Origin of the sequence: Chryseobacterium soli, assembly GCF_000737705.1 — a bacterium.
GTDB classification, from domain to species: domain Bacteria; phylum Bacteroidota; class Bacteroidia; order Flavobacteriales; family Weeksellaceae; genus Chryseobacterium; species Chryseobacterium soli.
In genome coordinates this window covers 807,398-922,740 of record NZ_JPRH01000001.1, presented here as the reverse complement: position 1 = coordinate 922,740, position 115,343 = coordinate 807,398, and the positions used below count along the sequence as shown (strand labels likewise).

General features: G+C 37.2%; 97 protein-coding genes, 2 tRNA genes and 3 rRNA genes (1 of these 102 cut by a window edge). 45 read left to right on the top strand and 57 right to left on the bottom strand.

Annotated elements, in window-relative coordinates; all coding sequences use genetic code 11:
- Nucleotides 1-2 precede the first annotated feature (2 nt).
- The 3 genes from IW15_RS04210 to priA all read right to left on the bottom strand — a co-directional run bounded on the left by IW15_RS04210 (nucleotide 3) and on the right by priA (nucleotide 6,094).
- Nucleotides 3-1,931, bottom strand: coding sequence for a M1 family aminopeptidase (locus tag IW15_RS04210; protein WP_034709478.1), 1,929 nt, complete (start codon nucleotides 1,929-1,931; stop codon nucleotides 3-5).
- 83 nt (nucleotides 1,932-2,014) lie between these two features.
- Nucleotides 2,015-3,484, bottom strand: coding sequence for a D-alanyl-D-alanine carboxypeptidase/D-alanyl-D-alanine endopeptidase (dacB, locus tag IW15_RS04205; protein ID WP_051881750.1), 1,470 nt, complete (start codon nucleotides 3,482-3,484; stop codon nucleotides 2,015-2,017).
- 162 nt (nucleotides 3,485-3,646) lie between these two features.
- The gene (priA, locus tag IW15_RS04200) at nucleotides 3,647-6,094 is read right to left on the bottom strand and encodes a replication restart helicase PriA (protein WP_034709476.1); all 2,448 of its coding nucleotides are present in this window, start codon (nucleotides 6,092-6,094) and stop codon (nucleotides 3,647-3,649) included.
- Between the two features lie 107 nt (nucleotides 6,095-6,201).
- Between priA and IW15_RS04195 the strand changes: the two genes are divergently transcribed.
- The gene (locus IW15_RS04195; protein ID WP_034709474.1) at nucleotides 6,202-6,684 is read left to right on the top strand and encodes a hypothetical protein; all 483 of its coding nucleotides are present in this window, start codon (nucleotides 6,202-6,204) and stop codon (nucleotides 6,682-6,684) included.
- Here IW15_RS04195 and IW15_RS04190 read toward each other — a convergent pair.
- The 6 genes from IW15_RS04190 to IW15_RS04165 form a co-directional block, all read right to left on the bottom strand.
- Nucleotides 6,674-7,582 carry an AEC family transporter gene (locus tag IW15_RS04190; RefSeq protein ID WP_034709472.1) on the bottom strand — a complete coding sequence of 303 codons (909 nt, stop codon included), beginning with the start codon at nucleotides 7,580-7,582 and terminating at the stop codon, nucleotides 6,674-6,676. The two genes, IW15_RS04195 and IW15_RS04190, sit on opposite strands and share 11 nt — an antisense overlap.
- Nucleotides 7,583-7,733: 151 nt before the next feature.
- Nucleotides 7,734-10,220 carry a beta-mannosidase gene (locus tag IW15_RS04185; RefSeq protein WP_034709471.1) on the bottom strand — a complete coding sequence of 829 codons (2,487 nt, stop codon included), beginning with the start codon at nucleotides 10,218-10,220 and terminating at the stop codon, nucleotides 7,734-7,736.
- 444 nt (nucleotides 10,221-10,664) lie between these two features.
- Nucleotides 10,665-11,327: a copper homeostasis protein CutC gene (locus IW15_RS04180; protein WP_034709470.1), complete on the bottom strand. Its 663-nt coding sequence runs from the start codon at nucleotides 11,325-11,327 to the stop codon at nucleotides 10,665-10,667.
- A gap of 18 nt (nucleotides 11,328-11,345) precedes the next feature.
- Complete coding sequence (locus tag IW15_RS04175; RefSeq protein ID WP_034709469.1) at nucleotides 11,346-11,897, bottom strand: hypothetical protein; 552 nt, start codon at nucleotides 11,895-11,897, stop codon at nucleotides 11,346-11,348.
- A gap of 21 nt (nucleotides 11,898-11,918) precedes the next feature.
- On the bottom strand, nucleotides 11,919-12,911 hold the full coding sequence (locus IW15_RS04170; RefSeq protein ID WP_185097413.1) for an isoaspartyl peptidase/L-asparaginase family protein: 993 nt from the start codon (nucleotides 12,909-12,911) through the stop codon (nucleotides 11,919-11,921).
- Between the two features lie 17 nt (nucleotides 12,912-12,928).
- On the bottom strand, nucleotides 12,929-15,196 hold the full coding sequence (locus IW15_RS04165) for a glycoside hydrolase family 20 protein (RefSeq protein WP_034709466.1): 2,268 nt from the start codon (nucleotides 15,194-15,196) through the stop codon (nucleotides 12,929-12,931).
- Nucleotides 15,197-15,300: 104 nt separating this feature from the next.
- Between IW15_RS04165 and IW15_RS04160 the strand changes: the two genes are divergently transcribed.
- The gene (locus IW15_RS04160) at nucleotides 15,301-16,116 is read left to right on the top strand and encodes a DUF4197 domain-containing protein (RefSeq protein WP_034709465.1); all 816 of its coding nucleotides are present in this window, start codon (nucleotides 15,301-15,303) and stop codon (nucleotides 16,114-16,116) included.
- Between the two features lie 98 nt (nucleotides 16,117-16,214).
- Here IW15_RS04160 and IW15_RS04155 read toward each other — a convergent pair whose 3' ends face one another.
- Both IW15_RS04155 and IW15_RS04150 read right to left on the bottom strand, forming a co-directional pair.
- On the bottom strand, nucleotides 16,215-16,583 hold the full coding sequence (locus IW15_RS04155) for a hypothetical protein (RefSeq protein WP_034709463.1): 369 nt from the start codon (nucleotides 16,581-16,583) through the stop codon (nucleotides 16,215-16,217).
- Nucleotides 16,584-16,880: 297 nt separating this feature from the next.
- A complete protein-coding gene (locus tag IW15_RS04150; RefSeq protein WP_034709462.1) occupies nucleotides 16,881-17,534 on the bottom strand; it encodes a CoA transferase subunit B in 654 nt (217 codons plus the stop codon).
- Nucleotides 17,535-17,780: 246 nt separating this feature from the next.
- Here IW15_RS04150 and IW15_RS04145 point away from each other — a divergent pair, with 246 nt between their 5' ends.
- Nucleotides 17,781-19,586 (top strand): ABC transporter ATP-binding protein, encoded by a 1,806-nt coding sequence (locus IW15_RS04145; protein WP_034709460.1) that lies wholly within the window; start codon nucleotides 17,781-17,783, stop codon nucleotides 19,584-19,586.
- Nucleotides 19,587-19,646: 60 nt separating this feature from the next.
- On the opposite strand, the gene IW15_RS04140 is transcribed toward IW15_RS04145, so the two are convergent.
- Both IW15_RS04140 and IW15_RS04135 read right to left on the bottom strand, forming a co-directional pair.
- Complete coding sequence (locus tag IW15_RS04140) at nucleotides 19,647-20,348, bottom strand: CoA transferase subunit A (protein WP_034709458.1); 702 nt, start codon at nucleotides 20,346-20,348, stop codon at nucleotides 19,647-19,649.
- Nucleotides 20,349-20,577: 229 nt separating this feature from the next.
- A complete protein-coding gene (locus IW15_RS04135; RefSeq protein ID WP_034709457.1) occupies nucleotides 20,578-23,319 on the bottom strand; it encodes a fibronectin type III domain-containing protein in 2,742 nt (913 codons plus the stop codon).
- Nucleotides 23,320-23,607: 288 nt separating this feature from the next.
- On the opposite strand from IW15_RS04135, the gene rplS reads away from it, so the two are divergent.
- Entirely contained in the window at nucleotides 23,608-23,964 is a 357-nt protein-coding gene (gene rplS, locus IW15_RS04130) for a 50S ribosomal protein L19 (protein WP_034709455.1), read from the top strand.
- Nucleotides 23,965-24,647: 683 nt separating this feature from the next.
- Here rplS and rrf read toward each other — a convergent pair.
- The 22 genes from rrf to IW15_RS04020 form a co-directional block, all read right to left on the bottom strand.
- Nucleotides 24,648-24,755 (bottom strand): 5S ribosomal RNA (rrf, locus tag IW15_RS04125).
- A gap of 156 nt (nucleotides 24,756-24,911) precedes the next feature.
- Nucleotides 24,912-27,674, bottom strand: a 23S ribosomal RNA gene (locus IW15_RS04120).
- Nucleotides 27,675-27,835: 161 nt separating this feature from the next.
- Nucleotides 27,836-27,909: transfer RNA gene (locus tag IW15_RS04115), tRNA-Ala, on the bottom strand.
- Nucleotides 27,910-28,009: 100 nt separating this feature from the next.
- A tRNA-Ile gene (locus IW15_RS04110) sits at nucleotides 28,010-28,083 on the bottom strand.
- Between the two features lie 230 nt (nucleotides 28,084-28,313).
- Nucleotides 28,314-29,830, bottom strand: a 16S ribosomal RNA gene (locus tag IW15_RS04105).
- Together the 16S, 23S and 5S rRNA genes with 2 tRNA genes alongside form the textbook arrangement of a ribosomal RNA operon.
- Before the next feature lie 540 nt (nucleotides 29,831-30,370).
- Nucleotides 30,371-31,051, bottom strand: coding sequence for a hypothetical protein (locus IW15_RS04100; RefSeq protein WP_034709454.1), 681 nt, complete (start codon nucleotides 31,049-31,051; stop codon nucleotides 30,371-30,373).
- Between the two features lie 8 nt (nucleotides 31,052-31,059).
- On the bottom strand, nucleotides 31,060-31,920 hold the full coding sequence (rfbD, locus tag IW15_RS04095) for a dTDP-4-dehydrorhamnose reductase (protein WP_034709453.1): 861 nt from the start codon (nucleotides 31,918-31,920) through the stop codon (nucleotides 31,060-31,062).
- Nucleotides 31,920-32,405 carry an acyl-CoA thioesterase gene (locus IW15_RS04090; protein WP_034709452.1) on the bottom strand — a complete coding sequence of 162 codons (486 nt, stop codon included), beginning with the start codon at nucleotides 32,403-32,405 and terminating at the stop codon, nucleotides 31,920-31,922. The genes rfbD and IW15_RS04090 overlap by 1 nt, the downstream gene beginning before the upstream one ends.
- Before the next feature lie 68 nt (nucleotides 32,406-32,473).
- Nucleotides 32,474-32,977, bottom strand: a complete 504-nt coding sequence (locus IW15_RS04085) for an OmpH family outer membrane protein (RefSeq protein ID WP_034709451.1) — start codon at nucleotides 32,975-32,977, stop codon at nucleotides 32,474-32,476.
- 65 nt (nucleotides 32,978-33,042) lie between these two features.
- Nucleotides 33,043-33,597: an OmpH family outer membrane protein gene (locus IW15_RS04080; protein WP_034709859.1), complete on the bottom strand. Its 555-nt coding sequence runs from the start codon at nucleotides 33,595-33,597 to the stop codon at nucleotides 33,043-33,045.
- Between the two features lie 8 nt (nucleotides 33,598-33,605).
- Entirely contained in the window at nucleotides 33,606-36,143 is a 2,538-nt protein-coding gene (bamA, locus tag IW15_RS04075) for an outer membrane protein assembly factor BamA (RefSeq protein ID WP_034709450.1), read from the bottom strand.
- A 29-nt stretch (nucleotides 36,144-36,172) separates the two neighbouring features.
- Nucleotides 36,173-36,922: an isoprenyl transferase gene (locus IW15_RS04070; protein WP_034709448.1), complete on the bottom strand. Its 750-nt coding sequence runs from the start codon at nucleotides 36,920-36,922 to the stop codon at nucleotides 36,173-36,175.
- Nucleotides 36,923-36,927: 5 nt separating this feature from the next.
- Nucleotides 36,928-37,818: a type IX secretion system protein PorG gene (gene porG, locus IW15_RS04065; protein ID WP_034709446.1), complete on the bottom strand. Its 891-nt coding sequence runs from the start codon at nucleotides 37,816-37,818 to the stop codon at nucleotides 36,928-36,930.
- Nucleotides 37,819-38,031: 213 nt separating this feature from the next.
- The gene (locus IW15_RS04060) at nucleotides 38,032-40,518 is read right to left on the bottom strand and encodes an exopolysaccharide transport family protein (protein WP_034709445.1); all 2,487 of its coding nucleotides are present in this window, start codon (nucleotides 40,516-40,518) and stop codon (nucleotides 38,032-38,034) included.
- 2 nt (nucleotides 40,519-40,520) lie between these two features.
- Complete coding sequence (locus IW15_RS04055; RefSeq protein ID WP_034709444.1) at nucleotides 40,521-41,366, bottom strand: polysaccharide biosynthesis/export family protein; 846 nt, start codon at nucleotides 41,364-41,366, stop codon at nucleotides 40,521-40,523.
- A 39-nt stretch (nucleotides 41,367-41,405) separates the two neighbouring features.
- On the bottom strand, nucleotides 41,406-42,524 hold the full coding sequence (locus IW15_RS04050) for a glycosyltransferase family 4 protein (RefSeq protein WP_034709443.1): 1,119 nt from the start codon (nucleotides 42,522-42,524) through the stop codon (nucleotides 41,406-41,408).
- 110 nt (nucleotides 42,525-42,634) lie between these two features.
- A complete protein-coding gene (locus IW15_RS04045; protein WP_034709442.1) occupies nucleotides 42,635-43,636 on the bottom strand; it encodes a glycosyltransferase family 2 protein in 1,002 nt (333 codons plus the stop codon).
- Between the two features lie 3 nt (nucleotides 43,637-43,639).
- Complete coding sequence (locus IW15_RS04040; RefSeq protein ID WP_051881745.1) at nucleotides 43,640-44,710, bottom strand: formimidoylglutamase; 1,071 nt, start codon at nucleotides 44,708-44,710, stop codon at nucleotides 43,640-43,642.
- A 106-nt stretch (nucleotides 44,711-44,816) separates the two neighbouring features.
- On the bottom strand, nucleotides 44,817-47,369 hold the full coding sequence (gene topA, locus IW15_RS04035) for a type I DNA topoisomerase (RefSeq protein ID WP_034709441.1): 2,553 nt from the start codon (nucleotides 47,367-47,369) through the stop codon (nucleotides 44,817-44,819).
- A 277-nt stretch (nucleotides 47,370-47,646) separates the two neighbouring features.
- Nucleotides 47,647-51,096: a T9SS type A sorting domain-containing protein gene (locus tag IW15_RS04030; RefSeq protein ID WP_051881743.1), complete on the bottom strand. Its 3,450-nt coding sequence runs from the start codon at nucleotides 51,094-51,096 to the stop codon at nucleotides 47,647-47,649.
- Between the two features lie 311 nt (nucleotides 51,097-51,407).
- Nucleotides 51,408-52,547 (bottom strand): EpsG family protein, encoded by a 1,140-nt coding sequence (locus IW15_RS04025; protein ID WP_051881741.1) that lies wholly within the window; start codon nucleotides 52,545-52,547, stop codon nucleotides 51,408-51,410.
- Nucleotides 52,544-53,551 (bottom strand): hypothetical protein, encoded by a 1,008-nt coding sequence (locus IW15_RS04020; RefSeq protein WP_034709437.1) that lies wholly within the window; start codon nucleotides 53,549-53,551, stop codon nucleotides 52,544-52,546. Before IW15_RS04020 ends, IW15_RS04025 begins: the two co-directional genes overlap by 4 nt.
- A 196-nt stretch (nucleotides 53,552-53,747) precedes the next feature.
- Here IW15_RS04020 and IW15_RS04015 point away from each other — a divergent pair, with 196 nt between their 5' ends.
- From IW15_RS04015 to IW15_RS03995, 5 genes are read left to right on the top strand one after another with little or no spacing between them, the layout of a single operon-like run.
- Nucleotides 53,748-57,428 (top strand): MMPL family transporter, encoded by a 3,681-nt coding sequence (locus IW15_RS04015; protein ID WP_034709436.1) that lies wholly within the window; start codon nucleotides 53,748-53,750, stop codon nucleotides 57,426-57,428.
- 16 nt (nucleotides 57,429-57,444) lie between these two features.
- Nucleotides 57,445-58,359: a hypothetical protein gene (locus IW15_RS04010; protein WP_034709434.1), complete on the top strand. Its 915-nt coding sequence runs from the start codon at nucleotides 57,445-57,447 to the stop codon at nucleotides 58,357-58,359.
- 1 nt (nucleotide 58,360) lies between these two features.
- Nucleotides 58,361-59,500, top strand: coding sequence for a beta-ketoacyl-ACP synthase III (locus IW15_RS04005; RefSeq protein ID WP_034709433.1), 1,140 nt, complete (start codon nucleotides 58,361-58,363; stop codon nucleotides 59,498-59,500).
- Entirely contained in the window at nucleotides 59,500-59,931 is a 432-nt protein-coding gene (locus IW15_RS04000; protein WP_034709431.1) for a hypothetical protein, read from the top strand. Before IW15_RS04005 ends, IW15_RS04000 begins: the two co-directional genes overlap by 1 nt.
- A gap of 5 nt (nucleotides 59,932-59,936) precedes the next feature.
- A complete protein-coding gene (locus IW15_RS03995) occupies nucleotides 59,937-60,380 on the top strand; it encodes an ABC transporter permease (protein ID WP_034709430.1) in 444 nt (147 codons plus the stop codon).
- A gap of 349 nt (nucleotides 60,381-60,729) precedes the next feature.
- Here IW15_RS03995 and IW15_RS03990 read toward each other — a convergent pair whose 3' ends face one another.
- Nucleotides 60,730-63,642, bottom strand: coding sequence for a M16 family metallopeptidase (locus IW15_RS03990; RefSeq protein ID WP_051881739.1), 2,913 nt, complete (start codon nucleotides 63,640-63,642; stop codon nucleotides 60,730-60,732).
- Between the two features lie 275 nt (nucleotides 63,643-63,917).
- Here IW15_RS03990 and IW15_RS03985 point away from each other — a divergent pair, with 275 nt between their 5' ends.
- From IW15_RS03985 to IW15_RS03905, 17 genes are all read left to right on the top strand, one after another.
- A complete protein-coding gene (locus IW15_RS03985) occupies nucleotides 63,918-64,322 on the top strand; it encodes a hypothetical protein (protein ID WP_034709428.1) in 405 nt (134 codons plus the stop codon).
- Nucleotides 64,323-64,377: 55 nt separating this feature from the next.
- The gene (locus IW15_RS03980) at nucleotides 64,378-65,373 is read left to right on the top strand and encodes a BtrH N-terminal domain-containing protein (RefSeq protein ID WP_034709426.1); all 996 of its coding nucleotides are present in this window, start codon (nucleotides 64,378-64,380) and stop codon (nucleotides 65,371-65,373) included.
- Between the two features lies 1 nt (nucleotide 65,374).
- On the top strand, nucleotides 65,375-66,133 hold the full coding sequence (locus tag IW15_RS03975) for an ABC transporter ATP-binding protein (RefSeq protein ID WP_034709425.1): 759 nt from the start codon (nucleotides 65,375-65,377) through the stop codon (nucleotides 66,131-66,133).
- Nucleotides 66,120-67,388 (top strand): ABC transporter permease, encoded by a 1,269-nt coding sequence (locus IW15_RS03970; protein ID WP_034709424.1) that lies wholly within the window; start codon nucleotides 66,120-66,122, stop codon nucleotides 67,386-67,388. The genes IW15_RS03975 and IW15_RS03970 overlap by 14 nt, the downstream gene beginning before the upstream one ends.
- 60 nt (nucleotides 67,389-67,448) lie before the next feature.
- Complete coding sequence (locus tag IW15_RS03965) at nucleotides 67,449-67,877, top strand: acyl-CoA thioesterase (RefSeq protein ID WP_034709423.1); 429 nt, start codon at nucleotides 67,449-67,451, stop codon at nucleotides 67,875-67,877.
- Nucleotides 67,874-69,007 (top strand): beta-ketoacyl synthase N-terminal-like domain-containing protein, encoded by a 1,134-nt coding sequence (locus IW15_RS03960; RefSeq protein WP_034709422.1) that lies wholly within the window; start codon nucleotides 67,874-67,876, stop codon nucleotides 69,005-69,007. Before IW15_RS03965 ends, IW15_RS03960 begins: the two co-directional genes overlap by 4 nt.
- Before the next feature lie 10 nt (nucleotides 69,008-69,017).
- The gene (locus IW15_RS03955) at nucleotides 69,018-69,557 is read left to right on the top strand and encodes a 3-oxoacyl-ACP synthase (protein ID WP_117584545.1); all 540 of its coding nucleotides are present in this window, start codon (nucleotides 69,018-69,020) and stop codon (nucleotides 69,555-69,557) included.
- Nucleotides 69,558-69,644: 87 nt separating this feature from the next.
- Nucleotides 69,645-69,902 (top strand): phosphopantetheine-binding protein, encoded by a 258-nt coding sequence (locus tag IW15_RS03950; protein WP_034709421.1) that lies wholly within the window; start codon nucleotides 69,645-69,647, stop codon nucleotides 69,900-69,902.
- A gap of 84 nt (nucleotides 69,903-69,986) precedes the next feature.
- Nucleotides 69,987-71,186 (top strand): beta-ketoacyl-[acyl-carrier-protein] synthase family protein, encoded by a 1,200-nt coding sequence (locus tag IW15_RS03945; protein ID WP_034709420.1) that lies wholly within the window; start codon nucleotides 69,987-69,989, stop codon nucleotides 71,184-71,186.
- A complete protein-coding gene (locus IW15_RS03940; RefSeq protein WP_034709418.1) occupies nucleotides 71,183-72,244 on the top strand; it encodes a beta-ketoacyl synthase N-terminal-like domain-containing protein in 1,062 nt (353 codons plus the stop codon). The genes IW15_RS03945 and IW15_RS03940 overlap by 4 nt, the downstream gene beginning before the upstream one ends.
- Before the next feature lie 206 nt (nucleotides 72,245-72,450).
- Nucleotides 72,451-73,203, top strand: coding sequence for a polysaccharide deacetylase family protein (locus IW15_RS03935; protein WP_034709417.1), 753 nt, complete (start codon nucleotides 72,451-72,453; stop codon nucleotides 73,201-73,203).
- Nucleotides 73,200-73,826, top strand: a complete 627-nt coding sequence (locus IW15_RS03930; RefSeq protein ID WP_034709416.1) for a LolA family protein — start codon at nucleotides 73,200-73,202, stop codon at nucleotides 73,824-73,826. The genes IW15_RS03935 and IW15_RS03930 overlap by 4 nt, the downstream gene beginning before the upstream one ends.
- Complete coding sequence (locus tag IW15_RS03925) at nucleotides 73,792-74,427, top strand: hypothetical protein (RefSeq protein ID WP_034709414.1); 636 nt, start codon at nucleotides 73,792-73,794, stop codon at nucleotides 74,425-74,427. The genes IW15_RS03930 and IW15_RS03925 overlap by 35 nt, the downstream gene beginning before the upstream one ends.
- Nucleotides 74,428-74,435: 8 nt before the next feature.
- Nucleotides 74,436-75,044, top strand: coding sequence for an outer membrane beta-barrel protein (locus tag IW15_RS21880; protein ID WP_051881737.1), 609 nt, complete (start codon nucleotides 74,436-74,438; stop codon nucleotides 75,042-75,044).
- 4 nt (nucleotides 75,045-75,048) lie between these two features.
- Nucleotides 75,049-75,429 carry a 3-hydroxyacyl-ACP dehydratase gene (locus IW15_RS03915; protein WP_084681359.1) on the top strand — a complete coding sequence of 127 codons (381 nt, stop codon included), beginning with the start codon at nucleotides 75,049-75,051 and terminating at the stop codon, nucleotides 75,427-75,429.
- A complete protein-coding gene (locus tag IW15_RS03910; protein WP_034709412.1) occupies nucleotides 75,426-75,908 on the top strand; it encodes a hypothetical protein in 483 nt (160 codons plus the stop codon). The genes IW15_RS03915 and IW15_RS03910 overlap by 4 nt, the downstream gene beginning before the upstream one ends.
- Before the next feature lie 4 nt (nucleotides 75,909-75,912).
- Nucleotides 75,913-77,085 (top strand): DUF2062 domain-containing protein, encoded by a 1,173-nt coding sequence (locus tag IW15_RS03905; protein WP_034709409.1) that lies wholly within the window; start codon nucleotides 75,913-75,915, stop codon nucleotides 77,083-77,085.
- Here IW15_RS03905 and IW15_RS03900 read toward each other — a convergent pair.
- On the bottom strand, nucleotides 77,082-78,806 hold the full coding sequence (locus IW15_RS03900; protein WP_228384305.1) for a helix-turn-helix domain-containing protein: 1,725 nt from the start codon (nucleotides 78,804-78,806) through the stop codon (nucleotides 77,082-77,084). The two genes, IW15_RS03905 and IW15_RS03900, sit on opposite strands and share 4 nt — an antisense overlap.
- Before the next feature lie 275 nt (nucleotides 78,807-79,081).
- Between IW15_RS03900 and IW15_RS03895 the strand changes: the two genes are divergently transcribed.
- The 6 genes from IW15_RS03895 (at nucleotide 79,082) to IW15_RS03870 (ending at nucleotide 82,499) form a co-directional block, all read left to right on the top strand.
- The gene (locus IW15_RS03895) at nucleotides 79,082-79,297 is read left to right on the top strand and encodes a hypothetical protein (protein WP_034709407.1); all 216 of its coding nucleotides are present in this window, start codon (nucleotides 79,082-79,084) and stop codon (nucleotides 79,295-79,297) included.
- Between the two features lie 105 nt (nucleotides 79,298-79,402).
- Nucleotides 79,403-79,696, top strand: a complete 294-nt coding sequence (locus IW15_RS03890) for a hypothetical protein (RefSeq protein WP_131368484.1) — start codon at nucleotides 79,403-79,405, stop codon at nucleotides 79,694-79,696.
- A gap of 161 nt (nucleotides 79,697-79,857) precedes the next feature.
- Nucleotides 79,858-80,397, top strand: coding sequence for a hypothetical protein (locus tag IW15_RS03885; protein WP_131368482.1), 540 nt, complete (start codon nucleotides 79,858-79,860; stop codon nucleotides 80,395-80,397).
- Nucleotides 80,394-81,305, top strand: coding sequence for an HTTM domain-containing protein (locus IW15_RS03880; protein WP_034709403.1), 912 nt, complete (start codon nucleotides 80,394-80,396; stop codon nucleotides 81,303-81,305). Before IW15_RS03885 ends, IW15_RS03880 begins: the two co-directional genes overlap by 4 nt.
- Entirely contained in the window at nucleotides 81,256-82,125 is an 870-nt protein-coding gene (locus tag IW15_RS03875; RefSeq protein WP_051881735.1) for a GLPGLI family protein, read from the top strand. Before IW15_RS03880 ends, IW15_RS03875 begins: the two co-directional genes overlap by 50 nt.
- An 8-nt stretch (nucleotides 82,126-82,133) precedes the next feature.
- Complete coding sequence (locus tag IW15_RS03870; protein WP_228384299.1) at nucleotides 82,134-82,499, top strand: thiol-disulfide oxidoreductase DCC family protein; 366 nt, start codon at nucleotides 82,134-82,136, stop codon at nucleotides 82,497-82,499.
- Nucleotide 82,500: 1 nt separating this feature from the next.
- On the opposite strand, the gene IW15_RS03865 is transcribed toward IW15_RS03870, so the two are convergent.
- The 9 genes from IW15_RS03865 to IW15_RS03825 all read right to left on the bottom strand — a co-directional run bounded on the left by IW15_RS03865 (nucleotide 82,501) and on the right by IW15_RS03825 (nucleotide 92,307).
- Nucleotides 82,501-82,863, bottom strand: a complete 363-nt coding sequence (locus IW15_RS03865) for a DUF1648 domain-containing protein (RefSeq protein WP_117584540.1) — start codon at nucleotides 82,861-82,863, stop codon at nucleotides 82,501-82,503.
- Nucleotides 82,860-84,551: a C45 family autoproteolytic acyltransferase/hydolase gene (locus IW15_RS03860; protein ID WP_051881776.1), complete on the bottom strand. Its 1,692-nt coding sequence runs from the start codon at nucleotides 84,549-84,551 to the stop codon at nucleotides 82,860-82,862. Before IW15_RS03860 ends, IW15_RS03865 begins: the two co-directional genes overlap by 4 nt.
- A gap of 52 nt (nucleotides 84,552-84,603) precedes the next feature.
- Nucleotides 84,604-86,148 (bottom strand): phytoene desaturase family protein, encoded by a 1,545-nt coding sequence (locus IW15_RS03855; protein WP_034709400.1) that lies wholly within the window; start codon nucleotides 86,146-86,148, stop codon nucleotides 84,604-84,606.
- A 187-nt stretch (nucleotides 86,149-86,335) separates the two neighbouring features.
- Entirely contained in the window at nucleotides 86,336-87,220 is an 885-nt protein-coding gene (locus IW15_RS03850; RefSeq protein WP_034709398.1) for an LpxL/LpxP family acyltransferase, read from the bottom strand.
- Nucleotides 87,221-87,332: 112 nt separating this feature from the next.
- Nucleotides 87,333-87,593, bottom strand: coding sequence for an acyl carrier protein (locus IW15_RS03845; protein WP_034709849.1), 261 nt, complete (start codon nucleotides 87,591-87,593; stop codon nucleotides 87,333-87,335).
- Nucleotides 87,594-87,597: 4 nt separating this feature from the next.
- Nucleotides 87,598-88,818 carry a beta-ketoacyl-[acyl-carrier-protein] synthase family protein gene (locus IW15_RS03840; protein ID WP_034709397.1) on the bottom strand — a complete coding sequence of 407 codons (1,221 nt, stop codon included), beginning with the start codon at nucleotides 88,816-88,818 and terminating at the stop codon, nucleotides 87,598-87,600.
- Nucleotides 88,819-88,926: 108 nt separating this feature from the next.
- Nucleotides 88,927-89,658 (bottom strand): 3-oxoacyl-ACP reductase FabG, encoded by a 732-nt coding sequence (gene fabG, locus IW15_RS03835; RefSeq protein ID WP_034709396.1) that lies wholly within the window; start codon nucleotides 89,656-89,658, stop codon nucleotides 88,927-88,929.
- Nucleotides 89,659-89,677: 19 nt separating this feature from the next.
- Entirely contained in the window at nucleotides 89,678-90,784 is a 1,107-nt protein-coding gene (locus IW15_RS03830; RefSeq protein WP_034709395.1) for a WG repeat-containing protein, read from the bottom strand.
- Nucleotides 90,781-92,307: an HAL/PAL/TAL family ammonia-lyase gene (locus IW15_RS03825; RefSeq protein ID WP_034709394.1), complete on the bottom strand. Its 1,527-nt coding sequence runs from the start codon at nucleotides 92,305-92,307 to the stop codon at nucleotides 90,781-90,783. Before IW15_RS03825 ends, IW15_RS03830 begins: the two co-directional genes overlap by 4 nt.
- 97 nt (nucleotides 92,308-92,404) lie before the next feature.
- Between IW15_RS03825 and IW15_RS03820 the strand changes: the two genes are divergently transcribed.
- Entirely contained in the window at nucleotides 92,405-93,661 is a 1,257-nt protein-coding gene (locus IW15_RS03820; RefSeq protein ID WP_034709392.1) for an NAD(P)/FAD-dependent oxidoreductase, read from the top strand.
- Nucleotides 93,662-93,692: 31 nt separating this feature from the next.
- Here IW15_RS03820 and IW15_RS03815 read toward each other — a convergent pair whose 3' ends face one another.
- Complete coding sequence (locus IW15_RS03815) at nucleotides 93,693-94,304, bottom strand: hypothetical protein (protein ID WP_131368480.1); 612 nt, start codon at nucleotides 94,302-94,304, stop codon at nucleotides 93,693-93,695.
- Nucleotides 94,305-94,336: 32 nt separating this feature from the next.
- Complete coding sequence (locus IW15_RS03810) at nucleotides 94,337-95,629, bottom strand: phenylacetate--CoA ligase family protein (protein ID WP_034709388.1); 1,293 nt, start codon at nucleotides 95,627-95,629, stop codon at nucleotides 94,337-94,339.
- Nucleotides 95,630-96,019: 390 nt separating this feature from the next.
- On the opposite strand from IW15_RS03810, the gene ileS reads away from it, so the two are divergent.
- The 7 genes from ileS (at nucleotide 96,020) to trpS (ending at nucleotide 102,722) form a co-directional block, all read left to right on the top strand.
- Entirely contained in the window at nucleotides 96,020-99,409 is a 3,390-nt protein-coding gene (ileS, locus tag IW15_RS03805; protein ID WP_034709386.1) for an isoleucine--tRNA ligase, read from the top strand.
- Nucleotides 99,410-99,469: 60 nt separating this feature from the next.
- The gene (locus IW15_RS03800) at nucleotides 99,470-99,850 is read left to right on the top strand and encodes a TraR/DksA family transcriptional regulator (RefSeq protein WP_034709384.1); all 381 of its coding nucleotides are present in this window, start codon (nucleotides 99,470-99,472) and stop codon (nucleotides 99,848-99,850) included.
- 80 nt (nucleotides 99,851-99,930) lie between these two features.
- On the top strand, nucleotides 99,931-100,176 hold the full coding sequence (locus IW15_RS03795; RefSeq protein WP_034709383.1) for a DUF6576 domain-containing protein: 246 nt from the start codon (nucleotides 99,931-99,933) through the stop codon (nucleotides 100,174-100,176).
- A gap of 19 nt (nucleotides 100,177-100,195) precedes the next feature.
- Nucleotides 100,196-100,387, top strand: coding sequence for a DUF2683 family protein (locus tag IW15_RS03790; protein ID WP_034709848.1), 192 nt, complete (start codon nucleotides 100,196-100,198; stop codon nucleotides 100,385-100,387).
- Complete coding sequence (locus IW15_RS03785; protein WP_034709382.1) at nucleotides 100,387-101,025, top strand: lipoprotein signal peptidase; 639 nt, start codon at nucleotides 100,387-100,389, stop codon at nucleotides 101,023-101,025. The genes IW15_RS03790 and IW15_RS03785 overlap by 1 nt, the downstream gene beginning before the upstream one ends.
- Nucleotides 101,026-101,040: 15 nt before the next feature.
- Nucleotides 101,041-101,685 (top strand): SanA/YdcF family protein, encoded by a 645-nt coding sequence (locus tag IW15_RS03780; RefSeq protein WP_034709381.1) that lies wholly within the window; start codon nucleotides 101,041-101,043, stop codon nucleotides 101,683-101,685.
- A gap of 68 nt (nucleotides 101,686-101,753) precedes the next feature.
- Nucleotides 101,754-102,722, top strand: a complete 969-nt coding sequence (gene trpS / locus IW15_RS03775; RefSeq protein WP_034709379.1) for a tryptophan--tRNA ligase — start codon at nucleotides 101,754-101,756, stop codon at nucleotides 102,720-102,722.
- Nucleotides 102,723-102,775: 53 nt separating this feature from the next.
- On the opposite strand, the gene IW15_RS03770 is transcribed toward trpS, so the two are convergent.
- From IW15_RS03770 to IW15_RS03745, 6 genes are all read right to left on the bottom strand, one after another.
- Nucleotides 102,776-103,255: a hypothetical protein gene (locus tag IW15_RS03770; RefSeq protein ID WP_034709378.1), complete on the bottom strand. Its 480-nt coding sequence runs from the start codon at nucleotides 103,253-103,255 to the stop codon at nucleotides 102,776-102,778.
- Nucleotides 103,256-103,258: 3 nt separating this feature from the next.
- The gene (locus IW15_RS03765) at nucleotides 103,259-103,954 is read right to left on the bottom strand and encodes a YjjG family noncanonical pyrimidine nucleotidase (RefSeq protein ID WP_034709377.1); all 696 of its coding nucleotides are present in this window, start codon (nucleotides 103,952-103,954) and stop codon (nucleotides 103,259-103,261) included.
- A 199-nt stretch (nucleotides 103,955-104,153) separates the two neighbouring features.
- Nucleotides 104,154-104,744: an RNA polymerase sigma factor gene (locus tag IW15_RS03760; protein ID WP_034709376.1), complete on the bottom strand. Its 591-nt coding sequence runs from the start codon at nucleotides 104,742-104,744 to the stop codon at nucleotides 104,154-104,156.
- 195 nt (nucleotides 104,745-104,939) lie between these two features.
- Nucleotides 104,940-105,431, bottom strand: coding sequence for a hypothetical protein (locus IW15_RS03755; RefSeq protein ID WP_034709375.1), 492 nt, complete (start codon nucleotides 105,429-105,431; stop codon nucleotides 104,940-104,942).
- Between the two features lie 84 nt (nucleotides 105,432-105,515).
- Nucleotides 105,516-106,796: a methionine adenosyltransferase gene (metK, locus tag IW15_RS03750; protein ID WP_034709374.1), complete on the bottom strand. Its 1,281-nt coding sequence runs from the start codon at nucleotides 106,794-106,796 to the stop codon at nucleotides 105,516-105,518.
- A 238-nt stretch (nucleotides 106,797-107,034) separates the two neighbouring features.
- Nucleotides 107,035-107,985, bottom strand: a complete 951-nt coding sequence (locus IW15_RS03745; protein ID WP_034709373.1) for a LysR substrate-binding domain-containing protein — start codon at nucleotides 107,983-107,985, stop codon at nucleotides 107,035-107,037.
- A gap of 131 nt (nucleotides 107,986-108,116) precedes the next feature.
- On the opposite strand from IW15_RS03745, the gene IW15_RS03740 reads away from it, so the two are divergent.
- From IW15_RS03740 to IW15_RS03720, 5 genes are all read left to right on the top strand, one after another.
- Nucleotides 108,117-109,604 (top strand): catalase, encoded by a 1,488-nt coding sequence (locus IW15_RS03740; protein ID WP_034709372.1) that lies wholly within the window; start codon nucleotides 108,117-108,119, stop codon nucleotides 109,602-109,604.
- Between the two features lie 106 nt (nucleotides 109,605-109,710).
- A complete protein-coding gene (locus IW15_RS03735) occupies nucleotides 109,711-110,478 on the top strand; it encodes an enoyl-CoA hydratase/isomerase family protein (protein WP_034709371.1) in 768 nt (255 codons plus the stop codon).
- A 46-nt stretch (nucleotides 110,479-110,524) separates the two neighbouring features.
- Entirely contained in the window at nucleotides 110,525-110,947 is a 423-nt protein-coding gene (locus IW15_RS03730) for a deoxycytidylate deaminase (RefSeq protein WP_034709370.1), read from the top strand.
- 6 nt (nucleotides 110,948-110,953) lie between these two features.
- On the top strand, nucleotides 110,954-111,868 hold the full coding sequence (gene xerD / locus IW15_RS03725; protein ID WP_034709369.1) for a site-specific tyrosine recombinase XerD: 915 nt from the start codon (nucleotides 110,954-110,956) through the stop codon (nucleotides 111,866-111,868).
- Nucleotides 111,869-111,907: 39 nt separating this feature from the next.
- On the top strand, nucleotides 111,908-112,423 hold the full coding sequence (locus IW15_RS03720; protein WP_034709368.1) for an NUDIX hydrolase: 516 nt from the start codon (nucleotides 111,908-111,910) through the stop codon (nucleotides 112,421-112,423).
- Between the two features lie 148 nt (nucleotides 112,424-112,571).
- Here the strand turns inward: IW15_RS03720 and IW15_RS03715 are convergent, their stop codons facing one another.
- The 3 genes in view from IW15_RS03715 to IW15_RS03705 are tightly spaced (at most 25 nt apart) and all read right to left on the bottom strand, a layout consistent with a single transcriptional unit that may run on beyond the window.
- Nucleotides 112,572-113,030 carry a heme-binding domain-containing protein gene (locus IW15_RS03715; RefSeq protein ID WP_034709366.1) on the bottom strand — a complete coding sequence of 153 codons (459 nt, stop codon included), beginning with the start codon at nucleotides 113,028-113,030 and terminating at the stop codon, nucleotides 112,572-112,574.
- Nucleotides 113,031-113,034: 4 nt separating this feature from the next.
- Nucleotides 113,035-114,792 (bottom strand): Ig-like domain-containing protein, encoded by a 1,758-nt coding sequence (locus IW15_RS03710; RefSeq protein WP_034709847.1) that lies wholly within the window; start codon nucleotides 114,790-114,792, stop codon nucleotides 113,035-113,037.
- Between the two features lie 25 nt (nucleotides 114,793-114,817).
- Nucleotides 114,818-115,343, bottom strand: the end of a protein-coding gene (locus IW15_RS03705) for a serine hydrolase domain-containing protein (RefSeq protein WP_034709365.1). Its footprint extends 737 nt past the window's final position; only the last 526 of its 1,263 coding nucleotides appear in the window; its start codon lies beyond the right edge, outside the window — the gene reads right to left on this strand; the stop codon is at nucleotides 114,818-114,820.

Sequence of the window (115,343 nt, the reverse complement as noted above, 5' to 3'; positions counted from 1 at the left end):
TTTTAATGCTTGATGAATTTTATATTTTGGTCTTTGATGGTGAAAATATACGTTCCGGGGATCAATTCAGAAATAACAACTGGTTTATGAGGCTGGTAAGTATCTTTTTTCACCAGTCGTCCATCAATCGTATGGATCGAATAATCGGCTTCTTTATGAATTCCTTTTACATAGATTTCATTCTTTGCAGGATTTGGATATAAAGCAAAATTTTCAAATGCTGCAGATTCAGTGCTTAAACTCGTGTCCTGTATAACGGTAGAATTTTTTTCCAATATCTGATATTCATAATTAAATTCAACACTAGCTATCGGAAAAGAAACCGATTCTGAAAAATATTCGTTATCGGATGTATTATCTAAAGCAAAATAAGCCGCTTGTCCACCCGTTCCATTGACTTTGATAGGTAACGGCATTTCAAAGAAACTCACTGAAGGATTACTCTGCGCCTGGGAAGCTTTAATAATAATCTGGTTCCCGGACTGTTTCCATCTGATGGTATAGGTAGGATATCCTTCTCCATACAGCCAATCGCTGAAAAATCCGGTAAAATCTTTTCCTGTAGACTGCAGTAATGAAGCATTAAAATCGGCGGTTCTCACATAGTTATACGCTAGAGCCGGTCTGGCATGATACTCCCTGAGGGCCTGAAAGAAAACAGTATCTCCCAACATCCATTTAAGCATTCTTAAAATATAAGCTCCTTTAGCATAAGAAAGTCTGCTATCAAAGACTGCATTAACATTCGCCAGATTCGTGTCCGAAACATAGGTACTTCCACCCGGAGAAGAAGTAATTAAATCTTTCTGTCCCAAAAGATAGTTCATAAACTCAGTATTGGACATAATGAGCTTCTCATTAGCCAGATGCGTTCCAAATGTGGCAAACCCTTCGTTCAGCCAGATATCATTCCATGCTCCGCAGGTAACTTTATCCCCAAACCACTGATGGGTCAACTCATGGGCAATAAGATTTTTACTCCAACTTCCCATCGAGGACATGGTTTGATGTTCCATTCCGCCTCCATATTTAGATTCCATATGCCCATATTTTTCATTACGGAACGGATAAGGTCCGAAATAGGTCTCAAATAAGTTCATCACTTGTTTAGTCCATTCTATATTAGACATACTTGTTGTATTCGCTGCAGTAGATGGATATACATAATTCACAAAAGGAAATGGCGGTGTTCCCATCGTATCAGTAATTTTTGTAAAATTTGTAATGGAAAGTCCGATAAGATAAGCTGACGTAGGATATGCCGTCCGCCAGAATGTTAATTTTTGTGCATTCGGAAGTAACGTTTCAGACATGAATTTTCCGTTCGCTGCTACACTATATTGTGAAGGAGTCGTAATTTTAAAATCAAACCTTTCGATTTTGTCATTAAGACTTTGTTTCGTGGGAAACCAATCCTGAGCACCATAAGGTTCACTTAAGGTAGAAAGAATTGCAGTTGAACTCTGTGTTCCGATAGAAAAAGCATTGTTAGTGGTTGCCGGAGCACCGGAATAAAATATCGTTAATGAATCAAGGGTATTGGCTGGAAGGGCCACCGGAAAATCGACCTTCACTTCTTTTGTTGCCAGATGCTGAAAGAGAAGATTGCTTCCGTGGTACTGAATCTGAGAAACCATTAACGTGTTGTCAAGATCGAAATACATACTTCCCATACTCTGATTAGGTTTGAAATGTGACGTTACAGATCCCGAAATATTATATACAGCCGGATCCAGACTCACCTCCAACCTCTGATACATAAGATCGTAGTTTAATGTATTAGGATTAAGGTTGTAAGTAGTCATCTTATGAGTATAAGATTTCATTTCTTTAACGATTAACCCCTTCATTTCGATGTTTTGATTGAGATTTTGAGCATAGAGCTGCTGACCAAAAATAAAACTTATCAATACTATGTAAAAATTTCTCATATTCAGATGGTTATACATCCAAAGATAAAAAAAACCTTCTAATCATTGATTAAAAGGTTTTCATAATATTAAGGTAAATATTTTTATAAATCTAAGGCAGGTTCCAGAATTTTCTCCATTCTTTTCTTCACCATATCTACTGATCCTGCATAATTGTTAACCATTAATGAAAATACTAATGTTTTTCCGGAATTTGTTTTTAAATATCCTGCTAATGCTTTCACCTTATTCAGGGTTCCTGTTTTCGCAAATATCTGTCCGTTTCCTGTTCCGATAAACATTCTCTTTAAGGTTCCGGACTGTCCGCCTACCGGTAATGAAGTAAGATAAGTATTATAATACTTTTGATTCATCAAAGAGGTTAAGAACTTCACCTGAGAGATCGGTGTTATATTATTATTTTTCGAAAGTCCGCTTCCGTCCATATAATTCAAGCCGTTCATATCAAAATCACTTTCTTTTAAGTGATCTGTTACCACTACTCTTCCAGATTCCAATGTCTGGTCACCCAGCTTCTGGAAACCTACCGTTCTCAATAATGCTTCTGCTAAAGAATTATCGCTGTGCTGGTTGGTATAAAAGATAATATCACCTAATGTCGGAGATTTGTATGCTGAAACCATTTTTCTGTTTTCAGGTTCTGCTTCCGTCATTCTGGGAGTTACTTTTCCTGTAACCGGAATACCACTTTTCACTAACGTTGTTCTGAATGTATTGGCCAGATATGCCGGAGCATCCGGTATTTTTGTAGTCAGTGTTCCATTACCTTCATATTTCTCTGCAAAAACCATTTGGTTCATATAGGGAGAAACATAGAAGTACTTTTTCTCTGATGATGAATTTCCTTTTTTCGTGATCAGTTTTTCGTTTGCAGGATTAATTTCGCGGGTAGTCCCTACCGGCAAATAGTAGTTATTACTCTCCAGCCAAACAACATTTTCCGGAAGCCTTGCAATATTGCCTTTGAAAAGCGCTGTTTGGATAATAATATCTCCATTTACTTTTTTGATACCTTCACGGGATAATCCGCTCATGAAGTCTGAAATAATATCTCTATAAGACCAGGCACCGGCTTTGTTTGTTCCCATAGAAGGGTCTCCGCTTCCTACCACATAAAGATTTCCATTCAACACTCCATTTTCATCGATGTTTCCTGAATATTCCAGTTGAGTCATCCAGCGATAATTCTCACCTAACAGGTTTAATGCTGTTTCGGTAGTTAATAATTTCGTGGTAGAAGCCGGAACCAAAGGCGTATTTTCATTATACGAAGAAATGACTTTCTTCGTTTTCGGGTCGTACACTACAAATCCCCAGGTTGCATTTTTCAGCACAGGATCAGTCATCATAGTGTTTACATTAATATCTACAAGTTCTTTCGCCGATAAGATCGTTTTCTCAGCTGATGAACTGATAGGGGAAGGCAAGCTTAAGTTGCTTCTTGGACTATCGTACATCTGAGAGTAAAGAACAGTAGAAACGGTAGATTGAGCAAGGAAAAATCCGGAAGCCAATACCGCTGCAGTTGAAACATATTTTCTGAAATTTACCATCTATATTCTTTTAGTTTCTATGTCTGGAGCTCATAAAAAACGATTCATTATAATCATTCAATAAAAGAGCCAAACATTAAATCAACGACCAAAAGTAGAAATTATTGTTAGAAGTGCAGCTATTAACAGGTAATAAAAGACCGTAAAGTATGTTAAAAATTGTTAAAAATCAACAAATACATCTTTTTTAATGCTTTGATAAGCAGTAATTTCATCAAATTCATTCAAACTTAATAAAACCATCGCTTTGAATTTCTCATAGTTTTTCCCGCGCGGCAATTTTAATAGAATCTGGAACTGGTAGAAATTATTGATCCTAGCAATCTGTGATTTTTCCGGGCCTAATACACATTCCTCTGGAAGGTATTTCCGCAGAATAGAACCCAAAAACTGGGACGCACGGTTCACTTTATCTACTCTTCTGTGTTTCAGTTCTATCATAATGAGCTTTGTGAAAGGCGGATAGTGGAATTTCTGACGTTCTGTGAGAAAATATTTATAGATTTTCGGAATATTATTCATTTTGATCAGCTGGAAAACAGAATGATCGGGATTAAATGTCTGGATCAGAATTTTCCCATTTCCGGAAACCCGTCCTGCCCTGCCGGAAACCTGCGTAATTAGTTGATACGCCCTTTCTTCTGCCCTGAAATCCTGGACATATAATAAGGAATCTGCCTTTGGAATGGCCACCAGCTCAATATGATCAAAATCCAGCCCTTTGGAAATCATCTGGGTACCGACTACAATATCCGTTTCGCGGTCTTCTATTTTCTCATACAGCTTTTCATAGGCAAATTTCTTACGCATAGAATCTACATCCATACGATCGACTTCTTTATCCGGAAATAATTTTGAAACTTCCTCATGAATCTGCTCCACACCTACTCCTTTCTCATTCAGATTTTCAGAATGGCATTTGGGACAGGTTCTTGGTCTGGAAGCTCTCTGACCGCAGTAGTGGCATTTCATTTCATTGGCGGCTTTGTGATACGTCATCACGACGTCACAATTCGAGCAATAATTCACGTAGCCACAGCTTTCACATTCCAGTACATTAGAATACCCTCTGCGGTTATGGAGAATAATAGCCTGATTTTTTTCGTCGATTGTTTTTTTGATCTCTTCAATCAGCCGTAATGAGAAATTTCCGGAAACTTTTTTGGAGTCCTGAGCTTCTTTCAGGTTAATCAATTCATATTCAGGAAGCTTTACATTCCCAAATCTCTCGTTCAGGAAAATATACTTCATTTTATCTTTTCTCGCCCGAAAATAGCTTTCCACGGAAGGGGTTGCAGAACCTAAAATCACTCCAGCTCCATAAAATCCACCCAATATTAAAGCTGAATCCTTTGCATTAAAATGCGGGGTAATTTCTCTTGGCCGATAAGCGGAATCGTGTTCTTCATCTACAATGATCAGTCCCAGGTTCTGATAGGGTAAAAACAAAGCATTCTTTGTTCCGACAAGGATTTTAATATCATTCTGTTTAATTCTCCTCCATACTTCCACCCTTTCAAAATCAGTTAGTTTCTGATGATAAAAGCCCAGATGACGGCCATATTTTTTTTCTAATCTCTGTGTGATTTGCTTGGTTAAAGCGATTTCAGGAAGCAGAAACAGTACATTTTTCCCGTTGCTGATGCATTCTTCAATTTTCTCAAGGTAGATATGCGTCTTTCCTGATGAGGTTACCCCATGAAGGAGTACATTTTTATTTTCCTCAAAAGCTTCGTCTATTTCCAGTTTTGCAGATTTCTGTTCTTCGGAAAGCTCCTCGATTTCCTCAATTTCCCCTTCGTAGCTTTCGATACGGTCTTTCTGCATATAATATTCTTCCACAAGATTTTTATCTGCTAAAGATTTGAAATGGGAACTTCCAAAGAATCCGTCTTCAAAGAGAACGGCCTTTTTAATGGGAACATCCGGTTTTTCGGTCTGCATTTCCAAAATGAGAAGAAAAAGATCTTTCTGTTTGGGTGCTTTATTCAGTTTTAAAAGAATTTCTGTAAGATTCTGATTGCTTAATACTTCCTCATTAATCTTTACATAGGCCACTTCTTTCGCCCTGTATTTTTCCGCTATTTTTTCATCAATCTCAATGTATTGGAGGTCAATCAGCGAATTGATGGTTTTAATAATGTCTTTTTTTGCAATAAACGCCTCAATATCGGTAAGGTTGATTAACTGCCTGACTTCCAGCGCCTGGATCAGATACATTTCGTTTACATCAAGGTTCTCAAAGTCAACCTGAATATTGGGTTTTAATTTGAGATAAGTTTCACTTTCAAGTTTTAAGGATGAAGGAAAAGCAAAACGGTAGATTTCACCCAGTCCGCACAGATAGTACTCTGAAAGCCAGTTCCAGAAATCGATCTGCTCCGGCGGCATGATCGGGGAATCATCAAGAAGGCTGATAACCTCTTTGGCGACAAAATTTTCCGGCGCATTATCATGAAGGTCAAAAACGATTCCCGTATAGATTTTCTTTCCTCCGAACGGCACTAAAACCCGCATTCCAAGCTGGATATCAGGAATTAATTCATCCGGAACTTTGTAAGTGAAAGAACCTTTTAAGTTGAGGGGTAAAATTATCTGGGCGTACTGCAAGGGAATTAATTAAAGTGTAAAATTAGATTTTTCTTTAGAAAACTGCAATTATTTCTATTTTTATGGCCGTTAAAACGTATTAATATTTTAATTTAAACTTCATAACCATGAAAAAATTCTTTTTTTTATTCTTATTATTTTTAATCATCAGCATTCACGGACAGGAAAAAGTACTGTTAAACAAGGGAAAAATAACCATTCCTATTGGACAAAAAATCATTCTTCAGCCTGAAATTCGAAATAACACAATCATCGGATTTACAATGATTCAGGATCAAAAAACCAGTGATTCTATTGATCTCATGGAAATGTTTAAAAATCTTGAAAGGGATAAAATTACTGACAACAGCATAGAAATGACCTTTTCTGAAGCCCACATGATGAATAATCCGATTTTTGTATTAATTACTGTTCAAAAAACAGGAAAAAAGATGAATTTTAAGGCTAAGATGAGATTAAAAGGAAGTTCAAGTTATAGATCAACTTCCATCATGCCTGTCATCAGCAATGCAACTTCTGTTGAACAATGGAAAGATCCGATTGATTCTATTATACTATATGATTTTGAATTGGAGCCTGTTAAAAAATAAGATCAATGATGAAATACCAGACTGCAGAAGTTACAAAACCTACTAGGATACTGAATCCTATGATTAAATTGGTAAGTTTGGTATTTAACCTGAATTGTTCTGCAATAATACTTGAAGTGACCACTGTAGGCATTGCGGCCTCAAAGATTGTAATTTTCGCTACGTCTCCTTTGATCCCCACCAATAAAGCCAATCCTAATACCATTGCGGGTGCAAGAATCAGTTTATAGAGCATTGATGTTGACATTTGCGGGATTAATTTTTTCCAGCCGTTAAATTTCAACTGGAGTCCTACTGAAAATAAAGCCAGCGGACTTACGGTTGCTGCAAGTTTATCAAAGAATGGTTCAGCTGCGGTGAAATCAATAAACTGCGATAATACCAATGCTGTAATACAGCCTACGAGAGGGGGAAATGTGATCAATCTTTTTAAAATAAACAGAGCACTTACTTTCCCTGATCTGCTTCCTCCTTTTACTGCGGCAATAATTCCTAATGTCGACAGGGCAAAAAACATGGTCTGGTCGCAGATAATGGCAATACTTAACAGGCCTTCTCCATAAAAAGCGCTGATCAAAGGAAATCCAATAAAGGAAGTATTGCTATAACCGCTTGCCAGCTCCATGGTACTTCTTGACCTTCTTGAATATCCCTTACTTTTGCTGTAAAACATCATAAAAAAGAAGCAGAAAACAGCAATAAGAAATGTGGCAACGATAGGAAAAAGCATTTCCGTTGTCCAATGAACTTTGGGCAGATATTTAAAAGAAACTGCAGGCAGTGCAAGATAAAGAATCCATGTATTAATACCTTTGTGGGCATCGGGATGGATAGATTTTGTTGCTTTGAATACCATTCCGGCAATAATGCATACTGCAATCAAAACAAAATTTACCATAATTCTAAAGAAATATGAGGCAAATTTACGGCTGAATTTTTAGTTGGACACCGTAAATTTTTATTTATTTTTCTAAAATAGCTGTCCTGATCATTTTATTCAAATCTCATGAATTTTAAAAACGTATAAGGTTACTCTGGATAAAGAATTTTTAATTATTCAGTACATCCCAAAGAGTCATCACCTCAACTTTTTCGAATGGTTCCGTTACTTGTATGATCCGGCTTGTGTTGGGAAGCAGATCAAAAAAGTTATCGCTGAAATGATGATCTCCCATCAGATAAACATCTTTCGCCAAAACGTCAGTCGAAATCTGTATTTGTGTGGAAGAGATTTTTTGTATGGTAATGGTAGGTTTTGTCAGCTTCAGGTCTTTTGGTTTGGAGAAGAAGTGGGTATTTTGGGCTATTACCTGCCCTTTTCCGTCTTTTAAAGTTAATTTCAAAAAAACCTCGTTTTTATCTGAATCAGAAATTATATTTTTAATTTCAATAGGATCAAACTTTACGATTTCTTCCAATGTTTTTCCGTCAGGAACTGTGGTTATTTCATTGACAACTTCTCCATTACATTTGATAGCCTGTATCTCCACTGTAACATCATTGAATTTCTTTAAAGCATCGTTTACCGCGTAAAAATGTAACGCTCCATCTTTTTCTTCGGTAAGAAGAATCTGTTGTTCAAAACTTCTTTTCAGCTGATAATGCAATGCCTTCCAGTTTCCTGAATAATCTATGGAAGACCATGAAACGACAGGCCAGCAGTCATTAAGCTGCCAGTACAGTGTTCCCATATTGTAAGGTTTTGACCGCCGGTGCGCCTCAATAGCGATCTGCGTTCCCCGGGCCTGAAGCAATTGTGAGACATAATTATATTGAACAAAATCCGTTGGGATTTTATAATCGCGCTGCATGTATTCATTGATGATCTCCCAGCCTCTTGCATGTTTTTCATGCGCCTTTATCGTGGTATTTTGAAGGTTCAGATCCGGATTTCCGGAAAACATAGATTTTGTAGTTTCTATGGTAGGCATTCCCTGAAAACCGTATTCAGACATAAACCGTCCCACTTTTTGATTGTAGATTTCAAATGGCTGTTCTCCCCACCAAACACCCCAATAATGGGAATCTCCTTCTGTTAAGCTTTCTTTGTGCCCCCATCCGATTGAGGGTGAACTTGGCCAGTAAATACTGCTGAAATTGGCTGTATATTTTTTAATAGCCTTAGGAATCACTTCATGAAAAATCTTATTATAATCTTTCCAAACCTGTAATGAATCTTCTTTTGAGTATTTAAATTGTTTCTGATATCCCCAATTGACAATCGCTTCATCAATTTCATTATTTCCACACCACAAGGCTAAGGAAGCATGATTCTGAAGTCTTTCGACCTGATCTTTGACTTCCATTTCGACATTTTTTTGAAAATTTTCGTCCGAAGGATAAAAGCTTCCGGCAAACATAAAATCCTGCCAAACGAGAATTCCGTTTTCATCACAAGCCTTGTAAAATTCGTCATCTTCGTAGATTCCGCCACCCCAAACACGAATCATATTCATATTAGTATCTTTACAGTCTTTAATGAGTTTTTGATATTTTTCTTTACTCATCCTTGAAGAAAAACTATCTCCCGGAATCCAGTTGGTTCCTTTGATATATAAAGGCTTCCCATTCACTTTAAAGTAAAAAGATTTTCCTTTTTCGTCTTTTTCCTGTATAAGTTCTATGGTTCTTAATCCGATTTTTACATCTTCATCTGACAGTATTTTCGAATCTTTTTGAAGAGAAATGGGTATGGAATACAGATTGGGTGCTCCCCATCCGTTGGGCTGCCATAGTTTTGGATTTTTTAAACTGAAAGGAATAATGACTTTATTTTCTCCTTTTTTTAATTGAATATTTGATTTTTTATGATCAATTGAGATTACATATTTGCCTTCGTTCTCAGCAAATATGTCTGCATGAATATTGAGCTCTGCTTTTTGTGATGTCAGATTCTTCTGTTCGATTTTCACATGGGTGAGTGTTGCGGTATTCCAATAATTAAGTTTTACTTCTTTCCAAATTCCAGCAGTGACAAGTCTTGGTCCCCAATCCCATCCAAACTGGTATTGGGCTTTCCTTACAAAGCTCCTGGGAGATTCCGGCATGGTAAACGGAACTTTTTCAGCGAGTTCTTTGCCTACAGTAACTGCTGATTTGAAATTGACCTGTAACAGATTATCTCCAGATTTCAGGTATTCTTTCACCGGAATTTCCCACTTTCTGAACATATTGTCCGTTTTTCTCAACAGTTTCCCATTGAGATAAATCTCTGAGAAAGTATCTAATCCATTAAAAACCAAATTAATATTCTGATTATCGAGTTCTTTTGGTGTTACAGTAAAAGTTGTATGATATTCCCAGTCTTCATTTTCTACCCACTGCACTTTTTTTTCATTGTCATCTTTAAAAGGATCGGGGATAAGTTTATGATCCATTAAATCCAAATGGACAGTTCCGGGAACTTTAGCCGAAAGCCAGTTTTTATTTTTTGTATTTTTAAACTGCCATTTTTCCAACGACAGATCTCTTTCTGAAAACTGTGCAGAGAGTATGTTTTGAATGAGAAGAAAAGCAAAAAGAAGCGTTTTATTCATTAAGGAAAATATCAATTGTAACCATTTTATTTGTCATTCCGAAGAATGAAGGAATCTTTATACATTTCATTTTGAACCATTAAGTTTAAAATGAAGCTTTAAGAATGTGACTTTGAGATTCTTCACTCCGCTTACGCTTCGTTCTGAATGACAGTTGCTTTGTCATTTCGACGACAGAAGAAATCTCTTTTTTCTTTTTATAATGAGATTCTTCACTTCACTTACGCTTCGTTCTGAATGACAGCCGCTTTGTCATTTCGACGACAGGAGAAATCTCTTTTTTTTTATAATGAGATTCTTCACTCCGCTTACGCTTCGTTCCGAATGACAGACGCTTTGTCATTTCGACGACAGGAGAAATCTCTTTTTATCTTTTATAGGGAAATTCTTCACTCCGCTTACACTTCATTCTGAATGACAAACACTTGTATATTGCATTAAAAATTAACTATTTTTCAAAGCCACAATTTCATCTGCATCAGCAAATGAACCGCCATTCGTAATCGCAGAGGAGTGAAAATACACAGCATGGGTGTATTCTCTTATTTCCTGAATATTGGCTGAACGGAGCCCGCCGCCCACCAATATTTCTATCCTGCCATTGGAAAGGGCAACCAACGTTTTTAAATTTTCTTTTCCTTCTGAAACATTAGGCATCTGCCCTGAGGTTAGAACGGTTGTGAAACCGCATTCAATTACGTTCTCCAAAGAATCTTCTAACGTTTTGGCTCTGTCAAACGCACGGTGAAAAGTACAAGGTAAAGGAGAAGCCAATTCAACTAAGGTTTTATTTTGGGCCGTATTCACTTTTTCATTTTTATCTAAAATTCCAAATACGAAACCATCGATATGTAGGGATTTCAATTGAATCAATTCTGATTTCATTTGTTCAAATTCTAAATCAGAATAGGTAAAATCTCCACCTCTGGGGCGAATCATTACAAAGATGGGAATATTGATTTTTTCACGAAGCTGTTTTACTGTTTCAAAAGCGGGTGTTGTTCCGCCTTCACTTAATCCGTCGCACAATTCTATTCTGTCAGCACCATTTTCAAAAGCTATGATTGCAGATTCCGGATTGAAACAGGCTATTTCTATTTTTGACATTTTTAGTTTACTTTAATGTTACTCTTTTTCGATAACATCCGCTATCAAAAATTTATTTCCTTTTTTTACGACTCCTATTTTACGATCAAAAAAAGCCTTGCCCCCTTCATCTCTTAATTCCACATCAAAAACAAAGGCATCGTCTCCTGAAATTGCAGCTAATTCACATTTTGAAACTTCAATATGAACCCAATCCTGAGCGGAAATAAGAAATCCTGTATTTATCCCTGCATATTTTGTATTGAATTTATCTTTCCATTTATCCTGAAACTCCTTTAAGGTAAGACTTCCGTCAACATCCATATCCACATTAGTAGCATCTGTTTTATACTCATAATAATCTTTGGTTGTGATATCCTGCATTGCTTTATCCATAGTGGAAAGATCTGTTTTGAAAAATTTTTCAATACTTGTCACCAGCCATTTTTTGGTTTCTTCGGATTCATTCGTTTTACCTTCTGAAACTACTTTTTCTTTTGGAATATCTGCGACTGGTACTATTGTTTCTTTATTCTCTTCTTTACAGCACATCATCATCAATAATAAAGAAGCAATGATTATTTTTTTCATATTCGATTCTATTTAAAAATTTTATTTTAAAGCAAATTCAGGTTTTTCCAGACGGTTTCCTTTCTGATCCTGCACGGCAAAATTAAACCCATCCTGAATACAGTAAGAACCATATTCTCCTTTTTTATTCAATGCGATAAAGCCTACCTGAATATCTTTTAAATCTTTATTTCTTCTCTGGGCAATCTTCACAATCCTTTCTACAGCTTCTTTACAGGCCTGCATAGGATTTCTTCCCTGCCTCATTAATTCAACTACCAGATGGGTTCCTACAGTTCGGATCACTTCTTCGCCATGACCTGTGGCCGTTGCAGCTCCCACTTCATTGTCTACAAATAATCCGGCTCCGATAATCGGGGAATCTCCTACTCTTCCGTGCATTTTAAAAGCCATGCCACTGGTGGTACAGGCGCCGGAAAGATTTCCCTGTGCATCCAATGCGATCATTCCTATTGTATCATGGTTTTCAATATTGGCAACGGGCTTGTATTCACTGGTTTTCAACCATTCCTTCCACTCTTTTTCTGATTCCGGAGTGAGCAGGTTTTCTTTTTTGAACCCTTGGGCAACCGCAAACTGTAATGCTCCATCACCAACCAGCATCACGTGAGGTGTTTTTTCCATCACTGCTCTTGCCACAGAGATGGGATTTTTAATATTTTCCAGAGCAGCCACGGAACCAATGTTGTAGTTTTCATCCATGATACAGGCATCCAATGTTACTCTGCCGTCTCTGTCCGGGCGACCGCCATAGCCTACGCTTCTTTCATTAGGGTCTAACTCCACTAATCGAACTCCTTTTTCTACGGCGTCTAAAGCACGGCCGCCTTTTCCCAAAATGGTCCATGCTTCCTGGTTGGCTTTCAATCCGAAATTCCAGGTTGAAAGAACGATCGGTTTGTTGATCACTGAATTACTGTCAGGTAATTCTTTAGCAATCAGATCTAGTGGATTCAGCAGGAATGCTGATGATACCAACGCTGTGTTTTTTATAAATTTTCTTCTTGAATTCATAATGTAGGTATTACAATTTATAAGGCTCCGATTTCATCTACGAAAAGCCATGCCTGAGAATCTGCTCCCGGATTTCCGGCAGGAATAATTCCGGCATTTTCTATTTTGAGTTTGATATATTTTGAGTTTTGAGTTCCCACATTCAGCCTGATCTTTCCCTGTGCATTCTGAATTTCATCTTTCCCGATTTCTTTAATCATGGTAAAATTCCTATTGTCATCGGAAATAAATACCTGCGCAGATTTCGCCATATGAATCCAGCTTCCTTTATTTTCCAGGGTATTAAAATAGACTTCTCTAAAGTTTGTCTTTTGTCCCAGATCAATAACAGCTACTACATCCTTTCCCTGAAAACCCAGCCACGTTTTGCCTAACTGTCTGGGATTGCCTACAATACCATCTACCAAGGTAAAAGCACCGCCAAATGAGTAATTTTCACTTGGCTGCTGTTCTAATGTGATTGTTTTCCCTGTTGTTTTGGAAACTGTAAATGTTTGGAAGGATATGGCACTTTTCAACTGATTATTTTCAAAATAAGCTGATTTTATAGTCATTGACTTCAACACAGGAATCGGTTGCTGATACGTTTGTGATTGTGAGGTAGGATCTGTACCATCTACTGTATATTTTATTCCGGCTGGATTCTGTGAGGTTGAAAGTTCATAAGCAATTCCATTATTTCCCGGAATTACTTTTGCAGAAATGTTATAGATACTTTTTGCATAATTAATCTTCATTTTATCTAATGCTGCAAACTGATGAACCACTCTGTTTTCGAAATCTTTGTAATTTTTTGAATCTGCGGTTCCCCATGCAACTTCGGAAAGCGCCATAATCCTTGGGAAAATCATATATTGTACCTGTTTAAAATCCGGAATATATTCTGTCCATAAATTAGCCTGTACTCCCAAAATATATTTTGCCTGTTCTGCATTCAGTTCTTCCGGCACCGGGTTATAAGAATATACTTTATCCAAAGGGGTAAAACCTCCGAATGCATTGGGTTCCGATTGCGGATCACCCTGATAATGGTCAAAATAGCAATACGATCCGGGAGTCATTACGGCAAAATGACCGGACTTTGCCGCTTCAATTCCACCGTTTACGCCTGTCCAGCTCATAACAGCGGCATTGGGAGCCAATCCACCTTCTAAAATTTCATCCCATCCAATGATTTTTCTTCCTTTTTTATTAATGTATTTTTCTATTCTCTGAATGAAATAACTCTGTAACCCATGTTCATCTTTTAAGTTATTTTTTTTAATCAGCTCCTGGCAGTGGGCACATTCTTTCCATCGTGTTTTGGGACATTCATCGCCTCCGATATGGATGTATTCGGACGGGAAAAGCGCGATCACTTCATCCAGTACATTTTCTAAAAAGGTGAAAGTTTCTTCTTTCGGGCAAAATACATCATCAAAAACTCCCCATTTTGTAGCGGCCTCAAAAGGTCCTTTCGTACAAGCCAGTTCAGGGTAAGCAGAAAGTGCAGCTAATGCATGTCCTGGCATTTCTATTTCGGGAACGATGGTAATATGACGCTGCTGAGCATATTTAACCACTTCTTTAATCTGTTCCTGCGTATAGAAATAAGGTCCGTACGGTTTCCCGTCAAATGTATTGTCGACATACGCACCGATCATGGATTCTTTTCTTTTTGAACCAATTTCGGTAAGCTTCGGATATTTTTTTATTTCGATTCTCCAGCCCTGATCGTCCGTTAAGTGCCAATGAAAGGTATTGAGTTTATACATCGCCAGATAATCGATGTACTGTTTTACTTCTTCTACGTTGAAGAAATGACGGCAGACGTCCAGATGCATTCCCCGCCATGCAAACTTCGGCTGATCATTGATTTCCATAGCCGGAATTTCTCTGCTTTCTTTATATTCTTCAAACAGCTGTATCAATGTTTGAAGTGCCAGAAAATAGCCTTGTTTGGTATAGGAAGTTATGAAAATTCTTTTTGGAGAAATGTAAAGAGTATATTTTTCTCTATCCTCTTCGGGATGAATGGGCATTTTCGGTGATGGAACCAGCATATGCATCACATTAACTTTTGCTGTACTGCGGCTGGTTTGAAACTTAACCTGGGAGCCGATACGTTTTTTGAAATACTCTGTTTCTTCTTTGGGAAGCTGATCATTCAATATCAGTGTTTCGGGAATGACGAACTTACCTTCCTGCATGGTAACGCTTTGGGGATAAGGTATTAAATCCGGTTTGGCCTGAGCATGAAAAGCAGTTGAAACAAGAACAGAAAATACAAAAAGAAAACGTCGCATCTAAGTATGATTAAGGTTGTAGCGAATATAATTATTTTATTAAAAACTTAACTTATGATTTAACCTATTCCACAATAAAACATCTAAATTTGCAAAAATATACAATGAGGAAAATTATTTTAGTAGCAGCTGGACTTTTTGTTTCAGCTTCTTCACAGGCACAAATTTTAGATGTTATAAAATCTACGGTTAAAGATAAAACAGGAATTGATCTTAATACTCCGATCAAAACAAAAAGTACCACAAGTACCACTACCACTACCACTACCACTACATCTCCCAAAACTTCTTCTGTAAATCTTAACAGTCTTACATCAACAGAGGTATCATCCGGATTAAAGCAAGCCTTAAATCTTGGAGTTACTGAAGGAGTAAAGAAATTAGGAGTTACTGATGGTTTTTATAAAAATGAACTGGTAAAAATATTAATGCCTGAAAAATTAAGAACAATTGACACAAAACTTCGTATGGTAGGCTTGGGAAGCCTTGCAGATCAGGGTGTAAAATTACTGAACAGAGCAGCGGAAGATGCCGTTACGGAATCAGCTCCTATTTTCGCCAATGCCATCACCTCAATGACAATTACGGATGCAAAAAATATTTTATTGGGAACGGATAATGCAGCAACTAATTATTTGCAAACCAAGACTCAGAGTCAGTTATTTACAGCTTTCCAGCCAAAAGTGAAGGCATCTTTAGGAAAAGTAGGTGCTGATACGGTATGGAAAAACCTTATTTCAAAGTACAATATGCTGACAGGACAGGCGGTAACCACCGATCTTAATGAATATGTAACGACTGAAACCATTAACGGTGTTTTCAAAATGGTTGCAGAAAAAGAAAGCGGAATCAGAAATAATTCTGTGATGAGAACGACAAGTATTCTACAGAAAGTTTTCGGAGCTCAGGATAGTAAATAATATCTTTTTTTCAAGAAAATAAAAGCCAGAGTAAACATGTTTACTCTGGCTTTTTTATGTTAAAATGTTACGCTTTTAAACCTTGATAAAAATGTTTTCTATAAAGGACAGAAAAGAATAAGAAGTAGATTATTCGTAGTACTAATCGTTGATCCTGCATAATAGTAGTAAGACCAGGTGACCCCACCCGGAACTACAGGTTGGTTTAACCACCACGCACGGCAAGCAGTGCTGCCCAGATAGGCTATATTGCCATATGGAGCGGAAACGCTGGCAATTTGGTCTGCTTCTGCAGCATTACGTGCAGGTACTCCTGTTCTCTTGTTTACAACATAATACGTCGTTGCTTTCAATTTTTCGGCTGGAGCTGTAGTTGTATTGGGATTAATGTTTGCCTTGGGGGCAGGGGTCAATGAAGTGTAGCATGTCGAAAGTGCCATTCCTAAAATAATTACCAGATTTGTCATAATAAATTTTGTATTTGATGTTTCCTACTCTTTTAAAGCTTTTGGGATTCCGCTTGTGATGAATTCTATAGCATAAAATTGTATTTTATTATCTGTAGAATAAAGAATCAACTAGTAAGTGTAGAAGTTCATCTAGTATTTGTTTCCATCTGTCTGGTAACTGTAAACTGTATGATAAAATATGGGATATTTTATGGAAGTTATTAACTGCTCTAAAAGAAAAAACAGTAAAGATCCGAGAATCTCTACTGTTAGTATTTTTGTATGTGTTGAATTTTTATCGTTTTTGCAGACTTTTTAAAACTGCATTTCAGGGATTTCTCCCTCTATAATCAGATCTGCTTCTGTAGACTTTATGATATGTTCTACTGAAACACCCGGTGCTCTTTCCACCAATTTGAAACCTGCCGGCGTCACATCTAAAACTGCTAATTCGGTTACTACTCTCTTTACACAATTAACACCCGTTAAAGGAAGTGTACATTTTTTCAGGATTTTGCTTTCTCCTGCTTTGTTTACGTGCATCATGGCAACGATAATATTTTCAGCAGAAGCCACCAAATCCATAGCGCCCCCCATTCCTTTTACCATCTTTCCCGGAATTTTCCAGTTGGCAATATCTCCGTTTTCGGAAACTTCCATTGCTCCAAGAATGGTTAAATCTACTTTTTGGCCACGGATCATTCCAAAACTGAAAGCGGAATCAAAAAATGAACCTCCCGGCAGTATGGTGATGGTCTGTTTTCCGGCATTGATAATATCAGCATCTTCTTCGCCTTCAAAAGGGAAAGGTCCCATTCCTAACACTCCATTTTCACTTTGAAACTCCACCGAAATACCCTCTGGAACGTAGTTGGCTACCAAAGTAGGGATCCCGATTCCCAGGTTTACATAATAACGGTCTTTCAGTTCTTTTGAAATCCTTTTAGCAATTTGTTCTTTTGTGAGCATAATAAAAACTTAGACTGCAATTTAATTATTTTCACTTGAATACAAAAGGTCTTTGTTATTGGAAATTATCACCACCAGCTGGATTCGGATAAAGCTTTCTTTTTTTACCTCACGAGGCTGAGTCTCCAGAAAACATCCTTATCAAGGTTTAAAAGCTTGACAAGGATAATATTTTTTTTAACCCGAACTCACGTTAGTACTGTAAGTCAAAATAATATCTTTAATTTTGCACCATTATTTTGTAGAATGAAAATACTTTTAAAATACCTTAAGCCTTACAAATGGTTGATCGCCTTTTCTTTGTTTTTGGCAACCATTAACCAGGTTTTTTCTTTATTTGCGCCTGCCATTACTGGGAATATCCTTGATAAACTGGTTACCCATCCTAATTTCTTTGATAAGGAAAAACTCTTACCCAGAAATCTGAATCAATATTTATACGGAGACGGAATTTACCATGGTGTTTTTTATTTTTTAACATTACTTATCGGAACTGCAATGGTAAGCCGGATTGCTAAAGCTTTTCAGGATTATGCCGTAAGCGTAATCACTCAAAAGTTTGGGGCAAAAATCTTTACGGACGGCTTGAAACATTCAATGGCATTGCCTTACCAGGAATTTGAAGATCAAAGGAGTGGTGAAACCCTGTCAATTTTAACAAAAGTAAGAGAAGATACCGTAAAATTCATTACCAGTTTTATTAATATCTTCTTCGGAATTTTGGTCAGCATTATTTTCGTTTCCATCTACGCTATCCGATTACATTGGTCGATTATGCCGGTCTATATCTGCGGAATTTTCCTGATTGCCTTCATTACCAATTTATTGAGTAAAAGAATAAAAAGCATTCAGAAAAATATTGTTTCAGAGACCACCGCTTTAGCAGGAAGTACTACGGAAAGTTTAAGAAACATCGAAATCGTTAAAAGTTTAGGATTAACCAATCAGGAGGTGATCCGTTTAAATAACAATACATATAAAATTTTAGGACTTGAACTCAGAAAAGTAAAAAGCATTCGTTCTTTGAGCTTTATCCAGGGAACAATGGTCAATTTTCTTCAGCAGATGATTACGATGACCTTATTGCTTCTAATTTTTAAAAATATTGTAACTCCTGGACAGTACCTGTCTCTGATGTTTTATGGTTTTTTCATTTTCGGACCAATGCAGGAGATCGGTAATATCATTATTTCATACCGTGAGGCTGAGGCTTCTCTTTTTAATTTTGATCATTTAATGAAAAAAGAAGTGGAAGAAAAGCCGCTTCATCCCAAACAAATTGGTGCTATTGAAGAATTGGAATTTAAACACGTTTCTTTTAAACACCAGTCTGCCCAGTATAAAGCTTTAAATAACATCTCTTTCGATGTTAAAAATGGCGAAACCATTGCTTTTGTAGGACCTAGTGGTTCCGGGAAAAGTACATTGGTAAAATTACTGGTTGGATTGTACAGACCTCAGGAGGGAAATATTTTTTACAACAGCATTAATGGAAAAGAATTTGATTTTGATGAACTGAGAAATCAAATTGGTTTTGTGACCCAGGATACTCAGCTTTTTGCAGGAACGATCAAAGAAAATCTCCTTTTTGTCAATCCCAACGCTACAGAAGTTGACTTGGCTATTGCTTTACAGAAATCGAGCTGTACCGCATTGCTGGAAAGAGCAGAAAAAGGGATTGAAACCGTTATTGGTGAAGGCGGACTGAAGCTAAGCGGCGGGGAAAAACAAAGGATTGCCATTGCACGGGCGCTTTTAAGAAAACCTCATTTACTGATTTTTGATGAAGCAACTTCAGCCTTGGACAGTATTACTGAAGAAGAAATAACGTCTACTATTAAAGATATTTCAAAAGAAAAGGAACAGATCACGGTTCTTATCGCGCATCGTTTAAGTACGATTATGCATGCAGACCGGATTTATGTCCTTGAACGCGGACAGGTAATAGAAATGGGTTCCCATGACAATTTGATTGCCGAAAAAGGCTTGTATTACGCCATGTGGCGACAACAGATCGGAGAAAGGAAGATGCTCATTTCACCGGAAGCATAACACAAATAAAGCGCTGAATATATTTCAGCGCTTTTTGTTTTATATAGTCTTTGCAAAAACTTATTCTTTTGTTCTTACGGTTCTCTGCTCAATTCTTTTTTCAAATTTTTCACCCTGGAAAATCCTTTGGATCATAATTCCTGGAATATGAATTTCGTTAGGGTCTAATTGTCCCGGCTCTACCAGTTCTTCTACTTCGGCAATGGTGATTTTTGCGGCACCTGCCATAGGATGGTTGAAATTCCTTGCAGATCCTTTAAAAATAAGGTTTCCTGCATAATCTCCTTTCCAGGCTTTCACGATAGAGAAATCTGCTTTGTAAGCATGTTCCAGGATATGTGGTTTCCCATCAAAATCTTTCACTTCTTTACCTTCTGCGATCTCCGTTCCGAATCCTGCAGGGGTATAAAAAGCAGGAATTCCTGCCTGAGCAGCTCTGCATTTTTCTGCAAGTGTACCTTGCGGAGTCAGTTCAACATCCAATTCTCCTGAAAGCATCTGTCTTTCGAATTCTGCATTTTCTCCTACATAAGAGGAAATCATTTTTTTGATTTGTCTTTTATGAAGCAATAATCCTAATCCAAAATCGTCAACTCCGGCATTATTTGAAATACATGTTAAGTCTTTTACATCACTATCTACCAAAGCATTAATTGAATTTTCAGGAATACCACAAAGTCCAAATCCGCCCAACATTAAAGTCATTCCATCTTTAATTCCGCCTATGGCCTCCTGTGCATTTTTTACTCTTTTATCTATCATGATAACATTAGATTTTCTATTGCCTAAATTTAATAAATTTTCTCATATATCCGATACTACGGATTTTTTGATTATATCTTCAATTTGACCTGCTTGTAAACATGATGCTGTATAGAGCCTATTTTTATTAAAAAGAAATATCAGTTATCTATTCGCATCTTAATTATATTAATAAGGAAAGCGGGAAATTATAAATTCCCGCTTTCTTTTCTATATAATATTGTAATGATTACTGTATAATCAGTTTTAACGTAAATAACTTTCTTGTGTGAACTTTTACGAAATACACTCCTTTCGGAAGGTTTTCATTCACGAGAGAAAAACGCTGATTATGAATATTTTTTGATTCATACAACAGGTCTCCTGAAGCTGACACCAATTCAATTTTTTCAATCGGATAATCACTTTTAATAAAGGTAGGTTCTCCCGGTTTTGTAGGATTGGGATATAAAATTACATTTTTCTGGGTGCTGTTTTTTACTTCATCGGTTCCCAATGTAGCTGAAGTCACCTGAAACTGCGTTCTGTTGGATACTTCCGTATAGGAATCATTGGTAAACATCACCATATAATAGTTTCCGGGAGTCGTTGGAAGAGCCGTCCCCTGGATTGTTTTGGTGCCTTGAGTTACTCCATCAAAATAAGTATAGGAAACAAAATTATCATCCGGGATCTGAACATTCTGAGGATAAATTCCCAGCCAGTCTTTGATAATCCCCGGAGAATCCGTCCATGAAGCCGTAATATTTTCCCCTAGTGTATAGACCGGTTTGTTAATCCATAATTCCGTTACAATATCCCCTACTTTAAAGAATACTTTGTCACCGATTCCGGTATACCCGTCTTCCAGTAAATATTGCGCGTAATAATATCCTTTCGGAAGTCCAGTAAAATTAAGAGTTCCTGCAGGTGTCGTTACATAACTCCATTTGAGAGAGGTATTGGTTCCCGGCGTCTGTCCCATTTTATAAATACCGATCCAGTCTTTTACCAGATTCGGTCCGTTACTGAAATTAATGACCACTGTTCCACCCACAGGATATGTATCGGCTGTAGTCTGGAGCTGTACCTTTGGCCCTACATAAAAGTTTTTTCTGCCTGTAATTTCCGTATATCCATTGTTGGCAAAGAAACCTGCAAAATACTGTCCTTTAGCCGCCATACCATTGCTGAAAAGAGCTGTTCCCGCCGTCTGTCCATTGGTATAAACAAATCCCTGGGAAGTCACAGAAGCCGGAGTCTGTCCTTTTTTATAAATTCCCACCCAATCCTGCTGATTCCCCGGACCTCCTGTGTAAGTAGCCGTTATCGGTTCATTTTGTGTATATTCAGTTTTATCTAAAACAAAGGTCGGATTAGAGACTACACTTCCTGTAATTTCAAACTGCTTCACCTCACTCCAATCGCTCCATTCCAGATTTCTGTCCCTGTATCTGGTTTTCACATAATATATTCCATTGGATATAGAATTAGTGACAAATGTTGCCTTAGTAATATCCACTCCAGCGTTTAAGTTTTTTGTTTTATCAGGAGTTGTATTTCCGTCTTTTCCAAACCAATTCTCATAATCACGGTACAATTCCTTTTCAATCACTGAAAAATCAGCTGCCTTGCTTATTAAAAACTGGGTAGTATTTAAAAGCTCCCCGTTTGGCGATGAAAAAGCACTTCCATTTAAAGTTAGCGGTAATGTTACCGGAGTAGAGAATGTATTTGTAATAGATGGTTTAGTGGGTTTAGGCTGATTTTTATACCGATGAAAAGTATCAACCAGCTCATTATACTTTTTATTATATACTCCACCGATAGAATAACATTCCACATCTACTTTTCCGCTTAATACATCTACTTCAACAATCTGGTACGTCCAATCTGTCAATGTTTTCTGAACATCGTCAAAATCCTGCTCTGTAGACATTCCCCAATATTGATCCCACGCCGTACCTCCTGAAATAATCTGATAATTGGGTGTATTTTTAAGCTGCCCTCTATGATACAAGTGGTGGTGCGCTCCAACATGCATTAAATATTTACTGGAAGTCGTTAAAAGTGGTACTGCATTATTTCTTACCCATGTGGAAATATCTCCCACATATTGCTCTGCCTGATAGGGTCTGTGGCTTAATGAAATAATCCAGTCTACCGTAGAGTCATTATTGGCAGCATTTAAAATCTGTTGTAGCCATGTTTGCTGTTCAGAGCCCGTATGTTCGGAACTTAAACTTATAAATAATACATTTCCCGCCTGCTGGGCATAATAGTTTTCATTTCCGGAAGCTATATTTTTATACTTAATTTCATCAATATAAAAATGGGCATAATAAGAGTTCATTCCCATCGTCCCATAAGTTTCATGATTTCCTACCGTAGTCTGTATCGGAAGATAAGGTGACAGCTTGATATTTTTTTTAAAATGAACATTCTCGTAGTGATCTAATGTCCCAACATCCACCTGATCTCCTACCATAAAAGTAAGAGCAACATTGTCAGAAGGATCTGAATCTGCTCCAAATTTTTGCTTTAATTTTTTAAATGCATTCAAGGTAAGTGTGTCATATCTTGGTTCCGCTTTGATCTGGTTATCTCCCATAATCAAAAACCGGATTTTTCCATCTGCAGTAGCCGCCTGTCCTGGTAAAGGAAGCGTTCTGAAATTATATATGGCAGACTCGCTGGTTCCTGTTTTTATTTTATAATAATATTTTGTGTTAGGTTGTAAATTGGTAATTTTTGCAGTGTGGTAATAGTAGTTATTATTATATCCCGTATCTGAAAAGATATTTGTAGTCCCTGTAACCGTAACATTCAGACTGGTTGGTGAGTCTCCATAAATAACCGTTGTCTCATTGTTGGAAGCCGTTTTCCAATTCACAATCATAGAGTTTGGCGCCGGATTCTGTAAATAAGGAAATAAGGTCTGCCCAAATGCAACATTGACGACCAAACAAAAAAAGAATAAATAATTTTTCATAATACTTTAGTTTAAAATGGGGAGTGAGAGATGAAATTATATATTAATAGCCTTAAGGACCCCCTATTTATATTTCGTGCAAAAGTATATGACCAATGTAAACTCAGGCTGATATTAAAATCAATGATATGTTAATTTTTAAGAATGGAACCTGCTGAAAACAGGTAGTTTAATAACATAAAATTATTTGTTTATTTCAAAAACTATTTTGTATATTTGCAATCTGTTATTCAACCTCTGACGAAAAGCGTGTAAGTTGCTTAGCCTTAACATTTTATTTTATTAAAAATGGATTTATTAAAGTACGTACAAGACAAGTACATTACAAAAAAAGAATTCCCTGAATTCAAAGCCGGTGATACAATCACTGTGTACTACGAAATTAAAGAAGGACAAAAGACAAGAACTCAGTTCTTCAAAGGTACCGTAATTCAATTAAGAGGTACTGGATCTACAAAAACTTTTACCATCAGAAAAATGAGTGGTGATGTAGGTGTAGAAAGAGTATTCCCTATCAACATGCCTGCTCTTCAAAAAATTGAAGTTGACAGAAGAGGTAGAGTTAGAAGATCTAGAATTTATTACTTCAGAGACCTTAGAGGTAAGAAAGCTAGAATCAAAGATGCTGCTTACAAGAAAAAGTAATTCAGACAACAATACATACAAAAAGAGGCTGTTTCCATGTGGAGCAGCCTCTTTTTATTGGTTATTACCTAGCCTCTTCTCTATTTTTTTAATTGCGTGGAAACTCTCAGTTGATTACTGGATAAAATATATATTCTCTGCGTAGATTATGTATGGATTAATATGATCTTATCTGTTCAAAGATTGCTATAATGATGTTAATTAAAGGGAGCAAAGAAGCAGGCAATTTCATTGATTCTCAGAAGCGGGCTTTATAAAACTCTATAATTGATTTTAATTTTTGAATAGGATCTGCATATTTCGGTTAAAGCCGGTTGGTGTTTTTATATATTACTGATTGATGATTGATTTATTGAAGCCGGGTTAAAGTCCGCCCCTATTGAATATGTTTTACCTGGATAGATAGATAGATAGATAGATAGATATAGAGGATAAAATTATATATGGGAAGAATATTTAGGGAAATTCACGGATATAAATGTATACGCTGATGAATGTAACAACATATAATCACATTACCAGCGATAGAATAGGTAAGCCAGCTAATGGATAACTGATACTATTACTTAAATTGCTACATTCTTACATTGGTACATTCATTTTTATGTATTATAATATTGGTTTTTGGTGTATATCACAAAAAAAAAGTCTCATACAACTAAATGTATGAGACTTTTAATAAAAACTGGCGGCGTCCTACTCTCCCGCTTTCGCAGTACCATCGGCGCTGGCAGGCTTAACTTCTGTGTTCGGAATGGGAACAGGTGAGCCCTGCCGCTAAAACCACCCTAAATAAGGTATATGATGCAGCATGTATCTATGTAGTACGTAGGAATGATTTCTCATTAATACTTTGTACATGATACATTTTACAAATTTAATCGATAAAAACATTCACAAAGACAAAACCTTTCTTGCACTTACAAGGCTTATATATAGTAACCATAGGCTATAAATCTACAGGTAATTAGTACTACTCGGCTATGACATTACTGTCTTTACACCTATAGCCTATCAACGTGGTCATCTCCCACGACCTTTAAAAGATGTCTCATCTTGAGGCGAGTTTCGCACTTATATGCTTTCAGTGCTTATCTCTTCCAAACGTAGCTACTCAGCGGTGCTCCTGGCGGAACAACTGATACACCAGAGGTTTGTTCAATTCGGTCCTCTCGTACTAGAATCAAGCCCTCTCAAACATCTAACGCCCGCAATAGATAGAGACCGAACTGTCTCACGACGTTCTGAACCCAGCTCGCGTGCCACTTTAATGGGCGAACAGCCCAACCCTTGGGACCTTCTCCAGCCCCAGGATGTGACGAGCCGACATCGAGGTGCCGAACCTCCCCGTCGATGTGAGCTCTTGGGGGAGACTAGCCTGTTATCCCCGGAGTACCTTTTATCCTATGAGCGATGGCCCTTCCATGCGGAACCACCGGATCACTATGTCCTGCTTTCGCACCTGATCGACTTGTAGGTCTCACAGTCAAGCACCCTTATGCCATTACACTCTACGCACGGTTACCAAGCGTGCTGAGGGTACCTTTGAAAGCCTCCGTTACTCTTTTGGAGGCGACCACCCCAGTCAAACTACCCACCACGCAATGTCCTTCTAAAAGAAGTTAGGCTCCAAGTAAGTAAAGGGTGGTATTTCAACAGTGGCTCCACAAACACTAGCGTGCCTGCTTCAAAGCCTCCCACCTATCCTACACATTACTTACTCAAAGTCAATACGAAGTTATAGTAAAGGTTCACAGGGTCTTTTCGTCCCATTGCGGGTACTCGGCATCTTCACCGAGACTACAATTTCACAGAGCTCATGGTTGAGACAGTGCCCAGATCGTTACACCATTCGTGCAGGTCGGAACTTACCCGACAAGGAATTTCGCTACCTTAGGACCGTTATAGTTACGGCCGCCGTTTACTGGGGCTTCAGTCAAACGCTTCGCTTACGCTAACGCCCTTCCTTAACCTTCCAGCACCGGGCAGGTGTCAGACCCTATACTGCATCTTTCGATTTTGCAGAGTCCTGTGTTTTTGATAAACAGTCGCCTGGGCCTCTTTACTGCGGCCACCATTGCTGATGGCGTCTCTTCTCCCGAAGTTACGAGACTATTTTGCCTAGTTCCTTAACCATGATTCACTCTAGCACCTTAGGATTCTCTCCTCGACTACCTGTGTCGGTTTTGGTACGGGTTGCTTCACTTCGGCTTTTCTTGGAAGCACTTTCCCTACAACAACTTCGCCCGAAGGCTAGGTCTTGACTATTCCGTCAGTCTCCAGTAAGTACGGCACTCCGTCCCCTTTTTAGTGTGAGCAAGTATGGGAATATTAACCCATTGTCCATCCACTACCCCTTTCGGGTTCGCGTTAGGCCCCGACTAACCCTCAGCTGATTAGCATGGCTGAGGAAACCTTAGTCTTTCGGTGAGGGGGTTTCTCGCCCCCTTTATCGTTACTTATGCCTACATTTTCTTTTCTATCCGCTCCACAATACCTCGCAGTACTGCTTCGGTGCAAATAGAATGCTCCCCTACCAGATATAACCCAACGGTTATAAATCCATAGCTTCGGTAATATGTTTATGCCCGATTATTATCCATGCCGGACCGCTCGACTAGTGAGCTGTTACGCACTCTTTAAATGAATGGCTGCTTCCAAGCCAACATCCTAGCTGTCAATGCAGTCCAACCGCGTTGCTTCAACTTAACATATATTTGGGGACCTTAGCTGTTGGTCTGGGTTCTTTCCCTCTCGGACACGGACCTTAGCACCCGCGCCCTCACTGCCGTGGAACATTTATTAGCATTCGGAGTTTGTCAGGAATTGGTAGGTGATGAAACCCCCGCATCCAATCAGTAGCTCTACCTCTAATAAACTTATACACGACGCTGCACCTAAATGCATTTCGGGGAGTACGAGCTATCTCCCAGTTTGATTGGCCTTTCACCCCTACCCACAGGTCATCCGAAGACTTTTCAACGTCAACCGGTTCGGTCCTCCACTCTGTGTTACCAGAGCTTCAACCTGCCCATGGGTAGATCACAAGGTTTCGCGTCTAATACTACTAACTAAGCGCCCTATTCAGACTCGCTTTCGCTCCGGCTCCGGACCTGAAGTCCTTAACCTCGCTAGTAACATTAACTCGTAGGCTCATTATGCAAAAGGCACGCCGTCACCCAACATGTGGGCTCCGACCGCTTGTAGGCGTACGGTTTCAGGTTCTATTTCACCCTTCTATTCGAAGTGCTTTTCACCTTTCCTTCACAGTACTTGTTCACTATCGGTCTTTCAGGAGTATTTAGCCTTGGAGGATGGTCCCCCCATATTCAGACAGGATTTCACGTGTCCCGCCCTACTCATTTATCACTTATGTATGCCTTTCATATACGGGGCTATCACCCTCTATGGCTGTTCTTTCCAGAACATTCTATTAAACATATAAAAGCTTTTGGGCTAATCCGCGTTCGCTCGCCACTACTTACGGAATCTCTTCGATTTCTTTTCCTCCGGGTACTTAGATGTTTCAGTTCTCCGGGTTTGCTCTCTAATAAATTAGAGTGACATGTCTTCAACATGCCGGGTTGCCCCATTCGGACATCTGCGGATCAATTCGTGTGTGCCGATCCCCGCAGCTTTTCGCAGCTTACCGCGTCCTTCTTCGCCTCTGAAAGCCTAGGCATCCGCCATACGCCCTTAACGATTTCTTTCCTATTTATTGGTTACTCAAGCACTCGTAAGTGCTCGGTTTTCTCTTTGTGATATTTTTACCGTTAATGTCAATGATCTTTAAATTCTTTCTGCTTGTCTGATAAATGAATATTTGTTTTGGCTCTATTCATTATACTTTTAAATCAGACTCACAAAACTGTGGAGAATAAGGGAGTCGAACCCTTGACCTCCTGCGTGCAAGGCAGGCGCTCTAGCCAGCTGAGCTAATTCCCCCTCTAGTGGTGATGTCTTTTGTATAACGTACTATGTATAATGTAGGAAAGTATCCTACATTGTACAATCTACTTTGTACTTTTTACATCCCTTTAATTAGTAGTCTCGGGCAGGCTCGAACTGCCGACCTCTACATTATCAGTGTAGCGCTCTAACCAGCTGAGCTACGAGACTTCATTAATTTTAGTTCTCGGTTGTCGGTTATTAGTCGTCAGCAATACTAACTTCTAATGTCTAACCTCTAACTTCTTTTACTAAAATCTCTCTCCCTCTGATACTAATTTCTAGTGGGTTTTGTATTTTTATATATATAATCAACCAAATAAAAAACTAAAGCATACTTTAAGTAAGTACATGGTACATTTAAGTACCTTTATTTGTTTATCGTCCCGAAAGACGCTCTAAAATGAGATGTTCCAGCCGCACCTTCCGGTACGGCTACCTTGTTACGACTTAGCCCTAGTTACCTGTTTTACCCTAGGCAGCTCCTGTTACGGTCACCGACTTCAGGTACCCCAGACTTCCATGGCTTGACGGGCGGTGTGTACAAGGCCCGGGAACGTATTCACCGCGCCATGGCTGATGCGCGATTACTAGCGATTCCAGCTTCATAGAGTCGAGTTGCAGACTCCAATCCGAACTGAGACCAGCTTTCGAGATTCGCATCCAGTCGCCTGGTAGCTGCCCTCTGTACTGGCCATTGTATTACGTGTGTGGCCCAAGGCGTAAGGGCCGTGATGATTTGACGTCATCCCCACCTTCCTCTCTACTTGCGTAGGCAGTCTCACTAGAGTCCCCAACTGAATGATGGCAACTAGTGACAGGGGTTGCGCTCGTTGCAGGACTTAACCTAACACCTCACGGCACGAGCTGACGACAACCATGCAGCACCTTGAAAATTGTCCGAAGAAAAGTCTATTTCTAAACCTGTCAATTCCCATTTAAGCCTTGGTAAGGTTCCTCGCGTATCATCGAATTAAACCACATAATCCACCGCTTGTGCGGGCCCCCGTCAATTCCTTTGAGTTTCATTCTTGCGAACGTACTCCCCAGGTGGCTAACTTATCACTTTCGCTTAGTCTCTGAATCCGAAAACCCAAAAACGAGTTAGCATCGTTTACGGCGTGGACTACCAGGGTATCTAATCCTGTTCGCTCCCCACGCTTTCGTCCATCAGCGTCAGTTAAGACATGGTAACCTGCCTTCGCAATTGGTGTTCTAAGTAATATCTATGCATTTCACCGCTACACTACTTATTCCAGCTACCTCTACCTTACTCAAGACCCGCAGTATCAATGGCAGTTTCATAGTTAAGCTATGAGATTTCACCACTGACTTACGAGTCCGCCTACGGACCCTTTAAACCCAATAAATCCGGATAACGCTTGCACCCTCCGTATTACCGCGGCTGCTGGCACGGAGTTAGCCGGTGCTTATTCGTATAGTACCTTCAGCTACCCTCACGAGGGTAGGTTTATCCCTATACAAAAGAAGTTTACAACCCATAGGGCCGTCGTCCTTCACGCGGGATGGCTGGATCAGGCTCTCACCCATTGTCCAATATTCCTCACTGCTGCCTCCCGTAGGAGTCTGGTCCGTGTCTCAGTACCAGTGTGGGGGATCACCCTCTCAGGCCCCCTAAAGATCATTGACTTGGTGGGCCGTTACCCCGCCAACTATCTAATCTTGCGCGTGCCCATCTCTATCCGCCGGAGCTTTCAATTTTAAATGATGCCATTCAAAATATTATGGGATATTAATCTTCCTTTCGAAAGGCTATCTCCCTGATAAAGGCAGGTTGCACACGTGTTCCGCACCCGTACGCCGCTCTCAAGATTCCGAAGAATCTCTACCGCTCGGCTTGCATGTGTTAGGCCTCCCGCTAGCGTTCATCCTGAGCCAGGATCAAACTCTCCATTGTATGTTTGTCTGACTCACTCAAAGTTATTTTACGCTTTAGTTTTTCCTTACTTGGTTGTTATATTATTTTTCAATGATCTTCTCTTCTTCCGCTTTTTACCGTATCCTACTTTCTGTCGTTTCGGATACTGATTTGCGAGTGCAAAAGTAATGCTTATTTCTAAACCAGCCAAATCTTTTTGAACAAAATTTTAAAGTTTTTTAAGTAACCCTAATCTCCTATCCTTTCTTAAATCTGACCCTCTCTGCGCTCCCTATTAAGGGACTGCAAAGATACAAACTTTTTTAAATTATCAAAATTAAATTCCGATTATTTTTTAGTTCATTCCTTATATCAATTACTGTCTCTGCGCTACCTACTATCTCTCGTTTTCAGTGGGGCAAAGATAGAAACTTTAACCCTCACTACCAACTTTATTTAACATAATATTCGCAAAGTGGATAAGTTATTACCTAATGTTTTGATTATGAAATTTTTATATACAATTGTGGAGTTATCCACTTTGACACGAAATTCAACTTTATCGCGATATAAGCTTCTTTAAGGCTTATTTTCAGTATAAATTACACTTAAAAATTCTGCATAAGATTTCTCCAAACCTATAATATCTCCAGTTTTCAGGTTTAAACCGCCTACTCCGGAGGTATCCGGCTTTACTTTTAGCGATGATATCTGAAAATACAAATTTTCATCTTTATCTTTTGGCTGGATCTTTATTGCAGATCCTAGAAGTTTTTTCGTAGAAATAGTATATACTTCTCCAGGAACTATCTTTACCTTTATATAAGATCGGGGTGATAAGACATAATCTTTTCTGTTGATACTTATTTTTTGTTCTTTGTCTGAAGAAGCAAATATGTACAATGCGCCATTCTGGTCTGCAAGTTTTTCTTTAGGCGTATAGTATAATGCCATTTTATAATTGGCAGGATTGAAAGGCTGCGATCTCCCTTCTATATTTTCAAAAGGTTTTAATGAAAATGTATTGGCTCCAACTTCTTTTGCCTTCTTATATATATGTGAAAAAACTATAGCATCATCTTTTGAGAATCCCTGCACTTCGAGTTCTGCCAGATATTCTCGGTCTTTTATATCTTCATTTACATGGTATAAAAATTTATCTGTGTTGTCGTTTGTTTTTTCAACTTTGTTGAGATATACATTTTGTGCATTAAAAAGCTGAATACATAAAACGAAAATGATAAGTGCTGGATTTTTCATGGTATAAATTATGATGAAAGTGTATTTACACAGTCTTCTAAACTGTTTTCCCAATGTTTGGGTTCTATTTTATAAACCTGCTCGATTTTATCTAAAGCTAATGTGCTTCTGGTTGGTCTTTTTGCAGGCGTAGGATATTGTTCTGTCGTTAATGGGTTTAACTTCACTGTAGACTTGGAAAATTTGGCGATTTTTTTTGCAAATTCAAGCCATGTTGTTTCCGGATAGTTTGAAAAGTGAAAAATACCAAACGTTTTATTTGGAGTTTCAATGATCTCCATAATGGCTTCGGCTAAATCGTTGGCATTGGTCGGTTGGCCAAACTGATCAGCAACGATTCCAAGTTCATCTTTCTGAGAGAAAAGATTAATCATTGTTTTAACGAAATTTTTATTGAACTCTGAATACAGCCATGAAGTTCTCAGGATTACTGTTTTCGGATTGATTTCCAACGCTAATTCTTCTCCTTTTCTTTTGGACTGGCCATACACTCCTATTGGACTGGTGAAATCATCTTCGGAATAGGAAAGATTGGTATCCCCATCGAAGACATAGTCTGTAGAAACATGAATTAAAATGCTTTTGTAATCTGCACAAGCCTGAGCAAGATAAGCTACACCATATGCATTGACCGCAAAAGCCTTTTCTTCTTCTTTCTCGGCAAGATCCACAGCGGTATAGGCTGAAGCATTGATACAGAAGTCTGGTTTATGATCATAAAAAAAATCATTTACCTGATCTTCGTTTGTGATATCTAAGGTTTGTGAGTCTGTAAAAATAAATTCATATTTATTTTCAAAATCAGGAGCTATTTTCCTGATACAGTTTCCTAATTGTCCGTTACCTCCTATTATTACTATTTTTTTCATTATGAATTTTTTGCGTTTTGCGATCTTAAAAATTTAACTCTTGACTGGAAATCTTTTTGCTCCAGATCAACATAGAATTGATGAAATGTTTCTTTTATATCTTCCGGATGTATTTCCGATTTTCTTTTTTTTACATTAAAATAGATGATAGTCACCCATAATACGGCATGAATGGTTTTTTCGTCTAAGCTTTTCATCAGGATTTCCACTTTCGCCGTCCTGTCTTGTATATCGATTGTTTTGCTGCTAATGACCACCTGGGTATTATATCTTACTTCTCTCAGATATGCAATCTCATTTTGAATGGCAATCCATGTACAGCCTGTTTTTTTGGTGTATTCTTCATATGTAAACCCGTAAAATGTTTCTACGTGATCTTCTCTGGCATTGAACATATAATCCAAATACTTTACATTATTCAAGTGCCCGATAGGATCGCAGTCGCTAAACCTAACTTTTACCTTAGTTGATACTTCTTTTTCCATACGGCAAAAATAAAAAAACCGCCTCTAAAAGAGACGGTTAATTTATAAAACTTTGTTAATTTATCGAATTATTGAATTCCTAATTCTTTTTTAACAGCAGCAGTAGCATCAGCACCACCTTTGTAAACAAAAGCAGAAGAGTTAGAATCCATTACAAATTCAAATCCGCTAGCTTTAGCTACTTTTTCGATAGCATCGTTTAACTTTTTCTCGATTGGAGCAAAAGCAATGTCTTGCTTACCTTGTAGGTCTTTTTGCGCTTTTTCTTGCATTTGAGCAATTTCTTCCTGCAACTTCTGTAATTCAGTTTCTCTAGCTTTGTTCTCCTCAGCTGTTTTCTTAGGAGCTTCTTCGCTGTATTGCTTTAATTTAGCTTGTCCGGCATCTGCTTTTTTCTTGATTTCAGCTTGCTTAGCATCCAAGAAAACTTTTATATCAGCATCTGCTTTTTTCTTTTCAGGCATTGCGTTAAGAACCGCCATCACATCTAAAGTAGCAATTTTTTGAGCTTTTGCCATACCTACCGATACAACCATCATTACCGCTGCAAATAATACACTTAATTTTTTCATAATTGGTAAATAAATAATTTAATTTGTTTTAGATCTTTAATTGTCGTAAAAGTTAATTTTAAATATTACTTTTTACTTTTACTATTAGTTTTTTCTTTTTTATCAGTTCCTTTTAATAATACATCCAGAACTTTATCGGTGTAGTCATATCTTTTTTGAAGAAAAATGACACTAATGTTATTGCTTTTATCAAGAACTATGCCCAATCCATTCTTTTCAGACATTGTTTTGATAGCAGTCCAGATCTGATCCTGAAAGGGTTGTACTAAGTTTGTTCTTAGTTTAGTAATCTCTCCGTTGGCCCCGAAACGCAAACTTGTTGTTGTTTTCACGTTTTTGTCCAGGTCCATTACTTCTTTTTCTCTCAGCTTCAATTGGTCTCCTATCAATAATACCTTTTCACTTTCAAAAGCTGCTTTTTTTCTTTCGAACTCGGACTGCAGATTTTGCAATTCAGACTGCCAGGTATCGATTTGTGAGTTTAATCTTGCTTCTGCTTCTTTATATTGAGGCAATTTATTCAAAATATACTCTGTATCTACAACTCCAATTTTTTGTGCATTGCTTACTCCGAAAAGTAACAAAAATACAAATGTGAAAATGAATTTAAAGTTCTTCATATGTATGTTTATAACGATTGGTTCATCAAGAAGTGTGTCTTCCATCCAGAAGGATCAGTTCCTGAAATAGTTTTATCAAAACCATAAGCAAAGTCAAATCCAATCAATCCGAAAGCTCCCATATAAACTCTTACTCCAACTCCGACTGATCTTTTCAGCTGGAATGGATTATATGTGCTCCAAGAATTCCAAACGTTACCTCCTTCAGCAAATGTAAGAGCATAAATTTTAGCTGTCTGGTTCAATGAAATCGGATATCTTAATTCCAGAGTAAATCTGTTATAGATTGTTCCTCCACCTTTTTGGGTGATATCTGAACCTTCACCACCATACGTAGATGCATTTTCGTATCCTCTTAAAGGAATAAGTTCTCTACCATCATATCTACCTCCAAACAAACCGGTACCTCCTACATAGAATCTTTCGAAAGGCGGTGCACCCAATTGTTTGTTATAACCATCCATGAATCCCATTTCAGCAGAAGATCTCAAGACTAATTTTCCAGCGATTTCGTTATACACATCCGCTTTGAACTTGATCTTGTAGAACTCCATCCACTTATACTTTTCAGTAGGGGTCATGGTAGAGTAATCTTTGTTACTGAATAATGAATACGGGGGAGTCAATTTTGCCGAAAGTTCAACATTTGAACCTGTTGTCGGGAAAATAGGATCCAAACCTGCCGAGTTTCTGCTCAGCCCTAAGTTGATACTGAAGTTATTGGCATTACCGTAATATTCTGTGCTATTTCCGAATTCAAAAGGATAATTGTTGAATGTATACTTTTGAAACTGAATTCCTGTGTATAAAGAGAAATAATCATCCGGCCAGTTCAATAGTCTGTTAAGACCTACTGAGGCAGAGAATATATTTAACTTCTGAGCATTTCCGCTTACATCAGAATATTTTACTCTGGAAGTATTCAAACTTACAGAGAGAGCAGTAGGTTTTGTTCCAAATAACCAAGGTTCAGTAAATGAAACTCCGTAGTTTTGGAAATACTGACCTGCCTGTGCCTGGATAGAGAAGGTTTGTCCATCTCCCTGAGGTACCGGTCTGAAGTCTTTGAATTTAAGGAAATTCTTTAATGAGAAGTTATTGAATGTTAATCCTAACGTTCCGATAAAGCTGTTTCCACCATATCCTGCCTGAAGCTGAACCTGTGATGATCCTTTTTCAACCAGTTTCCAGTTGATGTCCACTGTATTGTCCTGTTGGTTTGGCTGGATATCCTGCCCTACCTGCTGAGGGTCAAAGAATGACATTCCTGCAAGGTCGAAATAGGTTCTTTTAATTTCAGTTTTCTTGAAAAGCTCACCTGGTTTAGTTCTTAATGCTCTCAATACAACGTGGTCATGGGTGGTCGTGTTCCCCTGCCAGGTTACTTTATTCCAGGTTGCCTGCTCTCCTTCATTAATTCTGATCTCCAGATTAACGGCATCACCTGTTACTGATTTTTCTACCGGTGTTACGCTAGAGAAAAGGTACCCGTTGTTCATGTAAACGGATTTGATATCGGAATCATCTTCCTTACCTCCGTCTTCTCCAACTTTTTTGTTGAAACCTACTGCATCGTAGATATCTCCTTTTTTATATCCTAATAATCTCTGTAAGTATTCTGTAGCATAGACTGTATTTCCGGTGAATGTAACATCCCCGATGTAATACTTCTTACCTTCATTAAGCTTGACATTGATTTCGTAGTTATTTCTTTTATTTCTCCATACGGAATCAGAAACAATCTTAGCATCTCTATATCCCAATGAGTTATAATAGTTGATCAGACTTTGCTTATCTTCCTGATATTTATCGTCGATAAATTTGGAAGATTTAAGAATTCCACCGATACTAAACCTTTTTTGTTTGGTTTCTTTGAATGCTTTATTTCTAAGCTTACTGTCTGTAACGTTTTGATTGCCCTCAAATTCGATATGGTCAATTTTTACTCTTTTGCCTTTATCTACATTGATGGTCCAGTCTACTAAAGCAGGGTCACTTGCATTTACTTTATCCTGAATAGTAATTTTAGCATCTGCAAATCCTTTCTTTACATAGTCTTTGGGGATATTCGTCTTAAGGCTGGAAATCAAATTTTGTGTAATTTTTGTTCCAGGTTTCAGATTGTTATCTTTTGCCAGTTTTTCGTTCTTTGATTTACCGATTCCTTTCCCTTTGAATTTAACTTCTCCAAGTTCTTTCAAATCTTCAAGGTAAAATCTTAGAATAATCGTCTGGCCTTCGATGCTTTGAACGTATACTTCTACTTCAGAAAAAGATTGGGTGTCCCAAAGCTTTTTAACAGCACTGCTGATTTTCTGTCCTGGAATGTCTACGCTTTCACCTTTGGATAGGCCTGTAAAACGCAAGATTTGAGCCGGCGTATATTTTTTGACCCCATCTACAACGATGTCCTTAAGCGTGTAAGTTCCTGCTTCGTTTTCTGCGTGTACAGCACTATTCACTTTCGTGCTGTCCTGAGGAGTTACTTGTCCATAAAAATGCGCAGAAGCAGCAAACATTATGATGGGTAATAGTCTAAACTTCATTTTATCGAGTCTTTCTTTTCTTAAAAAATTTATTGAGCTTTTATTTGCTCTCCGGTTAATCCGTATCTTCTTTCTTTGCTTTGGTAATCTACAATGCACTGGAAAAAAATATCTTTGGTAAAATCCGGCCATAGGACATTTAAAAACTGTAGTTCTGCATAAGCAATCTGCCAAAGGAGGAAGTTGCTTATCCTTATTTCCCCGCTTGTTCTAATAAGCAGGTCTACAGGCGGAAAGTCTTTTGTATAAAGATAGCTTTCGAATAATTTTTCATCAATATTCTCTACATCTATCTTTCCTTCTTTCACATCAGAACTTATATTTTTTATGGCATCCAGTATTTCGTTTTGTGAGCCGTAGCTTATTGCCAATACTAAATTGCCTTTTGTGTTTTCTTTTGTAAGTTCCACGACACGCAGCAATTGTTCTTTCACTAGGGAAGGCAGTTTATCCAAATTCCCTATAACATGCATTCTCAATCCTTTACTAAAAATTTCTTCGGCTTCCAGTAATAAAGTTTCAACGAGTAAATTCATTAAAGTATTTACTTCATTTTCTGGACGGCTCCAATTTTCAGAAGAAAATGTATAAAGCGTTAAATAGGGTATATTGACCTCATTACATGCGTTAATAGCATTTCTTACAGCATTAATGGCATTTTTGTGACCGAAAGTTCTGTCTTCGCCACGAGATTTTGCCCATCTCCCATTGCCATCCATAATGATGGCTACGTGTTTCGGTAAATTCTCTGAATTTATTTTATCTTTAATCAACGACATATTAATTAATCACAATAGCATGGAGGTCTACCGAATGAATAAGTCAGTCCTAAACTGAACGTGTTCATCCAATCGTTAGAATTTCCATCCCCAATATTTCTTTTACCGATAATCTCGGCCTCTCTTTCTTTGGAAACTGCATAATAATTTCCAGACTGCAGCAATGAACCTCCTGTTGAAGGATTCAGAATATCTGCATTATAAGAATACTTTACATCTTTAGAAAGCACTTTGCTGTGATCTAACTGATCAGTCAAGGTATATCTGAATGTAGCTTCTGCAAATATAGCCCAGTTATGGTTAAATTTATATTTCAAACCTACTCCAAAAGGAATATGTACTGTTGTCTTTTTTCCTAATGAATATTGCGCAGTCGTTGTAAAATCCAACTCATTAATAGGAGCCTGTGCCACCCCGTCTGCATCTCTTCTAAAATCATTAACAAGCGTTGCTTTAGGAGCGTCAAACATCAAAGCACCAATCCCTCCGAAAATGTATGGACTCAACATACTGATTTGCTCATTATTCACTGGAAAGAAGTTGTATTCAAACATTAAACTTGCTTCGTACACATTATTCTTTCCGAATGCGTTTCTATTTTTTCTATATTCTTCTTTAGCAACTTTATCACTAAACTGAATCTGGTTGTATCCCAGGTCCAATCTAACGGTCTGATGCGGATTAAAATTAAATCTATATAATAAACCACCATAAAATGGGACTCCCCATTCCGACATCCTATCTAAATCCAACGGCTTTTGTAAAATATAATTGGTTCTTCCTACGTCCCCTACTAGGTTACTCATACCCAGACGAATTCCCAATTCGTTTCTTTGTGCTTTAACACTTACCAATCCTAAGAGGGCAAGAAAGCTAAACAATAATTTTTTATTCATAAAAGAATACGGATTTATGGTTATTTTAAAATTTAATTTTTGCAAATATAAAACATTTTTATATTAATGATAATCTTAATGTTTAGTTAAAAATAAACAAAAAAACATAATTTGTTATAAAGTAAACGATAAAGTGGCAAAAATATTCTTTTTTCGATAGAATGAAATTGATCAGAGTATGAAAAAACCCCCATTACATGAGGGTTTAAAACACTATTTTTTATTAAATATTGTCTGTATCTTATTTCTTATTTTAATCAATAAAGGTTCTTTATAATTTTTATCTTCATCAAAGTATCCATACCCATAACCGTATCCATAGCCATATCCGTACCCCTGTTTGGTATTATAATCATTATAAATAAGTCCTAAATGCTCAATTTCATCATTATGATACTTTTCCGTAATCATCTTCAGCATATACTTTTCTGTGTATTCATGACGGACAACATAGATATTGGCATCAGATTGCTTCATTAATTCATAAGAATCCGCTACCAGACCTACCGGCGGAGAATCAATGATAATATAATCATACTTTTCTCTCAGAGCGTCAATAAATTTAATATTCTTTTCGCTCATTAAGAGTTCAGAAGGATTTGGCGGGATTGGCCCAGATGTAGCCACATCCAGGTTCGGAACTTTCGTTTTATTGATAATCTGTTCAATGGATACTTCTCCTGTCAGATAATTGGAGATTCCATATTTATTGTCAATTTTAAAATCTCCGAAAATTTTAGGCTTTCTTAAGTCCATTCCCAACAGGATGGTTTTTTTATCACTCAGCCCTATTACAGAGGCCAGGTTAATGGAAATATATGTTTTCCCTTCTCCTCCAATAGATGATGTTATCAGTATTACTTTGCCTTTTTCATCATCATTATTCATCAGGAATCTCATATTGGCCCTGATTCCCCTGAATGATTCTGAAACCGATGATTTTGACTGTTCTAATACGGTAAGCATGTTTTCATTGGTATTGTTTCCAATAACACCAAGCAGTGGGATTTTAGTTGCGCTCAACAGTTCTTTGATATTCCTAATTTTACTGTCAAGCAATTCACCGATTAAAATAAACAGCAACGGCAGAAGTAATAACCCAAACACAATCGCTGCTTTAGTTGCTTTTACATTAGGCCCGATTGGTGACTGTCCCAGGTTCTTGGCAGGGTCAATTACGGTAATGTCAGACTGATTGGTGGCTACTTTCATCTGAGCTTCATTCTGGCGTCCCAACAAGCTGTTATAGGTCGCTTCAATCATGTTATACCCCCTTTCTGCATCAAGATACCTTCTTTCTTTTTCCGGGTATGTTACCAAATCGGAGTTTGCTTCTGCTACCTGTCTGTCAATCTTGTTAATTTCATCATAGTATCTCGTGTAATAATTCCTTAAAGTTCCCGAAGAACTCATTTTAGCATCATCAATAAGCCTGTTGATCTCCTTCATCGGTTCGGAATTCGGTTTATAGATCGCCGCCATTTCTCTTTTCTTAAGATATAATGCTTTCAACTCCGTTACAGATGCAGAGAAAAGACCATCTTCAAAGCCTGCCGCATTGGTACTGATCATCTTGTCAAAATTCTGAGACTGAAGCGTATTTTTAATATTATTCAGTGAGCTTATTTTGCTTATAATGTCTGCTTTTTTAGCTTCAAGATCTTTGATCGCCTCCAGAGATTTTTCATCTCTGTCTTTGATATTATAAAGTTTTTCGGATGTTTTTAAATAGTTTAAAACATTGGCACTGGAATCCAATTTCTTACGTATACTGCTAAGATTCCCCTGAAGATAAACTTCTGTATTTTTATTGACTGTATTCTTGTCAGCCAATCTTTTTTTCTGAAGCTCTGTCACAGATTTATTCAAAAAGTTTACGGTACTGTTCAGATTATATCCTTTTTTAGTAATAATCATGATAGTCCCGATTTCCTTATCAAAATCTACTCCTGTTGTAGAAATAATTTCGTTAACGCTATTATTTACCGAACTCAGATTTATGATAATATTATCAAGTTTGATTTTAGAAAGAGCAGGATTGGGAAGCAGTCTGAATCTTAGATTCGGCGAATCATACCACTCATTTACTTTTATGATCTTATTAGCAGGCCTATTATAGCTGCTAATAGATTGATATCCTTCCGATTCATAGCTGTACAGACTGGTAGATTGTCCTTCTTCCGGTAAAACGACTTCATAGGAACCATTTCCTTTCGGTATTATAGTGATAGGATAATCAATCTGCTGAAGATGTTTTTTGTCAATTTGCAGAAAAATAGGTGAATCATCTTTATCCAGATAGGTAGATTTGATCACTCCCTTCGTAGAATAATTAACAAAAAGGTCGAGTTCTTTAACCAAAAACTCATTGTGAGATCTTGACAAAAGCATTTTTTTCAGGTAAATTCCATCCTGATTCCCGTTCTGTCCCCAAATGAAGTTGATGGATTGATTAGGAGTAAAATAGCTTGCCGTATTATTCGATACACTTAAAGATAAATTGGATGCATAAATGCTCTGTGCATAGTATTTGGTATATACCCAAGAAACAAGGTAACCAATAGTCAGCATGAAAACGAACCAATACCAATTTTTGAGTATTCTTCTTAGAAAATGCTCGATATCAAATAATGCAAATGAACCGTACTTCTCTTTAGGCGAATCTTCTCTCCCTACTTTAATGTCTTTTCCTGGAATCATGATTAAAGGTTTTTAAGAAGTAGGTAAATTGATAATGCTGTAGTAATTACGGATACACCAGAAATTAAAGTCTGTATAGGATCTTTTCCAAATCCATTTAAGCTTTTCGCTCTGGTATTCAAATAAATTTCGTCCCCATTCTGTATGTAATAATAAGGAGAATTCATAACATCTTCACGGGTAAGGTCTATTTTTGCCACTTTAATCCCTTCCGGTAATTTCCTGTGTATCACAATATTTTTTCTGTCAATGGTTCTGTTAAGCCCTCCATTGATAGCCAAAGCTTCCGTAATATTGAGGGTATTTTTATGGGCTACTTTCTCTCCTGAAAGAGCTGTAGTTTCCACATCTCCAAGAATATAGTAGGTAATTCCGTCTGTATTGAGTCTTACTTCTGATTTTCCGTCCTGAAAATTTTCATTTACCTTTTCCTGGATCTCTTTGGTCATATCCTCAATGGTTCTTCCTTCTGCTTTTATATAACCAATTCCAAAAATGTTAATATCTCCGTTAGAGTCAACTTTTAATCCGTTAAAATAGAAATTTGTATTTCCACCTGTGGTTGATGCTCCTCCTGTTGCAGGATTATTCAATGATACTCCACTGACGCCCCCTGATGTATTAAACGAAGAGTAGAATTGAGCTGCATCCCCTTTGGGAGTGGTAACAATATTCAAATTGAGTATATCGTTTTTTGTAATTCTGTATGTGGGAATATTATACGGGATCAGTCCTTCTTCATTAATTACCAGACTTTCGTTTGGCTGCATGTACCTCACATCTTTTGTAGTGATGCAGGATGTGATCAAAAAGGGTACTATTAAAAATAAATACTTAAAGTTCTTCATCATATTTGAATGTTGTTTACAAAAGTAAAGATTAAATTCTTAGTTTTTATTATTTCTTAAACGATAAACCAAATCCGGCAAATAGGCTCCAAAGAATCCTAATGACAACACAATAAACAATAACAGATTTATATTTAAGTGTCTTAAATAATAAGCTACTGCCACTATCATCAGATAATAAACAATGATATAGAACGTTGATCTTCTATGGGTAAGATCAAGTTTCAGTAGTTTGTGATGGATATGGTTTTTATCAGCATCAAAAGGGGATTTTTTGTTGCAAAGTCTAATAATAATTACGTTTAGCGTATCTACAATTGGCAAAATAAGTATAGCAACTGCCACAACAGGTGCCGATTGAAGATGATACTTTGGAATATTAGGTAATTTTTTATCAATAAAAATATCAATAAAACAGATGCAGGTAAATGCCAGTAAAAAGCCCAGCAGCATCGACCCGGTATCTCCCATGAATATTTTGTTGGTTCTATAGTTTGATAAATTGTAGTAGAGGAATGCTAAAACGGTTCCTATGATGATCACAGATAAAACTACCAACGGATAATTATATTCTCCTAATCTATAGTAGCTTATTCCAAATAATGCACTGCAAATCACAGAATACCCACCTGCTAAACCATCAATACCATCAATTAAATTGAAAGCATTGATAAGGATAATAAAGGTTATGATACTGAAAAGGATACTCGCCCAATAATTGAATTCATATATTCCGAATATTCCAAATAAACTCCTTATTCTGATGTCTGATCCAACAACGATAAGTGCAGAAACCACAATCTGGGCAACGAGTTTTTTATAAGCCCTCATCACCACAATATCATCCATTACTCCTACATACAAAAGAATAATGAGTGAAGCAAATAAGAATTTATAGAGATCAAAAAGTTCGTACGCAAAAATAGAAGCGCAGATTCCAATGGAATAAAAAATGGCGATACCTCCCAAATTGGGAATTTTTCTAAGATGTGAACTCCTTATCCCCGGCTCATCCATAAGATTCTTCCTTCTGGAGATCTTTACGATGGTAGGTATTGAGAAAAAAGTGATTAAAAAGGAAAATACGAAGCCTAGCCCTATCTTCACGTAGAAAATAGAAATCCCCGACTCGCTTAAGAACAATTCAAAATTCTTCATTTTTTTATCTAGTACAGATGTGCTTCTTTTAATAACTTATCATAAGAATTGTATAAAAACATCTTCTTCAAAGTTTTTACTGACCGAAACGATAGTACTTACATTTGTGTTTACATTAACTTTTTTATCAGCCTTTTTTGTCCGGCAAAAAACAGCAGATAAAAAATCTTTTTTTTCAGTGGCAAATATAAAAGATAATTTTTACCAAAACGACTATAGTTGAATATATCTTTGATTTTTATTTTCCTTTCTTTCATGAAAATGCTCAGTTTATCGGACATTCCATAAAAAGTTTCAGGATCTTTTACAAATGCCAAATACGCAAGAAAGGAATAAACGCCTTCAAAAATCTGAAAATTTTTCAGCTCTTTTCTTTTATCAGAATAGGGAGATTTTTCAAAAAACTGCTCCACATCTTCTACCGCTTTCAGAATATCCAATCCTTTTTCGGTATGGGTTTTTGTAATAGAGTCAGTGCGTTCAAGATATTGATAATGGAAATTCTGGGTCTGAGCAAGGGTATCACATTGCAATAAAAGCTGTGGGATAAGCTGAATGTCTTCAAAATGAATCCCTTTTTTAAATCTCCTATGCTCAAAAAGGTCTTTTTTAAATAATTTATTACATGCAAAATAACTGACGTCCGAAAAAACAGAAAAGTTCTTTTCCAGGTCAATCTTTTCAGGCATATTGGGAATTTGTGTCAGCTTCTGAGTGATTTTTCCGTTCTGATCTACTTTTTGAATATTGCAGATGACCATTTTAGCCTGATGTTTTTCTGCAAGTTGCAGCATTTCTTCAAACATTGTTTCTGTAACGTAATCGTCGCTGTCTACAAAACCGATATAATCTCCGGTCGCTCTGTCGAGACCAAAGTTACGGGCATCACTTAAACCTCCGTTTATTTTGGAAAAAGCTTTTATTTTTTCGGGATACTTTTGTGCATATTGCTGAATGATCTGTTCAGACTGATCCTTACTTCCGTCGTTGACTACTACAATTTCAATATGCTGATGGCTTTGGCCAACCAAAGAATCAAGACATTTAGCGAGGTAGTTTTCAACGTTATAAACAGGAACAATAATGGAAATTTTGGAGGGAATACTTGTCATACATTAAAATTTCGTCAATCGCGCGTTCAGCCAGCCTTTTTTGGCTTCATCAAAATCTTTTCTTGAACACGGAATGCAGTTTTCTATATTTTCATCATCGCCAAAATACCACAAATTACTGAAAGTATCACGCTTGAATGCATATTGTGTGTCGTCGATCAAAATATAAAACACTTCGTACTGTCTTTCTTTAGGATGCGATCTCTGGATATTAATCCCCTCAATCAGGTACCAGAGCATCTGAGCAAGGAGCTGGTGGTTCAGCTGGTTTTCAGAATAGATATTATAATTAAAAATCCCTACGGATTTCAGGTTCTCACTAAGGCCAATTTCTTTCATATAGGCACATATTTCTCTTCTGTTTAATCCATTTACCTGTGGATTCATGGAAAAAGGAGTGCTAAAACTTTCTATCGCGTCACAGTTTACCGTCACCAGATCTGCTTTTCTGAAGAAAGGCTCTGTTTTTTCTGTGGAATTCATCATTTCAGCCAGGCGGATGATCTCAAATTCCACTTCTTTAATCAGCCTTACAGAATCTGCTTCATTCAAATGTTTCTGATATCCTAAATGGTGATAGTTTTTAATGGAAAAATCTTTAGCACCAAAAATTTTACTTAAAAAAGTATATTCATTAATATGTTCGCCCTGCTTTAGAGAGATGATATTGCTGATCTGTGTATAATTGATATTTTTATGATGGAAGTTTAACCCGGAAAACAGTGAGAAAGCAAAATCATTGGACCCGCCGATAATAACGGGAATGGCTCTTTTGTAATGACATGCTGACAACACCTCCTGCAGGATGTAATGAGAATCCTGAACTGATTTTCCAGAAACCAGATCTCCAAGGTCTACCACCGGAATATCAAAATCCAGCTGAGAAAGCTTGTAAAATTCTTTCCTTACTGCTGTAAAGTCCTGCACTTCGGCTTCTCCATCCGAGCCTCTGTAATCTGAAACAAACAGAATAACAATACTGTCTTCTTTTATTTCTTTGGTAATCTGATTTCCGATCTGCCAGCTTTCCGTTTTGAAATTTCTGGGTGAAATAATAAAGTCTTCAAAATCCATTCTCTAATCTATCTTAAAGATCAAAAATATTAAAATAAAATCATTTTATGGTATAAAAAAAGCCATTAACACACAATGTTAATGGCTTCTTATTATTCTTTTAGGATTACTTTTTCTTTGCTGCAGGTGCTTTTTTAGCAGCAGCCGGCGCTTTTTTCTTTGTGGCTGGTTTCTTTTTCTCTGCGAAAGCATTTTTATCCTGATCGGTGATCCATTTTTTAACCTCATCTAATGAGATCTCTTTCAGCTCATCCGCTTCATATTTGGTGTCATCTTTTTTCTTAGGGATCTTGAACATGGCTTTTCCAAATTTAACAAAAGGTCCCCATCTGCCGTTTTCAATAGAGATTTTCTCTTTTTCCCACTGCTGGATGTATCTGTTGGCTTCTTTCTCCAGTTTAGCGTCTATCAATTCGTTGATATCACTTTGAGAAAGGTTTTCAAAATCATATTTTTTAGGAACATTGACGAAAATGCTCTTGTATTTGATGAACGGACCGAATCTTCCTGTTCCTTTGGTTACAGGTTCTCCTTTGTAGGTAGCAATCGGCGCGTCGGCCAGTTTCTTTTCTTTGATGATCTCTTCTGCTCTTTCCTGATTTACAGAAAGCGGATCTTCTCCTTTCGGAATACTGATGTACGTTTCGCCCCATTTTACGTAGGGACCAAATCTTCCAACGCCTACGGAAACCGGCTGCTCTTCAAAATCACTAAGCTCAAAAGGCAGCTTGAAAAGTTCTAATGCTTCATCAAAAGTAATGGTGGCGATATTCTGTCCCGTCATTAATGATGCAAAAGTTGGTTTTTCTTCATCTTCCGTTTCTCCAATCTGTATCATGGCTCCAAATCTTCCGATTCTTGCATGAACATTTTTTCCGGTTTTAGGATCAACACCTAAAAGTCGGTCTCCTGTTGCACGGTCAGCATTTTCTTCTACATCTGCAATTCTAGGATGGAATTTCGAGTAGAAATCCATCATCATTTCTTTCCATTTCTGGCCTCCGTTGGCAATTTCGTCGAAGCTTCCTTCTACTCTTGCCGTGAATCCGTAATCCAGAATTTCTTTGAAGTTTTCGGTTAAGAAATCACTTACCACTTCACCGATATCTGTCGGAATGAATTTATTTTTGTCTCCCCCGAATTTTTCATCAAGGACTACTTTTTTAATTTTATCTTTTGCTAAAGAAATTTTCACGACCTCACGGGTTTGAGGTTCTATTTCTCTTTTGTCCACATATTCACGATTCTGAATCGTTTGAATGGTTGGTGCATATGTTGACGGACGTCCTATTCCTAAATCTTCCAGTTTTCTTACCAATCCTGCTTCCGTGTATCTCGCACTTGGTCTGGTGAATTTTTCGGTTGCTGTAATTGTTTTATAGCTTAAAACTTCACCAACACTTACTTTCGGTAATAGTTTTTCGTTGTTTTCCTCATCATCATCTTCTGCTTTTACAATTCCGTATGCTTTTAAGAAACCGTCGAAGATAATTACTTCACCCTGTGCTTCAAAATGCTGAGGCAGTTTTGAGTTTCCTATTTCAATAACCGTCTTTTCTATTTTGGCATTAGCCATCTGAGAAGCCAGTGTTCTTCTGTATATTAACTGATATAATTTACTAAGCTGCACATCTCCGATTGTTTTCACTGAAAAATCTGTAGGACGGATAGCTTCGTGAGCTTCCTGTGCAGAGGCTGATTTTGTTGTATAGTTTCTTGGTGCAGAATATTCGGATCCATATTCTGAAACGATTTGCTTTTTTGCACCTTCAATGGCTTCCTGAGAAAGGTTTACAGAGTCTGTTCTCATATAGGTAATGAATCCTTCTTCATACAGTCTCTGTGCAAGACGCATGGTATTGGTTACATTATATCCTAATCTTGAGGAAGCTTCCTGCTGTAAGGTAGAGGTTGTAAACGGTGCAGAAGCAGAACGTGTTCCCGGTTTTGTTTCAACATTCAGAACTTTGAATTCTGTGGTTCTTGCCTGCTCAAGAAATTTTTCTGCATCAGCTTCTTTTTCGAAGTCTTTTTTAAGTTTGGACGCGATTTCCTGTTCGTTGTTGTTTAAGAATATTCCATCTACTTTGAAACTTGCTTTTGGTACAAATTCGCGGATTTCTTTTTCTCTTTCAACAATTAATCTTACAGCTACTGACTGAACTCTTCCTGCAGACAGTCCCGGTTTTACTTTTTTCCAGAGAACCGGAGACATCTCAAAACCTACAATCCTGTCTAATACTCTTCTTGCCTGTTGGGCATTCACTAAGTTCTGATCTATATCTCTTGGATTTTCGATCGCTTTCAGAATGGCATTTTTAGTAATCTCATGGAAAACAATTCGTTTTCTGTTTTCTGGTTTCAGTTTTAATTCATCTGCTAAATGCCAGGCAATAGCTTCTCCTTCCCGGTCTTCATCGGAAGCCAGCCAAACCATTTCGGCTTTCTTCACAGCAGCTTTAAGCTCTGTTACTAATTTCTTTTTATCTGCGGAAACTTCGTAATCGGGACTGAAGGTCGCCAGGTCTATTCCCATTCCTTTTTTAGGCAGATCACGGATATGTCCGAAACTGGATTTCACATCGAAATCTTTCCCTAAATATTTCTGAATAGTTTTTGCTTTTGCAGGGGACTCAACGATTACTAAATTTTTCGACATTCTAAAATTTTTGCAAAAGTAAAGCTTTTTTATTATATACTTTTTGTTCTGGAAATTTAATTTGACAATTAAAAAAGTTTATTCAAGGGCCTGGAGTGCATCCTACAAAACACTAACTACCTCATAGAATACATTTTAAGCATCAACAGAAAGGGAAACAACGGATGATATAGAATTTTTCACCAATCGTCATAGAGTAAAGGATTTGCACCAATAAAAAAAGGAAGCAGAACAATTGACTATGTTCTACTTCCTTCATCAATCACTTATTCTAATACTATTCTTTAATTATTTTCACTATTGTCTCAGAATTATTTATCCTTATTAAATAGGCTCCTGAAATCAATGATGAAAGATCTGTCTTTTCATTTTCAAATTTCCCGGACTTTATCATTTGTCCGGACATATTATAAATCTGATAGAAGTATCCTTTCTCTTGTGTTGCTTTAATATACAGCATATTCTTTACCGGATTTGGGAATACAGAAATTCTGTTTTCTTTAACTTTTGTCTCAACGTCTGCTTTACTCAATATGGGAGCCGCCTTAGTTGCCGGCAGTGCAGCTACAGGTAATCTTGGAACAGGACCTTCTTCGTTTCCGTTGGTATCATATTTTATTTTGGAACAACGGCAGCTCATGGCAAAATACGGATCATTATTATCATGAAAAGCGATAAAACGGTTTGCTGTGGATGCTGCATCAAAAACAATACTCACCGATCTCCCCATGTAATTTGAACTTAAAGCATCGGTCCATATACCCGGATATTGAAAATTCACGGTATTAAACGTGCCCTGACTGCTTTGGTTTCCGATTACACTTCTAAATCCACGAGCTCCTGAATCAGGAAAGCTGCCTATCTGATAAGAGGCATCAAGGAACATATATCCTATAGTAGAAGTCGTTGAAGGGTTTCTCACTCTGCTTCCTGCATAGTCTGTAGCCACGCTGTATGAAGTCGCTATATTTTTATCTTTTTTATACCATGGCGTTTGTCCAAAATCCTGTCCTGAAACAAGTGCAGTACTGGTAAGATCTGGAATTCTCCAGCCTTCGGGACAAGGATCAAAAGGTGATTTTTTTCCACCTCTTCCCCACCTGTCGGGAGCTAAGTTGGGTTCGTTGGCCAGCCAGTCCGTTCCATTGGTATAATTAGGAGTTGCACTGTTGAAAGGAGCAAAAGAACTTGGAATCATATATACTAAAGGATTCTTTACCGAATATGATAATACTTTCGCCACTTTATCTGCAGGCACGTCAGAAGCTAATACATTGGAATTTCCTGCGTATGTATTGTAAGGAACAATGTAACTTCCTGCCATATTGTTGTATATGGTGGGAGTAAGTGTTGTATAGGTAATGGTTCCGTTATCAGCTGTAGTTCCCAGGAATACATTGTACGAGGCTCTGTTATCTGCATACTGAAAGACGGGAATGGGATCTTTTCTTCCCCATTGGTAATGCAGCCCCGTAGATGCTCTTATCGCCGCCAGTTCCGCCGTATTGGGAGTAAGCGGATTTGCTACAGCAGGAAAGGCATCGGTAGCTCCCAAATTCCTGTCCATAAATTCTGTCTGCAGTACTACATCTGCTTTAGGTACATAATTTAAGTAATTTACGGCTGCAGTTACCGGAAGTTCCGTTGTATAAGAATATGAACCTACGGTGCTGTCTGTTATCCAGATATGCCAGCTCCAATATACCGGATTGGTGATACTTCCATTATGAAGGGTTACCACTGCATTTCCGCTCTGACTGGGTCTTATCTCAACTGAAATTTTAGAGCTTCCTATCGTTGATAGTGAAGCAGGAGATGGATTGACTACTGATATTTTATTGATTAAATTCGTATTGGTGGTCCATAGAACATTTGCTTTTAAATTATTAAAACTGGATGGATCTAATATATCCTGGTTATTCAGCAACTGGCTTTGTACAGAAAATGCTTTACTTACCGGGATATCAATGGTAAAAGATGAATCTTTCTTAACAAGCTGATAGGTATTGGGATTGTTAATTCCCTCTCTATACTCTACGGGTGCCATTAAATATTCTGTAGGAAAATCATAGCCGTCAACAACATAAAGCGGATCCTTTATACATCTGCATCCGTTGGCATCTGAGGTATACATCCCCGCCAATGGCTGATAAAAATACCGGCCTTTTATAGTAGGAAAATTAGGATCCGGTACATCAGGCTGTCCTTTATCCGGAATCATAAATAATCCTCTGACTCCTACCGCAGGTGAGGCGTCAAAATGTCTGGACATCGTTGCCGTCCACAATGCTGTATGATGCTGATCACTGTACTGCCCTAAATGAGCACCTCTTATCAGCTGTCCGGTTCCCGGGAATATTCCCATATTATAACCTCCTGCATTCGATAAGTCAAAACCAAAATTAGAATAGGCTCTAAATCCTGTCATAAACGCCGGAACACCATTATCGGTTGGCTTTATGATATGGTATTTATTGGTTTCGAAAGTATTCTTTGGCATGTTTGTCCTGACTCCAAAAGGAGAAAAATCTACTCTGATATCATCTATGTAGGATGGAGAAGCCAGATTGGCAACAAGCATCGACGGTACTCTCCAGCCATTCGGACACGGATCATATGACGATTTATCCCGATAGGGTCTTGCGCTCGTATCATTATTATAATTGGTGCTTATCTTGCCTTGTGAATTATCCGACCATAAATTAAGCTCTGGCAGCCTGTTGTCAGTCATTCCTGTAGATTTTCCAAACCAGTTAACAGGAAGATTTGCATTGTTATTATAATATGCCTGGCCGGTGTTATCATTCTTATTCACATAGATCAGACTCAAAGGGTTTTTCACGGAAAGCCTTATGTTGTTGATGACTTCAGCATTTGACAAAAGAACAAATTGTCTTAGGTCATCAATACTTACCGCACCTGTAAAGTTTTTCGCTCCCCTATGTCTTACTCTTCCTACAGATCCTGAAACTTCATAGAAATCATTTCCTCTCGTCACCAAAGGAGGGATTGGGTCTTTACGACCCCACTGATAAAGCAATCCTATGCTTCTGTTCCAGTCTGATGCAGTAATAGAGCTGTTTAAAGCTCCCAAGTTCCTGTCCATCCATTTCCAGTCGGAATCTGGAATAGGTTCTATAACGCCATCCGATCTCATTCTTGTAAGATTGGCAAAGCTTTTATAGGTAGATCCGTTTCCAGGGTCGTCCGTTACCCAAATATGCCAGCTCCAGTAGATTTCACCATCTACCCTGAACGCAATAACTGCGTTCCCTTTTTTAGACTTATTGATAGGAATTTTTATTTTTGCATTCTGGCTAGTGTCCATTATCTCTAAAGAATAATTGGACCCTGATTTAATTAAACCATGAACGTCTTCCCATAGTACATCAGCAGTAATTTTACCGTTAGGAATTCCGCTTCCTTTAATATAACTATCCTGTTCCCACATCGCATAAGCTTTTCTTACGGGGAGCAACAATCCTTCACTGCTTTGGCTTGGATCAAAAATATAGCTGTTAGGAGCTTTTGTCCAGTCTATGGCAACCGCCCTATTCAGTGTGTTATAACCAGATTTCCCTAATGAATCTGATCTTCTATCGGACGTTGGTGTATGAGTCTCCACAACCAAAGAAATCCTTCCCTTACCTTCTAAACTATTACTAGAATAGATACAAATCGACACTAAGCAAAAAATTGCCGCAAATTTTTCAACTAAATTTCTCATATCCTTGAATTGGTGTTAAGACCATAAATACAATTTTTAAGCCTTTATCAAAATAAATCTATTTATAATATAAATAACGACATCATACATTAATTATGATATAAATATTTTATAATTATTATATTATAAATACAAAAACAATATTAAACATCCAAATAATTGCAAAAATAGAAGATTGTATTTAATATTTTCATGACCAAGATCAAGTTGAACAAATATTAACAACCCATTTAAGCTATATTGTTGATAAAACACAAAAAAAAGACGACCTGATGGCCGTCTTTCAATTATATTGTTAAGGGAAAATATTTTTATGGAAGCAGGAAGTTTTTATAAAGATCAATTGTAAATCTTCCGGCCTTAATATTATTAAAGGTTGAAAAAACAACGAAGTTGAAAATGGTAAGAGCGATAATAAAAGAATAAATCATCTTTTTAGTATTATCAGAAACCACATACATCGCATTAGGAATTATCACATAAGAGAATCCAACAAACGCACCCGCCAGTCTTGACGAAAATATGGGATTATTCCTGAAAATAAAATAAAAACATATTCCAATCACAGTATAGTTCCTATGGTATTCGTAGTAAGGATACTTTTCCTTCATCTGAGTATCAAAAGCAAAAAGGAAAAAGGTAAGAATAACCATCAGCACTTCCGGAATACCGATACCACCATTCAGCCTCTGAGACCCAACATCCACATATCCGTTAAAACCTTCTACAAGGCTACTTTCTGCCGTCATACTGCCCAAAAAGTCACCAAACGCCCTGTACACCTCAAACGGCGACAAAAATACAGACCCAAGAATAAGGATAAGCATTACTGTTTTATTCAATGGCACCCGGGCCAGCCAGTACATCGGTAAAAATAAGTAACAGACACTGTGGATTCCTGATGCCAGAAACACAAAGAAAAGATAATGCCACAGCTTCCGTTCTTTTATATAGCGTATTGCAAAATAAATCATGAAAGTTCCAAGATTCTGTCTGATCTGACCGCTTTCCCCAATAAAAAAATTGGGAATAAACATCAGTAATGTAAAGGTAAAAGGATAGAAAGTATTGTCTTCGGTATATTTTATTTTAAAGAAGATGGCAAATATGGCAACCACCAGCGTAAGCATATAATAGGGAGCATTAAAGACATTAAGCAATACCTTATTGATCAGGACATACAACCATTCGACATCAAACGTTTCCGGTCCCTGCATATGAAGAGCCTTCATGAATATGCTCAGATAGCTATTCATATCAGAATAAATGTATATCCCTTTATAACTTCCGTAATCCGGTCCTACGTCATTACGCAGCCCCGCAATAATAACGAGATAAACTCCCAGAAACCAAAACCATTTCTTCTCTACTTTATTTCCAAAAACTTCCTGGAAACTAAAGAAAAGCATGTAAATAATTGCTAGGATATAATATGGGTGTAATAAACTCATGTCAAATCTAAGGGATTTTTAAACTGATGATAGGCAACGATAATCCCTGTAAGAATCAAGGGCAGGAAAAGTCTTACTTCCCAAAACAACCCAACCAGCGTTATCATAAGAAGATAAGGTATGGAGAAGAAAAGATACTTCCCAAAAATAATTTTGTTTTCTCTACTGATGCAAAGTGTATTAATAAAATAAAGAACAACAACGGCAAAAACCAATCCTGCAAGATTAAAAGGGCTCGAAAAATTCCTGCCGATATAAAAACCTTCTACAAAAGTCGTCTCTTTCTGTGAAATGATCATCCTAAGCCCAAGGTAAGGAATTAGAAAGGCAGCAACCAATGGAAATATTTTCCAGATCACCTGATATTTTCCTTCTTTCAGATCCTTGATATTGATGAAAACGGCCGCGAAAAAAGCAATATTGATACATGCAGTTTCTCTTACAAACGTAGAAAAAACAATCAATCCCGTTAAAGCATAGAAGTAGACATTTTTTCCGGAATGCAAATATTCCAGCGTGAGTAAAACCCCTGTTAAGTAACAGAATAAAGCCATCATATCACAATTAGTGGGTGCGTACTGAGTAATGACAATAAAGAAAACAGACAGCAAATGAATGATTCTTTTGAAATTAGTGTTTAAATACTCTTCTGTCCTGAATGTAAGCAGCTTATTTAAAATCACAGAACATAAAACAAAGAAAAAGCTATTGAATATAAATAGGGCATGATAAAAAGGCGTCCCGTTTTTTGAAAGAAAATCTTTAAAAAAATAAAGATAATGATCCTGCACATAGGCAAATGCATCTGTCATATACAAACTCAGATAATTAGGAATCACCCGGTACGCATAGACTGATGCAAATAAAAAATCCGGAGGTCTTTCTGCGGTCTTCAATCTGGTATAAGAAGACTCGAATCCATAATAGGACATCGCAAAAAGTAAAAGAGGGAGCACTACTACAAATAGAAATCCATTTATTTTTTCATCATTTTTTTTCAACATATCAAAAACAGATTCTTATTTTTTTAATAATAATTTGGCTTTAAAATACATTATATCATAAGGGAACTTTTGCAAAAGTAAAGTTTTTTTTATTGAGTCCGGAATATTTTATTGATTTTCAGATAAAACTTCTTTGTTAAAACTTGTTAACCTAATGCTTAAAAAATTAAATTTGCAGACTTGATTTTACCATGTAATGCATCGCGCTTTTATATTTTTATACTACCAGATTTCAAAAAACAAAGTCCTTTCTGTAATACTTGCAGTAGGATTTGCCGTTTTATGCGGATTTTTCGCCTCAAAAATCAATTTTGAGGAGGATATCAACCAGATTATTCCGAAAAGCGAAAAATCTGATCTCACTGCAAAAGTTCTTAAACAGCTGAATTTTTCGGACAAGATCATTGTGATCATTGAAAACCAATCTAAGGAAGACAACTTCCAGCTGTCTGAAACCGCGGATACTTTTTTACAGAAAATAGAACCTCTACATCAATATATAGGCTCAGTACAGGGAAAAATCAATGATCATGAAATCTCAGAAACCTTTGATTTCGTCAACCAAAACCTCCCTTTATTTTTAGATGAAAAGGATTATCAGGAAATTGAAAGGAAACTTCAGAAGGACAGCATCGCCAAACAGGTAGAAAGCAACTACATATCATTAGTTTCACCTACTAGCCTGGTAACCAAAGATTTTACAAAAAAAGATCCGCTGGGAATTACTTTTTTAGGAATCAAAAAACTCAACGCGCTCAATATCAGCAAGGATTTTAAGCTTGAAGATAATTATATCGTTACCAAAGACGGAAAAAATCTCCTGCTTTTCATTGATCCTAAAAACAAGAGCAACGATACCAAGAAAAATGAAGCTTTTGTTGACCAGCTGAACACGATAAAAGAAAATATCAACAAACAATTCAAAGGGAAAACAGAATTGAGCTATTTCGGGTCGCCGGTGATTGCTGTTGCCAACGCACAGCAGATCAAAAAGGACATCCAGAATACCGTGATTATCTCCATGACCGTGCTTCTTATCCTGTTGATTTATTATTTCAGAAATGTGTTTACCCCTATCATTGTTTTCCTGCCCACCGTTTTTTCGGTGCTGCTGGCTTTAATGATCTTATATTTTATTAAAGATAAAATTTCGGCCATCTCTTTAAGTGTGGGAGCTATCCTGATTGGAATAACGATTGACTACGCCTTACACATTCTGACCCACTATAAGCACAACAATAATATTGAAGAGCTTTACAAGGAAATCACACAGCCGATTATCCTGAGCAGTGCCACTACGGCAGTTTCATTCCTATGTCTGATTTTTGTCCGTTCAGAAGCACTGAAAGATCTCGGTCTGTTTGCATCCATTACTGTATTTTTATCTTCCATTTCAGCGTTGATCATCGTACCGCAGCTGTACCATCCGAAAAAGAAAGAAGGAAAGCTGAGTACCAATTTTATCGATGCCATCGGATCTTATCCTTACGAAAAAAACAAGCCTCTTATCATTGGCTGTTCGGTGGTTATTATCGCCTGCCTGTTCGGTTTCAGACATGTGGGCTTTAATGAAGATATCGGAGACCTGAATTATATTCCTAAAGATTTAAAAATAAGTGAGGCGAAACTGGAAAAATTGTCGGACATCACCTCAAAATCAATTTATACGATTTCTTACGGGAATTCTGAAGAAGAAGCCCTCACCAGAAATTCTCAGCTGAGCAGTTTCCTGGAAAAAGAGAAGAAAGACGGTAAAATTTTAAGCTATAATTCCCTGGGGAATGTTGTTTTATCTGAAAAAGACCAGCACAAGAGAATTGAAATCTGGCAAAAATTCTGGAACCGTGCCAAAAAACAGCAGACCTTATCCGAACTGGTTACGAATGGTAATAAGTTCGGTTTCAACCGTTCTGCATTTGAAAATTTCAATGAAAATTTAAATAAAGACTACCTTATTTTAAGCTTAAAGGATTACGAAAAGGTAAAAGCCCTGCAGGTTTCTGAATTTTTAAGCAGTGAAAAAGGATTCTATACGGTTTCCAATGTGGTGAAGGTGGACGAAAAGAAAAGAGATGCTTTTATTAAAGATGTGGAAAAGAAGCACGATGCTTTGGCCATTGACCGTCAGCAGATGAATGAAAATTTTTTAGGCTTGCTGAAAAGAGATTTCAGTACCCTGATCAATTATTCACTATTGGCTATCGTTCTTACCATTATTGTATTCTTCAGGAATTTTGAACTGACGCTTCTCACCATGTTTCCTATTGTGTTAACCGGGGTAGTAACGGCAGGAATATTATATTTCTTAGGCTTAGAGCTTAATATTTTCAGTACGGTGGTGTGTACACTCGTATTTGGGGTAGGAGATGATTTCAGTATTTTTCTTACCCAGGCAATGCAAAAAGAGCATACCACTGGGAAAAATGAGCTTCCAACTTACAGAACATCTATTATTCTGGCTGTATTCACAACAATTCTTTCGATTGGATCTTTAATTTTTGCTAAGCACCCGGCATTACATTCGCTGGCACTGGTTGCGTTGATCGGAATGTTTTCCGTTATCATCATTACCTCGACATTATATCCTTTCTGGTTTAGGTTTTTAATCATCAACAGAGCAAAGAAAGGACTTTCTCCTATCACTTTCAGACTCTTCCTACATTCGGTTCTTTCCTTCTTATATTACGGGCTGGGAGGATTGTTTTTCTCGGTGTTCGGAAGTTTCTTCGTGAGAAATTCAAAAGGGAAAACGTTAGACTTTATCAAAATAATTTTAGCACGGTTTTTAACTTCTGTCCTTTTTACGAATCCATTTGTAAAGAAAAGAGTCATTAAAAATGCCAAAGAAGATTTCAGTAAGCCAGCTGTGATCATTGCCAATCACACTTCTTTTCTGGATACCTTAGCCATTGCGATGGCTACGCATAAAATTATATACTTAGTGAATGACTGGGTCTATGATTCTCCTGTTTTTGGAAGACTGGTAAAAGCATTGGGCTTCTATCCGGTTTCTCAGGGTATTGAAAACGGAATTGACCCTTTAAAGGAAAAAATCGCACAGGGATATTCGCTGGTGGTTTTTCCTGAAGCTGAACGTTCTTACACCAATGATGTAAAGAGATTTCACAAAGGAGCTTTCTATCTTGCGGAACAGTTTGGTCTGGATATTTTACCGTTGTATATTCATGGTAATTCTGAAGTTCTGCCAAAAGGAGATTTCATTATTTATGATGGAAGTATTACCGTAAAAGTGGGCGAAAGAATCAGTAAAGATGATATGCAGTTTGGGACCAATTATTCTGAAAGGACGAAAAAGATCAATGCTTACTTTAGAAATGAATTTGCAGCCTTAAGAAATGAGATCGAAAATGAAGATTATTTTAAGAAGAAATTATTGTTAAGCTTTCTCTATAAAGAAAATGAGGTGGTGAATGAAGTAAAAGCTGACTTCAATGCACATAAGTCTGTATATTTTGAATTGAACAAACATATCCCGAAAGATGCATCAATCCTTCATATCGCTGATGATTTCGGACAAAAGGATGTTTTGCTTAGTCTTTACCAGGCAGGCAGAAAAATATTCAGTTTCATTCATAATGAGGAAAAAAGAGCAGTTGCTATCCAAAGTTATGTGATCAGGAGGAGAAAGATACACTATATACAGGACGTTTCGGAGATCACCAAAAAGATAGATGTTCTACTCGTGTCTGATGAAAATTTTGATATAAATGCTTTATTAAGCTTTCCGGATACTGTAATTTTCATGAATATTAAAAATGTAAATTTTGAAAACAAAGAATATTATAAAGAACATCAATCAGAAGCAATAAAAATATTCAAAAAACACTCAATAAATCTGAAAAGCATATTTTTGTAACCGATAAAGAAAATCAATGAAAAAAAATATCCTTGTCATCTATTACTCACAAACCGGACAGCTGGAAGATATTGTGAAAAATATCGCCCAACCTTTTGAAAACAAAAAGGAGGAATACGATGTCACGTACTATAATATCAAGCTTAAGGAAGATTTTCCTTTTCCATGGCCAGGTGATGTTTTTTTTAATACATTTCCTGAATCTTATCTGCAGATTCCCAAAGAGATTTTTCCTCCGGCAGCAGATGTACTGAACAAGAAATATGATCTTATTCTGTTTGGATATCAGGTATGGTATTTGACGCCGTCTATCCCGATCATTTCATTTCTGAAAAGCAGCTATGCAGAAACTCTTCTGAAGGGTTCTCAAGTAGTGACCATTTCCGGAACACGAAATATGTGGATGCTTTCTCAGGAAAAGCTGAAGGTACATCTGAAGAATTTAGGTGCAACATTGGTAGGAAATATCGCTTTAGTAGACAGACATGACAATTATACCAGTGTTCTGACTATTTTACGCTGGCTTACTACCGGGCAGAAAGAAAAATCAGGAATGCTTCCCGCAGCAGGAATTTCTGATGAAGAAATATCAGGTGCAGGGAAATACGGAACCATTATTGAAAAGCATTTCAGTGGTAATGATCTATCTGGTTTACAGCCTGAACTGGTGAAAAACGGAGCGATTGAAATAAGACCGTTCCTGGTAAGAGTAGAGAAAGTAGGAAACAAAATTTTCACGGTCTGGTCCAACCTCATTATCAAGAAAAAAGAGAAACGCCCATTGCTGATAAAATTCTTTAAGGTATATTTGATGGCTGCGATATGGATTATATCACCTATCGTTTTAGTTTTACACCTACTTACCACCCCTATATTTTGGTTTAAAAGAAAAAAACAAAAAGAGTATTTACAAGGAATTAATTTAAAATAGAATGTACGACGTATTTATAACAAAATCATCAACATACTTACCCAATGAGCCGGTATCTAATGATGAAATGGAGACTTATCTTGGTTTAATTAACGGAGTTCCTTCCAAAGCGAGATCTCTGATTTTAAGAAACAACAAAATCACCACGAGATATTACGCTCTAGACAAACAGGGAAAACCTACCCACTCCAATGCACAACTTACAGCGAAAGCTATTGAGGGACTTTTTGACGAAAATTTCACAAAAAGTGATATGAAATTACTGTCTTGTGGAACTACTTCTGCAGATCAGATTCAGCCGTCACACTCTTCTATGGTTCATGGTGAGCTCAACATTGGCAGATCTATAGAAATTAATACAGCAACAGGTCTTTGTAACTCAGGGATGAATGCCCTGAACTACGGTTTCCTTGCTGTAAGAGCCGGAGTACATGAAGCGGCAGTATGTGCAGGTTCAGAAAGAATGTCTTCCTGGATGACTGCTGATAAATTCAATCATGAAGCAGAAAATTTAAAGCAGTTGGAAGAAAGACCAATCGTTGCTTTCAAAAGAGAGTTCCTGAGATGGATGCTTTCTGATGGAGCAGGGGCTTTCTTACTGGAAAATAAACCCAGAGAAAATAGCATTTCTTTAAAAATAGACTTTATTGATTTCTATTCGTATGCTCACGAAATCGAAGCATGCATGTATGCAGGATGCGAAAAACAGGAAGACGGAAGCTTACAATCATGGGCTGACTATCCTTCTGACGAGTGGCTGAAGCAGTCTATTTTTGCATTAAAACAGGACACGAAAATTTTAGATAAATATATTTTGGTGAAAGGAGCCGAAAGTTTAAGGTCTTCTTTTGACAAACACAATCTTGATCCGGAATCTGTCGATCATGTTTTAGCCCACATTTCTTCAGGTTACTTTAAAGAAGGGTTAAAAGATGAATTCGCTAAGGTAGGATTAGATTTCCCTTGGGAAAAGTGGTTCTATAACCTTTCTGAAGTAGGAAACGTTGGTGCTGGATCTATTTTTATCGCTCTTGAGGAGTTAATGAATTCAGGTAAGCTGAAAAAAGGAGAAAAAATCCTTCTTTGTGTTCCTGAAAGTGGAAGATTTGCTTATTCTTGTGCCTTACTAACAGTTTGCTAATGGAGAACAGACTGCCAACCTCTGACCAGAAATTTGTGGAAAGCCTTATTCCACAAAGGTTTCCTTTTGTCATGGTACACGAGATTTCAGACTATTCCGAGAGCCATCTGGTTTCAGGATTTGAGATAAAGGGAGACAATATCTTTATTCTGGACGGCACTTTTCAGGCATCAGGCCTTATTGAGCATCAGGCACAGAGTGTAGCACTCCATACTGGCTACAAATATTACCTGTTAGGAAAAGAAGCTCCGACAGGATATATTGGTGCAATCAAATCTTTTGAGGCCGAGGCGCTTCCGAAAGTGGGAGATCACTTGAAAACCGAAGTTACCATTCTTAATGAAGTAATGGGAGTAACGCTTGTCAATGCTGTTACCACTCTGAATGATCAAGTAATCGCAAGATCCGAAATGAAAACTGTTGTAAAATAAATAACATGGAAACCAAGGAAAACAACCTCATCAATATCCATCAGTTCTTACCCCATCGCAATCCTATGCTGATGGCTGATTATATTCTGGAATTGACCAAAGAAAAAGTTGTGACTTCCTTTACTATACTTGAAGACAATATCTTTGTTCATAATAATGAGTTTGTGGAGGCCGGTTTAATTGAAAACCTTGCCCAAACCTGCTCTTCTATTCTGGGACAAAGTTTCTTTGAGAATCCTGAAGCAGATACCAAAGTGATCGGCTTTATTACCAATATCAAAAAGATTGAGGTTTTTTCTTTACCGAAAGTAGGTGACACCATCATTTCAAAGGCATCACTGATCTCTATGTATGAAAATATATGCAATATCTATTGTGAAACCTTTAATAAGGATGAATTACTGATCCGTGCTGAAATCAATCTGTTTATTCAGGAAGTAAAGTCGTAGAAAAATTCAATTGAAATATCAAAGGCTGTGCGGTTTCGTGCAGCTTTTTTTGTTTTCTTTTTACCACTGATTACACAAATTTGCACAGATGTTATGAAAAGGATAGAGTTACAAAATTGGAGTTTGTAAAATTCTAGAAGTTTTTCGAATACTTTAAAATTGTAATTTTTTATTTCTCGCTAATCAAGCTGATTGAGCAGATTATACTAATGCCAATATTAAAAAAATCTGCATAATCCCTTCAATTTGCGAGAGCATCTGGGGCCTTAATCTACATCATCAAATTACTTATAAAAACAAAAAGTGAGACATTGCTGCCCCACTTTCGTTATAATAGTAATCAAAGGAATTAGTATCCGAAGATTTCTTCCAGCGATATTTCTTTGAACTCACCCATTTTGTTAATAGATTCCATATTCAGGTTTTCTCTTTTCCCGATGATGGCGGTGTTATATTTCAATGGTTTTACTTCTGTATCATAGAAACCGGTAAGCTGAGGTAATGTCAGCCCCTGTATTTCTGAATAAACATCTTTTCTGATATCATAATCAACACCCAGTTTTTTAAGTGATAACTGACTGTAGAAAATATTCGTTCTGTTGATCCTGTTAGAGGCGATCTGCTTCAGCACAGAACCTTTAGAGTTTTCAAACTGCGCAGGAATCTGAGGCAGCTGTGCCATCAGATCATTCATTGCATTAACGGCTAACGGCAGCTTATTAGACTGTGTTCCGATGTAGTTGGTCACATAATTCGGGTGGTCTTTTTCTGTAGCGTTGGCATAAGACACGTACGCAGAATAGGCCAGAGACTTACTTTCTCTGATCTCCTGGAATACAATAGAAGATAATCCACGTCCAAAATATTCATTGAAAACATTCGCTTTTCCAAAGTTGCCTAAATTCACGTTACTTCCTTTTGCGATTTTAGACATTTCCATCTGCACCATGTCGTAATTGGTGAAATACACCTTTCCTTCTGTAGCTGGTTCAGCATATACCTTCGCTTTCGCAGCCTGCAGGCTTGTATTCACAATATATGGCTTAACTGCTTTTTCCAGAGACTTCTGATCTTTTCCGTACAAGAAAACTTCGTAAGGATATTGATTCAATGTTTTAATTTTTGACATCAGTTCAGCAACATTAATATTCTGTAAACGTTCTTTAGAAATGATATCCGTCATTCTGGAATCTTTTCCATATTTCGCATAATTGCTCAGAGCCGCCATAATTCTGGTTTTATCCTTTTTAGCCACTTCTCTTGATTCCAGAATAGTTTTTACCGTTTGATCATAAATGGCTTTATCGGCTTTTACGTTATTTAACCAATGATTCATTAGCTCTACTCCTTTCTGCATATTGCTTTCCAGCCCGCTTAATGTAATTACCGTCTGATCATTTGATGCTCTGAAGTTATTAGAAATTCCCAACTTATAAAACTCTTCTTTCAGCTGTTCCGGACTGTACTTGTCTGTTCCCAGATATTGTAAAACCGTTACCCCTAAAGATAATTCCTTATCATTGTCTGTTCCGAAAGGGAAAATATAATTCACCTGAGCAACCTCATTATACTTGTTCTCTACAAAACTTACTTTCTTATCTTTGATCTGAGAAGTAGCGATGGCTGCTTTATAATCGATAAATTCAGGCTTAATCTCAGAAGCTTTAGTAGCTAAGATATCCTTAAGGAAAGGAGACTGTGCTTCTCTGTTCAGTTTGATAGGCGTAATGCCCGGGTTTTCTACACGAACAAGTTTGTCATTCACTCCTTTTTCCTTATAAACGGCAACATAATTATCCTTGAAAAACTCATTGGCAAATTGTACAACATCTGCTTTTTTAATTTTTTCATACTGATTGATCTCGTCCAGTTCCTGCTCCCACGTTAATCCATTGATGTAAGTTCCATATAACGTAGTAGCCAGCCCGTCTGCTGTTTCCCACATTTTCATGCGCTGAACCTTTTTGTCATTAACGATTGCTTTCAGCATCCAGTCCGGGAACTGTCCTTTTTTCACAAGATCTATCTGATCCAGCAACAGTCTTTTAGCTTCATCAAAGCTCTGTCCTTCTTTTGGAGTAATCGTTAAGTTAAAAGAACCGTACATTTTGAAAGGCGACTCGTAAGCTCCTGCTCCTAATGCTTTTTGTTTTTGATTGATATTAAGGTCAATTAAACCCGCATCACCGCTATTGCTTAGAATTTCAGCGACCACATCGGCTAACCTTGCCTCCTGAGTTCCGTTAGAATCCGTTCTCCACGCTAAACTTAACCTTGGGGTTGAAGGACTTTTTACCGTTCTTGTAACCACCTTTGTCATCGGTTCTTCTGTCACCATTTTTTTCATCGGAAGCTCTTTATATTTGAAACTTCCGAAATATTGATCTACCATTTTAATGGTTTTATCAAAATCCAGATCACCTACCAATACAACCGCCATATTATTAGGTACATAATACGTGTCAAAATATTTATGGATGGCTACCATAGAAGGACTTTTCAGATGCTCAGAAGTACCGATAGTAGTTTGCTGCCCGTTTGGATGTTTTGGGAAAAGAGCTTCCATCATTGCATAATTTACAAGACGGCCATCATTATCTTGTGCTCTGTTATACTCTTCGTATACCGCTTCCAGTTCAGTATGGAAAAGACGAAGTACCAATTCTGAAAAACGCTCCTTTTCTACTTTCAGCCATTTTTCAAGTTCATTGGACGGAATGTTATTTTTATACACGGTTTCGTCTAACCAGGTGTGTGCATTGGTTCCTGTAGCACCCAATGAAGAAATCGCTTTGTCATATTCATTGGCAATCGCATATTTAGATGCTTGCTGAGAAACCTCGTCTATCTTTTTATAAAGATCTTTCTTTTTTGCCGGATCTTTTTCAGCTTTGTGTTGCTCATAAAGATCTGAGATCTGCTGAAGAAGCACTTTTTCTTTTGCCCAATCCTGAGTTCCCAAGTGTGATGTTCCTTTGAAAACCATATGCTCCAGGTAGTGAGCCAATCCGGTATTTTCGCTTGGATCATTATTTGAACCAGTTCTTACAGGGATATAGGTCTGTATTCTTGGGGCATCATCATTTTTAGCCAGGTATACTTTTAATCCATTCTTCAAGGTATACACCCGTACTCCAGACTGGTCATTTTTCACCGTTTCATAGGTGTATCCCTGAGTATCCGTCAGCTTTTGTGTGTCAAATTTCTGAGCCATTACGCTCAGCATACAAAAGAGCGAAACAGAAATAAAAACTTTCTTCATAATATTATTTTAGTTAAATCCATATTTAATGATAATAGATGAGTCTTACTTAGGCATCTACTTGTTACAGATCGTTCGAAGGGTAATGAATGATTGTCTCTTCAAAAAAATATTCATACTTTTTTATGTTTTACTAAATAAAATTCATATTATCATATCAGTAGATTCTATGTGATTTACATATAATGTATTTTCACTATTTTAGCCACCTGATTATAATAATCATAAAAACAGATGAAAAACATTCATTTGGAATTTAAAAATATACTATTCAGATGAAAAAACAGGATCTTCCACAAGACGAAAGCAACCTGAAATCAGCCAATATGACTGAGGTTCTGTATGTCACTGATGAAAATGACAACTATACGACAGCCAACAGCGTAGGCTGGGAAGCTAAGAAATTAGCATTGAATGAATCCCTGGATCTTATCAATGAAAGAATCCAGGAGGCCAGACAAAACGTTGCAGACCATATTGCAAGTCCTATTATTTATTTCATGGAACTGAATAAAATGGATTTGGGCGTGCTTTCATCCTATGTCGGAATGTGGCAGTGGAGAGTAAAAAGGCATGCAAAACCAAAAGTATTTAAGACACTAAGCGAATCTGTCCTGAAAAAATATGCCGATGCATTTGGTATTTCAGTAGATGAATTAAAAAACTTTGACGGAAAATAATCAAGCATTACAGTGCTTTCTTCCATCAGACTAAGGAAAAAATAACAAGTTACGAATGAAACTTAATTTTGAACACCATCAGACTGCACATTGCGAAAACGGTGTTGCCTCTAACCTACTAATCAATAAAGGTCTCAAACTCAGTGAGCCGATGATCTTCGGAATCGGTTCCGGACTGTTTTTTGTGTACCTCCCTTTCTTAAAAGTCAATTTTGCGCCTGGTTTCAGCTATCGCCCGATGCCTGGTGCTATTTTCAGTAAAGCGGCCAAAAGATTAGGAATTAAAATTAAAAGAGAAAAATTCTCAAGTCCTAAAGATGCCCAGCTGGCATTAGAAAGAAACTTAGAACACAATATACCTACAGGGCTACAGGTAGGGGTTTTTAACCTTACTTATTTCCCTGAAGAATATAAATTCCACTTCAACGCCCACAACCTGGTGGTCTACGGAAAAGAAGACGGAAGATTTCTGATCAGTGATCCTGTGATGGATTACGTCACTTCCCTGTCCGAAGCCGAACTGGAAAAAGTACGCTATGCTAAAGGAGCACTTCCTCCCAAAGGCCACATGTACTATCCTATTTATATTCCGGATGAAGTAGATCTTAAAGAAGCTATTAAAAAAGGGATCAAAGATACCTGTAAAAATATGCTGGCTCCCGTTCCTCTTATCGGGGTAAAAGCAATGAGATGGGTAGCGAAGAGCATTCCAAAATGGGCTGAGAAAAAAGGCACGAAAGTAACCAATCACTACCTGGGACAGCTGATCAGGATGCAGGAAGAAATCGGGACCGGCGGCGGCGGGTTTAGGTTTATCTATGGAGCTTTTCTACAGGAAGCTGCTGATATTCTGAAAAACGATCAATTAAGAGAATTATCTAAGGAAATTACCGCTATTGGAGATCTTTGGAGGGATTTTGCAGTAGATATCGCCCGTGTTTATAAAAACAGAAATTCGAAAAGCAATATTTATCAGGAGCTTTCAAAATCAATGCTTCATATTGCAGATCTGGAAGAAGCTTTCTATAAAAAACTACGAAAAGCGATCTAATATGGCGAAGAATATGATTGAGATCAAAAATCTATATAAAAAGTACAAAAATTCTGAAGACTTTTCAGTCAACGACATTTCGCTGAATATCGAAAAAAATGACATCTACGGAATTCTTGGACCCAACGGAGCCGGAAAAACCACTTTGATTTCCATGCTTTCAGGATTGATAAAACCTACTTCAGGACAGTTTACAATCAATGGATTATCGCCTCAGAAAGACAGCTTTAAACTGAAACAGATCATCGGAATCGTTCCACAGGAATATGCTCTTTATCCTACCCTTACCGCAAAAGAAAATCTCATGTTTTTTGGAAGCCTGTATGGGTTAAAGCATAAGCACCTCAGCAAAGCGATTGACGAGTCATTAGAAACTATGGGACTGTCAAAATTTACTGATAAAAAGGTAGAACAGTTTTCAGGCGGGATGAAGCGACGATGCAACCTCATTGCCGGAACCCTTCATAACCCGAAGGTCCTTTTTCTGGACGAACCCACGGTAGGAGTAGATGTACAGTCTAAAAAAGTCATTATTGATTTCCTCCAGGAACTTAATAAAAACGGAACATGCATCATTTACACCTCCCACCACCTTTCTGAAGCAGAAGAATTCTGTACTAAGATTGCCATTATTGATAAAGGCAGAATCCATGCGGTGGGAACACCGGAAGAGCTGGTTGCCCAAATCGCCCATGCAGAAAACCTAGAAGATGTTTTCATTTCATTAACCGGAAAAGAATTAAGAGATGTTGTTGTATAAATTGTGGCGGAGTTTTATTAAGGAAATACTTTTGCTGAAAAGAGATATCGGAGGGATCGTCATTATTTTTGTGATGCCCTTGCTGCTGATCATCACGATTACGCTGATTCAGGACTCCACGTTCAAAAATCTGGAAGGCTCAAAGATTCCGATTATTTTCATTGATAAAGACCAGTCTGAAGTCTCTAAAAGTATCAAAAAAGAGCTGGAGGGCAGTAAAACGTTCCAGCTGATGACCCAATATACCGAAGCATCGGCCCAAAAAGCGGTTTTCTCCGGAGAATATCAAATGGCGATCGTCATTCCTGAAAACCTCACGAAAGACCTGAATTCAAATATCGATTCCAAGGTACAGACCATTGTAAGCTCATTTGGAATAGAAGCAGATTCTGCTGCCACCAAAAAAACAGCACCAAGAGCCAAAGAGATTCATTTGTATTTTGACCCTGCCACCAATGCAGGATTCAAGAACTCTGTGATGAATTCCGTCAACAAAATGGTTTTTGAAATTGAAAACAAGAAGATCTACAAAGCTTTTCAGGATCAGCTGGGAACTACAGAAAATCTTGAAGAAAATAAAAACCTGATCAGCTTTAAAGAAATCACCCCTAAAAAAGGACCCGCAGAAATTATGCCCAACTCTGTACAGCATAATGTTCCGGCATGGGCACTTTTCGCAATATTTTTTATTGTGGTTCCGCTTTCTATCAATTTAGTGAAAGAAAAAAGCCAGGGAACCAGTGTGAGGGCAAGAATAAGTCCGACGCCGTATTATGTTCATATTTTAGGAAAAACGTTTACCTATCTTATCATCTGTATCATTCAGTTTTTATTGATGGTTGCCGTGGGAATTTATCTGTTCCCGTACATGGATCTTCCTCAGTTTGATGTTACAGGCAAAATGTTCCATTTGCTTATAGTTACCGTCTTTGCAGGATTAGCAGCGATCGGTTTTGGTGTTCTGCTGGGAACTCTTGCAGATACACAGGAACAGTCGGCTCCTTTTGGCGCAACATCTGTAGTGGTTCTAGCAGCCATTGGCGGAATCTGGGTTCCGGTTTTTTTAATGCCTGAATTTATGCAGACGATTGCCAAGTTCTCCCCGATGAACTGGGGGCTGAACGCTTATTATGATATTATTTTAAGAAACAGTGGGATTGCAGGAATAGCCAAAGAATTGACCTTCTTATTTTTATTCTACCTTGCGATGGTCACTATTTCTATTTTTTACGAAAGAAAAATCCATAGTGTATAACTGGTCTCAAGACTACGATGTACATTAAAAACAATAAAAAATCTCAGAAGAGAACAAAAAATGCAGTCTAAAGAGAAAATACTAACCTGTACCGAAGAAGTAAGAGTACGGTTCAATGAAACGGATCCATTAGGAATCGTTTGGCACGGCCATTATATTGTATACTTTGAAGACGGAAGAGAAGCTTTTGGACGAGAGCATGCTCTCACCTATCTTGATATCCAAAACGCAGGATATGTAACCCCTATTGTAAAAAGTACGTGCGAACATTTTCTTCCTTTACGATACGGAGAAACATTCAGAGTGGTCACCACTTTTGTAAACTCAGCTTCTGCCAAATTAATTTACAGATATGAACTTTTCAATCAGGATGATCAATTGGTATGCAGCGGAGAGACCATTCAGGTATTCTTAGACAGCAACGGCAGTTTATGCCTATATAATCCTGAGTTTTTTCAGGCATGGAAAGATAAAATGGGTTTATCATGAAACGAGAAGTTTATATTACAGACCACAACTGTGTTACCCCGTTAGGATTTGATGTATCTTCCAACTGGGATGCATTGCTTCAGGGAAAATCAGGAGTGGCAAAACATAAGATCATCGAAAATCTGGACGTTTTTTATGCTTCAGCCATTGATGATAAAAAACTGGAAGAGGAATTTAACCGAAATTTCGACCGTCAGGATTTCACGAGATTAGAAAAGATGTTCCTGTTATCCCTGAAACCCTTAATTCAAAAACATACAATCTCGGAAGACACGGCTTTTATTTTATCGACTACAAAAGGTAATATCAGTCTGTTGAAAAACCAGACCACGCTGCCGGAAGGAGTGTATCTTTCCCGGTTAGCACAAAAAATTGCTGATTTTTTTGGATTCACCACAAAACCGATTGTGGTCTCCAATGCCTGTGTTTCCGGAGTAATGGCGATTGCCGTTGCCAAGAATATGATCCAGGCCGGAAGATATAAAGATGCCTTTGTCGTAGCAGGAGATGAACTTTCAGAATTCGTAATCTCAGGATTCAATTCCTTTCAGGCGATTGGAAGCGAACCTTGTCAACCTTACGATAAAAACCGCAACGGAATTAATATTGGGGAAGCTGCTGCTGCTGCATACATCACCTCTCATCCTTCTGAAAACGAAAAATTCAGGTTTAAAATACTCGGTGACTCCGCGGTTAATGATGCCAATCATATATCCGGGCCTTCCAGAACCGGAGACGGATTGTATGCAAGCATTAAAAACGCAATGACCGAAGCTCATGTTTCCCCGGAACAAATCAATTTTATTTCCGCTCATGGAACAGCCACGCTGTATAATGATGAAATGGAAGCCATTGCTTTCAACAGAATGGAGCTCCAGTATGTTCCTCTGAACAGTTTGAAAGCCTTTTATGGCCATTCTTTGGGAGCATCAGGACTGTTAGAAAGTATTATTTCGATGGAAAGTGCTTTACACAATATGTTACTTCCCTCGAAAAACTTTAAAGAAATGGGTGTTTCGCAGCCTTTGAATATTATTACAGAAAATCAAACGGCCGAAATCAATTATATTCTGAAAACCGCTTCCGGTTTCGGAGGATGCAATGCAGCCATTGTACTGGAAAAATGCTAACGTAGAATTCATGAAAAAAATCAATAGCTGTACCATAGAACATTCAAAAATCATCGTTAATGATGAGGTTATTTTTGAAAGCCAGGCTGAACTCTTTTCAGATTTTGCCAAGGAGGCCTATAAAAGTCTTCATCTCAATTATCCGAAGTTTCACAAAATGGATCATCTGAGCAAGCTTGCTTTTCTGGCAGCAGAAACTCTTTTACAAGAAGATGATCACAGCAGAACAGCTTTAGTGTTTGCGAACAGATCTTCAAGTCTGGATACCGACTTTAAATATCAGGAAAGTATTAATTCTCAGGAAAATTACTTCCCGAGCCCTGCCGTTTTCGTGTATACCTTACCGAATATATGTATCGGTGAGATCAGCATTAAACATCAGATGCAGACAGAGAATGCTTTTTTTGTTTTAGATGAATTTGATGAAGAATTTTTAGACGATTATTCCCGGCAGATTCTGGAATCCGGAAAAGCTGAAAAAGTCTTATGCGGCTGGACAGAACTATATCAGGAAAGTTACAAAGCTTTTGTATATTTGCTGACCTTATAAAAATGTAACAATTATAACAGTATAACAATGTAATAATCTTAATGGGTTAACCGCTACATTATTACCTTGTTAAATTAATGAATATTTATGGAAAATTTAAAAACCGAATTGAAGCACAAAATTATTGACGTTCTTAATCTTGAAGACGTATCTATTGAAGAGATCAACGATTCAGATCCGTTATTCGGTGGCGGACTAGGATTAGATTCTATTGACGCTCTTGAACTGATCGTGCTTCTTGATAAAGATTATGGAATAAAATTAGCTGATCCTAAAAAAGGAAAGGATATTTTCCAGTCTATTGATACGATGGCCAACTTCATCGAAGCTAACAGAACAAAATAAATTAATATACCGATTTAACAATATAACAGTCCAGCAATGATGGGTAAACTGCTATATTGATACACTGGTAAATTTTGCATAAAAATGAGTCAAAAAATTGCCATTACAGGAATGGGCATCATATCCTCCATTGGTAACAATGTAGAGGAAAATCTTATTTCATTACAATCCGGAAAACATGGTATTTCAGATATTGAACTGTTTGAAACCCGACATGCCGGAAACATTAAAACGGGTGAAATAAAATTATCTAATGAAGAATTGGTACAAAAGCTTCAGTTAAGTGAAGACAATCATGTAACAAGAACTTCTTTATTAGGAATGATGGCCGCCCGGGAAGCTGTAGAAAGTGCCGGAATTTCTGATATTAATGAATACAGAACTGGTCTGATATCTTCCACTAGCGTAGGCGGAATGGATATCACTGAAAAGTATTTCTACTCCTATGAAGACTTTCCTGAAAAGCAAAAATATATTGACGCTCATGATGCAGGAAGTTGCTCACTGGCGATTGCTGAACTGTTAGGGCTTAAAGGTATGGTTTCTACCATCAGTACCGCTTGTTCATCAGCAGCCAATGCCATTATGATGGGCGCCAAGCTTATTAAAAACGGAGTATTGGACCGTGTGATTGTTGGGGGTACAGATTCTCTTTCAAAATTTACATTGAACGGATTCAATACGCTGATGATCCTTACCGATTCTTATAATACCCCTTTCGATAACGACAGAAAAGGATTGAATTTAGGCGAAGCTGCTGCTTTTTTGGTGCTTGAGTCTGAAGAAATCGTACAAAAAGAAAATAAAAAAGTCCTTGCTTACCTTTCCGGATATGGAAACGCCAATGATGCTCACCACCAGACGGCTTCTTCCGAAAACGGACAGGGTGCCTATCTGGCCATGGAACAGGCATTGAAAATATCAGGACTTTCAAAAGAAGAGATTGATTATATTAATGTTCACGGAACTGCTACCCCTAATAACGATCTATCGGAAGGAATTGCGATGATCAGGATTTTTGGAGAAAATAAGGTTCCTGAATTCAGCTCTACAAAAGCATTTACAGGTCACACACTTGCAGCCGCCGCCGGAATTGAAGCTGTATATTCCATTCTTGCCATGCAGAACAGCCTGATCTTCCCGAATCTGAATTTTAAAACGAAGATGGCAGAATTTGATCTGACTCCCGTTACCGAACTGAAGGAAAAATCCATCAATCATGTCCTCTCTAATTCATTTGGATTTGGAGGAAACTGTTCAACATTAATTTTCTCAAAATCATGAGTACCGTTTACATCAACAGTGCAGCCTGTATTTCAGTTCAGGACACTTTACATGAAAATTTCCTGCAAGGGCTTACCACTCGGTATGATATCCAGATCTTAAAAGCTGTTGAACCCAATTATAAAGAATTCATTCCTCCTGCGATGAGCAGAAGAATGTCTAAAACCGTAAAAATGAGCTCCGTAGCCTCTCAGTATGCTTTGAAAGAAGCAGGCATTGAACAGCCGGATGCCATTATTGTAGGAACAGGAATGGGGTGTTCCCAGGATTCTGAAAAGTTTTTAAAAAATGTGATTGATAATAACGAGGAGTTTCTGACACCTACCTATTTTATTCAATCCACCCATAATACCGTTGCCGGCCAGATTGCTTTAGGTCTGCAGTGCCATGCCTACAATTTCACATATGTAAATACTTCATCTTCACTGGAATTCTCTATGCTGGATGCTAAACTTCAGATCAATGATGACGAAGCAGAAAACGTATTGGTAGGTTCTACAGACGAACAGACCGAGAGAACCATGCAGCTTTATTGTTTAAACAATACCATTAAAAAACCGGAAGACCTTCCGGTTGATCTTTTACAGTCAAAAACAGACGGCGTTATCTGGGGAGAAGGCTCAAGCTTCTTTGTACTGGGAAAAAACAAAACAGAAAGTTCCTATGCACAGCTTAAAGACATCCAAATCAGCAATACGGTGGAACTGAATGAAGTTCAACAGTATATCGGAAAGTTTTTAGCGAAAAACAATCTTACCTTCGGGGAGGTTGATGTGGTCATTTTAGGTTTCAGTGGTGATGCTACATCTGATAAGTATTATACGGAAACAATGGATCTTTTCCCTGATTCTGCCCTACTGTATTACAAACATCTGAGTGGAGAATTCAATACGGCAAGTGGTTTTTCTATGTTTATGGCCAGCCATATTCTTAAAGACCAGCAGATTCCGGAAGCGATGATGATCAATACCGTGAAAAAAGACACGATTAAAAATGTCCTTCTGTATAACCATTTATTGGGAAGTGACCATAGCTTGGTTTTGTTGGAAAAGGTGTAGGAAATACAATATAACTCAGTAAAAAAAAAATACGCTATCACTGTCATTTCGACGTAGGAGAAATCTCTCAATATTATAATTGAAATTAAAATAGTAAGTTTGGGATTAAGCTGGTAAGAATAGTAAGATCAGATTCTTCACTACACTCCGTTTCGTTCTGAATGAAATATGAACGATTTACAAGCTATACCCTTAAAATAATAAAGATGAAACACTATCTGTTTATCCTGTTCTATCTGTTCTGCAACGTATTCACTTATGCGTTTCACGGAACATTCTGGGTTTATCTATTCTGTTTCATACTTCTTTCCGCAGTAGTCGTTTGGGGATCTTTTACTATTGAGCTGGGATATTTTGTCAACAGCATTACCCACAAAAGAACGAAGATTAAAGAAGTCGCTTTAACTTTCGATGACGGACCGACGGAATACACTCCTCAATTTCTAGATCTGCTTAAAGAAAATCAAATAAAAGCCACCTTTTTCTGTATTGGAAAACAGATCGAAAAATATCCGGACACCTTTAAAAGAATCATTGTCGAAGGTCATACCATAGGAAACCATACGCTTTCTCACTCGAACTCAACCGGTTTTTTATCAACTTCAAAAATGGTTGAAGAAATTCAGAAATGTGATGAAATAATGTACAGCGTTGGAAACATCGTGACAGATCTTTACAGACCTCCTTTTGGCGTAACGAATCCGAACATTGCAAAAGCCATTGCAAAGACCGGTAAAAAAAGTATCGGCTGGAATGTCCGTTCTCTGGACACGATAACTGATGATGAGAAAAAAATTTACAGGAGAATCACTCAAACAATGAAACCGGGAAACATTATTCTTCTTCATGACACTTCAGAAAAGACGTATCGCGTTTTGGGAGATTTATTAGTATTTTTGAAGAATAAAAAGTATTCAGCTTTTACTATCGATTCCATTATAAAATCAAAGAAAAAATGATTAAAAATATTGCTTTTGGAGCATTTTTATTAGTTTCAGGCTTCTTTTTTGCTCAAAACACCGCAATGACCGGAGCCGAAGCCAAAGCTTTCGTTACCAGAATATCTTCAGAAACTCAGCAGATTAAAACGCTGCAAAGTGATTTTACCCAAACTAAAAAAATGGATTTTCTGGACAAAAATATTGTCACTTATGGCAAAATGTCTTTAAAATCTCCGAATATGCTGAGCTGGAAGTATATAAAACCTTATCAATACAGTATTGTTTTTAAAGACAATAAAATTTTCATTAATGATCAGGGAAAAAAATCTTCTGTAGATGCCAAAAGCAAAACGTTTGAGAAGATCAATAAACTGATCGTAGGCAGCTCTAACGGGAAAATGTTTAATGATCCTGAATTCACCGTGACGTACTTCAAGAACGGGAATTACAACATTGCGAAGTTCATCCCAAAATCTGCTCAATTGTTAAAATACATCAAACAGATCGAACTTCATTTTCCTAAAAATGAAACAACGGTTTCCCAGGTGAATATGACAGAAGCTTCCGGAGACACTACCAACATTCTATTCAAAAACACGAAGATCAATGCGCCGATTCCTGCTTCAGAGTTTTCTTTATAGCATTATTATCCTGTTACTGGGATCCTGCAAAACCTATAAGCTTGTGAATGCTCAGCCAGTTTCAGGTACAGAGAAGACGGTTGAAAATCTTTATTTTTCATCCGCCGAAGATTATGTCTATAAGTGCCAGATGGATATTTACAACAACCATGTCAGCGGGATTTTAATCGTCAAAAAGATCAATGATACAACGCACCGCGTTGTTTTAACGTCTGATTTCGGGAATAAACTGATTGATTTTGAGATTTCCGAGCATAATTTCAAACTGAATTATGTACTGCCGGATCTGGATAAAAAAATAGTCATCAATTTTTTAAAAAATGATTTCCAACATCTGCTGAGAAAGGAATATCCGGTGAACAGCCGTTTTGAAAACAAAGAATCCAATATTTACCTTTCAAAGCTTGATAAAAAAACATACTATCTTTTCTTTAATAAAGAGAATGACTTACTCAATCAAATCATTTATACGAAAAATAATAAGGAAAAAATCGATTTTACATTTGCAGCAAAAAAACATATCTTCGCGGACAGTCTGAATCTGCAGCACAAAGATTTTAAGATTAACATAAAACTATACCAAATAACCGAAACTGAATAACATTTAACATGAAAAAAACGGCACTTTTACTGTTTGCTTTACTGGCAAGTTTGTCATTTGCTCAGGTCACTTTTAGTCCCGGAATCAGAACCGGAGTTAATTTTGCAAAATTTACAGAATCCGATGGTGGATTTTATAATTTATTTGAAGCCAGTGATGAATATTGGGCAAATGAAGAACGCGTGCAAACAAGCTATATTACAGATTTTTATATCGGTGCTTTCGGTACCATCCGCTTCTCTAAACTCTATGCTTTACAGCCGGAAATAAATTATTCCAGACAAGGAACCATCATGAAGACCAGCTATCAGGAGGTTAAATCTGAACTTTCCTATCTGTCGTTTCAGGCGGTGAACAAATTTTACTTTAATAAATTGAATGTGCATGCAGGAGTAAGCATAGATTTTTTAATTGCCGACAAAAATTTTGACCCGTATAATAAAAAAAGTACCGATCTTGGAGTTTTAGTCGGAGCAGGTTATGATATCACCAAAAATTTTGGCGTTGAAGCAAGATTTAAAAAAGGCTTGATTTCTCAAATAAAAACGACGAGTGAAGATCATACCAATCTCCTTTTCCAGGCAGGAATTTATTATACCTTTACTATGAAAAAATAAGATTATGCAAACCATTCTTACAGACTTTTATACTTTAGAATCATACGAACAGGCAGAAAACGGAAATTTCACGGCCTACATCACGCTGAATAAAGACCACGATATTTTCAAAGGTCATTTTCCGGGAAATCCGGTAACGCCAGGTGTTTGTATGATGCAAATCGTTAAAGAACTTACCGAAGAATTTACCTCTTCAAAGTTATTTTTACAATCGGCATCGAATGTAAAGTTTATGGCGATCATCAATCCTTTTGAAACTCCTGATCTGAAACTACAGTTGGATATCAATGCTAGTGAAAACGAAGTTAAAGTAAAGAACACCACTTCATTTGGCGAGACAATTGCATTAAAAATGTCTGTACACTATAAAAAATTGACCTCATGAAACTGATCTTTTCTTTAGTAACCGCTTTTATTCTTTTCTTTCAGTCTGATCTAGAGGCTTTGAGAAACAGCTATGCAAAAGCGAACCAGTCGAATGCCAACACCCAGAGTTTTATTACCATCGCTGAAAATCAGACAGGTTCTGATGCTTTAACGACAGGATATAAAGCCGCTGCACAGATCATGGAAGCTAAAATAACGACTGAAAAAGGCAAAAGAAAATCGTTTGTAAAAGCAGGTGCTACCCGTCTTGAGAGCATTATCAAAAGTAATCCGAATACTATTGAACTGAGACTGATAAGACTCAGCGTTCAGGAAAACATTCCTATGATTGTAGGCTACCGCGGAAGTATAAAAGATGATAAAGCTTTCATTCTGAATAATTACAGCAAGCAAAGCACTGCTTTAAAAAATTATATTAAAAGGTTTGCCCTCCAGTCTAAATCTATGACGGAAGCTGAGAAAGCGACCTTAAAATAAAACCATGACCCTTCCTGAAGTACAAAATGCCATTTCTGAACAAAAGATCTGCATTGTAATACCTACCTACAACAACGAAAAAACTCTGAGAAGAGTGATTGACGGTGTACTGGCTTATACGCAGAACATTATCGTAGTGAATGATGGCTCTACAGACTCCACTCCCCAGATTCTGAAGGAATATCCACAGCTTGCTGTACTTTCTGTTTCTGAGAATAGGGGGAAAGGTAACGGGCTTAAAACCGGCTTCAGAAAGGCAATAGAACTTGGTTATTCATACGCAATTACCATTGATTCCGACGGCCAGCATTATCCGGATGACATTCCCGTGTTTGTAGAGGCTCTTCTTACTGAAAAAGAAGAGGTACTGCTGATTGGCAACAGAAATATGTCGCAGGACGGCATCCCGAAAAAAAGCAGTTTTGGAAACCGTTTTTCTAATTTCTGGTTTTGGTTTGAAACCGGAATAAAACTTGAGGACACCCAATCAGGTTACAGGCTATATCCTTTACATAAAATTCCCAAAAAATATTTTACTCCAAAATTTGAGTTTGAAATTGAAATCATTGTAAGAACAGCATGGCGGCATATTCCCGTGAAAAATGTCCCCATAAAAGTGTTGTATGATCCTGCGGAACGGGTTTCTCATTTCAGACCGTTCAAAGATTTCACAAGAATCAGTATTCTGAATACCATTTTGGTAACGATCACACTGTTGTATATTATTCCCCGGAATTTTATCAATAATTTCAGAAAAAAAAGTTTTAAAAAGTTCATCAAAGAAGACGTCCTGGAAAGTGACGGAAGCAACCGTACCAAGGCACTTTCTATCGCTTTGGGAGTATTTATCGGATTGTCTCCGTTCTGGGGATTTCAGACTCTTCTTGTTATTTCCCTCTCGGTGCTTTTTAAGCTGAACAAAGTACTGGCTTTTGTAGCTTCGAATGTCAGTCTTCCGCCTTTTATCCCCTTTGTGATTGCCACCTCACTATTTCTGGGAGCACCTTTTGTACACGGGGACAGTAATTTGCTGAGCCATGAACTTAATTTTGACCTGATTAAGAATAACCTCCTTCAATATCTCATCGGAAGCGGCATTCTGGCAACCACAATGTCTGCACTTTCTGGAATTGGGGTGTATCTGTTTTTGAATAAAATCAATCCCGGGAACAGCTAAACGCTTTCGAGTTTTTCGAGTTCATTCTTTCTTTTCCTGATAAAATCTTTCGGCCGGATGCCGTTGATCTCATAAAACAGATCCGAGAAGTTCTGCCGGGAAGCAATACCACATTCTTCGGCGTAACTTTCTATGGTATAGCTTAAATATACTTTATTGCTGTACAATTGCTGAGTAATATAATTGATTCTTAATTCTCCCAAATATTTATTAAAATTGGTTCCTTTGTACTCATTGATCACCTGGGAAAGGTAATGGGCATTGGTTCCCAGCTTTGAGGCGAGTTTATTCAGGGTTAATCCTTTCTGGTTAAAAAGTTTTTTCTCTTCAAAAATCTTTAATTTCTTAAGAATGTCATCCACTACACCTTCGGGCATTCCCGGTTTCTTCTCCCTGGACAGTTCGGGGACTTCATCAGGTATCGCAGTATCATTTGCAATTTCCTCTATCGGGTTGTCCTGCTGCATCCGGATTTTCTCTTCCAGCAGGTTATATTTCTTCTGAATATTCCTTTCTCTTGTCAGACGAATGGACAATAAAACCAGCAGGACAATCATTACAGCTACTAAACTTTTAATGATGAAAATACCTGAAGATTTTTCTTTTTCCAGTTTCTCTTTCTCATTCAGTAATGTTTTGGTATCATATTCTTTATGAATTTTGGAAGAAAGATAGCTGAAGTCTTTAGATATCAGGCTGTCTGCTTTTAAAAGCTGCTTGGTGTAAAAGAGTTCCTGTTTGGGATCATTCTCTTTTTTATAATAATTGATCAGCAATTCATAATTTTCCCGGAGCTCAGGAAGAATGAATTCATGTTTCTGGAAAATAGAATCTACTTTCTTAAAGTTGCTGATGCCCATTTTTTCATTCAAAAGTCCCAAATAACTTTTCCCGATGTAGAAATAGTCCACTGAAGCCCACGCAAAATCATCATTACGGATAATCTTAGGCAAAGAGGCATTCAAAGATTCAATGGCTTCCTTGTATTTTTTCTGATGAAAATAGGAAACACCCCGGCATTTCAGAAAATAACTTTTTTCCTGAAGAAAATCATCTGCGGTTCCTATCTGATCAAGTCCTACCAATGTAAGAGAATCCACCTTCTGATAATCTTTCATATTGATGTAGCATACGATCATCTGATGAAGGCTATTGAAATACCCTCTTTTGTTATTGAATACTTCATTGGGATGAAGGTTCTGTTTTATTTTAGATTGAAAATAGGTGATACATTCTTCAAAGTGGGCCAAGGCATCATCATAATATCCTAAATAACTCTTGACAACGCCTAAATGATAGATAATTTTGTATTTCAAATACTCATTTTTGGTTTTTTCAGCATATTCATAAGCTTTCAGATATTCATCAAGGGCAGGTTTATATTTTTTATAGTTAAAATAATACACAATTCCCTTTCCCAGATAAGCGGTACTTATAAGATCTTTATCCTCTGATAAATGGGCAACCCATTTGGTACTGTCTGCATATTTAAGTTTATTTTCTTTGGAAGAAGAATAAAAAACCCCGTCTTTATATCCCTGTACAAGCATAGGATAGTTGCTTTCATCTTTAGCTTTATGGATGTATTGGTTAAGATATGGAAATGCCCTTTCATCATTTTCTTTATAATTTTCATACCTCCCTCTTAGTTTTTCATAGCTGTTTTCGTCTTTTGAATGTGGATGAGCAATATTAAATATTAATAAAACAAGCAAATACACGGTTTTTTTCACAATCATATAAGAGAAACTTTATATTATCTAATAAAAATAACGAAAAACAATATAAAATCACAGTATATGGATTAGTTTTTATGTAAACATTGATTAACACATGATTAGAGGCCATTTTTTGGCTGTCCTAATTCATAAATTAAGACGTCCTGATTCTTAAATAGTGACAGATACTGTTTTTAATCTCCATATTCTTCCTATAAATTCGACATCGGAATCAACACCCATCACCTGGCCGGGATAACTTTTAAATCTTAAAATATATGAAAAAGCTTATCTCAATATGTATAATTACCATCGTAATGGTATCTCTTAACGCCTGCAGACAGGACAACGATGAGATTATTTTTGAACAAACCGGAAAAAAAGATACACAAACAACTAACAGAATGGGCAAAAACACAGACAGAGACAGTGCCCATATCAGCCCCACAGATCCGCCGGTAAAAGACGGACAACAGTGGAAAATAAAAAAATAATGATTATTTCTGACCTGTTGCAGTGCGCAATGCAATAGAAACAGAGGCATCATAAACGCCTTCGGGCAAATGTATTAAACCAAACTAATTTCAAAATTTAACACCATGAAAAACATCATTTACCTGTCATCAGGGATTCTAGCAATTACCCTAATGTCTTTCAGCAGCAACAAAAGCAACAATACGGAGATTATCGAAGTATTAGGCAAAACTGTTCACGTAAAAAACACTCAGGCGGTAAAAGCTGCGGACCTTGCCTTTTTGAGCCAAAACCTTGTAGGATGGTCTACTTGTGACTATCAGTCTACCAGTAATGAATGTACTGTAAGATTTAGTAATTTTCCTGACGATGTAAATATTGCGACCAAAATCAAAGTAATTATTGCAAAATATCAATAATTTTTATGACAGGGTACTGTAAAAGGTGCCTTGTTATTTTACCATGAAAGGGATTTTTCACTTCAAAGTTATACTTCAAACAACTAACCATGAAATTCAGAATCTTTCTGAACCTCTCCAAAAACTAATAACCGCGAAAACTCAATTTAAACATTTTGATAATGAATAAGCCCGTAAAAATTATAGAAATAGTGGTTTTTACCGCTATACTTTGTAAAGTCTTCGTCACAGGGATACTCACCACCATGTCTTCTTTCTGTGAGTTCTATGAATATAAATATCCTGACCTCAGCGAACGTATCAATAACAACCCGCTATACAGAAATACCATTTCCACTTATGCAGGCTTTGATACCGGCTACGGTTTTTTTGCGCCTAATGTTTCCAGCAACTTTGTGATCATCAGCCAAAACTCAAATAAATCTTATATTTCCGATGACCTGCTGAAAACCAACGAAGGCAAAATGAGGTTTATGAACGCGAATGATATCTTTTTCAAGAATTTTAAGAAGGTAAAGGGAACGGAACATGAAAAAGACCAGATCGCAGTCAATAAGATTATTCTGAAACGCATCAATACTGTTTTTGAGGAAAAATACAATTCAAAATTCAGAACTTCCGTCTATCTCTATGAACATCCGAAACTGGAAAATATGGCAAGCAGAAAGGAACACCTAATAAAAATCGATGAAACCCCATGAAAACTTTACAGACCTTTTTTGCAAAATCCTTTTCTCCTGAATTCATTGTATTCTTTCGGATCGCAATAGGAATCATTGTATTGGTTCATTTTTTATCATTCTGGAGTGATTTTGATCTGCTTTACACCAATCACAGCATCATACCCCTGGAATTACACACCGCTTACAATACGTTTGATGTCTTAACAATAGATAAAATATTAGGATTCCTGAATGGCTATTTTACCGAAAATCAATCAATACTACTATTTAAATACACCTATGTAATTTTATGCATTTTGATTATTTCAGGATTTTTCAGCAGGATCAGTGCCGTATTCCTTCTTATTCTGCAGGTTTCTTTTGTGAAATCCGGCAGTCTCTTTTTTTATGGCGCCGATTTTTTCACGAGCATGTCTTTATTTTACATTATTCTTTTCCCTTCAAGCTCTTTTTTTTCTCTACAGCAGAGATTATTTCCAAAATTATCCCGAAACGTCCAGTCTTTGACGCTATGCAAAAGACTCATCCAGATTCACGTTTGTATTGCTTATTTTTTCTCCGGACTTGATAAGATACTGGGATTTAACTGGTGGAACGGAGAATCAATCTGGAAGGCAATCCACCTGCCCAATTTATACAAATTTGTCGCGCTGGGAGATTATATACAGAATCCGGTTTTTTATATCATTTTTGGATGGGGAACAATTATTATCGAGCTTTTTTACCCTTTATTTATTAATCTGAATAAAACGAGAAAATATTGGCTGATACTTACAATCTCAATGCATGTTGGAATCATCCTATTTTTCAATCTCTTTTTCTTCTCAGCCATCATGATTGTCTGGAATCTTACGTCCTATTATTTTAATTATTATAATGAAACTAAAACAGTTCCTGCTCACAGTCCTTCTGTCAGCGGTATTTAACAGCTTTCTTGCCGCACAGTCCTATAAAATCATCTATGAAATGAAATGGAAACCTACGCAAAGCGTGACTCAATACACTACCGAACTTTGCGCATTGATAACAGGTAATGGGCAGGCATCTTTTTTTGAATCCTATGAAAATTTCAGGCAGGATTCTCTAAAAACCAGAATAATCACTGAATATGCTAAAAATGACTCAAAAGGTTCTTTGCGGATTCCTTCAAGTACCAAAACATCATTGTTCAGGTCATTGATCATCAAAAATATCGTTGATAAAAAGATCACTGTGGAAGAAAGGCTGTATATCAAAACATTTGTAACGGAATATCCCAGCTGTCCTATACACTGGAAAATACAGCCGGGAAATACGGAACAGGTTTTCGGATATAAAGCCGAAAAAGCTGTCTGTGAATTCGGAGGAAGAACATGGACCGCCTGGTTTACGCCTGATATTCCGATCATGGATGGCCCTTATAAATTTTATGGATTGCCTGGTCTTATTCTAAAAATACAGGATTCCAGAGAAGACTATATTTTTGAAATCAAAGGACTTACAAAAGAAGAAAATAATATTGGAAAAAGAAATTTCGGTTCTCAGCAATCCATCAAATTATCCTCTAAACAATGGGGCTCTTTCTGGGAAGGGTATAAAAAACAGCCTTCCTCTATTCTTGAAAACCTCAATACCTCCCAGACTACTTATGTCATCAATGGGAAAAATGCCGACAGCCGTGAAGTAAAGGAAGAATACAATAAAAAAGAATGGAATGCCATGAAAGCTTTTGAAAATCCCATTGAATTATCCCAACCCTGTAACTGATCCAACCTATGATTATTTTTTATGACAACTGGTGTCCGAAATGCAGCCGATTTGTACAGCTGGTCAAGAAGTTTGACTGGCTCTCGCTGATACAGGAAAAACCATTGAGAGATTTTCTTTCGTCCCCATATTTTCCTAAGCTGGACCGGAAACTCGCTCTCCGGCAGATGGCTTCCTACAACGGAAGCTGGCATTATGGCTTCCAGTCGATTTATCTTATTTTGATAAGCCTTCCTGTGTTTTGGCTGTTTATCCCGGTTTTATATCTTCTGAAAGTCTCAGGATTAGGACAGTTTCTTTATGTCCAGCTGGCTGTAAAAAGAAAGATCATTTCCTTCCACTGTGACGATAAAAGCTGCGAAATACTATTCTAGTCTACCCATACACCACATCAGAAAATAACAGAGTCGTCATAATCGTTACAAATATGGCGATAACTACCAGCACCATCTGAAGCATATAATAGGTTTTGGCTTTATCTTCCTCTTTTACTTCAAAGGAAAATTTCATTGAGTCCGGTTTCCTGATACACATCCATATAAACATCAGGATAATCAGGTTGAGAACAACAGGTAAAAAAAGAAATTTTTTACTTCCAAATCCATCCGCATTGTTTCCATAGCCATGAATGGGTATAGTGTCAGGAATGGAACTGTATCTATTCATAAGATATCCTAAATAACAGATAATAATAACGAATGGAATGCAAAATAGGAGTTTTATATTTTTAGGAATCATCTTAGTTTATTTTCTGTTTTCTTCAGGTAATTTTCTACCTTTTTCTGATCAGGAAGAGTGGTAATTTCTTTTGTCAGTGCTTTTTCAAATTCAGCTTTTGCTTTCTGATATTCTTTTCTGTTAAAATAATACCTGCCAGCCTGTTCATAGACCAGCCAAAGATCGGGATTTAAAGACTGATATTGACGAATAAAATCATCTGTCAAAGATTCTTTTTTATGATCAATCGCTTCCTCTATTATTGAGCTCAGCTTTTTATAGGCTTCATAATTTTTAAAATCCACAGAATTCACAAAAGGATCTTTAGGGATATTGAATGTTGAAACGGCAAATTCTCCATTTTTCAGCCTGTTTTCCGAAAAGATGGTATTCAGATCGTAGCAGACGAATTCTCCCAGCTGATAGGGATTCGAAGAAACCCATACCAATCTTTTTTCAGGTGAAAATATAACGGCATGATGGGCTAAAAGCTGATTGATCGCCTTTTCATTCCCATATCCTATTTTTTCATCCTTCAGTCCTGATTTGTCTCTTAATAGGGCAGCCATCTTTTCAGGCGTAAGTTTTTTATTTTCCTGTACGAGCTCCTGAAGTTTTTCATACCGGTATTCCGAATGGCTTTCAAGGATATGTTTCTGATTTCTCTTATCGTCTTGATACGCTTCTGACTGAAAATGATTGGTACAAAATATCTTGCTGCTGTTCTGCACTTTATAAACACCGAAATTATTAGGTGAAACTTCTATAATAACAGCCGTTCTATCGTGGGCGCTTCCCACCAAAATAGATTCTGAAACGAAAACTTTTCTTTTTTTAGCAATGGCAATCGCTTCGTCTATATTTTTGGCATACTGTAAGATTTCCCTTGTTACCAGAGAAATAGGTGTTTTTGCCGTTAAGGGAATTTTAGACTTTCCTGCATTGATTGTCACGGTAATTCCTTCTTTATTCATTCCGGAAACCACTCCGATCATTCCCGGCCAGCTTACAGACAGATAAGGAATACCTTGCTCCGGTTCTACCAGTTCCACCAGTTTATTTTTTGCAAAATCATCACCGACGTAGAAATCAAAATTTCTCCCGATCAAAAGGTCTCCATCCTCTGTATTTTCATTCCAAACGGCTAAAGAACTGCATCCCACTACCGCCAGATCCTGCATTGCATGCCCGATATCGTGGGCTCCGTGCAGATAAAGGCTTCTCAGGTATTTGGGGGCAATAAAGTCATACCGGTCTGATGAATACTGAGACATTCCATACAATTCCGCCTGATAGTCTTCCCTTACATTCAGGTACATTTTCCGGTTGTACCATTTCAGAAATCCTCTCAGCAGTTTTTGCTTAAATTTTGAAGGAACAAAACCTTCCACTTTGGAAAAGAAAATCTCTTCCTGCTGCTGCATCAGTTTTTGAGTCAGCGCTCCGTTATTATATCCCAGCTGTAAAGGATTTCCTTTGATATAAAGTTCCCACAGCTGTTGTTTATTTTTGGTTAAATAATTTTGATTGTAGTTAAAAGTCGAATCGTTGATCTTATTAACCGTTGGAACCTCCAGTGCATATTGCTGGACATCAGGAATATGTTGTATTGACTTTCTGACCCCGCAAGATGTGAGACTGAGGATTAAAACAATAAAAAAAAGGTACTTTTTTTTATCATTCCGGCTACAGAAGACTTCTAAACTTATTAATTTAGATTCTTCACTTCCCTTTATTCTGTTATGAATGACAGCACGCCGCCTACAATTTGTCTTCACTCTTACTGGTATTAATCATTTGTGTTAAGCGTTCATCGATATGTTCCTTTCCCAGAATCTCTGCACAGGTATTGAATGCCCCGATGGTAACTCCTAAAATTCCATGCATATTAACCGACTGTCCGGTCAGGAAAAGATTGTCAATTTTAGTACGTGGAGAAACCATGGTTTTAAGCGGATTTTCAGAACTTTTCATGTATCCGTACATATTTCCGTCAAAACCTCCTATATAGTCACGGTATGACAGCGGAGAAGAAGTATACACCTTATGGATAGATCGTTTTAAACCCGGAACTTTCTTCTCCAAGACGTTAATCATTTTTTCCGCCTTTTCAAGTTTAAACTTTTCGTATGCCGCTCCTCTTTCGTGTTCGTCTGCAATGGTATTGATGGTTTTCTCCCAGCCTTTTACCTCATCAAAATGCATGTAGGAGATCGCCGTAAGGCTTTCTGCAAATTCCGGATGATGTTTTGAAGAGGTTGAGGAAAGCATATAGGTTTCAGGCCATTGGTCTTTGGTGTACCTGGAAGCATTCCATACCATTTCTTCTGAAGAATAATGGTACCTGTTGTAATTAAAGTTGCGTACCGACTGAGGTTTCAGAACAAGATAAATACTGAAGCATGATGATACCGGCTCCCAGCTTAAAACTCTGTTGAGAAAAGATTTTTTCAGGCGGTCATTACCGATCAGCTGTATGGTGGTACGGATCTCTATATTAGAAATAAATCGTTTGGCGGCATATTCTTTACCGGATCTGGTTTTTACAGCAGTTAATATCTGATTTTCATTAAAGATCATTTCGGAAACTTCAGAATGCTTGTATACTTCGGCTCCGTATTGTCTTAATTTTCTGATCAATAGCTTGGAAATCTGGCTTCCTCCTTTCACACATTTATAAGCACTCTGGATATATGAATTCACCGTCAGCGCATGTACATAAAAGGGAATATGTTCAGAGTCCCCGCCATACAGGAAATTAGAACCCAACAGGACAGACTGCAGTTTTTTGTTCTGAGTAACTGATTCAATGAATCTTTTGGTATTGAGATGTAGGATTTCTTCATTATACTGATCTTTTCCTACCACATGATACCGTGGAAACTGTCCGCAAACATATTGTATTTCATTGCAATAGCTTTCTAAGTTTTCTTTTTCATCCGGAAAATAAGCCGTAAGCTGTTCCACAAAATTATCGTATCCCTGGGCATGCGGATATTCAATCTCATCATCTCCGAACGTAATCCGGTCATAGCCGTCTTCATCCATTTTCTGGAGCTCAAGATCATCCATAATTTCGAGATAGGAAAAGAACTGATGGAGATTTTGACCTTTTGAAAGTCCTCCCAGATAATGAACTCCTGTGTCAAAAATCAGCTTATCACGTGAAAAAGTCTGCAGATTTCCCCCATATTGATTGTTTTTCTCCAATACGCAAACCTTCAAGCCTTCTTTAGCCAAAATAAGAGCCGAAACAAGGCCCCCCAAACCGCTTCCGATTACAAGTATGTCGTATTCTTTTTTCAAAGGAGAAAAATGTGTTTTTATGTAAGGATAAGATATCGTTTCAACACTAAGTTTTTAACTTTGTTTACAATACGTAATGTTTTCCCTTAGAAGGCAGTACATAAAGTGCTGTAAAAAACCCTAATCTTTACAATGTTTTAATGGTTTGAGTTTTTGTTATTTGTTTTTGGTGATAAAATTAGAAAAATTAATCAATATCATCCCAAAAATCAAAGTAATTGAACCATTGAAGGGGATATTTTTTAATCATAGATTCAAGGTTTTGCACATAAGAGTTCAAAAGTCCCTGTGAATCGCGGTTTCTTATGTTTTGTGCAACACGTGCATACAGGTGGTAATGAAGGTTTTTCTCTTTCATTACGTACACATACACAACAGGAACGCCTAATCTGGAAGCAATCAGGAATGGGCCGGCCGGAAATTTGGCACTTTTTCCCAATAAATCTGCTTCGAGGTATTTTGAACCTTCAAAATAGCGGTCTCCGGTGAAGCAGATAAGCTCATTCTTGGATAATGCAGCATTGATATCGAAAATATGGGACATATCCTCTTTCACATAGATGAATTTGATATTGCTCTTTTTAACCGCCACACTTTCCAGATATTCTTTAATGACCGTAACTTCCTGATCAGTAGTCACCAGATTGATCTGACAGTCAAAATCTATATCCGCAAAAAAGTGTTCTGCAATTTCGAAATTACCGATATGGGCACTGATTAGCACCCCTCCTTTTTTCTCCTGTAAAAGATTTTTGAGATTTTCAACACCGTCAAATTCGTAGGTAAATCGATCTCTTAAGCCTGTAGAAATAGCAGTTTTGTCAATCAATACTTTCCCGAAGGTAAAATAGCTTTTAAATACTGCTGTTTTTGTCTTCCAAAAGCTGTATCCCAGCCTTTTTTTGAAATAGTAAGAAATATAACGGTTGCTCTTTTTGAGAAATAAAAAGTAATAGGTCGCAACGAAGTAAAGCACCACATATGAACTCCGGATCCCGGCATTTCTAATGCACCAGACGAATATTTTATATCCTGCTATGGTTCCTTTAGATTTACCTTTCCACTTGTTCATTACTTACAGTTTACCAATTTATCAGTGTACCAGTGTCATAATACTTCGGCTGAAATAGTTATGACACTGGTACATTGTTTTATTGTTACATTATTAAAAAATAAAGTTTCAATCAATAATTACGCTTTTTTTCAATAATTTTATTCTCGATCGTCGTATAGAAATCGTCAAACGTGATCATTCTTTTAAAGTCTGCTTCGCCTAATTTCACTCCGAAATTAGATTCAATAATCACCACCATATCAATATAATCCAGACTGTCTAAGCCCAGCGTTGTTTTAAGGTTGGCATCATTGCTGATTTCGTCACTGTCAACTTCAAATTCATTGACCAAAAAATCATTAACGATCGCAACAATTTTTTCCCTTTCCATGTTTTTAATCAAATTTTTTAACAATTAATGCGGAATTGGTACCCCCAAACCCGAAAGAATTCGACAAAAATACATCAATTTTTTGATTTTTCGTTTTTGAGACCAAATTTATCTTTTTAGCCTCATCATCAGGGTTTTCCAGGTTGATATTCGGGGCAACGAAATTATTCTGCATCATCAGAATAGAGTAAATTACTTCACTGGCACCTGCCATCCAGCATTCATGACCCGTCATAGATTTGGTAGAACTTACCGGAACTTCACCTCCGAAGATCTCATAAATTGCCTTTGCTTCATTGGCATCTCCTAAGGGTGTAGAGGTAGCGTGCGCGTTGATATAATCAATATCCTTCGCTGTTAACCCGGACTGTTTTAGTGCGCGGTCCATGGCTAAAGCAGGTCCGTCTACATTTGGAGTAGAAATATGTCCTCCATTGGAAGAGAAACCATAGCCTACAATTTCTGCAAGAATGGGCACACCTCTTCTTTGTGCGGATTCCAGACTTTCAACCACCAAACTCGCAGCTCCTCCGCTAGGGATAAGTCCGTCTCTGTCAGCGTCAAAAGGTCTTGAGGCTTTGGCGGGTTCATTTTCTCTTGCTGAAAAAACACCCAGACCATCAAAACTTGCCATAGAATATTTATTGGTTTCCTGAGCTCCGCCACAAATGATCATTTCCTGAAAACCATTTTTAATCATCATATAAGCTAATCCCAAAGAATGAGATCCGCTTGCACAGGCCGCGCTGATGGTAAGATTGATCCCTCTCAATTTAAAAATCGTTGAAAGGTTCATGGTAACGGTGGAGTTCATCGATTTAAAAATCGCTCCCGAGCCCATTAAAGTAGTATCTTTTTTTTCTCTTGCGATGTCTATGGATTCTACAACCGCTTTAGAAACGCTGTCATTTCCATATAAGATCCCGACTTCGTACTGATCTAAAAAGTCCTGGCCGATTTTCGCTTGTGCCAGTGCATCCAGGGTTGCGAGATAAGCATATTCACTTTCTTCACCCATGCTTACGCGCTGTCTTCTATTGAGATAGTTTTTCAGGTCCGGCTTGGGAACTACACCCGTTAATCCGGATCTGAATCCAAATTCTTTTCTTTCCTGATCTAAAACTATACCGGATTTTCCTTGATATAGGGATTCCTTGACCTCTTCTAAAGAGAGCCCGATGCAAGAATAAATTCCCATTCCGGTAATTACAACCCTATTTTCCATGTCTATATATTTAAAATACCCTAATTGATGTACCAGTGTATCAGTTTAACAATGTAACAATAGTATTAAAGTCAAAGTAACATTGGTAGATTGGTATTGTTACATTATTTAAGAGTAAATTCCTCCGTTAATATTAATTACTTCTCCTGTAATATAGGAAGCTTTTCTGGACGCTAAGAATGCAACCAGATCTGCTACTTCTTCTGCTTCACCAAACCTGTTGACAGGAATCATAGCCTTCAATTCATCTTCATTAAAATCCTGCGTCATATCTGTTCTGATAAATCCGGGTGCTACGGCATTCACCGTGATATTCCTTTTAGCAATCTCCTGAGCGAGAGACTTTGTAGCGGCAACCAAAGCTCCTTTCGCGGCAGAATAATTGGTCTGGCCGGCTGTTCCTTTCACTCCGGAAACTGATACCATATTGATGATTCGTCCGTATTTATTCCGTAATAATTTTTGAATAAAGAAATTCGTCACGTTGAAAAAACCATTTAAACTCGTGTTAATCACACTGTTCCAGTCTTCTCTCTGCATCCACATAAACAGGCCGTCTCTTGTTATTCCTGCATTATTTACGATCACTTCTACCACTGCATCAGGGTTTCTCTCCTGCCACTGTTCCAAAACGCTTTGCGTTTCTTCTGCATTTCCAACATCAAATTTAAGGATTTCTCCTGTAGCACCAAGTTCTTCTACTTTGGCTAATGTTGCTTTTGCAGCCTCTTCATTGGATGCAAAATTGATCAGCAGGTGATAATTTTTTTCTTCTGCGAGTTTAATACAGATTGCTCTTCCGATTCCTCTGGAGCCTCCTGTTACTATTACACATTTCATGTCTTAGTGTTAGTTTTTTTTAATTTTGAAAAAGTTCTGCATTATAGAACCATTTATTTCCCAATATATTTCCGGATGTATCAATAAAGCTCCATTTTCCGGATTTCTTCACTCTGGAAACACCGTCATTGAAGCCTTTATTTTTTTCATTGAATCCAAAACTTACGGTAATGTCATATTCCATCGGAATTACCAGTTTTCCTGAAGGATCAATGAAACCCCAGCTTTTTCCTTTTACCGGTGCAAGACGGTCGTCACTGAACACCTCAGCATCATTATAAGCAGGTTCAATCACGTAATTTCCATCGAGTCCTATGTATCCCCACTTTCCTCCTACAGATACGGGAGCCAGGTTTTGATTAAAAGCTCTTGCTTTGTCGAACTTAGGCTCTATAATCCAGTTCCCTGTTTTATCCGTAAATCCTACTTTCCCGTTTTTGCGGGCGTAAGTGATAGATTGACTTCCAAAGTCCCAGATATCGTCGGCTCCTTCCAATTCTCTGAACAGATCGCCATCAATGATTCCATAGGCATCTCCTTTCTGTGCCCAGGTAATGCCGTTCACATATTCTCCAATATTGTCATATTCTAACGGAACAGTTACTTTCCCGGTAGTATCAATGATTCCCCATTGCCCTTTCTTAGATACTTTTGCAAACCCATTGTTAAAAGGTTTAATCACATCATATTCTGCGGGGATGATTACTTTGCCATTGGTATCAAAGGCTCCGATTTTTCCGGCTACTTTCATCAAAGCCAGTCCTTCATTAAAATCATAGAGCTTATCGGAAGAAGGCATCGTCAGTTTTTCCCCTTTTTTATTGATATAATACCAGCCACCATCACTTTCAACCATACAGATTCCGTCATGAAAATCTTTCACATTTGAAAATGCAGGCTCGATCTCCATCTTACCATCTTTGCCTATAAATCCCCAGAACTTTCCAATTTTTACAGCGGCTAATCCATCTGAAAAACTTTTCGAGGTATCAAAGTTCGGTTCTATACTATATGTACCTGATGTATCAATATAGCCAATCTTGGCTTTTTCTTTAACTAATGCCAGTTTTTGAGCAAATATGGATTGCCCAAGGAAAAATAATGAAAAAATGATTATTTTTTTCATGCTTTGGTTCCTTTAAGATACTGCTTCACCTTCTCCAGATAAGGATACATCACCATATCATCTGAAAAGGCAGGAATAATCTTTCTGATTTCATCATACAATTCTTTTGTAGATGAAGATATTTTATCCTGAAAATTCAGATATTCAATAGCCTGCACACTGGTAATAGCCTCAATCGCCAATACTTCAAATGCATTTTCAATTACCTTTCTGCAGATCACCGCAGCATTGGTTCCCATGCTTACAATATCCTGATTATCATTATTATTAGGAATACTGTGAACATACATTGAGTTGGACAGCATCTGGCTTTCAGCCGTTGTAGAAGTTGCTGTAAACTGAACTCCCTGCATCCCGAAATTAAATCCTAATTTCCCCAAATTCACAAATGGAGGCAGAATTTCATTGATTTTTGCATTCAGCAGATAGTTCAACTGTCTTTCAGCAAGCATGGTGAGTTTGGTCACTACAATTTTCAGTTTGTCCATTTCCAATGAAATATAATCTCCATGGAAGTTCCCACCGTGGTAAACGTGCTGGCCTTCAACATCAATAATCGGATTATCATTAGCTGAATTGATCTCATTTTCAAGAACATTCTCTGTATATTCTAACGTATCTAAAACAGGCCCTAAGATCTGCGGAACACATCTTAATGAATAATATTCCTGTACTTTTTCCTTAAATACTTTTTCCTGCTCTTCAAAGTGAGTGTACAGGTGGTCCGCTCTCTTTCTGATCAGTTTGCTGTCAGACAAATGAGCGCGCATTCTTTCTGCAACCTTCTGCTGACCGTAGTGCTTTTTGGTTCCGTTCAATGCTTCTGATAAGTGATCATCATACGCCTGAACGATTTCATTGATCGCACAAGAAAGTTTTATGGAAATGTCGGTCAGCTGATTGGCTTTGTAAGCGTTCACAATACCAATTCCTGACATTACGGATGTCCCGTTCATTAAAGCAAGTCCCTCACGAATCTCTACTTTTATAGGACTTAATCCTTCAATTTCAAAGACTTCTTTGGTTAATTTCCTATCTCCTTTATAGAAAACTTCTCCTTCACCAATCAGTACTAGTGCCAGATGGGCAAGCTGTACAAGGTCTCCGCTCGCACCTACTCCGCCGTGTTCAAAAATAAGCGGCGTAACATCTCTGTTAATCAATTCTCTAAGGAGATCAATAACAGAATGATGCACTCCTGAATTTCCTAATGAGAGTGTATTTAATCTCGCCAGCATACAGGCTTTAACTTCCTGTGGAGGCAGAGGATTTCCGATACCGGAAGAATGACTTCTTATGAGATTATACTGAAGCTGATGGGTATCTTCGTCACTGATTTTAAACTGAGCCATTGGCCCGAAACCGGTATTTACCCCATATATTACTTTGTTTTTCGAAAATTCTTTTAAAAATTGGAAACTGGCCTCCACTCTATCTAACAGTGAATCATCCAGTTCTATTTTTTCATTCTCAATGATAATTTTTTGAAAATCCTTCAGTTCTAAAAAGTTGTTTATTTTCATCAATTAAAAGTAATAGTTGCTAATTTTGTAAAATATTAATTATTTGTCACTAATTTTGCGGCAAAGATAGAAGTTATTATTAAAATAAAAAATCAAGATGAGCAAAGAATTTGTTGATGTTCTCGTAATCGGAGCTGGGCCTTCCGGATGCGTATCTTCTTCATACTTAAAGAAGAACAATATCAACGTGAAGGTTGTTGAAAAAACAAAATTCCCAAGATTAGTTGTCGGCGAAAGTTTAATCCCCAGAGTGATGGATCATTTTGAGGAAGCCGGTCTTTTTCCTGCTCTGGATGCCATGGGTTTTGAAAAAAAGCTGGGCGCCCGTTTCTTAAGAGGTGACGAGGTTTGTCTTTTTGATTTCAGTGATAAATTCGGCGAAGGCTGGGATTGGACCTGGCAGGTTCCGAGAGCTGATTTTGATAATACCCTTGCGCAAGAGGTAATTAATAAAGGAGTTGACCTTGAGTTTGAAACTGAGGTCGTTGGGATTACATTCAACGGAACAGATTCTATCACCACCGTAAAAAATAAAAATGGCGAAATGAAGGAGATTCATTCTAAGTTTGTCATTGATTCCAGTGGTTACGGAAGAGTGCTTCCCCGTCTTCTCGATCTTGAAAAGCCCTCAAAACTTTCTCCCCATTCTGCTATTTTCGCCCATGTAGAAGACCTTAACAGAGAGGAAGGTGTTGAAGGAACCTTGATTTCTTTTGATATTATTGAAACTGAAGTATGGCTTTGGGTGATCCCTTTTTCTAATGGAAATACAAGTATAGGAATTGTTGGCCCGACTGATTATATTGAAAAACTGTCCGCAAACGGAGATCCAACTGAGGCTCTTAAAAAGGCGATTTCCCTTTCTGATTATTATGTTAAGCGTTTCGGAGAACTGGATTTCCTTTTTGAACCCAGACATCTGAAAGATTATTCATGTTCTGTTAAAAAATTATTCGGTGACGGATTTGCATTAACAGGCAATGCTTCTGAATTCCTTGATCCCGTTTTCTCATCAGGAATGGCGTTTGCCACAGAATCAGGAATGCTTGCCGCAAAACTGGCTATAAGACAGTTGAATGGAGAAACCATAGACTGGCAGAAAGAATATACGGACTATATATTATATGGTGTAGATGTTTTCACTACTTATGTAAAAGAATGGTATACCGGAAATCTTCAAGAATTATTCTTCCACCGACCTGAAAATGAGGATGTAAAAAGAAAAATATGTGCCGTTTTAGCGGGATATGTATGGAATAAAGACAATCCTTTTGTAAAAAAACATGACACCGTAATTAAAAATCTTGCGAATCTGATTAAGCTTGAAAGAGAGCAAAAGCAAGAACAACCATAAAAAACCGGCCTGAATTTCAGGCCGGTTCTTGTTATTTTCTAAAAACTTTTTTAAATTCTTTCCCTATTAATCTTCTCCCTGTAACTTCATATGCTGCTGCGATTCTTCCATATTCCATGACAAAATCTTTATTTTCTCGTCTTCCCAACATTTTCTCACCCTCTACTTCCATGACCACTTTTGTAGGGTCATCCGTTTCTACAAATTTCATATTTGAAGTTAGTTTTGCTTCCTCTGCAACAATTCCAGCATGCCATCCTGCATAGATCCATTTCGCATCAATAATTAAGGTGTATTTTGCTTTGCTGTCATTGCCAAAAACAATTTTTGACTTACTATTAGCCCCTTTTAAGAAATATTTCAGATATTCAGAATTTTTAAATCTCTCCCATTCTCCATACCATTTTTCCCAGTCTGCTTCTGTCTTTTTAGGATTTGCTAAAACATCTTTTTTTCTCTTCTCAAGATATTGAGCTTCTGTCATATTCTCTACTTGATACAGCGTATTATCAAATTTCAATTGCACATTAATTTCAGTCTGGTCTTTTATAAAATCAAAATTTCCAGAAATAAATTTCAAATCGTTCTGCCCGAAAGCTATCGTTGTCATTGCCATACACAACAGCAAGAATAGTTTTTTCATAGTTTATATTTTTTTTAATTATCCTCTTTAATCTATCTCAAATCAACAAAAGTAATTGGTTTTCTGCTGTTTGGATGAAAGACTGTCTTAGACAAAACCGTAAAATCTATCACTTCAATTTTTGGACTTACTCTTAATTTTGCGCGAAAATGGTCTCTCACTTCATTGACAAAATTTTCATGTTCTTCTTCGGTACTTACTTTAATGATAATTTCATCCAATCCTAATTCATTAGACTGAATAACAATCTGATAACAGGAAATGCTATTAAAATCATTCAGGATATCCGTCATTGCAGGGGGATATAGCGTTGTCCCTTTGTATTTGATCATCTGCTGTTTTCTACCTACCACGGGCCCCAGACGCATTGTTGTTCTGCCGCACTGACAAGGTTCGTAATGTGCTTTTACGATATCACCGGTTTTAAATCTCAATAAAGGAATTGCTTCTACGCCTAATGTGGTAATCGTAAGTTCCCCGCTTTCTCCTTCTTTTACAGGATTTCCGTTATCATCAAGAATTTCAGTGATGATCAGTTCAGGATGATGATGCCCTCCGACCTGAAATTCACATTCGGTAAAGGCTGTGCTCATTTCTGTGGAGGCGTAGGTTGAGAATAATTTAATATTCCACTTTTCTTTGATTTTCTGGGAAAGAATATTATCTGTAAAATCCTGATTTTTGATGCTTTCTCCAATACAAACGGCCCCATACACACTGGAGTTTTTATAATCTACTCCATGTTTTTCAGCATAATCTATCATTTTCAGCAGAAAAGAAGGAACGGTGATCAGATATTTCGGCCGGTATCTGAAAATAGAATCCCATTGCAATTCAGGAATTCCCGGACCCATCCGTACCACACTGGCACCCATTCTCCTTAACCCCAGAAAATAGGCCAGTCCTGCCATAAATCGTTTATCAATAGTGGTCACCATTTGTACCACATCGCCTTTTTGGATCCCCGCACAGGCAAAAGAAATTGCTTCATTGTAGGCCAGTCTTTCAAGGTCACTGTCTGATAAACCAAAAGTTACCGGATCACCCAATGTTCCTGAAGTTGTACTATAATCGACAATTTTATCCGGTGGAATGCAGAAAAAATCGTGGTTATGCTCCTGAAGATCATTTTTTGTGGTCGTGGGAATTTTCTGCAGATCTTCTAAAGACTGAATATCATGAATGTTGATATCATGTTCTCTGAATAAGTTCTGGTAGAATGGCGAATTGTTTTGAAGGTACACCAAAAGCTCCCGAAGTTTTTCCTCCTGAATTATTTTGATTTGCTGAACGTCCGACCGTTCTATTGATGGATAGAATTCCAATGATTGTAATTTTAGAAGACAAATTTATTAAAACTTAGATATTGTATGGGGGTATTCCTGTAAAATGTAGCTGTAATGTTGCGAAATCTATGCAAAGAGAGAATTGTGGCACTTTTTATTACCCCAGATCACACAAATTTTCACAGATGTTTGCTTTTAAACAAATCTGTATGATCTGTAAAATCTGCGAGAGTATCATGAAATTTTCAATAATTTAAATTAAAATACAGCACAATTCTTCCTCACCAATTCACATTATAAACATGCCTGTATTTATATTTCTGAAATTGAAGTTTTTAATAGATGATATCAAAATAAAACATATATTATAAACCGACAAAAAATCACTAAATTTGCAAACTTAATTAATCAACGATATTGAGAAATACAATGAGCCAATTTAAAGAATATAAAAACCTCAACCTTATTGATATAGCCGAGAACGTATCGGAATTTTGGAAACAAAATGAAACTTTCAATAAAAGTGTTGAAATTCGTGAGGGTCAACCCGAGTTTGTATTTTATGAAGGTCCGCCTTCAGCAAACGGTATGCCCGGAATTCACCACGTAATGGCAAGAGCGTTAAAAGATATTTTCTGCCGTTACCAAACCCAGAACGGGAAACAGGTTTTCCGTAAAGCGGGATGGGACACTCATGGACTTCCTGTGGAGCTAGGTGTTGAAAAGGAATTAGGAATCACTAAAGAAGATATTGGCAAAAAGATTTCTATTGAAGATTACAACAAAGCATGTCGTGAAGCGGTAATGCGTTATACAGACGTGTGGAATGAACTTACAGAAAAAATAGGATATTGGGTAGACCTTGAGGATCCCTATATCACGTATAAGTCAAAATACATGGAGACGGTTTGGTGGTTGCTTAAGCAGTTATACAGCAAAGAATTGTTGTATAAAGGTTATACAATCCAGCCTTATTCTCCAAAAGCAGGAACAGGACTTTCTTCTGCCGAATTAAATATGCCTGGAACTTATCACGATGTTTCTGATACTACAGTGGTAGCGCAGTTTAAAGTAAAGAAAGAATCTTCTGAATTATTTAGTGATGCTGAAGGAGACGTAAGCATTCTTGCATGGACAACCACTCCATGGACCCTGCCTTCCAACACAGCGCTGGCTGTAGGAAGAGATATTGAATATGTCTTAGTTAAAACGTTTAATCAATATACTTTTGAACCGATAACCGTTGTTTTAGCGAGAGTACTTTTAGAAAAGAACTTTGGTAAAAAGTATGTGGAGGGGAGTCATGAAGATTTCGCTAATTATACATCAGAAAGCAAGACGATTCCTTATCAAATTTTAAAAGAATTTACAGGCATAAAATTAACTGGAACTCAATACGAGCAGTTAGTTCCCTGGTTTACTCCAAACGATGCTCCTGAAAAAGCTTTCAGAGTGATTTTAGGAGATTTTGTAACGACTGAGGACGGAACCGGTATCGTTCACATCGCTCCTACTTTTGGTGCGGATGATGCAAGAGTGGCAAAAGAAGCCGGAATTCCGCCCATGTTGATAAAAGACGAAAATGACAATCTGGTTCCGCTGGTAGATTTACAGGGGAGATTTATCAGGGGAGAAAATGTTCCTGAATTATTCTCCGGAAAATACATCAAGAACGAATATTACGATGATGGAACTGCACCTGAAAAATCCTGGGATGTAGAACTGGCCATTTTATTAAAAACAGAAAATAAAGCCTTCAAAGTAGAGAAATATGTTCACAGCTATCCACATTGCTGGAGAACTGACAAGCCTGTATTGTACTATCCGCTGGATTCATGGTTTGTTAAAATGACCGCTGTGAAAGACAGACTGGTAGATTTAAATAAAGAAATCAACTGGAAGCCTAAATCGACGGGAGAAGGACGTTTTGCGAACTGGATTGAAAATGTAAACGACTGGAATTTATCCCGTTCCCGCTATTGGGGAATTCCGTTGCCTATCTGGAGAACGGAAGATCTGAAAGAAGAAATCATCATAGGTTCTGTAGAAGAATTATACAATGAGATTGAAAAATCTGTTGAAAAAGGATTCATGCAGGAAAACCCTTTCAAAGATTTCGAAATAGGAAATATGTCTGAGGAAAACTATTCTTTGGTTGATCTGCATAAAAATGTAGTCGATAAAATAGTCTTGGTTTCCGCTTCCGGAAAAGCAATGAATCGTGAAAGCGACCTGATCGACGTTTGGTTTGATTCAGGTTCGATGCCTTACGCTCAATTGCATTATCCTTTTGAAAATAAAGAATTAATTGACAATCGTAAAGCGTTCCCTGCAGATTTTATCGCGGAAGGAGTTGACCAGACCCGTGGATGGTTCTATACGCTGCATGCTATCGGAACTGCAGTTTTTGATTCAGTTGCCTATAAAAATGTAATGAGTAATGGGCTTGTTCTGGATAAAAACGGACTGAAAATGTCAAAATCCAAAGGAAATGGAGTTGATCCGTTTGAAACATTAGCAGTTTATGGGCCAGATGCTACGAGATGGTATATGATCTCAAATGCAAACCCTTGGGAAAATCTGAAGTTTGATATCGAAGGAATCGACGAAGTAAGAAGAAAGTTCTTCGGAACCCTTTATAATACGTATTCATTCTTTGCATTATATGCCAATGTGGATGGATTCAATTATTCTGAAAAAGAAGTAGAAAACCGTCCTGAGATCGACCGTTGGGTACTTTCTGAACTGAATCTTTTAATAAAAGAAGTGAAAGCATTCTACGAGGATTATGAACCGACAAGAGTAGCAAGAGCCATCAGCACATTTGTGAATGACAACCTGAGTAACTGGTATGTAAGATTATGCAGAAGACGCTTCTGGAAAGGAGATTATTCCGAAGATAAAATATCTGCTTACCAGACTTTATATACCTGTCTGGAAACGGTTGCTAAATTATCGGCACCTATTGCTCCGTTTTTTATGGATCAGCTGTATCAGGATCTTAATAAAGTAACGGGTAAGGACAAAGGTGAATCTATACATTTGACAAATTTCCCTGTTGCAGATGAAAGTTTGATCGATCAGGATCTGGTTGAAAAAACGCATTTGGCGCAGAGCATCACCAGTATGGTCTTCTCTTTAAGAAAAAAGGAGAATATAAAAGTACGTCAGCCTTTACAGAAAGTATTGGTTCCGGTACTGGATGCCAAAGCAGAGGCACAGATTCTTGCGGTTGCAGAACTGATCAAGCAGGAGGTAAATGTTAAAGAATTACAGCTCATCAATGCTGAAGAAGCTGCTCACTTAATCATCAAGCAGATCAAGCCGAACTTTAAAACCCTAGGTCCTAAATTAGGAAAGGATATGAAAGTTGTGGGAGCTCAAATTGCTGATTTTTCAGCGGAACAGATTACAGCTTTAGAAAAAGAAGGCAAAATAGACGTTCAGGGTTACGAAATCACAATGAATGACGTTGAAATTTCAACAAAAGACATTCCGGGATGGACGGTAACTTCTGATGGAAAAACAACTGTGGCATTAGATTTGACGCTCACAGAAGAGTTAAAATCTGAAGGGATTGCAAGAGAATTGATTAACAGGGTTCAAAACCTTAGAAAAGAGAAAGATTTTGAGCTGACAGACAGGATCAACATCTTTTTGGAAGAAAATTCACCATTCTTGGATGATTTCAAGAAAAATGAGGAATATATTTCATCTGAGGTCTTGTCAAATAAAATAGAAATTGTATCTTCACTTTCAAATTTTAACGAAATCGAAATAGATGAGGTTAATTTTAAGATAAATGTTGAAAAAAATTAACATATAGTTATTGGATTTCAAATTCCATTTCATAATTTTATTAAAAAAGAGAAAAAGAACATGTCAGACGAAAGAGTAAGATACAGTGATGCTGATTTACAGGAATTTAAAGCAATCATTAGAGAAAAAATAGACAAAGCAGAGAAAGATCTGCAATTGATCAGAGAAAGCTTCATCAACGACCAGAATAATGGAACAGATGATACTTCACCTACTTTTAAAGCTTTTGAAGAAGGGGCAGAAACACTGAGCAAGGAACAAAATTCTATCCTGGCAGGAAGACAGGAGAAATTTGTACGCGATCTGAAAAACGCTCTGATAAGAATAGAGAACAAAACATACGGAGTATGCAGAGTAACAGGAAAACTTATCCCTAAGGAAAGACTTCTGGCAGTTCCTCACGCTACACTTAGTATTGAAGCTAAAAATATGCAAAAATAAACCTTCAGGGTTTGTAAATAAATTTGGGTTTATATTGTATTTCATCAATACTTTATAAACCTAATTTTTAATATATATCCATGAGCGAATATTTGATTTTAGGCATTGTCCTTATTGTCGTTTTAGGGTTTTTCAACAGAGAATGGATCAAAACCAAATTCTTTCCTGCTCAACCTAAAAACTACACGATTGATGATCGGTTCAATTCAGATAAACGGGAAAGGGAAAAAGAAATCGACCATCTTTTAAGTAAAATGGGAAAGAACGGCATCAATGACCTGTCTGCAAAAGACAGAAAAAGGCTTGATGAACTGTCTAAAAAGTAAAAATTTAAACCGAGAACATATGGAATCTATTATCGTCCACACTAAAAATGCAATGGAATTGAATGCTTTGAAAAGTGTTTTAAAAGACATGAATATTCAATTTGAAAAATTCCACACCAAAAACACATTCCATAATCAAAAAACGATCAAGAAAGTTATCGAAAAAAAGAACGAAAAAATAGGAAAACCTTATAAACCAAAAGGACTGTAATGAAAAAGATTTTAGCTGTAACTTTTCTTATTCTATTAATTGATCAGGCTTCAAAAATATACGTTAAAACACATTTTAATCTTGATGACAGTATTTCTGTTCTTCCGGGTTTCAAATTGACTTTTGTAGAGAATCCGGGGATGGCCTATGGATTTCATTTCGGCGGGGTTATTGGTAAATATTTCCTTGTTATTGTTAGAATATTTTTAATCGGTGGGATGATCTACCTTTTCAAAAAATGGCTGCAGAGAGGGGAATCCAATTATTTATTAATTCCAATGGCGGTTATCTTTGCCGGAGCAATCGGTAATCTGATCGATGGAATGTTCTACGGACTTATTTTCGACAGCGGAACAATGTATGACGCAAGCATCGACCGATGGATTGGCTATGGAGGCATTTCTAAAATGGTTCCTATAGGACAAGGCTACTCTACTTTTATGAGAGGCTGTGTGGTAGATATGCTTCACTTCCCTATTGTAGACTGGTACGTACCGGATAATATCCCATTGATCGGCGGAAAACATTTAGAGTTCTTTAAATACATTTTCAATGTTGCAGACTCAGCGATCACAGTAGGAGCCGCTTTCTTGCTTATTTTCAGAAAAAAAGCATTCCCGAACGGCCTCGAATTTTAAAAGAAGTACCATTCGATGAAAAAAATTATAAAAAACATCTTCATATTTTTCCTGCTTCTTTTGGTTGCAGGAATTATTTTTATAGCCTGGGCAAATTACAACATCAGGAAAGACAGCGCGCCGTTTGTCTCTTACAAAATAGCTGAAGTCCCGGAAACGAAAACAGCATTATTGCTGGGTACCGGGAAAACCTTAAGCAACGGCCTGCCAAATACCTATTTCTATAACCGTATTCAGGCAGCTATTGATTTATACAAAAGCGGTAAAATCAAGTATATTATTGTAAGCGGTGACAACAGTACCAAAGACTATAATGAACCTGAAGATATGCAGCTGGCTTTGATGCAGTACGGCATTCCGAAGGACCACATATTTATGGATCATGCTGGGTTTAGAACACTGGATTCTGTGGTCCGAGCTAAAGATATTTTCGGGCAAACTAAACTTGTGATTATTTCACAGAAATTCCACAATGAAAGAGCGGTTTTTTTAGCCCGAAAAAACGGAATGGAAGCCTTTGGATACAATGCCAATGACGTCAACAAATATGCCGGGTTTAAAACTAATATGCGTGAATATCTGGCGAAAGCAAAAGTGTATTGGGACCTTCTGTTTGGGGTAGAGCCTAAATTCGGCGGGGATAAGGTTTTAATTCCTTAATCTTTTAATTCATTATTCCCCTAAACCCCTTAAATTTGCAATTCATTAATTTTTATAAATAATTTAAAATGTCAAGAATTCTTACCGGCATTCAAGCCACCGGAACACCCCATCTTGGAAATTTACTTGGGGCTATCATTCCTGCTGTTGAACTATCCAAACAGGAAGGAAATGAATCGTTTTTATTCATTGCAAACCTGCATTCTCTTACCCAGATAAAAGATGCAAAGGAGCTGAAACAAAATACCTACGAGATTGCTGCGGCTTGGCTTGCTTGTGGATTAGATACCGAAAAAACATTCTTTTACAGACAAAGTGATATCCCTGAAACCTGTGAACTCTCTTGGCATTTATCATGTTTTTTTCCTTATCAGAGATTAACGTTAGCCCATTCATTTAAAGATAAGGCAGACCGACTTCAGGATGTGAACGCCGGCTTGTTTACCTATCCTATTTTAATGGCAGCGGATATTTTATTGTATGATGCAGAGGTTGTACCAGTAGGAAAAGATCAGCTTCAGCACTTAGAAATTGCCCGTGATGTAGCTTCAAGGTTTAATAATCAGATGGGAGAAGTATTGGTACTTCCACAGGCTGAGCTTCAGGAAAATACAAAATATGTCCCTGGAACAGACGGGCACAAGATGTCTAAATCCAGAGGAAATATCATTAATATTTTCCTTTCTGACAAGGAACTGAAAAAGCAGGTGATGAGTATAGAAACGGATTCTAAATCGTTGGAAGAGCCTAAAGACCCTTCTACCGACAAGGTTTTCGCTATTTATGAACTGATTGCAACGCCTGAACAGACTGAAGAATTAAGAGCTAAATATCTTGCCGGAAACTTTGGGTACGGCCATGCAAAAATGGAACTTTTAAATCTTATCACCGACCGATTTGCCAAAGAAAGAGAAATCTTTGCATACTACATGACTCACCTTGACGAACTGGAAGCCAAACTTCAGGAAGGTGCTGTGAAGACAAGAGCTATCGCAGCACAAACCATTACAAGAGTAAGAGAAAGTTTAGGAATTTAATCCCAACTTTTTGAAATTATAAAAAGCCATTCCCAGCGAATGGCTTTTGTTTTTTATGAATTTTGAAATTCTCTTTTTTCCATACCTGTGAGTTTCATATCTTCAAGCAGTTTATCTTTAGACGGCTTCAATGTTAAAAAATAAAGAATCAGAAACGCTGAAAACATAAGAAAAACTAAATTAGCTTCTTTTAGGTATAATACGATTCCAACCAGTGCAGGGCCTTCTACAAGAGCCAGTCTTACGATAATAGCCTGTTGGATTTTAGCTGTTTTATCTCCAAGGGGATCATCTTCCTTTATTTTGTTGATGAAGAAAGCATATAATCTATTGCTTCCAAAAACTCCTGCAACCGACACTATTATCATAACAGCGAGAAAAGGATTATGAAGGTCTGCTTCAAAATTCTCACTTGGGTTCATACTATATACAATACCTCCCATCATGATCATTCCCAGAAGTAATCCAAAGAAAACGACAGACAGGTTTTTCAATAATAAAGAAGGATTTGAAGTTGTACTTTGATTTTTCATATCTTATAAATATTCTTTTAACTGTAAAAGATGGGTAACTGCCTTCAGGTTTTCTTCCTGTCTGTTTTCATGATATACATCAAAGAAAATAACATCCATTCCAAAATTCCGGGCTCCTACAACGTCCGCAATCCAATCATCTCCTATCAAAATACTTTCTTCTTTGAATGCATTAGCTAGGCCTAATGAATACTCAAAAATTTCAGGCTTGGGTTTTCTTACCCCAACAGAATCGGCACTCGTAATCGTTTGGAAATAATGGGCAATTCCGGAGAGGATACATTTTCTTTCCGTTACTTCCTGGAAGCCGTTTGAAATAATGTGTAAAGTATATTTTTTAGATTTCAGATATTCCAGTATATAGGCTGCACCTTCTACCAGTTCATTATGATTAAGGATTTTATCCAGAAAATGTTCTTCAAAAAACTGGGAAAGTTCTTCATCATCCACTCCAAAACGGCTGAATGTATCATAAAAACGGTGCTTTCTTAAATATTCTTTTCCGATAAGGCCATCCCGTATATCTTCCCAAAGCTTTTCGTTGATCTCATGATAGACCGCATGAAATTCTTCAAAATCAATTCCATATTTCAAGTTGATTTCCTGTTTTTCAAAAAGCGTTTTGATGGTAAGATAGGCGTTCTTGCGGTGATCCCAGAGCGTATTGTCCAGGTCAAAAAAAATGTGCTGAATTTTCATACAGCACAAAAATAATATTTTAATTTTTGGAAATCGGGAAATTCTTGTTCTTCGCTTTAATTACTTCAAGATTTTTCGAAAAATTAAGCAAAAACTCAATTGTTTGTTTTTTTGGTTTCAAAGTTTTCACTTTTAAAGAATCATTTTTTCTCATAGGCGTTTAAAATGTTTTCTTTATAACGTGAATTTTTAAGAATTATTATCTGGTCAGAATAATATTATTCTCATCCATAATTTTTCTTAAATTGATCAAAGCATATCTCACCCGTCCTAACGTCGTATTAATGCTCATATCCGTATGATCAGCGATTTCTTTAAAACTCAATCCATCAAAAAATCTAAGCTTAATCACTTCCTGCTGATTCTGAGGCAAATACTGAAGCATTTTCAAAAGATCTTCCTGAATCTGATTGGTAACAAGCTGGTCCTCAATATTCTCTGAAGGCTCTCTTATCAAATCAAAAATAGAATAATCGTCCGTTTCAAAAGTAGTTTCTGAAACTTTGATATTTTTTGATTTTAATCTAAAGTGGTCTATAATAAGATTGTAGGCAATTCTTTTAGCCCAAAGAATAAATTTGCCTTCTTCGTTGTACCGTCCTTCTTTCAGCATGACAATTATTTTCATAAATGTATCCTGAAAAACGTCGTTGGCTAGGTCTTCATCATTAATTTTATAAAAAATGAATGTAAACAGTTCTTTCTGATGACGATGGATAAGGGCTGATAATGCATCCTCGTCTCCTTCCTGGTAAAGGGAAATTAGTAAACTATCCGATTTTAATTTCATAACTCTTCTCAATATAAAATAGTTGTAGACAAACTTTCCTCCAGATATTTTATCTGGGCATAGCTGTAATTACAAAACAGTTTTTTAGAGTAAAGTCAAATCAATAGGCGGTACAATTTTACAGATGTAAATATAATAAAATTTTAATACCTGTTAACTAATTATTAAATTTTTACGATAAATATCTAAAAAATATCACTTAAACATGTCATGAATAAACACAGTGGGGATATTTAGTGTGAAATTAATATTCAAACCTTTCATTTCTTTCCCGTTAAGTCTGGCATCTCCAATAGGGAAAGCATAGCCTCCCGTAAGGTCCAGCATTCCAAAAAGACTTACCCCTATCTTAGGTGCTATGTATTTATTGGTTCCTTCCGCTCCCATCAGAAAATAATAGGAATGATAGAAATCTACATCTTTTTGAAAATTAAGAAGGACATCTGCCTGAAGTTTCGGCATGATCGCAAATTTTGAATGGGTAGAGCCCATAAGCGCAGACGCTCCCAATCTGTAAATAACATCATCATTTTTTAAGAAAAGCAACTTACCTCCCACTTCTCCAAAGCTCTGATTTTGATACTCATATCCCACGGTGATCATTTTATGCATCGTATACTGGGCTTTCGCACCTATGCTCAGAAAAAATATTGAAAAAACAGCAATTGCGGACCTCAAATTCATCATCTTAAATTTATTTATGGTGTAAAATTAAAAAAAACTGCCTTATCTGGTGAAGATAAAGCAGTCTATTATTGTATTAAGAAAAAATTAAATACCGAAAGCGGTTTTAATCTCTTCCACTTTGTCTAGTTTCTCCCACGTAAAGAACTCAAGATCTTTTAACGTAAGTTCATTCTTATGGCCTTTATTAAAGGTTTTATCAGCTACAAAATGCTCTCTTCCCATATGTCCGTAAGAAGCCGTTTCCTGATAGATCGGGTTTCTTAATTTTAAATTCTGCTCGATTGCATAGGGTCTTAAATCAAAAATCGTAGATACTTTTTTAGCAATTTCTCCATCGTGAAGATTTACTTTTGCCGTTCCATACGTATTGATGTACAATCCACAAGGTTCTGCAACACCGATCGCATAAGAAACCTGTACCAACACTTCATCAGCAACCCCTGCAGCCACTAAATTTTTAGCGATGTGTCTTGTTGCATAGGCAGCACTTCTGTCAACCTTAGAAGGATCTTTCCCGGAAAAAGCACCACCACCGTGAGCTCCTTTTCCACCATATGTATCAACGATGATTTTTCTTCCTGTAAGACCGGTATCCCCGTGAGGACCTCCGATTACAAATTTTCCTGTAGGATTAATATGGTATTTGATCTGATCGTTGAATAATGCTTTGATCTCCTCAGTCTGCTGTGCTGCTACTCTTGGAATCAGTATGCTTTTGATGTCCTGACGGATTTTGTCAAGCATTTCTTCTTCTGTTCCAAAATCATCATGCTGTGTAGAAACTACGATAGAATCAATTCTTACCGGCTTGTGGTCATCAGAATATTCAATGGTAACCTGGCTTTTTGCATCCGGACGAAGGTAAGCGATTTCTTTATTTTCTCTTCTGATAGCAGAAAGTTCTTTAAGAATAGTATGAGCCAAATCTAACGCAAGAGGCATATAATTAGCCGTTTCGTTCGTTGCATACCCAAACATCATCCCCTGATCTCCAGCGCCCTGAGCGTTTGCTTTTCCTTCAAAGGTTTCATCTGTAACAATTCTGTCAACACCCTGATTGATATCAGGTGATTGTTCATGGATTGCAGAGATCACCCCGCAAGAATCTCCATTGAACATATATTCTCCTTTCGTGTATCCAATCCCGTTGATTACTTCTCTTGCAATCGTCTGAACATCAAGATAAGCATCGGATTTTACTTCTCCTGCAAGAACTACCTGTCCTGTCGTAACAAGAGTTTCACAAGCTACTTTTGAATTTTTATCATAAGCCAAAAAATGGTCGATTAACGCATCGGAAATCTGATCGGCGATTTTATCTGGATGCCCTTCTGAAACGGATTCAGATGTAAATAAATAAGACATATTATTCTTTATTTTTTAGATTAAAAATAGACGAAGAAAAATAAGAAATAGATACCCAGAAAGCTGAAAAAGAATTACTGTTTTAGCTTTTTTTTATAGAGGTTGCAATCAGGTCAAATTTTTCCTCGTTCATAAACGTTGGCAAATTTAAGTACTATTTTTTTAATACTCAAACCTTTTGTTTACTAATTATAATTTTCTTTAAATTATTGATCTGTCTTACTTTAAGAAAAATAAATTATTGTGGCTTAATACTTACGAATTCTTTTGGGCTTTCGTTATAATTAAGCTTTTTGCTTAATGAAGCGGTAATAGAGTGTGCTAATTCATCAATAATTTTTTGCTTGAAAGTAGGCTTATAATAAATAATGCTTATCTCTCTGTAAGGGAAAGGTTTTTTAAATCTGAAAACATTGGTCTTCTGCTCTTCAGAAAGCTGGCTTAAGGCAAGCTCCGGCAAAATACTGATCCCTCCTACTTTATCTACCATATGTACCAAAGTCTGGATGTTAGAGGCCAGAAAATCTAGATTTTTAGGCTTCAGTGTATTTTCTTTTAAATGACAGATATTTTCAAATTGATTTCTCAGACAGTTTCCTTCTTCCAGAAGCCAAACTTTTTCAACGTTCAGATCTTCTGGAATGATATAAGAATTTTTCTTATTTGCTTCTGTATTCGAGCTGTAGATCATCAGTTCTTCATTAAATAAGAAATCCTGATAAAACTCATCTGCCGTATCATAAGGAGTGGAAATAATTCCCGCATCCAGTTCTCCGGCTTTTAAAGCTTTGATAATATTATCTGTAGTCATTTCTTTGACATTCATCTGGATTTTTGGATTGTCTTCCAGAAACTTGAAGATTTCAGTCGGCAGAATGAAAGAAGATACCGTAGGAATGATTCCCAGGTTAATCGTTCCTCCTAAAATATTGTTTAAAAGATTGGCTTTATTCTTAAGCTCATTGACAGACTCTATAATGACCTTAGCCTGATCGATGATCTGCACGCCCACGTCTGTAGTACGGATTGGGTGTGTAGTTCTGTCAAAAACCTTTACATCCAGTTCATCCTCAAATTTTTGTATCATTGCACTTAGCGTAGGCTGTGTAATAAAGCATGCTTGAGCCGCTTTCCCAAAATGTTTGTACTTATCTACAGCGATAAGGTACTCCAATTGCTGAATGTTCATTTGATTAATATTATCTATTACAAAGATAAAAGGTTTTTGCTATAAGCAATCAAAAATTCAAGTAAATTTGACATTTGGTATGTCTACATAAAGACATCTGCAAAGGATATCAATCATTCAAATATAACTATATGGATTCTAAAAAATTAACCTTAGGTAGCGGCGCTCCTTATTTCGAACATCAGGACTCACAGACTGTAGGTCCCAGAGGTCCTGTTCTGCTTCAGGATTTTATCCTTCAGGAAAATCTTGCTCATTTTGTAAGAGAGAGAATCCCTGAAAGAATTGTACATGCAAAAGGAAGTGGTGCGTATGGTAAGTTTACCGTGACCCACGATATCAGCCAATATACAAAAGCCAAATTATTTTCAACAGTAGGAAACTCCTGTAAAATGTTTGCGCGTTTTTCTACGGTAGGTGGAGAAAAAGGAAGTGCAGACACCGCAAGAGATCCAAGAGGATTTGCCTTAAAATTCTATACCGAAGATGGAAACTGGGATTTAGTAGGAAATAACACTCCGGTTTTCTTTATTAAGGATGCCAAAAAATTCCCGGATTTTATTCATACCCAAAAAAGAGTTCCCAAAACCAATTTAAAAAGTGCCACGATGATGTGGGATTTTTGGAGCTTAAATCCTGAATCGCTTCATCAGGTTCTTATCCTGATGTCTGACAGAGGAACGCCTCACGGTTTCAGACATATGCATGGCTTTGGTTCTCATACTTTTTCAATGATTAATGCGAATAATGAGAGAACCTGGGTGAAATTCCATTTTAAAACAAAACAGGGAATCAAAAATTTCAGCAATGAAGATGCTGTGAAAATGGCAGGTGAAAATCCGGACTTTGCGCAGGAAGATCTTTGCAACGCTATTGAAAATGGTGATTTTCCAAAATGGACAATGTATATTCAGGTCATGACAGAAGAACAGGCTAAAGATTTCAGATGGAACCCTTTTGATATAACTAAAGTTTGGTTCCAGGGAGATTTCCCGCTGATTGAAGTTGGGGAAATGGAACTGAATGAAATTCCGGTTAACTATTTTGCTCATGTAGAGCAGTCTACCTTCTCACCTAGTAATTTAATCAACGGCATCAGCTTTTCCCCGGATAAAATGCTTCAGGGAAGATTATTCTCTTACCCGGATGCCCACCGATACAGAGTAGGTGTAAACGCTCATCAATTAGAGGTAAACCGATGCCCGTTTGCCGTTAACAATTATCAAAGAGACGGATATATGGCAGATTCCTCAGATTATGGAGATAAGCCGAATTACCATCCTAACAGTTTCGATGACATCAAACCGGATCCTTCTTACAAAGGCTATGATTATGAACTAGACAGCGCTCATGTTGCCAGCTATAACAGAAATGAAAATGACGATGATCATTACACTCAGCCGGGTCTTTTATATACCAAAGCAATGAACACAGAAGACAGGGAACATCTTATCAATAATATAGTAGGAAGCATGAGAGGAATTGACGGTCCTAAAAGGGATGAGATCATAAATCGTCAGCTATGTCATTTTTTCAGAGCCAACATTGAACTTGGCATGAAAGTAGCTTCTCAACTAAATATCAATATTGACGCAAATATGATGAACCATTCCAAATAAGCATATTGAACAATAAATTCAATTAAAAGGAAAAAAAACTAATATTTTTTCCTTTTTTTTGCAAAAAATTTATAATTTGCAAAAAATAATATTTTAAAGTGGAAAAATGAGTTACGAAAATATATTATTAAAAAAAGAAGATAAATTATCTATTATTACAATAAATAGGCCTGAGAGTTTAAATGCCCTCAATGCAAAAACAATTCAGGATATCAGTGCAGCTCTTGACGAAGTGAATTCTGACCCCTCTTGCAGGGTCGTAATCCTTACAGGAAGCGGGGAAAAATCATTTGTTGCCGGAGCTGACATTAAAGAATTTAGTGAATTTGGACAGGAAAAAGCTGAAGAACTGGCTAGAAACGGACAAAATACCCTGTTCAACAAAATTGAAAACATGTCTAAACCTGTTATTGCTGCCGTTAACGGATTTGCATTAGGAGGTGGTTTAGAGCTTGCCATGGCGTGCCATATCAGATATGCATCGGAAAATGCCCGACTGGGGCTTCCTGAAGTTACTCTGGGATTAATTCCCGGTTACGGAGGAACTCAAAGGCTTCCTAAGCTTATCGGAAAAGGCCTTGCCAACGAACTGATCTTCTCTGCCAAAATGATTCCTGCCCAAAAGGCAAAAGAAATCGGATTGGTGAATGAAGTATACCCTATCGATGAATTATTAACCAAAACAAAAGAACTCGCCAACACGATTGCCCATAACTCACCGATGGCAATTTCTAAAGCAATCCACGCGGTGAATTTATCTGATACAGATAAAGGTTTTGATACTGAAATCAAGTATTTCGGGGAACTTTTTGAACTTGAAGATAAAAAAGAAGGAGTTTCTGCTTTTTTAGAGAAAAGAAAGCCTAACTTCTAAGACTTAAGACCAATTATTTCGAAAAAACAAACAACAATGCAGCGGTATGAATAAGTTTGATAAAGCTTATCTAAAAATGGCTCAGGAATGGGCAAAACTCTCCTACTGTAAGAGAAAACAGGTAGGGGCTCTTATCGTAAAAGATAGGATGATCATTTCAGATGGTTACAACGGAACTCCTTCGGGATTTGAAAATTGCTGTGAAAATGCTGACGGGCATACACATTGGTACGTACTCCATGCAGAAGCTAATGCCATATTAAAATTAGCAGCTTCTACACAATCTGCTAAGGGCGCAACGTTATATCTAACGCTTTCGCCATGCAAAGAATGTAGTAAACTTATTTTACAGGCGGGAATTACAAGACTGGTGTATATTAATGAATATTCTGACGACGACGGGATATCATTCCTGAGAAACCATCATATTGAAATAGAGCAAATATCAGAATGTGAACTAAAAAAATAAGCACAAATGACTTGGGATGAAAAAATTAAGGATTTTGAAATATTTCTTCGATTCGAAAGAAATTTTTCAGAAAACACGCTCGACGCCTATGTTCGGGACATTAAAAAACTAAAAGAGTACGCTGAAGAGGATCTGGAAAATGTCGGTCCGGACTCTATCGCCTACGAAAACCTGCAAGAATACATCTTCAATCTTTCTAAAAAGAAATTTAGCGAAAGATCTCAGGCAAGATGGATTTCTTCTATTAAATCTTTCTTTAAATTTTTACTTGAAGACGAATTCAGGGAAGATAATCCAGCGTCACTTCTTGAAGGACCAAAACTGGGATTGTATCTTCCTGATACGTTAAGCCTCATGGATATCAATAAAATTATTGCCGCGATTGAGATCAATTCTGATCTTGGAAAGAGAAATCACAGCATTATTGAAGTATTGTATGGATGTGGATTGCGCGTTTCAGAACTTATCGATCTTAAAATTTCGAATATCAATTTCAAAGAACAGTACATTAAGGTAATCGGAAAGGGAAATAAAACCCGTTTCGTACCTCTTGCTGACTATACAGCTGAATTGCTGGACAGCTACATCAAGGATGTTCGTTCGAAAAACAAAATCAACAAAAAATATGAAGACACTCTGTTTCTGAACAGCCGGGGTACCTCGATGTCCAGAGTGATTGTATTTCTTATTATCAAAGAATTAACTGATAAGGCGGGTGTAAGCAAAAAAATATCTCCGCATACCTTCAGGCATTCTTTCGCAACGCATTTACTACAAAATGGTGCAGATCTTCGATACATACAGGAAATGTTGGGACATTCCAGTATTACTACCACCGAAATTTATACCCATTTAAAAACAGAAGAACTGAGGGACGTTATTTTAAGTTATCATCCGAGAAATATGAATATTGCTCAGTGAAACTAAAGTTCCATCTGACATTTAGAAAATTATAAACAGATGAAATTATTGAAATATTGCCCAAGCTGTGGCAAAGAATCTCTAGAATGGGATGGTGAAAAGAAATGGAGCTGCCCCAACTGCGATTTCAGATTGTACAACAATGTTGCCGGGGCAGTAGCCGTGGTCATCAGATGCGGAGATGAAGTGTATCTTACCAGAAGGAATCAGGAGCCTAAAAAAGGAAAACTTGATCTGGCAGGAGGCTTTGTGGATCCGAAAGAAAGTGCAGAAGAAGCTTGCAAAAGAGAGTTATTTGAAGAACTACAGCTACGCATAGATATTTCAAACTTAAAGTATATAACGAGTCTCCCTAATATATACCAGTATAAAGAGATTGATTATAATACAATTGATCTGTTTTATGAATACACTGTTTCAGAAAAGTTTGATGTGAATATCGAACTGTCTGAGATCTCAGAAACACAATGGATTCCACTTAAAGAGGTGAATCCGGATGATATTGCCTTTGATTCTCAAAAGAGATTTTTTGAAGTCTATTTGAAGTCAATATAACCCAAAATACTATTCCCGTAGATGTTACAGGATACTGATCGTTCAATAATGATCGGTAACCCCTATAAAATCTGCGGGAATTTTTATGTCAATGAATTTTGACAAATTATCAAATCCTTCGTTAAATTAAAATGTATAAAACTGGTTGTTAATACGTTTTCGCTTTCAACATATCTTCAAAATAATGAATCAGTAAAGTTCTTTCCGCATCGGAAAGATTAGCTTCTTTATGATATACAATATAGCCGGGTAATGGCATCATCTTATTTTGAATGGTTTCAGTAGCTCTTGTCAGCATATTGGTCTTTAAATCTTTGTTATAAGTACCCCATACAGAAAAGTTAAGCCGTTCGCGGCCATCATTCACATGGCTTTTGATAGACCAGGAAATCGGAGCAATATCTGCATATTTTGGATAGACCGTTTCATTGGAATGGCAATCATAGCAAGCTCCTTTAAGCAGCCCTGCAATCTTCTGCGGAGTTTTGTTAACCTCAATAAAGTTTACAGAATGTTTCACCGGCTGATTTACTTTATCAATGGGAATGAACTGAATTAACGCAAATGTTACCAGCGTCCAGAATATCACTTTTTTTATCGTCTTCATTATTTTACTTTACCGGAGTTAAGACGGCATTATCAGATTTCAATTCTTTCTTTACTTCCTTTGTTACGGGTGTATCCTTAGTATTAGTTTCAGGTGTAGCAGCGGCTCCGGAGACTGGTGTTTTAGGGCTGTCCAAGGTTCTGGTATCTTTCAAATCCCAATCTTCATGGGTTTCCCACAACGGTCTTATGACCGCTTTTTTATAGAAAATATAAGAATCTTCTGCAAAAACCTCAGTGGCAAAATCAGCTTTGTCCCAATATTTATTGCCGTTGTTATCTACCAATATTCTCACAATATATTCCTCAGGTTTTAAGATGTCAAATTTAATCTTATCTCCTTTGGTGTACTGCTGGTAAACAACCTTTTCAGCTGAATCCAGAAGCTGGATCCAATAATTCGTTGTCGGTGCATTTTGAATGGTGAATTCAAGGCTTCCAAAATTATCTATTTTATCTACATCAAAGTCAAAACGCTTTGACTTTGTATTTTTAGTATAAAAAGATGTTACTGTTTCTTTAGGAACTGTAAGCTGATATTTCTTTCCACTGATAAAATCTGATTTTATTATGATTTGATATGGATTAGTGTCTGAAATTTTTGCTGTAAACTCCTGAGTAGTCAAGCTATCACTTTTCAAAATCCATTTTTCCGGACTTATTTTATCAATAATATAATTTGATAAAATTTTAAAATCGGATTTAGGAGCCAATGACTCACCACCATTGTCACTATTGATGTCCATTGCGTTTTTTGTATTATACTTATAAAATACAGAAACGGTATCTTTTTTTCCGTCCGCATCGTAACTGAATTTAATATTCTCCGTGACCGTCTGCCCTACTTTATTTGCTACCGCATCAAACCATATGTTTACAGAGTCTGATTTTGGTCGGTGGGTAACTTTGATATCCTGCAGTTTATCATTAATAGAAAGCACCTTTACGTCTGTGGGATCTCCTTCAAAAGTCATTAAAATTCCACCAGGGTTTTCCTTCATTTCAAGATATTTCACCGGCTTTTTTGACGGATAGATCTTTAAATTTAATCCTGAAATGGATTTTTCAAAAGTAATTGGTTCTTTCTGGAATCCTATTTTTTCAGTTCCCGGATCGTAAATGGAGTTTTCATTTTCGTCTTCGAAAGCAATGATTTTATATTTTCCCGGTGACAGATAATTCAGTTCATAATAACCGTCGTCATCTACTTTAGTGATATAATAAGGTTTCTGCTTGTAGTTCATGGTATCTTTCACCTGATACAAACCTACTACCAGTTTGTTTTCACTGCTGCTGCCTTTTTTCTTTGTTGCCAAGGCATCTTTTATTTCTCCGCTGATATACAGATCGTCTAATTTATCACCTGTAGAAAATGCAAAATTAAAATAACGCAGAATATTCGCTTCATTATTATCGGCAATAGAATTCCCGAAGTTAAAATTATACGTTGTATTGGCCTGTAATGTATCTTCCCACTGAATCAGCACATATTTGTTGGCAATATTGGAAGGAAGAATACGCTTTATTTTTTTGATAGGGGGAGAAATAATCAGATTTTTATTGATATCCTTCAGGGTAATATATTCGTCAAAATCCAATCGCAATTCACGGATATCTCTTTTAACATTAATCCTTGTAGAATCAATATTTGAACCCAGAAATTTAGGAGCCAGAGAGTCTTTCGGCCCGCCGACAGGTGAACCTACCCTTGCACAGGAATGCACAAGAAAACAGATAATAAATAATAGAAGAAGTCTTTTCATGAACATGTTTAGGCAAAAGTAAACATTATTCTCCATAAACGTCGTGTCCGCCGTTTAAAGTATCTTTATTGTCATTCATGACATTGTGAAGTTTATCTTTCTGTACCGGAAAATCTTCAAATAGTCCGGATAACGCAAGTGCAGTATATACTTTATTGGAATAGGCGTTCCCAATCGCTACGATGGTAACTTTTGATTTTAATAAATGAGCAAAAACCGAATTGCTTCCATGCCACCATCCATTATGATAAGTCAATTTTTCACCGTTGTCGAAAATCTTCATTCTGAATCCTAATCCATAATTATTCATTCCCATTTTTTCGTTGCTGTACGGAGAAAAAACCATCTGCATCAGTTCCGGCTTCAGGAAGTTTTTAGAATACATTGCTTTAGAAAAATTATACAGATCTCTCGGCGTGGTGTACACATTTTTATCACCATAAATAAGATCCAATCTATCTAAAGGATATAATTTTCTTCCTCCAAAGTAAAATGACTGTGAAGCCGTAGGCACATCTTTTTCCTGGAAGATATAGGTATGGGTCATTTTC

Coding starts and splice junctions, on each gene's coding strand:
- IW15_RS03950 (WP_034709421.1), top strand. CDS start 69,645: ATGGAAAATTTAAAAACCGAATTGAAGCACAAAATTATTGACGTTCTT.
- IW15_RS04165 (WP_034709466.1), bottom strand. CDS start 15,196: ATGCGACGTTTTCTTTTTGTATTTTCTGTTCTTGTTTCAACTGCTTTT.
- IW15_RS03760 (WP_034709376.1), bottom strand. CDS start 104,744: ATGAAATTAAAATCGGATAGTTTACTAATTTCCCTTTACCAGGAAGGA.
- IW15_RS03970 (WP_034709424.1), top strand. CDS start 66,120: ATGTTGTTGTATAAATTGTGGCGGAGTTTTATTAAGGAAATACTTTTG.
- IW15_RS03925 (WP_034709414.1), top strand. CDS start 73,792: ATGCGCCGATTCCTGCTTCAGAGTTTTCTTTATAGCATTATTATCCTG.
- IW15_RS03865 (WP_117584540.1), bottom strand. CDS start 82,863: ATGATTCCTAAAAATATAAAACTCCTATTTTGCATTCCATTCGTTATT.
- IW15_RS04050 (WP_034709443.1), bottom strand. CDS start 42,524: ATGAAGAATTTTGAATTGTTCTTAAGCGAGTCGGGGATTTCTATTTTC.
- IW15_RS04190 (WP_034709472.1), bottom strand. CDS start 7,582: ATGGTAAATTTTGTTTTGATTGCAGTATGCATTATTGCCGGAATGGTA.
- IW15_RS03880 (WP_034709403.1), top strand. CDS start 80,394: ATGAAAACTTTACAGACCTTTTTTGCAAAATCCTTTTCTCCTGAATTC.
- fabG (WP_034709396.1), bottom strand. CDS start 89,658: ATGAAATGTGTAATAGTAACAGGAGGCTCCAGAGGAATCGGAAGAGCA.
- IW15_RS03975 (WP_034709425.1), top strand. CDS start 65,375: ATGGCGAAGAATATGATTGAGATCAAAAATCTATATAAAAAGTACAAA.
- ileS (WP_034709386.1), top strand. CDS start 96,020: ATGAGCCAATTTAAAGAATATAAAAACCTCAACCTTATTGATATAGCC.
- IW15_RS04070 (WP_034709448.1), bottom strand. CDS start 36,922: ATGTCGTTGATTAAAGATAAAATAAATTCAGAGAATTTACCGAAACAC.
- IW15_RS03905 (WP_034709409.1), top strand. CDS start 75,913: ATGACCCTTCCTGAAGTACAAAATGCCATTTCTGAACAAAAGATCTGC.
- IW15_RS03720 (WP_034709368.1), top strand. CDS start 111,908: ATGAAATTATTGAAATATTGCCCAAGCTGTGGCAAAGAATCTCTAGAA.
- IW15_RS03740 (WP_034709372.1), top strand. CDS start 108,117: ATGGATTCTAAAAAATTAACCTTAGGTAGCGGCGCTCCTTATTTCGAA.
- IW15_RS04145 (WP_034709460.1), top strand. CDS start 17,781: ATGAAAATACTTTTAAAATACCTTAAGCCTTACAAATGGTTGATCGCC.
- IW15_RS04210 (WP_034709478.1), bottom strand. CDS start 1,931: ATGAGAAATTTTTACATAGTATTGATAAGTTTTATTTTTGGTCAGCAG.
- IW15_RS04015 (WP_034709436.1), top strand. CDS start 53,748: ATGCATCGCGCTTTTATATTTTTATACTACCAGATTTCAAAAAACAAA.
- IW15_RS03755 (WP_034709375.1), bottom strand. CDS start 105,431: ATGATGAATTTGAGGTCCGCAATTGCTGTTTTTTCAATATTTTTTCTG.
- IW15_RS03830 (WP_034709395.1), bottom strand. CDS start 90,784: ATGAAAAAAATAATCATTTTTTCATTATTTTTCCTTGGGCAATCCATA.
- IW15_RS03825 (WP_034709394.1), bottom strand. CDS start 92,307: ATGAAAATAAACAACTTTTTAGAACTGAAGGATTTTCAAAAAATTATC.
- IW15_RS21880 (WP_051881737.1), top strand. CDS start 74,436: ATGAAAAAAACGGCACTTTTACTGTTTGCTTTACTGGCAAGTTTGTCA.
- IW15_RS04195 (WP_034709474.1), top strand. CDS start 6,202: ATGAAAAAATTCTTTTTTTTATTCTTATTATTTTTAATCATCAGCATT.
- IW15_RS04170 (WP_185097413.1), bottom strand. CDS start 12,911: ATGAATTCAAGAAGAAAATTTATAAAAAACACAGCGTTGGTATCATCA.
- IW15_RS03715 (WP_034709366.1), bottom strand. CDS start 113,030: ATGAAGACGATAAAAAAAGTGATATTCTGGACGCTGGTAACATTTGCG.
- IW15_RS04040 (WP_051881745.1), bottom strand. CDS start 44,710: ATGGATTTTGAAGACTTTATTATTTCACCCAGAAATTTCAAAACGGAA.
- IW15_RS03850 (WP_034709398.1), bottom strand. CDS start 87,220: ATGAACAAGTGGAAAGGTAAATCTAAAGGAACCATAGCAGGATATAAA.
- IW15_RS03935 (WP_034709417.1), top strand. CDS start 72,451: ATGAAACACTATCTGTTTATCCTGTTCTATCTGTTCTGCAACGTATTC.
- IW15_RS04030 (WP_051881743.1), bottom strand. CDS start 51,096: ATGAGAAATTTAGTTGAAAAATTTGCGGCAATTTTTTGCTTAGTGTCG.
- IW15_RS04055 (WP_034709444.1), bottom strand. CDS start 41,366: ATGAAGAACTTTAAGTATTTATTTTTAATAGTACCCTTTTTGATCACA.
- IW15_RS03815 (WP_131368480.1), bottom strand. CDS start 94,304: ATGAAAAAACTATTCTTGCTGTTGTGTATGGCAATGACAACGATAGCT.
- IW15_RS03845 (WP_034709849.1), bottom strand. CDS start 87,593: ATGGAAAGGGAAAAAATTGTTGCGATCGTTAATGATTTTTTGGTCAAT.
- IW15_RS04090 (WP_034709452.1), bottom strand. CDS start 32,405: ATGGAAAAAGAAGTATCAACTAAGGTAAAAGTTAGGTTTAGCGACTGC.
- metK (WP_034709374.1), bottom strand. CDS start 106,796: ATGTCTTATTTATTTACATCTGAATCCGTTTCAGAAGGGCATCCAGAT.
- IW15_RS03955 (WP_117584545.1), top strand. CDS start 69,018: ATGAAAAAAATCAATAGCTGTACCATAGAACATTCAAAAATCATCGTT.
- IW15_RS04010 (WP_034709434.1), top strand. CDS start 57,445: ATGAAAAAAAATATCCTTGTCATCTATTACTCACAAACCGGACAGCTG.
- IW15_RS03710 (WP_034709847.1), bottom strand. CDS start 114,792: ATGAAAAGACTTCTTCTATTATTTATTATCTGTTTTCTTGTGCATTCC.
- IW15_RS03965 (WP_034709423.1), top strand. CDS start 67,449: ATGCAGTCTAAAGAGAAAATACTAACCTGTACCGAAGAAGTAAGAGTA.
- IW15_RS04155 (WP_034709463.1), bottom strand. CDS start 16,583: ATGACAAATCTGGTAATTATTTTAGGAATGGCACTTTCGACATGCTAC.
- topA (WP_034709441.1), bottom strand. CDS start 47,369: ATGTCGAAAAATTTAGTAATCGTTGAGTCCCCTGCAAAAGCAAAAACT.
- IW15_RS03995 (WP_034709430.1), top strand. CDS start 59,937: ATGGAAACCAAGGAAAACAACCTCATCAATATCCATCAGTTCTTACCC.
- IW15_RS04140 (WP_034709458.1), bottom strand. CDS start 20,348: ATGATAGATAAAAGAGTAAAAAATGCACAGGAGGCCATAGGCGGAATT.
- IW15_RS03765 (WP_034709377.1), bottom strand. CDS start 103,954: ATGAAAATTCAGCACATTTTTTTTGACCTGGACAATACGCTCTGGGAT.
- dacB (WP_051881750.1), bottom strand. CDS start 3,484: ATGGTAAATTTCAGAAAATATGTTTCAACTGCAGCGGTATTGGCTTCC.
- IW15_RS04150 (WP_034709462.1), bottom strand. CDS start 17,534: ATGCTCACAAAAGAACAAATTGCTAAAAGGATTTCAAAAGAACTGAAA.
- rplS (WP_034709455.1), top strand. CDS start 23,608: ATGGATTTATTAAAGTACGTACAAGACAAGTACATTACAAAAAAAGAA.
- IW15_RS03940 (WP_034709418.1), top strand. CDS start 71,183: ATGAGTACCGTTTACATCAACAGTGCAGCCTGTATTTCAGTTCAGGAC.
- IW15_RS03980 (WP_034709426.1), top strand. CDS start 64,378: ATGAAACTTAATTTTGAACACCATCAGACTGCACATTGCGAAAACGGT.
- IW15_RS03990 (WP_051881739.1), bottom strand. CDS start 63,642: ATGAAGAAAGTTTTTATTTCTGTTTCGCTCTTTTGTATGCTGAGCGTA.
- IW15_RS03895 (WP_034709407.1), top strand. CDS start 79,082: ATGAAAAAGCTTATCTCAATATGTATAATTACCATCGTAATGGTATCT.
- porG (WP_034709446.1), bottom strand. CDS start 37,818: ATGAATAAAAAATTATTGTTTAGCTTTCTTGCCCTCTTAGGATTGGTA.
- trpS (WP_034709379.1), top strand. CDS start 101,754: ATGTCAAGAATTCTTACCGGCATTCAAGCCACCGGAACACCCCATCTT.
- IW15_RS03885 (WP_131368482.1), top strand. CDS start 79,858: ATGAATAAGCCCGTAAAAATTATAGAAATAGTGGTTTTTACCGCTATA.
- IW15_RS03915 (WP_084681359.1), top strand. CDS start 75,049: ATGCAAACCATTCTTACAGACTTTTATACTTTAGAATCATACGAACAG.
- IW15_RS03735 (WP_034709371.1), top strand. CDS start 109,711: ATGAGTTACGAAAATATATTATTAAAAAAAGAAGATAAATTATCTATT.
- bamA (WP_034709450.1), bottom strand. CDS start 36,143: ATGAAGTTTAGACTATTACCCATCATAATGTTTGCTGCTTCTGCGCAT.
- IW15_RS04175 (WP_034709469.1), bottom strand. CDS start 11,897: ATGAAAAAAATAATCATTGCTTCTTTATTATTGATGATGATGTGCTGT.
- IW15_RS04045 (WP_034709442.1), bottom strand. CDS start 43,636: ATGACAAGTATTCCCTCCAAAATTTCCATTATTGTTCCTGTTTATAAC.
- IW15_RS04000 (WP_034709431.1), top strand. CDS start 59,500: ATGGAGAACAGACTGCCAACCTCTGACCAGAAATTTGTGGAAAGCCTT.
- IW15_RS03910 (WP_034709412.1), top strand. CDS start 75,426: ATGAAACTGATCTTTTCTTTAGTAACCGCTTTTATTCTTTTCTTTCAG.
- IW15_RS04060 (WP_034709445.1), bottom strand. CDS start 40,518: ATGATTCCAGGAAAAGACATTAAAGTAGGGAGAGAAGATTCGCCTAAA.
- IW15_RS04080 (WP_034709859.1), bottom strand. CDS start 33,597: ATGAAGAACTTTAAATTCATTTTCACATTTGTATTTTTGTTACTTTTC.
- IW15_RS04020 (WP_034709437.1), bottom strand. CDS start 53,551: ATGTTGAAAAAAAATGATGAAAAAATAAATGGATTTCTATTTGTAGTA.
- IW15_RS04160 (WP_034709465.1), top strand. CDS start 15,301: ATGAGGAAAATTATTTTAGTAGCAGCTGGACTTTTTGTTTCAGCTTCT.
- IW15_RS04100 (WP_034709454.1), bottom strand. CDS start 31,051: ATGAAAAATCCAGCACTTATCATTTTCGTTTTATGTATTCAGCTTTTT.
- IW15_RS04135 (WP_034709457.1), bottom strand. CDS start 23,319: ATGAAAAATTATTTATTCTTTTTTTGTTTGGTCGTCAATGTTGCATTT.
- IW15_RS03770 (WP_034709378.1), bottom strand. CDS start 103,255: ATGAAAAATCAAAGTACAACTTCAAATCCTTCTTTATTATTGAAAAAC.
- IW15_RS03960 (WP_034709422.1), top strand. CDS start 67,874: ATGAAACGAGAAGTTTATATTACAGACCACAACTGTGTTACCCCGTTA.
- IW15_RS04180 (WP_034709470.1), bottom strand. CDS start 11,327: ATGTCAAAAATAGAAATAGCCTGTTTCAATCCGGAATCTGCAATCATA.
- IW15_RS04025 (WP_051881741.1), bottom strand. CDS start 52,547: ATGAGTTTATTACACCCATATTATATCCTAGCAATTATTTACATGCTT.
- IW15_RS04005 (WP_034709433.1), top strand. CDS start 58,361: ATGTACGACGTATTTATAACAAAATCATCAACATACTTACCCAATGAG.
- xerD (WP_034709369.1), top strand. CDS start 110,954: ATGACTTGGGATGAAAAAATTAAGGATTTTGAAATATTTCTTCGATTC.
- rfbD (WP_034709453.1), bottom strand. CDS start 31,920: ATGAAAAAAATAGTAATAATAGGAGGTAACGGACAATTAGGAAACTGT.
- IW15_RS03930 (WP_034709416.1), top strand. CDS start 73,200: ATGATTAAAAATATTGCTTTTGGAGCATTTTTATTAGTTTCAGGCTTC.
- IW15_RS03870 (WP_228384299.1), top strand. CDS start 82,134: ATGATTATTTTTTATGACAACTGGTGTCCGAAATGCAGCCGATTTGTA.
- IW15_RS03780 (WP_034709381.1), top strand. CDS start 101,041: ATGAAAAAAATTATAAAAAACATCTTCATATTTTTCCTGCTTCTTTTG.
- IW15_RS03795 (WP_034709383.1), top strand. CDS start 99,931: ATGAGCGAATATTTGATTTTAGGCATTGTCCTTATTGTCGTTTTAGGG.
- IW15_RS03730 (WP_034709370.1), top strand. CDS start 110,525: ATGAATAAGTTTGATAAAGCTTATCTAAAAATGGCTCAGGAATGGGCA.
- IW15_RS03985 (WP_034709428.1), top strand. CDS start 63,918: ATGAAAAAACAGGATCTTCCACAAGACGAAAGCAACCTGAAATCAGCC.
- IW15_RS03745 (WP_034709373.1), bottom strand. CDS start 107,985: ATGAACATTCAGCAATTGGAGTACCTTATCGCTGTAGATAAGTACAAA.
- IW15_RS04085 (WP_034709451.1), bottom strand. CDS start 32,977: ATGAAAAAATTAAGTGTATTATTTGCAGCGGTAATGATGGTTGTATCG.
- IW15_RS03945 (WP_034709420.1), top strand. CDS start 69,987: ATGAGTCAAAAAATTGCCATTACAGGAATGGGCATCATATCCTCCATT.
- IW15_RS03875 (WP_051881735.1), top strand. CDS start 81,256: ATGAAACTAAAACAGTTCCTGCTCACAGTCCTTCTGTCAGCGGTATTT.
- IW15_RS03820 (WP_034709392.1), top strand. CDS start 92,405: ATGAGCAAAGAATTTGTTGATGTTCTCGTAATCGGAGCTGGGCCTTCC.
- IW15_RS03890 (WP_131368484.1), top strand. CDS start 79,403: ATGAAAAACATCATTTACCTGTCATCAGGGATTCTAGCAATTACCCTA.
- IW15_RS03800 (WP_034709384.1), top strand. CDS start 99,470: ATGTCAGACGAAAGAGTAAGATACAGTGATGCTGATTTACAGGAATTT.
- IW15_RS04185 (WP_034709471.1), bottom strand. CDS start 10,220: ATGAATAAAACGCTTCTTTTTGCTTTTCTTCTCATTCAAAACATACTC.
- IW15_RS03840 (WP_034709397.1), bottom strand. CDS start 88,818: ATGGAAAATAGGGTTGTAATTACCGGAATGGGAATTTATTCTTGCATC.
- IW15_RS03785 (WP_034709382.1), top strand. CDS start 100,387: ATGAAAAAGATTTTAGCTGTAACTTTTCTTATTCTATTAATTGATCAG.
- IW15_RS03790 (WP_034709848.1), top strand. CDS start 100,196: ATGGAATCTATTATCGTCCACACTAAAAATGCAATGGAATTGAATGCT.